Annotated in this window: 101 protein-coding genes, 3 tRNA genes and 1 pseudogene (2 of these 105 only partly in view); 47 read left to right on the top strand and 58 right to left on the bottom strand. The window is 73.4% G+C overall.

The genetic code is table 11. The features are described from left to right. A protein-coding gene (locus tag RM844_RS04655) for an amidase (protein ID WP_311665019.1) crosses the window boundary here: on the top strand, nt 1–414 show its final stretch. It extends 1038 nt beyond the left edge of the window; only the last 414 of its 1452 coding nucleotides appear in the window; the start codon falls outside the window, past its left edge; the stop codon is at nt 412–414. Here RM844_RS04655 and RM844_RS04650 read toward each other — a convergent pair. Further along, complete coding sequence (locus RM844_RS04650) at nt 395–913, bottom strand: DUF3830 family protein (protein ID WP_311665017.1); 519 nt, start codon at nt 911–913, stop codon at nt 395–397. The genes RM844_RS04655 and RM844_RS04650 overlap by 20 nt on opposite strands. 824 nt (nt 914–1737) lie before the next feature. On the opposite strand from RM844_RS04650, the gene RM844_RS04645 reads away from it, so the two are divergent. Both RM844_RS04645 and RM844_RS04640 read left to right on the top strand, forming a co-directional pair. Further along, entirely contained in the window at nt 1738–2760 is a 1023-nt protein-coding gene (locus tag RM844_RS04645) for a DUF262 domain-containing protein (RefSeq protein WP_311665015.1), read from the top strand. 47 nt (nt 2761–2807) lie between these two features. Further along, nucleotides 2808–3710, top strand: a complete 903-nt coding sequence (locus RM844_RS04640; RefSeq protein WP_311665013.1) for a RelA/SpoT domain-containing protein — start codon at nt 2808–2810, stop codon at nt 3708–3710. 330 nt (nt 3711–4040) lie between these two features. Here the strand turns inward: RM844_RS04640 and RM844_RS04635 are convergent, their stop codons facing one another. The 5 genes from RM844_RS04635 to RM844_RS04615 form a co-directional block, all read right to left on the bottom strand. Then, nucleotides 4041–4616, bottom strand: coding sequence for a hypothetical protein (locus tag RM844_RS04635; RefSeq protein WP_311665011.1), 576 nt, complete (start codon nt 4614–4616; stop codon nt 4041–4043). 302 nt (nt 4617–4918) lie between these two features. Beyond that, a complete protein-coding gene (locus RM844_RS04630) occupies nt 4919–5647 on the bottom strand; it encodes a GntR family transcriptional regulator (protein ID WP_311665009.1) in 729 nt (242 codons plus the stop codon). Nucleotides 5648–5649: 2 nt separating this feature from the next. Further along, nucleotides 5650–5898, bottom strand: coding sequence for a hypothetical protein (locus tag RM844_RS04625; protein WP_311665008.1), 249 nt, complete (start codon nt 5896–5898; stop codon nt 5650–5652). Next, nucleotides 5895–6101 (bottom strand): hypothetical protein, encoded by a 207-nt coding sequence (locus RM844_RS04620; protein ID WP_311665006.1) that lies wholly within the window; start codon nt 6099–6101, stop codon nt 5895–5897. The genes RM844_RS04625 and RM844_RS04620 overlap by 4 nt, the downstream gene beginning before the upstream one ends. Nucleotides 6102–6191: 90 nt before the next feature. Further along, nucleotides 6192–6482, bottom strand: coding sequence for a hypothetical protein (locus tag RM844_RS04615; protein WP_311665004.1), 291 nt, complete (start codon nt 6480–6482; stop codon nt 6192–6194). Nucleotides 6483–6562: 80 nt separating this feature from the next. On the opposite strand from RM844_RS04615, the gene RM844_RS04610 reads away from it, so the two are divergent. After that, complete coding sequence (locus RM844_RS04610) at nt 6563–7321, top strand: GntR family transcriptional regulator (RefSeq protein WP_311665003.1); 759 nt, start codon at nt 6563–6565, stop codon at nt 7319–7321. On the opposite strand, the gene RM844_RS04605 is transcribed toward RM844_RS04610, so the two are convergent. Beyond that, complete coding sequence (locus RM844_RS04605; protein ID WP_311665002.1) at nt 7308–8081, bottom strand: glycosyltransferase family 2 protein; 774 nt, start codon at nt 8079–8081, stop codon at nt 7308–7310. The genes RM844_RS04610 and RM844_RS04605 overlap by 14 nt on opposite strands. After that, a complete protein-coding gene (locus RM844_RS04600; RefSeq protein WP_311665000.1) occupies nt 8081–8872 on the bottom strand; it encodes a GntR family transcriptional regulator in 792 nt (263 codons plus the stop codon). Before RM844_RS04600 ends, RM844_RS04605 begins: the two co-directional genes overlap by 1 nt. A 224-nt stretch (nt 8873–9096) precedes the next feature. Here RM844_RS04600 and RM844_RS04595 point away from each other — a divergent pair, with 224 nt between their 5' ends. From RM844_RS04595 to RM844_RS04545, 11 genes are all read left to right on the top strand, one after another. Then, nucleotides 9097–9465, top strand: coding sequence for a hypothetical protein (locus RM844_RS04595; protein WP_311664998.1), 369 nt, complete (start codon nt 9097–9099; stop codon nt 9463–9465). A 106-nt stretch (nt 9466–9571) separates the two neighbouring features. Beyond that, the gene (locus tag RM844_RS04590) at nt 9572–9850 is read left to right on the top strand and encodes a hypothetical protein (RefSeq protein ID WP_311664996.1); all 279 of its coding nucleotides are present in this window, start codon (nt 9572–9574) and stop codon (nt 9848–9850) included. Next, nucleotides 9847–10167 (top strand): DUF6303 family protein, encoded by a 321-nt coding sequence (locus RM844_RS04585; RefSeq protein WP_311664994.1) that lies wholly within the window; start codon nt 9847–9849, stop codon nt 10165–10167. Before RM844_RS04590 ends, RM844_RS04585 begins: the two co-directional genes overlap by 4 nt. Next, complete coding sequence (locus tag RM844_RS04580; RefSeq protein ID WP_311664992.1) at nt 10164–11033, top strand: DUF2637 domain-containing protein; 870 nt, start codon at nt 10164–10166, stop codon at nt 11031–11033. Before RM844_RS04585 ends, RM844_RS04580 begins: the two co-directional genes overlap by 4 nt. Before the next feature lie 119 nt (nt 11034–11152). Next, nucleotides 11153–13285 carry a cell division protein FtsK gene (locus tag RM844_RS04575; RefSeq protein ID WP_311664990.1) on the top strand — a complete coding sequence of 711 codons (2133 nt, stop codon included), beginning with the start codon at nt 11153–11155 and terminating at the stop codon, nt 13283–13285. A gap of 141 nt (nt 13286–13426) precedes the next feature. Continuing rightward, entirely contained in the window at nt 13427–13678 is a 252-nt protein-coding gene (locus RM844_RS04570; protein WP_311664988.1) for a hypothetical protein, read from the top strand. A 28-nt stretch (nt 13679–13706) separates the two neighbouring features. Beyond that, complete coding sequence (locus RM844_RS04565) at nt 13707–13910, top strand: hypothetical protein (RefSeq protein ID WP_311664986.1); 204 nt, start codon at nt 13707–13709, stop codon at nt 13908–13910. Between the two features lie 327 nt (nt 13911–14237). Next, nucleotides 14238–15110 carry a bifunctional DNA primase/polymerase gene (locus RM844_RS04560; protein WP_311664984.1) on the top strand — a complete coding sequence of 291 codons (873 nt, stop codon included), beginning with the start codon at nt 14238–14240 and terminating at the stop codon, nt 15108–15110. Further along, the gene (locus tag RM844_RS04555) at nt 15107–16150 is read left to right on the top strand and encodes an AAA family ATPase (RefSeq protein ID WP_311664982.1); all 1044 of its coding nucleotides are present in this window, start codon (nt 15107–15109) and stop codon (nt 16148–16150) included. The genes RM844_RS04560 and RM844_RS04555 overlap by 4 nt, the downstream gene beginning before the upstream one ends. Beyond that, entirely contained in the window at nt 16150–16368 is a 219-nt protein-coding gene (locus RM844_RS04550; protein WP_311664981.1) for an excisionase family DNA-binding protein, read from the top strand. The genes RM844_RS04555 and RM844_RS04550 overlap by 1 nt, the downstream gene beginning before the upstream one ends. After that, nucleotides 16365–17648, top strand: a complete 1284-nt coding sequence (locus RM844_RS04545) for a tyrosine-type recombinase/integrase (RefSeq protein WP_311664979.1) — start codon at nt 16365–16367, stop codon at nt 17646–17648. Before RM844_RS04550 ends, RM844_RS04545 begins: the two co-directional genes overlap by 4 nt. A gap of 534 nt (nt 17649–18182) precedes the next feature. Here RM844_RS04545 and RM844_RS04540 read toward each other — a convergent pair. From RM844_RS04540 to RM844_RS04530, 3 genes are all read right to left on the bottom strand, one after another. Beyond that, nucleotides 18183–18254: transfer RNA gene (locus tag RM844_RS04540), tRNA-Cys, on the bottom strand. A gap of 97 nt (nt 18255–18351) precedes the next feature. Continuing rightward, nucleotides 18352–19407, bottom strand: coding sequence for a Gfo/Idh/MocA family protein (locus RM844_RS04535; protein ID WP_311664977.1), 1056 nt, complete (start codon nt 19405–19407; stop codon nt 18352–18354). Between the two features lie 140 nt (nt 19408–19547). Further along, nucleotides 19548–20120, bottom strand: coding sequence for a DedA family protein (locus tag RM844_RS04530; RefSeq protein WP_311664975.1), 573 nt, complete (start codon nt 20118–20120; stop codon nt 19548–19550). Nucleotides 20121–20367: 247 nt separating this feature from the next. On the opposite strand from RM844_RS04530, the gene RM844_RS04525 reads away from it, so the two are divergent. Next, nucleotides 20368–20580, top strand: coding sequence for a heavy-metal-associated domain-containing protein (locus RM844_RS04525; RefSeq protein ID WP_311664973.1), 213 nt, complete (start codon nt 20368–20370; stop codon nt 20578–20580). A 341-nt stretch (nt 20581–20921) separates the two neighbouring features. On the opposite strand, the gene RM844_RS04520 is transcribed toward RM844_RS04525, so the two are convergent. Then, nucleotides 20922–22235 carry a citrate synthase gene (locus tag RM844_RS04520; protein WP_311664971.1) on the bottom strand — a complete coding sequence of 438 codons (1314 nt, stop codon included), beginning with the start codon at nt 22233–22235 and terminating at the stop codon, nt 20922–20924. Nucleotides 22236–22374: 139 nt separating this feature from the next. Continuing rightward, entirely contained in the window at nt 22375–24633 is a 2259-nt protein-coding gene (gene recD2, locus RM844_RS04515) for an SF1B family DNA helicase RecD2 (RefSeq protein ID WP_311664969.1), read from the bottom strand. A gap of 417 nt (nt 24634–25050) precedes the next feature. On the opposite strand from recD2, the gene RM844_RS04510 reads away from it, so the two are divergent. Then, entirely contained in the window at nt 25051–27801 is a 2751-nt protein-coding gene (locus tag RM844_RS04510) for a PEP/pyruvate-binding domain-containing protein (RefSeq protein ID WP_311664967.1), read from the top strand. Beyond that, complete coding sequence (locus tag RM844_RS04505) at nt 27798–28724, top strand: hypothetical protein (protein ID WP_311664965.1); 927 nt, start codon at nt 27798–27800, stop codon at nt 28722–28724. The genes RM844_RS04510 and RM844_RS04505 overlap by 4 nt, the downstream gene beginning before the upstream one ends. A 50-nt stretch (nt 28725–28774) precedes the next feature. Here the strand turns inward: RM844_RS04505 and RM844_RS04500 are convergent, their stop codons facing one another. Beyond that, entirely contained in the window at nt 28775–29242 is a 468-nt protein-coding gene (locus tag RM844_RS04500) for a nuclear transport factor 2 family protein (protein WP_311664963.1), read from the bottom strand. 84 nt (nt 29243–29326) lie between these two features. Continuing rightward, a complete protein-coding gene (locus RM844_RS04495; RefSeq protein WP_311664962.1) occupies nt 29327–30379 on the bottom strand; it encodes a LacI family DNA-binding transcriptional regulator in 1053 nt (350 codons plus the stop codon). Between the two features lie 87 nt (nt 30380–30466). Between RM844_RS04495 and RM844_RS04490 the strand changes: the two genes are divergently transcribed. From RM844_RS04490 to RM844_RS04465, 6 genes are all read left to right on the top strand, one after another. Beyond that, nucleotides 30467–31642, top strand: coding sequence for a Gfo/Idh/MocA family protein (locus RM844_RS04490; protein WP_311664959.1), 1176 nt, complete (start codon nt 30467–30469; stop codon nt 31640–31642). Between the two features lie 77 nt (nt 31643–31719). Then, nucleotides 31720–32874 carry a dihydrodipicolinate synthase family protein gene (locus RM844_RS04485; RefSeq protein WP_311664957.1) on the top strand — a complete coding sequence of 385 codons (1155 nt, stop codon included), beginning with the start codon at nt 31720–31722 and terminating at the stop codon, nt 32872–32874. A gap of 68 nt (nt 32875–32942) precedes the next feature. Continuing rightward, the gene (locus tag RM844_RS04480; RefSeq protein ID WP_311665328.1) at nt 32943–33740 is read left to right on the top strand and encodes a sugar phosphate isomerase/epimerase family protein; all 798 of its coding nucleotides are present in this window, start codon (nt 32943–32945) and stop codon (nt 33738–33740) included. A gap of 206 nt (nt 33741–33946) precedes the next feature. Next, nucleotides 33947–36007, top strand: coding sequence for an ATP-binding SpoIIE family protein phosphatase (locus tag RM844_RS04475; RefSeq protein WP_311664956.1), 2061 nt, complete (start codon nt 33947–33949; stop codon nt 36005–36007). Between the two features lie 40 nt (nt 36008–36047). Beyond that, on the top strand, nt 36048–36548 hold the full coding sequence (locus RM844_RS04470; RefSeq protein ID WP_311664954.1) for an NUDIX hydrolase: 501 nt from the start codon (nt 36048–36050) through the stop codon (nt 36546–36548). Between the two features lie 20 nt (nt 36549–36568). Beyond that, complete coding sequence (locus RM844_RS04465; RefSeq protein ID WP_311664952.1) at nt 36569–36793, top strand: hypothetical protein; 225 nt, start codon at nt 36569–36571, stop codon at nt 36791–36793. 58 nt (nt 36794–36851) lie between these two features. Here RM844_RS04465 and RM844_RS04460 read toward each other — a convergent pair whose 3' ends face one another. After that, on the bottom strand, nt 36852–37235 hold the full coding sequence (locus RM844_RS04460) for a hypothetical protein (RefSeq protein WP_311664950.1): 384 nt from the start codon (nt 37233–37235) through the stop codon (nt 36852–36854). Nucleotides 37236–37306: 71 nt separating this feature from the next. Further along, entirely contained in the window at nt 37307–41128 is a 3822-nt protein-coding gene (locus RM844_RS04455) for an ABC transporter ATP-binding protein (protein WP_394814435.1), read from the bottom strand. A gap of 418 nt (nt 41129–41546) precedes the next feature. On the opposite strand from RM844_RS04455, the gene erm reads away from it, so the two are divergent. The 5 genes from erm to RM844_RS04430 all read left to right on the top strand — a co-directional run bounded on the left by erm (nt 41547) and on the right by RM844_RS04430 (nt 44863). Next, entirely contained in the window at nt 41547–42323 is a 777-nt protein-coding gene (gene erm, locus RM844_RS04450) for an ErmE/ErmH/ErmO/ErmR family 23S rRNA (adenine(2058)-N(6))-methyltransferase (RefSeq protein WP_311664946.1), read from the top strand. Between the two features lie 79 nt (nt 42324–42402). Then, a complete protein-coding gene (locus tag RM844_RS04445; protein WP_311664944.1) occupies nt 42403–42930 on the top strand; it encodes a hypothetical protein in 528 nt (175 codons plus the stop codon). Nucleotide 42931: 1 nt separating this feature from the next. Further along, nucleotides 42932–43333, top strand: coding sequence for a phage holin family protein (locus RM844_RS04440; protein ID WP_311664942.1), 402 nt, complete (start codon nt 42932–42934; stop codon nt 43331–43333). Then, nucleotides 43309–43848 carry a DUF3618 domain-containing protein gene (locus RM844_RS04435; RefSeq protein ID WP_311664940.1) on the top strand — a complete coding sequence of 180 codons (540 nt, stop codon included), beginning with the start codon at nt 43309–43311 and terminating at the stop codon, nt 43846–43848. Before RM844_RS04440 ends, RM844_RS04435 begins: the two co-directional genes overlap by 25 nt. Nucleotides 43849–44056: 208 nt before the next feature. Continuing rightward, complete coding sequence (locus tag RM844_RS04430; RefSeq protein ID WP_311664938.1) at nt 44057–44863, top strand: phosphatase; 807 nt, start codon at nt 44057–44059, stop codon at nt 44861–44863. A 22-nt stretch (nt 44864–44885) separates the two neighbouring features. Here RM844_RS04430 and tesB read toward each other — a convergent pair whose 3' ends face one another. The 3 genes from tesB to RM844_RS04415 all read right to left on the bottom strand — a co-directional run bounded on the left by tesB (nt 44886) and on the right by RM844_RS04415 (nt 46440). After that, nucleotides 44886–45776: an acyl-CoA thioesterase II gene (tesB, locus tag RM844_RS04425; protein ID WP_311664936.1), complete on the bottom strand. Its 891-nt coding sequence runs from the start codon at nt 45774–45776 to the stop codon at nt 44886–44888. Nucleotides 45777–45902: 126 nt separating this feature from the next. Next, a tRNA-Met gene (locus RM844_RS04420) sits at nt 45903–45979 on the bottom strand. Nucleotides 45980–46020: 41 nt separating this feature from the next. Next, a complete protein-coding gene (locus RM844_RS04415) occupies nt 46021–46440 on the bottom strand; it encodes a Fur family transcriptional regulator (protein WP_311664934.1) in 420 nt (139 codons plus the stop codon). A gap of 172 nt (nt 46441–46612) precedes the next feature. On the opposite strand from RM844_RS04415, the gene RM844_RS04410 reads away from it, so the two are divergent. Then, entirely contained in the window at nt 46613–48076 is a 1464-nt protein-coding gene (locus tag RM844_RS04410) for a catalase (RefSeq protein ID WP_311664932.1), read from the top strand. An 85-nt stretch (nt 48077–48161) separates the two neighbouring features. On the opposite strand, the gene hisN is transcribed toward RM844_RS04410, so the two are convergent. Then, nucleotides 48162–48956: a histidinol-phosphatase gene (hisN, locus tag RM844_RS04405; protein ID WP_311664930.1), complete on the bottom strand. Its 795-nt coding sequence runs from the start codon at nt 48954–48956 to the stop codon at nt 48162–48164. A 149-nt stretch (nt 48957–49105) separates the two neighbouring features. Here hisN and RM844_RS04400 point away from each other — a divergent pair, with 149 nt between their 5' ends. Beyond that, nucleotides 49106–49609, top strand: a complete 504-nt coding sequence (locus RM844_RS04400) for a TetR/AcrR family transcriptional regulator (RefSeq protein ID WP_311664928.1) — start codon at nt 49106–49108, stop codon at nt 49607–49609. Nucleotides 49610–49627: 18 nt separating this feature from the next. Here RM844_RS04400 and rsgA read toward each other — a convergent pair whose 3' ends face one another. The 3 genes from rsgA to RM844_RS04385 are packed head-to-tail and all read right to left on the bottom strand — an operon-like array spanning nt 49628 to nt 52775. Then, the gene (rsgA, locus tag RM844_RS04395) at nt 49628–50632 is read right to left on the bottom strand and encodes a ribosome small subunit-dependent GTPase A (RefSeq protein WP_311664926.1); all 1005 of its coding nucleotides are present in this window, start codon (nt 50630–50632) and stop codon (nt 49628–49630) included. A 17-nt stretch (nt 50633–50649) separates the two neighbouring features. Beyond that, nucleotides 50650–52020: a 3-phosphoshikimate 1-carboxyvinyltransferase gene (gene aroA / locus RM844_RS04390; RefSeq protein WP_311664924.1), complete on the bottom strand. Its 1371-nt coding sequence runs from the start codon at nt 52018–52020 to the stop codon at nt 50650–50652. Nucleotides 52021–52061: 41 nt separating this feature from the next. Then, nucleotides 52062–52775 carry a M50 family metallopeptidase gene (locus RM844_RS04385; protein ID WP_311664922.1) on the bottom strand — a complete coding sequence of 238 codons (714 nt, stop codon included), beginning with the start codon at nt 52773–52775 and terminating at the stop codon, nt 52062–52064. A 196-nt stretch (nt 52776–52971) separates the two neighbouring features. Between RM844_RS04385 and RM844_RS04380 the strand changes: the two genes are divergently transcribed. Further along, on the top strand, nt 52972–53628 hold the full coding sequence (locus RM844_RS04380) for a DUF2637 domain-containing protein (RefSeq protein WP_311664920.1): 657 nt from the start codon (nt 52972–52974) through the stop codon (nt 53626–53628). Between the two features lie 43 nt (nt 53629–53671). Here RM844_RS04380 and RM844_RS04375 read toward each other — a convergent pair whose 3' ends face one another. The 4 genes from RM844_RS04375 to RM844_RS04360 all read right to left on the bottom strand — a co-directional run bounded on the left by RM844_RS04375 (nt 53672) and on the right by RM844_RS04360 (nt 56275). Then, nucleotides 53672–54130: a hypothetical protein gene (locus RM844_RS04375; protein WP_311664918.1), complete on the bottom strand. Its 459-nt coding sequence runs from the start codon at nt 54128–54130 to the stop codon at nt 53672–53674. A 190-nt stretch (nt 54131–54320) separates the two neighbouring features. Continuing rightward, a tRNA-His gene (locus RM844_RS04370) sits at nt 54321–54396 on the bottom strand. A gap of 99 nt (nt 54397–54495) precedes the next feature. Continuing rightward, entirely contained in the window at nt 54496–55095 is a 600-nt protein-coding gene (gene orn, locus RM844_RS04365; protein WP_311664916.1) for an oligoribonuclease, read from the bottom strand. A 73-nt stretch (nt 55096–55168) separates the two neighbouring features. Further along, entirely contained in the window at nt 55169–56275 is a 1107-nt protein-coding gene (locus tag RM844_RS04360) for a GlxA family transcriptional regulator (protein WP_311664914.1), read from the bottom strand. Nucleotides 56276–57021: 746 nt separating this feature from the next. Here RM844_RS04360 and RM844_RS04355 point away from each other — a divergent pair. Continuing rightward, nucleotides 57022–57543: a universal stress protein gene (locus RM844_RS04355; protein ID WP_311664912.1), complete on the top strand. Its 522-nt coding sequence runs from the start codon at nt 57022–57024 to the stop codon at nt 57541–57543. Nucleotides 57544–57950: 407 nt separating this feature from the next. Here RM844_RS04355 and glmS read toward each other — a convergent pair whose 3' ends face one another. From glmS to RM844_RS04315, 8 genes are all read right to left on the bottom strand, one after another. Further along, nucleotides 57951–59771 carry a glutamine--fructose-6-phosphate transaminase (isomerizing) gene (gene glmS, locus RM844_RS04350; protein WP_311664910.1) on the bottom strand — a complete coding sequence of 607 codons (1821 nt, stop codon included), beginning with the start codon at nt 59769–59771 and terminating at the stop codon, nt 57951–57953. Nucleotides 59772–59844: 73 nt separating this feature from the next. Beyond that, nucleotides 59845–60120: a hypothetical protein gene (locus tag RM844_RS04345; RefSeq protein ID WP_311664908.1), complete on the bottom strand. Its 276-nt coding sequence runs from the start codon at nt 60118–60120 to the stop codon at nt 59845–59847. Between the two features lie 76 nt (nt 60121–60196). Then, complete coding sequence (locus tag RM844_RS04340; protein WP_311665326.1) at nt 60197–61117, bottom strand: DUF4429 domain-containing protein; 921 nt, start codon at nt 61115–61117, stop codon at nt 60197–60199. A gap of 274 nt (nt 61118–61391) precedes the next feature. Next, the gene (locus RM844_RS04335; RefSeq protein WP_311664906.1) at nt 61392–62015 is read right to left on the bottom strand and encodes a hypothetical protein; all 624 of its coding nucleotides are present in this window, start codon (nt 62013–62015) and stop codon (nt 61392–61394) included. A gap of 75 nt (nt 62016–62090) precedes the next feature. Next, on the bottom strand, nt 62091–63248 hold the full coding sequence (locus RM844_RS04330; protein ID WP_311664904.1) for an acyl-CoA dehydrogenase family protein: 1158 nt from the start codon (nt 63246–63248) through the stop codon (nt 62091–62093). Between the two features lie 34 nt (nt 63249–63282). Then, the gene (locus RM844_RS04325) at nt 63283–64197 is read right to left on the bottom strand and encodes a hydroxymethylglutaryl-CoA lyase (RefSeq protein WP_311664903.1); all 915 of its coding nucleotides are present in this window, start codon (nt 64195–64197) and stop codon (nt 63283–63285) included. Then, nucleotides 64197–66263, bottom strand: coding sequence for an acetyl/propionyl/methylcrotonyl-CoA carboxylase subunit alpha (locus RM844_RS04320; RefSeq protein ID WP_311664901.1), 2067 nt, complete (start codon nt 66261–66263; stop codon nt 64197–64199). Before RM844_RS04320 ends, RM844_RS04325 begins: the two co-directional genes overlap by 1 nt. Nucleotides 66264–66272: 9 nt before the next feature. Continuing rightward, on the bottom strand, nt 66273–67889 hold the full coding sequence (locus RM844_RS04315; protein WP_311664897.1) for a carboxyl transferase domain-containing protein: 1617 nt from the start codon (nt 67887–67889) through the stop codon (nt 66273–66275). A 46-nt stretch (nt 67890–67935) separates the two neighbouring features. Between RM844_RS04315 and RM844_RS04310 the strand changes: the two genes are divergently transcribed. Continuing rightward, the gene (locus tag RM844_RS04310) at nt 67936–68577 is read left to right on the top strand and encodes an SACE_7040 family transcriptional regulator (protein WP_311664895.1); all 642 of its coding nucleotides are present in this window, start codon (nt 67936–67938) and stop codon (nt 68575–68577) included. Here RM844_RS04310 and RM844_RS04305 read toward each other — a convergent pair. The 4 genes from RM844_RS04305 to RM844_RS04290 all read right to left on the bottom strand — a co-directional run bounded on the left by RM844_RS04305 (nt 68574) and on the right by RM844_RS04290 (nt 76242). Beyond that, nucleotides 68574–69761: an ARPP-2 domain-containing protein gene (locus RM844_RS04305; RefSeq protein WP_311664893.1), complete on the bottom strand. Its 1188-nt coding sequence runs from the start codon at nt 69759–69761 to the stop codon at nt 68574–68576. The two genes, RM844_RS04310 and RM844_RS04305, sit on opposite strands and share 4 nt — an antisense overlap. Beyond that, nucleotides 69758–71209, bottom strand: a complete 1452-nt coding sequence (locus tag RM844_RS04300) for a hypothetical protein (RefSeq protein WP_311664891.1) — start codon at nt 71207–71209, stop codon at nt 69758–69760. The genes RM844_RS04305 and RM844_RS04300 overlap by 4 nt, the downstream gene beginning before the upstream one ends. Nucleotides 71210–71414: 205 nt before the next feature. Next, complete coding sequence (locus RM844_RS04295; protein ID WP_311664889.1) at nt 71415–73067, bottom strand: tetratricopeptide repeat protein; 1653 nt, start codon at nt 73065–73067, stop codon at nt 71415–71417. Nucleotides 73068–73452: 385 nt separating this feature from the next. Then, on the bottom strand, nt 73453–76242 hold the full coding sequence (locus RM844_RS04290) for a UPF0182 family membrane protein (protein ID WP_394814434.1): 2790 nt from the start codon (nt 76240–76242) through the stop codon (nt 73453–73455). Nucleotides 76243–76553: 311 nt separating this feature from the next. Between RM844_RS04290 and RM844_RS04285 the strand changes: the two genes are divergently transcribed. Continuing rightward, nucleotides 76554–77117 carry a PPA1309 family protein gene (locus RM844_RS04285; protein WP_311664887.1) on the top strand — a complete coding sequence of 188 codons (564 nt, stop codon included), beginning with the start codon at nt 76554–76556 and terminating at the stop codon, nt 77115–77117. A gap of 81 nt (nt 77118–77198) precedes the next feature. Here RM844_RS04285 and RM844_RS04280 read toward each other — a convergent pair whose 3' ends face one another. From RM844_RS04280 to RM844_RS04265, 4 genes are all read right to left on the bottom strand, one after another. Next, nucleotides 77199–78293 carry a YlbL family protein gene (locus tag RM844_RS04280; protein ID WP_311664885.1) on the bottom strand — a complete coding sequence of 365 codons (1095 nt, stop codon included), beginning with the start codon at nt 78291–78293 and terminating at the stop codon, nt 77199–77201. Between the two features lie 25 nt (nt 78294–78318). Further along, complete coding sequence (locus RM844_RS04275) at nt 78319–78492, bottom strand: hypothetical protein (RefSeq protein WP_311664884.1); 174 nt, start codon at nt 78490–78492, stop codon at nt 78319–78321. Nucleotides 78493–78555: 63 nt separating this feature from the next. Then, nucleotides 78556–79032 carry a molybdenum cofactor biosynthesis protein MoaE gene (locus RM844_RS04270; RefSeq protein WP_394814433.1) on the bottom strand — a complete coding sequence of 159 codons (477 nt, stop codon included), beginning with the start codon at nt 79030–79032 and terminating at the stop codon, nt 78556–78558. Between the two features lie 20 nt (nt 79033–79052). Beyond that, nucleotides 79053–80216 carry an NAD-dependent epimerase/dehydratase family protein gene (locus RM844_RS04265; RefSeq protein ID WP_311664881.1) on the bottom strand — a complete coding sequence of 388 codons (1164 nt, stop codon included), beginning with the start codon at nt 80214–80216 and terminating at the stop codon, nt 79053–79055. A 145-nt stretch (nt 80217–80361) separates the two neighbouring features. Here RM844_RS04265 and RM844_RS04260 point away from each other — a divergent pair, with 145 nt between their 5' ends. Both RM844_RS04260 and RM844_RS04255 read left to right on the top strand, forming a co-directional pair. Beyond that, entirely contained in the window at nt 80362–81795 is a 1434-nt protein-coding gene (locus RM844_RS04260) for a zinc-dependent metalloprotease (RefSeq protein WP_311664879.1), read from the top strand. Beyond that, entirely contained in the window at nt 81792–82319 is a 528-nt protein-coding gene (locus RM844_RS04255; protein ID WP_311664877.1) for an NUDIX hydrolase, read from the top strand. The genes RM844_RS04260 and RM844_RS04255 overlap by 4 nt, the downstream gene beginning before the upstream one ends. Nucleotides 82320–82352: 33 nt before the next feature. On the opposite strand, the gene RM844_RS04250 is transcribed toward RM844_RS04255, so the two are convergent. From RM844_RS04250 to RM844_RS04235, 4 genes are all read right to left on the bottom strand, one after another. Continuing rightward, on the bottom strand, nt 82353–83102 hold the full coding sequence (locus RM844_RS04250; protein ID WP_311664875.1) for an AIM24 family protein: 750 nt from the start codon (nt 83100–83102) through the stop codon (nt 82353–82355). Nucleotides 83103–83117: 15 nt separating this feature from the next. Further along, a complete protein-coding gene (locus RM844_RS04245) occupies nt 83118–83804 on the bottom strand; it encodes an AIM24 family protein (protein WP_311664873.1) in 687 nt (228 codons plus the stop codon). A 12-nt stretch (nt 83805–83816) separates the two neighbouring features. Next, entirely contained in the window at nt 83817–85478 is a 1662-nt protein-coding gene (locus tag RM844_RS04240; RefSeq protein WP_311664871.1) for a TerD family protein, read from the bottom strand. Nucleotides 85479–85560: 82 nt separating this feature from the next. Further along, nucleotides 85561–86163 carry a M48 metallopeptidase family protein gene (locus RM844_RS04235; protein WP_311664869.1) on the bottom strand — a complete coding sequence of 201 codons (603 nt, stop codon included), beginning with the start codon at nt 86161–86163 and terminating at the stop codon, nt 85561–85563. Nucleotides 86164–86380: 217 nt separating this feature from the next. Between RM844_RS04235 and RM844_RS04230 the strand changes: the two genes are divergently transcribed. Next, nucleotides 86381–87463, top strand: coding sequence for a ThiF family adenylyltransferase (locus RM844_RS04230; protein WP_311664867.1), 1083 nt, complete (start codon nt 86381–86383; stop codon nt 87461–87463). A gap of 50 nt (nt 87464–87513) precedes the next feature. Then, the gene (locus tag RM844_RS04225) at nt 87514–88935 is read left to right on the top strand and encodes an ABC1 kinase family protein (protein WP_311664865.1); all 1422 of its coding nucleotides are present in this window, start codon (nt 87514–87516) and stop codon (nt 88933–88935) included. A gap of 53 nt (nt 88936–88988) precedes the next feature. Here the strand turns inward: RM844_RS04225 and RM844_RS04220 are convergent, their stop codons facing one another. The 4 genes from RM844_RS04220 to RM844_RS04205 all read right to left on the bottom strand — a co-directional run bounded on the left by RM844_RS04220 (nt 88989) and on the right by RM844_RS04205 (nt 92440). Beyond that, complete coding sequence (locus RM844_RS04220; RefSeq protein WP_311664863.1) at nt 88989–89333, bottom strand: hypothetical protein; 345 nt, start codon at nt 89331–89333, stop codon at nt 88989–88991. Next, nucleotides 89330–89680: a WhiB family transcriptional regulator gene (locus RM844_RS04215; protein ID WP_097229783.1), complete on the bottom strand. Its 351-nt coding sequence runs from the start codon at nt 89678–89680 to the stop codon at nt 89330–89332. Before RM844_RS04215 ends, RM844_RS04220 begins: the two co-directional genes overlap by 4 nt. Before the next feature lie 125 nt (nt 89681–89805). Further along, a complete protein-coding gene (locus RM844_RS04210; protein ID WP_311664858.1) occupies nt 89806–90123 on the bottom strand; it encodes a hypothetical protein in 318 nt (105 codons plus the stop codon). 142 nt (nt 90124–90265) lie between these two features. Continuing rightward, on the bottom strand, nt 90266–92440 hold the full coding sequence (locus RM844_RS04205) for an ATP-dependent DNA helicase UvrD2 (RefSeq protein ID WP_311665322.1): 2175 nt from the start codon (nt 92438–92440) through the stop codon (nt 90266–90268). 266 nt (nt 92441–92706) lie between these two features. Here RM844_RS04205 and RM844_RS04200 point away from each other — a divergent pair, with 266 nt between their 5' ends. Then, entirely contained in the window at nt 92707–92961 is a 255-nt protein-coding gene (locus RM844_RS04200; protein ID WP_311664856.1) for a glutaredoxin family protein, read from the top strand. A 21-nt stretch (nt 92962–92982) separates the two neighbouring features. Here RM844_RS04200 and nudC read toward each other — a convergent pair whose 3' ends face one another. From nudC to RM844_RS04180, 4 genes are all read right to left on the bottom strand, one after another. Continuing rightward, nucleotides 92983–93930 (bottom strand): NAD(+) diphosphatase, encoded by a 948-nt coding sequence (gene nudC, locus RM844_RS04195; protein WP_311664854.1) that lies wholly within the window; start codon nt 93928–93930, stop codon nt 92983–92985. A gap of 9 nt (nt 93931–93939) precedes the next feature. After that, nucleotides 93940–97350: an ATP-dependent DNA helicase gene (locus tag RM844_RS04190; protein ID WP_311664852.1), complete on the bottom strand. Its 3411-nt coding sequence runs from the start codon at nt 97348–97350 to the stop codon at nt 93940–93942. A gap of 69 nt (nt 97351–97419) precedes the next feature. Next, the gene (locus tag RM844_RS04185) at nt 97420–100716 is read right to left on the bottom strand and encodes an ATP-dependent helicase (RefSeq protein WP_311664850.1); all 3297 of its coding nucleotides are present in this window, start codon (nt 100714–100716) and stop codon (nt 97420–97422) included. A gap of 123 nt (nt 100717–100839) precedes the next feature. Further along, entirely contained in the window at nt 100840–101226 is a 387-nt protein-coding gene (locus RM844_RS04180) for an MGMT family protein (RefSeq protein WP_394814431.1), read from the bottom strand. Between the two features lie 92 nt (nt 101227–101318). On the opposite strand from RM844_RS04180, the gene RM844_RS04175 reads away from it, so the two are divergent. The 7 genes and pseudogenes from RM844_RS04175 to RM844_RS04145 all read left to right on the top strand — a co-directional run bounded on the left by RM844_RS04175 (nt 101319) and on the right by RM844_RS04145 (nt 111264). Next, entirely contained in the window at nt 101319–104000 is a 2682-nt protein-coding gene (locus RM844_RS04175; RefSeq protein WP_394814429.1) for a flippase-like domain-containing protein, read from the top strand. A gap of 107 nt (nt 104001–104107) precedes the next feature. Further along, complete coding sequence (locus RM844_RS04170; protein ID WP_311664848.1) at nt 104108–104521, top strand: TOBE domain-containing protein; 414 nt, start codon at nt 104108–104110, stop codon at nt 104519–104521. After that, a complete protein-coding gene (gene modA, locus RM844_RS04165) occupies nt 104518–105306 on the top strand; it encodes a molybdate ABC transporter substrate-binding protein (RefSeq protein ID WP_311664846.1) in 789 nt (262 codons plus the stop codon). The genes RM844_RS04170 and modA overlap by 4 nt, the downstream gene beginning before the upstream one ends. Further along, nucleotides 105303–106073, top strand: a pseudogene (locus tag RM844_RS04160) (ABC transporter permease); the annotation flags it as partial. The gene modA and the pseudogene RM844_RS04160, both read left to right, overlap by 4 nt. Before the next feature lie 144 nt (nt 106074–106217). Beyond that, nucleotides 106218–107819 (top strand): alpha/beta hydrolase, encoded by a 1602-nt coding sequence (locus tag RM844_RS04155; protein WP_311664844.1) that lies wholly within the window; start codon nt 106218–106220, stop codon nt 107817–107819. Nucleotides 107820–107989: 170 nt separating this feature from the next. After that, nucleotides 107990–109642: an alpha/beta hydrolase gene (locus RM844_RS04150; protein ID WP_311664842.1), complete on the top strand. Its 1653-nt coding sequence runs from the start codon at nt 107990–107992 to the stop codon at nt 109640–109642. A gap of 32 nt (nt 109643–109674) precedes the next feature. Continuing rightward, the gene (locus RM844_RS04145) at nt 109675–111264 is read left to right on the top strand and encodes an alpha/beta hydrolase (protein ID WP_311664840.1); all 1590 of its coding nucleotides are present in this window, start codon (nt 109675–109677) and stop codon (nt 111262–111264) included. A 97-nt stretch (nt 111265–111361) separates the two neighbouring features. Here RM844_RS04145 and moeZ read toward each other — a convergent pair whose 3' ends face one another. Together moeZ and RM844_RS04135 are read right to left on the bottom strand one after the other, a co-directional pair. Further along, on the bottom strand, nt 111362–112540 hold the full coding sequence (gene moeZ, locus RM844_RS04140; RefSeq protein ID WP_311664838.1) for an adenylyltransferase/sulfurtransferase MoeZ: 1179 nt from the start codon (nt 112538–112540) through the stop codon (nt 111362–111364). A gap of 140 nt (nt 112541–112680) precedes the next feature. Next, a protein-coding gene (locus tag RM844_RS04135; protein WP_311664836.1) for an NAD-dependent epimerase/dehydratase family protein crosses the window boundary here: on the bottom strand, nt 112681–113249 show its 3' portion. Its footprint extends 385 nt past the window's final position; the window shows 569 of its 954 coding nt (coding positions 386–954); its start codon lies off the right edge, out of view; the stop codon is at nt 112681–112683.

Raw genomic sequence — 113249 nt, 5'->3', positions numbered from 1 at the left:
GCGCAGGGCGCCAGGTACAGCGCGCTGGACTATCTGGCCGCGGTGGATGTGCGCATGGCGATGGGGCGGGCGATGGGCGCCTTCCACGAGGCGTACGACCTGCTGGTGACGCCGACGCTGCCGATCACCGCCTTCGCCACGGGCGTCGAGGTGCCACCGGGGTCGGGGCAGCGGCGTTGGACGGAGTGGACGCCGTTCACCTATCCGTTCAACCTGACCCAGCAGCCCGCCGCCTCGCTGCCCTGCGGGCGGGACGCGGCGGGGCTGCCGATCGGGCTCCAACTGGTCGCGCCACGGCACGGCGACGCGACCGTGCTACGGGTGGCGCACGCGCTCTACGAGGCGGGGGTGGCCGGGGTGCCCGAGCCGCCGCTGCCGCCGGCGGCGCCGCCCGTCACGCGCGGCGGAAGCTGAGTGTCTCGCCCAACGCGCCGGCGCGCCACAGGTCCTGGCAGGCGTCCGCCATCCGGTCCAGGCCGTCCACCACGGCGCCCCAGACGATGCCGGGCACCCAGCCGGCGTCGCCGTTGATCAGCAGGTTGTTCCGCTCGTAGAAGAGCGCGAGGTCGACCACCGTGGCCTTGCCCTGGTGCTTGGCATGCTGCTCGTAGCCGTAGGAGCTGGTGGCCAACTGGGTGTCGGAGAAGGTGAAGTAACACAGGTCGCCGGGGATGGGGGTGATCGTCGGGTTCTCCAGCGGCGGCTCCTGCGGGGCGAACGGGGGCACCAGAGCGTAGATCTCGTTGCGCGCGTACTTGGCGTGGTAGACGTCCCCGCCCAGGGGAAGGGCGTTCCAGACGGCGTCACAGGTGAGCGGCGCCTTGTCGGTCAACAGCTTGGCGGTAGCGCTGACGCCTCGTTTGTCCAGCGAGACGGTGATGAAGCGCTCGGTCTCACGCGTGTGGTCGGACATCGCAGCTGCCTCCTCGGTCGTGCACGGCACTGTCGGGGGCATCGTCGCACGCGCCCCCCGCCGGGGAGGTTTCCCAGAGAACGCGGGCAGATGTCCGAAAACGGCACCGGGCAGTCGATCCGCCGCCCCGCCGGCGGCGCGCCAACGGCCGGCGCCGCGGCCCCACCAGTACGCGCGGATCAATCAGTTCTCGAACGCCGGAGGCCGTGGCGGGAATTGAACCCGCGTAACTCGCTTTGCAGGTCTGCGTGGGACGGGAGGCGGCCGTTCGGGCGCGTCCAGGGTGGTGCGCGACATGGGCCCTGACTCAGCGGCGGACGTTGCCCGGACCTGGGCGGACGTACGCGAATGAGACGGAAAGTGAGACGGGCGCGCAGTCGGCTCGCCGGGCGCCTACCGAGTCGCAGCTGGCCGGAGAGCGCCAGGAAGGCCTGATCCCGGCCCTTCACCACCCGCCCCGTCCAGCGCTACTGCCTCTCGTTGGGAACCAGGGGCGGCGAGGAGGTTGGTGGGGGACGTGCGGGCTACGACAGGGCCCCTGCGGTGGGGCGGTGTCTGTGGTCGTGGCCGTTGCTGTACTTTGCTGCATTCAGCGCTGACGCTGCGCCTCGCCGGATCGCGAGGATTGTTACTCCACCTGGCACCCTCGGGGTCAGCACCGACAAGACACATAAGTCCGTGGCCGACCTGACTCTGCCTACGGCCCCCCTACACGCAACAGCGACGGTCCGGAAATTAACTTTCAGCCACTAGCAACCCGCTGACTACACGTTAATCTTCCGGTATCCTACTCACACCCCTGCCAACTTCAGGAAGGACGCGATATGTCGACTGCGGCAACTAATTTTTCGCGATCTACCAATGTGCAATCCATCGGATGGTTCCTGGATCTTCATTCCTCTGGGCGGCTAGATCTAGACCCACCGTATCAGCGGCGAAGCGTCTGGAATCTCCAATACAAGCAATTCTTCATCGATTCCTTGATTCGAAATTACCCCGCACCGACCATCTTCCTGCAGGTCGATGTTTCGGTTGATCGCCCCATGATCTACCGGGTAATTGACGGTAAGCAGCGCCTCAGTGCCCTTTTCGAATTTCAGCGAGACGAGTTCACAACCCCGGATGGACTCAACGACCTAGACCTAGGAGATAAATACTTCTCCGAACTCCCAGAGGAAGTCAAGCTGGAGCTATTGGAGTACGTTTTCACAGTCGAAAACATCAAGAAGGCATCGACGGCAGAATTGAATAATGCCTTCGATAGGCTCAATCGAAATGTCGGCCGCTTGAATAAGCAGGAACTGAGGCACGCAAAGTTTGATGGCGCCTTCATCCGCAAGGTTGAAGAGTTGGCGGAGCACCCCTTCTGGGCAGAAATTGGCCTGGTGACCCCCGCGAGGGTTCGACGAATGCAGGATGTCGAGTATGTTTCGGAGCTATACATCGTCTCTCTTGACGGCATCCAGGAAGGCAAGGACTACCTTGACGACTTCTACGCTAATTACGATAAGGAAATCCCCGGGAAAGTTGCCGCAGATGAGCGCTTTATTGCAGTTCAGGACTACTTGAAGAAGGTACACCAAGCCACTCCCCTGAAAGGAAGTCGTTTCTCCAATGTGGCCGACTTCTATTCATTGTGGGCTGCAGTAACAAGCCTGCACGAAAGCGGCCTACTGCCTGAGGTAGAGGACTCGGGGGAAAGGCTTAATAATTTCTCGGCCGAACTAGCGGATCAGGAAACCCCTAGGGCAAGGAGGTACCGTATCGCCGCCCTGCAGGGATCGAACAAGAAGTCCAATAGGGAGCTGCGCTCTGCGCTGCTGCGTGACGTCTTGCTGGGGAGCTAATGCGACCCATCGTGCCTGCTTCCTTCCGAGGCGCATACAGCGAAGTAGTGCAAGAGCTGGAATCTGGAGCGGAATGGCTCAGGGCACGCCTTCGGGCGGACCTTCACGATCTCCACCCCGTTACGATCCAAGTTCGCACGAAATCCACTGAATCCGTATTCGCTAAACTGCAAAAAGGGGACTATGGAGACCTCTGGGAAATTGAAGACCTAATCGCCGCCCGTGCCGTACTTTTGCATCCGACTGACATAAAGGCCGCGATTGACCGCGTCCGCCTCATGCTCCAGTTTCTGGATGCGAAGAATATCGACGCCGGGAGACCAAGCGACTTTCGCTACCAGCAGCCGCATCTCATTTCGATGTTCCCCTCGGATTACATTGAGCGGCACCCCGAAGTCTCTAGGGTGAAATTAGAGATTCAGTTCACGACCTACATTCAGCATGCTCTCCAAGAATCCACTCATGACGTGATCTACAAGGGTGAACGCTTTTCCTGGAGGGAAGCACGGCTGGACGGACGACTTCGCGGCCTTCTTGAAATTGTAGATGACGTGTTGGCAAACATCTCCAATATGGCGCAAGTGGATTCCGATCCATCCTACGAGATCTTTGACAAGAGAAATGAAATCATCGACGCGGCCCGGAGCATCTGGCGTCAAGATCAGCTACCGTCAGACATGAGACGTTTCGCAATCACCGTCGAAGGGCTACTATCCGCCTCCGGAGTCTCGATCCGAGAGTTTATCGAACTTTGTGGTCGACATTGCGACCTCATTGAAGCTTTGTCCCTGAGTCCAGTAGACAAGACCGTCGGGGTGTTGCTGCGTGAAAGATACGATCAGCTGTTACGCGGTATCAAGAAGCGCAGGATCTTGATTTCTAGTGAGCTGGAAGATTTGGTGCCCGAAGCTCGCAGGTGGCCGAAAGAGAAACGAGTCGTTCTTTGGTGAGATCGAAGGCAGTCGTCATCATGGGAGTGTCAGTGGAGCGAGCTTGGGCGGCGTCCTGTCGGGCGGAGCCCTGCCCAGTTAATGCGACCGATGTCCCCTGGTCGTGTCCGAGGCGGGTCCCGAGTCCGGCAGGTGCATAAAGCCGTCGAACCGTCCCATCCACGACGGCGCCCAAGATTGCACTCCCGATGGCTGATGGCTGGTTGTCGATGCGCGCGGTCGGCAGGCCTGGGCCGAGGCGGGGGCAGCGATAGCAGCGGCGGCCCCCGGGGGCCGCCGCTGCCGTGTGTGCCGCGGTTGTGCGGCGCCTTGGTGTCGTGGAGAACTTCGTTACTCGTGATGCCGGGGGTCGCTGGTAATGCTGCGGGCCGTCTCGACTTCGGCTTCGAGGTCGGTGAAGGTGAATGCGTCCAGGGTCACGACGAGTTGGCTCGCGATGACCCACTGGATCTGGGGGTCTCCGAAGGGGATGCCGGCAGCGTCGACGAGGACGGGGCCGAGGGGGCCGGGTTGGTACAGGGCGCCGAAGACGCCGGCCAGGGTTCCGGTCTGGACGCGGAGGGCGACGAAGTGGCGCCGCAGGTGCGGGCAGCTTCGGACGGACAGGGTCGCGCAGGGGAGGCAGACCGGCGGGTGCATGGTCTCCATTCCCTGGGGCCAGGACCCGGGGTTGTCGGGGTCGTCGCCGAGCAGCCAGAGGATGCCGTCGTCGTTGTGGTCCGCGGGACCGCCGCAGACCTGGCAGCGCAGGTCGGCCATAGCAAGGCGTTGGCGGAGCGGGTGGATGCCCGCGAAGTCGGGCTTGCCCTTGCCCGGGGTTGAGGGGGCGCGCCGCCACAGGATGCCGCCGGCGTCGCGGTCGAAGTGGCGCTCGTCGGCATAGGCCAGCCGCCCGCGCCGGGTCACGACCTTCGGGGACGCCGAGTGTTCACCGGTCCACTGGGTGATGTAGGGAACGGTCCCCTTCGCAGCAGCAGCCGTCCGGCTTATCAGGGAGGCCCCTTCCTGGTGCGCGGGGCGCAGGGATGGGCCGGCGCTGTTCGTGGTCCCTGGAGTCTCGGGGCTGGCGGGTTTGGGCATGGCTGATCGACCTTCCGGGCGGGGCCGGCGCGGTGAACGCGGCGGCGGAGGTTCGAGAGGGTGTTGGTTCTTCGGGGGCGTCGAGCCGGACAGTGAGACCGGTGGGACAGCCGCCCGCGTGTTTCAGCTCAGTTGGGCGGCGGTACCGCCCTGCTGTAGATGGCTTCCGCGCGGTCGCCCGCGAAGCGGAGGACGGCGGCGGCCGCAACGCGTCCCGTGGTGTCGGTCGTGGTGCGGGTGATTTCCAGCAAGGCGATGCCGCCGCTGAGGTTCATCGCCTGGGCCTCTTCGGCCGTGGGCGGCCGTGCGGTGACGCGCTCGGTGACCTCGGCCAACTCAACGCCGGCCGCGACCAGAGCCTGGTGGAGGTCGTCGCCCCACGGGCTCGGAGCGGTGCCGGCGATGAGATCGGCCTCGATGTCGGGATGGACGTAGGCACGCACGAGGATGTGGGGCGCGTGGTCCAGGACGCGGGTGGTGTAGCGGTGTTCGGTCAGGACGGTGGCGACGGGGACGGCCAGCAGGGCCGACAGTTGGTGGTCCGCGGTGGTCCGATGCGTGGTGTGCTGGGTGAGGTGCTCGGGGGTGGGCTGCCAGTCGGCCCAGGTGTGCCGGTCGTCCCGGTACTGGGTGCGGGGGCGGGGCGCCCGGACGAAGGTGCCCTTGCCGTGCTGCTTGTCCACCAGCCCTTCCATCTCCAGCAGGGCCATCGCCTGACGGACGGTCGGAACGCCGACGCCGTAGCGCGTGCTGAGTTGGTGCTCAGAGGGAAGGCGGTCGCCCGGGGAGAGTTGTCTCTCGGTGATCTGTTGGCGCAGGTCGTGGGCGATGCGCTGGTACTGGACGACGCGCAACATGTTCACCGCCTCCGCAGCGGGGCGACCGGCCGCCGCCCCGAGGAGGGAACGGGCACGGGGCGCACGCCGCTGAACCAGGTGCGGGGCGTCATGGTGAGGATCTCGCCGCTCTCGAAGATCACGAGCTTGTAGCCGGCCCGGGGCGTGTGCAGGTCGGACACCCGGAGCTGCTGGCCGCCGATGGTGACGACGTCCCGGCGGCGCACCGTGGTGACGGTGAGGATGACGGGGGTGAGCGCTTCGTCGGTCATCGGCGTCCCTCCGGCGTGCCGCTCAGCGAGGTCGAGGCGGAGGCCGGGCGCTGGTTGAGGGGCACCAACTCCTCGCGCTGCACACAAGGCGGGCAGGCGTGGAGTCCCCAGCCGGCGCCGGTCTCGCCGCCGATGATGTCGATGAGTTCGAGTTCCTCGGTGGTGGCGTCGCACCAGTGGCAGTACCGGTCGGCGGCGTTCACGGGCGCCCTCCGGTGCGGTGACGGCCGGTGGGCGGCAGGAAGAGCTGTACCACCCGGGCGGTGGCACGGTGGATCAGGTCGAGCACGTCATCAGCTCCCTGTGGCTGGTGGCCGCGCCCCCGGGCGGTGTCTGGCCGCCGCGGGGGTCTGGCCGTGGTGGACGTGGGTCCAGGCCGTTCGTTTCTCCGCGTCACCCGTCAGCCCGAACCGGTCGCCCAGGTCGAGGGCGGCCAGCAGCAGGCGCCAGCGTTCCGTGCTGACCGGCTCCGCCACGTCCGTCTCGATGCGGATGTGGGTGGGGTGGTGGGTGAGCCGGGGTGTGAATCCCGCAGCGGTGAGGCGCGCTGCGATGTCCTGCGCACGGGAAACAGGTGCGGGCACGGCGAATCCTCCGTCGCTGCGGAATCACTGACGGTGAAGCTAGTTAACTAGATTAGAGCTAGTGGACTAGATTTGGCTACATGCCTGAGCAGCCGCCTTATCTCCGCATCGCTGACGCGCTCCGGCAGCGCATCGCCAGCGGGGAATGGTCACCCGGGGACCGACTGCCCTCCCGTGCCCGGTTCGCCGAGGACTACGGCGTAGGGGACAACGTGGTCCGCCGGGCGCAGGAACACCTGATCTCACAGGGACTGTTGGAAGGCCGGGCCGGCTCAGGCACGTATGTCGCCGAGCCACGGGAACGGGTCCGGATGGTCCGCAGCCTGGTGCGGGAGAAGCGCGGCGGGTCGCCGTTCCGCGCGGACATGTCCGCGCTCGGCCGCGCCGGCAGCTGGGAACACCGCACCGAGGCCAAGGTGCCGGCACCCGAGGGGATCGCCCGACGACTGGGCATCAAGCCGGGCGAGCTGTGCGTACGCACGTCGTACGAATTCCTCGGCGACGGCAAGCCCGTTCAGCTGTCGACGAGTTGGGAACCCTACGAGCTGACGGGCGGGACGCTGATCGTCCTCCCCGAGGGCGGGCCGCACGCCGGCAAGGGTGTGGTGGACCGGATGGCCGCCATCGACATCACCGTCAGCCACGCCATCGAACAGCCGGAGCCCCGCGCCGCCACCACCGAGGAGGCCCACCTCCTCGGCGTGCAGCGCGGCGCGCTGGTGACGGCGATCCAGCGGACCTACTACGCCGAGGACGGCCGCCCGGTGGAGACGGCCGACATCGTGGTGCCGGCCGCCCACTGCGAGATCGTCTACGAGATCCCGATCAACCGCCCATAGCCGGGAACCGCCAGCCGCTCAGCGCTTCCAACGCCCGGACGCGGGCTTCGGCGATAGCGGCACGGGTGCCGCGCTCGCCCTTGTCGGTGTGGGCGGGCAGGGCGGTGACCTGACCGGGCCACTTGCGGTAGTACAACCCGAACTCCCGGGTGAACCAGCCGCGGCTCACGGTGTTCAGAGCCAGCAGCAGTCCGGTGTCCTCAGACGCCGGCAACGCCATCCACCCGCCGAGCGCCACCACCAGGTCGGTCCTGGCGCACATCGAGGCCGGCATGACCTGCGGGCGGTAGTCGTTGGCCTGCCAGTGCCGGAACACGGCGCCGCGCTCTATCGGCCCGTCCTCCGGGTCCAGGTCAAAACCCTTTGTGGTCCCGTCCGGCAGCAGATCCAGGGCCCGAGAAGTGGTCCAGCCGACGTCCGGGTGCGTAGTGAGCACGGCCAGGTCGCGGGCCAGGGCGCCCGGGGTCAGTATGTCGTCGGAGTCCAGCACCTTGAGATAGGCGCCCTCCGCCCGGGCCATGCCCATCGTGCGCGCCACGCCAGGACCACCCGGACGGCCCTGCCCGAAGCTGATGCGGGGATCGTCGGGGATGGCCTGGGTGACGATGTCGGTCGCGCCGTCCTCCTGGATGACCCACTGCCAGTCCCAGCCCGCGGGGAGTTCCTGGGAGCGGAGGGACTCGTACGCCTCCACCAGGAACGGCGCGCTGGGCGCGTGGACGGCCGTGATGACGGTGACAAGCTGCGGATTCGTGGTCATCACCAGCGCTCCAGGGGGGTCACGAACTTCAGTTGGGTTCGGTCGCCGGGCAGGGTGATGTTCGACAGCTCCACCACACGGCCCTCGACGTCGACGCACTTCTTGCGGAGGTGGATGACGGCCATGCCGGGGGCCATGCCGAGTTCCCGCGCCTCGTCCTGGGTCGGCGGCCGGGCCGCGATGATCTCCTCAACGATCTGGTCCAACTCGATGCCCACGGTGTGCAGCTGGTTGTGGGTCCCGCCGGGCCAGGGCTCCTTCGTCTCGTCCAGCAGGTCCGGGTTGGCGGCCACCAGGTCGCGCACCAGGTAGGAGTGGGTGAGGTTGAACGGGGCCGGCTCGACGGCGTACCGGGTCCGGTAGACCCGCTCCACCAGGGCCGTGCCGACCGGGACATCGAAGAGTTCGGCCAACTCCTCGTCGGCCTCGATCTCGTGGTACCGGGCGCTGAAGACCAGGTCGTTGACGGTCAGGCCGGTGTCGTGCTCGGTCACCCCGGTCTGCGCGCGCACCTCCTCCAGTTCGCGGGCGCGGCTCTTCTCCCACTGGTGGCGCTCGTTCGTCCGCAGGACAGCGCGGCGGGGGACCCGGACGAAGGTGCCCTTCCCGTGGCGCTTGTCGATCAGACCTTCGGTCTGTAGCTCGGCCAGGGCCTGCCGGATGGTGGGCACGCCCTTGTCGTAGGTGCGCCGCAACTCCTCCTCGGAGGGCAGGCGGTCGCCTGGCTGCCAGGTGCCGTCCTCGATCTGTCGCCGCAGGTCATCGGCGATCTCTTCGTACGCCTTGGGCATGTCGTGCTCACCCCTCGTCCGCTCGGACAGACCGAAATTCGCAACAGTTGTTGCGAACCTTCTCCGCGACTCACCTTAACAACTCCTCTAGAGGACTTGACCTCTCCCTGATTGGCCGTCATAGTCGTCTCATCAACTCCTCAAGAGGAGTTGATGACTTGAGGTCTTGATGACGTCAAGTGGCCGACTTCGGCGTCCTTCCCGCACCCATCAGGGGGTTTCTCATGCGCATCGCCATCGGTGACGTGGTCCGGGTCCGCAGTGACCAGGTGCTCGGCACGGTCGTCTCCGTCACCAACACCGGCAGTGGGGCCGTGCTCCACCTGCACACGAACGGACAGGGCTCGCGCATGGTCAGCCCGCGTGCCGTCGAGCACGTGGCGCGCGGTCGGGAGCCGATGGGCACCGGCCGGGCCGTCGTAACGCTGGTCCTGATCGTGATCGCCGTGGTGATCGGCGTCGTCAACGGCAGCAAGATCCACGGTCTCGGCGCCGAGCCGCTGATGTCGGTCTTCGTCGCGGTGGCCACGTTCGTCGCCATCGGCGGCTTCCTCGTGAACCTGGTCAACCGGCCCCGAGCCGTGCGGGTCTGACGCCGCCGGCGCCAGACTCCGCCGCCCGCCCGGTGGGACTCCCCGCCAAGGTCGCCCGCCGGATCGCGCACCTTCCCCTCCTCCACAGAGACACAGGAGAAGTCCCATGACTCCCTACCGCGACGTCGCGGTGGACGACCTGGCCTACGCGGACTGGCCGGTCGGTATCGACCTGGACCTGTTCCGGGGCCCGCTGGACCACGAGAGCGACGAGGAGCAGGCGGTGCGCCTGGTCGCCGCCGCCGACATCCTCACCGAGCTGCACCACGCCGGCCTGGACGACGAGATCACCGCCCTGGACGCGCGCTACGCCGAGGCCCTGACCCGCACGGTGCCTCTTCGCTCCCGCCCCCGGGCCCGGACGCGGCGAGGTGCGGTGGCATGAGCAACGCCCCCGCCTACACCGCACTGCTGGCCTTCCGCTCGTGTGGGACGCTGCGGCCGGCGCCGTTCTGGAACCTCACCGTGGCCGTCTGCCCCGGCCGGGTCTCCGAGTGGCCGTCGCACGCCTGGCCGGCCGACACGGAGATCCCGAGCCTGGCGGACCGCGAACACGCCCTCGCCGCGCTGGGCTTCACCATCACGCGCGGCGAAGAGTGGCGCTGGACCGAGGACGTCTGCACGTACCACGGGGACCAGTTGACCCACGTCACCCTGCTTGCAGCCGTCACCGTTCAGCCGCTCGGTGGTGGTGCCGGATGACCACCAAGCCGCTGAGCAGGGGTGAACGCTGGCTTCTCGGCGCCACCTCGGCCGGTGCCGTGGCCGTGGGCGGACTCGGGCTGGCGTCCTCGTTCGAGGCCGTGTCGGCCGCCGCCGCGCGCTGGGGGTTCGACGCCCCGTGGATGCTGCCGGCCGGCATCGACCTCGCCATCCCCGTCTTCACCGTGGCCCACCTGCTGCTGGTCCGGATGAACATGGCGCTGGCCTGGGTCCGTGCCGTGCCGTGGGCGCTGACCGGGGTGACGTGCTGGTTGAACGTCGCGGCCGGCGACACGTTGCCGGCGCGCGTCGCGCACGGCGTGATGCCGCTGCTGTGGGTGGTGCTCTCCGAGATCGGCGCCCACGCCTACGCCGTGCGCATCGGCGCCGCCACCGGCACCCGGATGGAACGGGTGCGCCGGTCGCGGTGGCTGCTGGCCCCGTTCGCCACCCTCGCCCTGTGGCGCCGGATGGTGCTCTGGGAGACCACCAGCTACCGCGAGGCCCTGGCCCGCGAACGGCAACGACAGCTGGTCCGAGCCGAGTTGCGAGAGCGGTACGGACGCGCCTGGCGCCGCCGGGCCCCGCTCCGCACCCGGGTCCTGCTGCGGCTCGGCGAGCTGACCCCGGACGGGCCGGCCGCCGGCCAGGACGATCCGGCCGATCCCGAGCCGCCCGCCGGCAAGCCCTCCCGCTCCCCCGCCGAACTCCTGGCCCAGGCCCGGGAGATGACCCGGGACTGGCCCAACGAGCAACTCACCGCCCAGGCCATCCGCAAGGCGGTCCGCACCTCGCAACGCAACGGGCGCCTGCTGCGGGACGCGCTCCGGGCCGAACGCCAGGCCAGCCTTCCCGCCCCCGCCTAGGAACCGCGCCGGCCGGGACCCGCCCGTCCGACCACGCCACGGTCGGGGCCCCGGCCACCCTCACCCACCCGCAAGGCCACAGCTTCAAGGCCACAGCTTCACGGACAAGGGAACCGCCAGTGAGTCACCCCCCGGACAGCCCACCCCCGGCCCACCTGAGGGTCGTCCCGCCCGCCGCCCCGGCGTTGGAACAGTCGGCCGACGAGCACGACGAGCACCACGCCCCCGACGACAGCCGACCGTCGCTCGCCGACCGACCGGACGCCCGTGGGCCGGGTCGGTTAACCCGACTCCGGTCGGCCACCCGCCGACCCGTCCGCCCCGACTGGCTCCGTACCAAGACCGGGTTCCTGGACGGCGCCTACTGGCTGGCCGGCCACCTCGGTCACACCCTGGCCTTCCACGCGCTCCGCTCCCCGGTCTACCTCGGCCGGCTACTCCTCCGCGCCCCGGCCGGACTCGGCCGCGTCCTCGGCGGGTTGAGCCGGTGGGCGTGCGACGCCGAGAGCCTCCCGCTCCGGGAGGCCGCCGCCCGGCGGGAGGACATCGGCGAGTGGCTCCGCCTGTCCCGGCAGCGCGACGCCCGGGTGCGCTGGCGCGGCATCTGCCTGTCCGTGGGCACCCCGCTCGCCCTGGCCGTGCTCCTCTACCTCGTCTACGCCACCTCGCCCGCGGTCCAGGCCGCCGCGCTGGGCCTGGCCGTGGCGGTCTTCGGGGCGGTTGGGGCGCCCGCCGACGCGCCCCTGGCCTCCCGCGCGATCATCAGGACCGAGGTGGCCAAGCTGACGTCCGACATCGTGGTGCGCGCCATGGCGGCCATCGGCATCAGCCAGATCACCAACGAGGTCAACAAGGGCCGCGACGGCATCCAGTTCGTCGCCCCCATCACCCGCGAGGGCCCCGGCTGGCGGGCGGACATCGACCTGCCGCTGGGCGTCACGGTCACCGACGTGATCGAGCGACGCGCCCGACTCGCCTCCGGTCTGCGCCGACCGCTGGGTTGTGTCTGGCCCGACCCCGACCCGACCGAGCACGAAGGCCGGTTGGTGCTGTGGGTCGGGGACCGCGACCTGTCGAAGTCCGGCCCGGTGAAGTGGCCCCTGGCGAGTGGAGAACGGCACGACGTCTTCCGTCACATCCCGTTCGGCATCGACCCGCGCGGTCGGCCCCAGTCGGTTCCGCTGATCCAACACAACGTGCTGGTCGGGTCGTTGCCCGGGCAGGGCAAGACCTCGACCGTCCGGGTGCTGACCTGCGGGGCCGCCCTCGACCCGACCGTCGAACTGTGGATTCACGAGAACAAGGGCACCGGCGACCTGGACGCCCTGGAACCGGTCTCCCGCCGCTTCGTCTCCGGCCTCGACGAGGAGTCCATCAACTACGCCGCCGACTCCCTGGCCCTGCTGCGGCGCGAGGTCGAGCGCCGGGTGAAGGTACTCAAGGGCCTGCCGCGCGACCTGTGCCCGGACAAGCGCATCACCCGCGCCATCGCCGACCGCCGCTCGCTCAAGCTGTGGCCGCTGGTCGCCGTCTTCGACGAGTGCCAGAACCTCTTCCTCTCCCAGCGGCGCGGCAAGCAGGCCGGGGAGGACGCCGAGTTCGTCATCAAGCTGGGCCGGGCGCTCGGCGTGGTGCTGATCCTGTCCACCCAACGCCCGGACAAGGACAGCCTGCCGACCGGCGTCAGCGGCAACGTCTCCATCCGGTTCTGCCTCAAGGTCGCCGGCCAGATCGAGAACGACATGGTGCTGGGCACCTCGATGTACAAGAACGGCGTCCGCGCCACGCAGTTCCGCCCGGAGATCGACGCCGGCACCGGCTACCTGGCCGGCGCCACCGCGCTGCCCACCGTCGTCCGCACCGCCTACCTGGACGACCCGCACACCGCCCGCATCGCCGCCAAGGCCATCGCCCTGCGCCGCGCCGCCGGCACCCTCGACGGCGAGTCCATCGGCGACGACCAGCGCGCGGACGACGCCGGCCTGGACGTGCTGGCCGATCTGCTGGCTGTGGTCCGCCCGGAGGAGTCGAAGATCTGGACGGAGACCGCCCTTGAGCGGCTCGCCGAACTCCGCCCGGCCACCTACCGCGACTGGCCACCCGAGCAACTCACCGCCGCCGTCAAACCGTTCGGGATCAGCACCGTCCAGGTCGGCCGCCGGATCGACGGCAAGGTGGTCAACCGCCGCGGACTGGAACGCGCCCGCCTCGAAGCCGCACTCGCTCAGCGTGACGAACGGCGGGCCGCCTGAGCCGGTGCGCGAGCAGCTGGGTTAGCAGAGCCCGCCGCTAACGTTAGCGCCCGCGCTAGCACCCCAAACCCCCATCAACCAGGCCGTTATCAGTTAGCAGCCCTACCTCGGTCATGCCGGAAACCACCCATAGGAGCCCTGATGCCCCCGGAACTCGTCGCTAGCGCCATCCTCCTCGTCGTCACCGTCTGCTACCTGGCCTTCTGCTACGCCAGCCCGTTCGGCGCCTGCCACCGCTGCGAGGGATTCGGCTTCCACATCGCAACCAACCGCGCCGGCCGGCTGACCCGCGGCAAGGACTGCCGGCGCTGCAAGGGCCACGGAGTCCGCATCCGCCCGGGCCGCCGGGCGGTCAACGTCCTCATCTACTTCTGGCAGCACCGCGACCGCTGAGCCTCCCTACCGAGAAAGGAGTTCGCGCATGGTCACCCTGTCCCTCGTCGTCATCTTCGGCGCCCTCGTCGGCTTCCTGCTGAAGTTCCACGCCATCGGCTTCGGCGCCTTCCTGGCCGCCGCTCTCTTCGGCTTCTACCTCGCCGAAACCGGCGCCGCCGACACCATCAACGACGCGGTGACATCCCTCGTCGAGGCTGTCTCGTCGATCGGCACGACTGGGAAGTCGTAGAGGGCTGCGCCAGAACCAGCCACAGTCGACTACGCGTAGGCCCCACAACGGAAAGCAACGTCCTATCCCGGTTCGGACCACAACAACCGACTGGGTAGATGGGAACCCGCTCTAACTGGACACGTAACACACTTCTTCGTTGCTGCTCGTTGGGTGTCGTTGCTTTCCCCGAAGCAGTGAGGAAAGGGCTCGATTACCTGGTCAAAAGGATCTGAGCCGCGTGAATCCTTAAGCAAGTCAAACCGGCGTGGCGGAACTCCCCGCCAAGGTCGTCCGCCACGCCGGCCCTTCCCCGTTCCATCCGAGGACAGAACAGGAGCCTCAAGCATGACCCATGCCGTCATGCCCGAACAGCCCGCCCCCGGCCACACCTCGGCCCTGGGCCTGGCCGGACGCGGCTGGCATGTCTTCCCCCTCATCCCCGGCACCAAGCGGCCGGCGATCACCCGCTGGGAAGACCGAGCCACCACCGACACCGCGCGCATCACCCGCTGCTGGTCCCGGGCCGGATACAACATCGGCCTGGCCACCGGCCCGTCCCACCTGGTCGTGATCGACCTGGACGTGCCCAAGCCCGGCGAGGACGGACCGGACGGTGCCTGGTACCTGGCCGCGCTCTGCGAGCGTCACGACCGGCCCTACCCGGCCGACACGTTCACCGTGGCCACGCCCTCCGGCGGAACACACCTCTACTTCACCGCACCGGAGAACGGCGCCCGGCTCCGCAACACCGCCGGCCGCCTGGCCCCGAAGGTCGACACCCGCGCCAGCGGCGGCTACGTCGTCGCCCCGGGCAGCACCGTCCACGGCCACCCCTACGCCGTCCTCAACGACATGCCTCCGGCCCCGCTCCCGGCCTGGCTTGTTCCCGTCCTCGCTCCGGCGCCCCTGCCGCCCCAGCGGCCCATCACCGTGCCCCTGCTGGACCACGACCGGCGTGGCCGCTACCTCAAGGCCGCTGTGAACGCCGAGTTGAAACGCGTGGCCGACTCCGCGCCCCACGAACACAACCGCGACCTGTTCCGCGCCTCCGTCGCCCTCGGACAACTCGTCGCCGGCGGCGCCCTCAGCGCCGCCGACGTCACCGCCTGGCTGGCCGAGGCCGCCGCCCAGGTCGGCCAGCGGCCGGGCGAGGCCAGCCGCACCATCCGCTCCGGCCTGCGGGCCGGCGCCCGCCGCCCCCGGCAGGTCGCCGCGTGAACGAGACCGCCTTCCCGCACCCCATCGAGCCGGCCCAGCAACGGATGCGTACCGCCTGGACCGCCGACGAGCTGTTGGCCGCCGAGTTCCCCGAGCCGCGGTGGGCCGTCCCCGGCATCCTCGCCGAGGGCGTCAACCTGCTGGCCGGCCCACCCAAGGTCGGAAAGTCCTGGCTGAGCCTGGGACTTGGCCTCTCCGTCGCGGCCGGCGGCCGTGCCTTCGACACTGTGGCCGTCGAGGGCGGCCCGGTGCTCTACCTCGCCCTTGAGGACACCCCACGCCGACTCCAGACCCGGATGCGGAAGATGCTCGGCGGCCAGCCCGCCCCCGCCGACCTCACCCTGGTCACTTCCTGCCCGCCGCTGCCCCAGGGCGGGGGCGAGGCCATCGCCCAGTGGATCGAACGCAACCCCAACGCCCGCATGGTCATCATCGACGTCTTCGCCAAGATGCGCGGCCCCTCCGCCCCCGGCGCGTCCGCCTACGACGCGGACTACGCCGCAGTCGGCCACGCCAAGCGCATCGCCGACCACTACGGCCTGGCCGTCGTCCTCGTCCACCACGTCCGCAAGGCCGGCAGCGACGACTTCCTGACCGAGGTCTCCGGCACCAACGGCCTGGCCGGCGCCGCCGACGCCACCCTGGTGTTGAAGCGCGCCCGGGGCCAGGCGGACGGCGTGCTGCACGTCACCGGCCGCGACGTCGACGAAGCCGAGTACGCCCTCCGCTTCCACTCCGCGGCCGGCGCCTGGCAGCTCCTCGAAGGACCCGCCGGAGACCACACCATCGGCGACACCCGCGCCGCGATCCTCCGCCACGTCCGCACCCACCCCGGCGCGCGACCGAAGGACATCGCCGACGCCCTCCCCGGCCTCGACCCCGACACCATCCGCCGCACCTGCTCCCGCATGGCCGCCGACGGCCAACTCACCAAGGACACCAAGGGCCACTACTTCCCCGACATCGACACCAAGCACGAGGACCTGTCCGGCCTGTCCCACCTGTCCGACCGTCCGGCGACCGACGAGGGGAACCAGTGATGAGCGAGCAGACCGCCGACCCGACCCTGGCCCTTCTCACCGTCGAGGAGGCCGCCCGCCGCCTGAGCATCGGCCGGACCACCTGCTTCGGCCTCATCAGCTCCGGCGAACTGGAGTCCGTCCCCGTGGGCCGCCTCCGCCGCGTCCCGGCCGACGCGATCACCGCCTTCGTTTCCCGGCTCCGCACCGCTCACCGTTCTGGGGAGGCCATCGCATGACGACAACCGCCGTGGCAGACGACGACAACGAGCGGAACAAGAAGAAGGCGAACCAGAAAAAGCGGACCCGCCAGCCCAACGGCCGCTCCTCCATCTACTTCGGCAAGGACGGGAAGTGGCACGGCCGCGTCACCGTCGGCACCCGCGACGACGGAAAGCCCGACCGGCGACACGTGGAGCGCAAGACCCGCGCCGAGGTCACGGAGGCCGTCAAGAAGCTGGAGCAGCTCCGCGACACCCGCAAGGTGCCCAAGGCCGGCCAACGCTGGACGGTCCGGACCTGGCTCACCCACTGGGTCGAGAACATCGCCCCCAAGCGGGTCAACGAGAACACGATGGTGGGCTACGGCGTCGCCGTCCGAAAGCACCTGATCCCGGGACTCGGCGCCCACCGCCTCGACCGGCTGGAACCGGAACACGTCGAACGCCTCTACGCCAAGATGCAGTCCAACGGCGCCAAGCCAGCCACTGCCCACCAGGTCCACCGCACATTCCGCACCGCCCTCAACGCCGCGGTGCGGCGCGGACACCTGGTCGAGAATCCACTGAACAAGGTCACCGCCCCACGCGTCGACGAAGAGGAGATCGAACCGTTCACCGTGGCAGAGGTCCGCAGGCTCCTCGCAGCCGCCAACAATCGGCAAAATGCGGCGCGTTGGGCGGTGGCCCTGGCCCTCGGCCTCCGTCAGGGCGAGGCCCTGGGACTGAAATGGGACGACGTGGACCTGGAGAACGGCATCCTGTGGATTCGCAGGAGTCGGTTGCGTCCGCGCTACGCCCACGGGTGCGAGCCTCCCTGCGGCAAGAAGGCCGGCTACTGCCCCGAACGCCGCCGGACCAACGGCAAGACCTCACGCACCAAGTCGCGGGCCGGACGTCGGCGGGTGGGACTCCCTGCCCAGGTGGTCCAGCTTCTCCGGGCGCACCGAGCGAAACAGAACGCCGAGCGCGAAGCGGCAGGCAAACGGTGGACCGACGAAGGTTGGGTGTTCGCGACCCCGACCGGATCGGACATCTCGCACCGCTACGACTGGAGCGAGTGGAAGGCACTGCTTCGCGACGCCGGACTTCGAGACGCGCGGCTTCACGACGCTCGGCACACGGCCGCCACGGTGCTCCTGATCCTTCGAGTCCCCGAACGCGCGGTCATGAACCTCATGGGCTGGTCCACCACGGCCATGGCCGCTCGGTACCAGCACATCGTGGACGAGGTACGCGCCAGTGTTGCACGACAGGTGGACGGGCTGATCTGGGCGGACAAGCCGGAGCCGGAGTTGTAGCCCACCTGACTTGGTGACCAGGTCCGGGCTTTCGTCAAGCGCCGTCGCCGGGTGGCCTAAGTGGTAGTAATGTGGTGGCTGTCGGGCGACACACTCTTATGATGCTGTCGCTTGCACTCCAGAGGGATGAGGCCCGGATTGTGGCCGAACCTCATCCCCAACGAGGCGCCCGTCTGGCGGTCGCGTGGCCTGCTAGGCCCTCCCGCATACCTCATAAATGAGGCGCGCGAGGTTGACCACGAACGACCAGAACTCCCAGATTGGGCGCTTTCGTTTGCGATGTCGCCTTTGACACATCTGTTCTCCTTGGATGATTACCTTTGCGTGTCCCATCCGGAGAACGGAGCGGCGTCAAACGCCTTACCGCGAGATCATCCTAACTAACGCGCAATCAGACAGAGGTCGCCGTCACGCCTCGGGAACGGGCCGAAATCCCCGAACTGAGACGGAAACTGAGACGGACACACTTGTGGGGCGGACCAGGAACGGTCCGCCCCACAAGTACGTGCAGGCCAGTCGGTGTTCGAACGCCGGAGGCCGTGGCGGGGATCGAACCCGCGTAACTCGCTTTGCAGGCGAGCCCCTGAACCACTCGGGCACACGGCCGGGGGTGGTGCCGATACGAGAGTGACCCGGGTGGGGGTGGGGGTTCAAGGGTGGGCGGCGGGTTGCCATGGGATTGGCATCGGGGGTCACACCGTGTTCATGAACGGCCCGGGCGAGGCGCGAGGGTGATGGGCACGCGCTGTCCGGTGCGCTGGGCACGCACGCCGGCGGCGCAGACCTCGGCGGCGGCATAGCCGTCCCAGCTGGTGGCCCCCGTGGTCGCGCCGCGTCGGGTGGCTGCCACCCAGGCGCGGAGCTCGCGGTCGTAGGCGTCGGCGAACCGGGTGAGGTAGTCCTGGGCGATCTCGCCGCCCCAGCGGCCGGCGATGTTGGTCATCAGGCCGTGCGCCTCGCCGATGCGCGCGGTGCCGCGGGTGCAGACCGCCTCGGTCTGCACCTGGTAGCCGAAGCCGCCGTTGGCGAGGATCTCCACGTCCACGACCACCCCGCCGTCGGTCTCGAAGACCACCAGCTGGGGGTCGTTGAGGCCGTCGTGGCCAGGCAGTCCCGCGGTGGGGCGGAAGACCTGGACGGCGGTGATCTCCTGGCCGAGCAGCCAGCGGGCGGCGTCGAACTCGTGCGCCACCGAGTCGCTGATCAGCATCTCCTCGGTGAAGTACGGGTGGGAGGCGAGATTCCGGTGCCGGCAGTGGAGCAGCCGGGGCTCGCCCAGCTCGCGGGCGTCCAACAGGGCCTTGAGCCGCTGGTGTTCGGCGTCGAAGCGGCGCATGAAGCCGACCGAGACCAGCGGGCGGCCGGCGCACTCCTCGGCCGCCACCACCCGGAGCGCGCCCGCCGGGTCCGGCACCATCGGCTTCTCGCAGAGCACCGGCAGGCCCCGGTCCAGCGCGGCCAGCAGCGCGGCCTCGTGGGCCGGCCCGGGGGAGGCGATCAGCACCGCGTCCACGCCCGCCGCGTCCAGGGCGGCGAGCGGCTCGGTGACGGCGAGGCAGCCGTCGATTCCGGCGGCCAGGGTCTTGGCACGCTCCCCGTCCGGGTCGGCGACGGCGGCCACCCTGGCTCCGCTGACGACCCGGTCGAGGCGGTGGACGTGGTCGGCGCCCATGGCGCCGGCGCCGAGCACGGCGACCCCGAGCGGCGCGCCGGTCGGACGGGCGGCTGGCGCGCCGCTCGGCGAACCCGATATGGACATCGCTGACTCTCCCTGGCTGCTGGGTGATCGGCCCTGATCGGCCGGTTGCCCCAGCCTGCATCAGCCGTCCCGCCCGTTGACCGTGGGGGGCGGGAACGGTCGGTACCGGTCAGGAGCGGTCGGCCAGGCGCCGTTTTCCCTCAGGAGGTGTGGTCAGTTGGACGAGCACGCGACGGCGTGGCCCGGCTGAGGAGTTGGGCGGCGCCGGCGACCAGCAGCGAGACCAGGATCCCGAGCAGGGCGCCCGTCCACACGCCGTCCAGGGCGGCCCCGCCCCAGTAGCCGAGGGCCACGCTGTAGCCGGCCCAGACCGCCTCGGCGATCCCGGCGCCCAACAGGAAGCGCCGCAGTGGGTAGTTGACCAGCGCCGCGGTGAGGCCGCCGATCAGCCGGCCGCTGGGCAGGAACCGCATCGCGACCACGAAGGGCACCCCGTGTCGGTTGATCCGCTCCGTCGTCCAGCCCAGCGCGGTCCGTCGCGCGGGGCGCCGGCCGAGCCAGCGGAGGACCCGGCCGCCGGCCAGCCGGCCGAGCCCGTAGACGAGGGCGTCGCCGGCCAGCGCGCTGCCGCCGACGACCAGGAAGACCAGCCAGACGTCGAGTTCGCCGGACTGGGCGAGCATCCCGGCGGAGGCGATCAGCGCCGCGTTGGGCACCAGGGGCGGCGCGCTGGTGAGGGCCAGCAACAGGTAGATCCACAGCGCACCGTCCATGCTCGGCCGGCCCCCGTTCCGCGAGCGGTCGCCGCCCCCTGCGTCGACCTGTCAGCCAAACCTGACACGCCCTCCGGCCTGGACAAAGGAGCCGAGGGCGATACCAGGGAAGGTGCCGGGTGGGCCCCTAGGGGCCGACGGCGCCACCCCCTCCCGCGGGCCGCCCCGAGCGACGTCCCGATACCGGGTGGGGGTATACACTGCGGCCGACGGGACGTCCTACGCACGAACGACGAGGAGCGCGACCATGAGCAGTGTCACCTACCGGGTCTCCGGCATGTCCTGCGGCCACTGCGAGGGGGCCGTCCAGGCCGAGCTGAAGTCGCTGCCCGGGGTCACCGAGGTGTCGGCGACGGCCAGCACCGGACTGGTCACGGTCACCGCCGAGGCGCCACTGGACGACGCGGCGGTGCGCGCCGCCGTGGACGAGGCCGGCTACGACCTGGTCGGCCGGGCCTGAGGGCACGGGACCCACGCGCCGCCCGGGGTGACGCCGAGGGGGAGCCCGAAGGGGCCCGTCCGGGCCCCTTCGGGGGCGGAAACCGGCCCGCGCACACCAACGGCCGACACCCCGGAGAGCCGGGGCACCGGCCGCGAACGATGGAAACGCCCCGCCAGCGGGTCCCCCCACAGGGCCCGACGCGGGGCGTTTCCTGTCGTCCGCTCAGAGCGTCCCCCCACGGGACCCCGGCCGGACGACCGTTGGCGTGAATCCAGCCGAATCCGCGCCAACTCTGACCGGTTAGACCCACAGCTCCATCAAAGGTTGCACACCTTATGGTGTGACCTACGTCACACCGCTCAGCGCTGCTCGACCGGCACGTAGGAGCGCTCGACCACACCCGTGTAGATCTGCCGGGGACGGCCGATCCGGGTGCTCGGGTCGTTGATCATCTCGTGCCACTGGGCGATCCAGCCCGGCAGCCGGCCGAGCGCGAACAGCACGGTGAACATGCTGGTCGGGAAGCCCATGGCCCGGTAGATCAGCCCCGTGTAGAAGTCCACGTTCGGGTAGAGGTTGCGGGAGACGAAGTAGTCGTCGCTCAGCGCCCGCTCCTCCAGCCGGAGGGCGATGTCGAGCAGCTCGTCCGACTTGCCCAGCGCCGAGAGCACGTCGTGCGCGGCGGCCTTGATGATCTTGGCGCGCGGGTCGAAGCTCTTGTACACCCGGTGGCCGAAGCCCATCAGGCGGACGCCCTGCTCCTTGTTTTTGACCCGGTTGATGAACGTGTCGACGTCCCCACCCTGGGCCTGGATGCTCTCCAGCATCTCCAGCACCGCCGCGTTCGCCCCGCCGTGCAGCGGACCCCAGAGCGCGTTGATGCCGGCCGAGATGGAGACGAACAGGTTGGCCTGCGAGGAGCCGACCATCCGGACCGTGGAGGCCGAACAGTTCTGCTCGTGGTCCGCGTGCAGGATCAGCAGCTTGTCCAGGGCGTTGACCACGACCGGGTCCAGCGCGTACTCCTCGGCGGGCACCGAGAAGGTCATCCGCAGGAAGTTCTCCACGTAGCCGAGGTCGTTGCGCGGGTAGACCACCGGGTGGCCGGCCGCCTTCTTGAACGCGTAGGCGGCGATCGTCGGCAGCTTGGCCAGCAGCCGGATCGTGGAGATGTGCCGCTGCCGCTCGTCGAACGGGTTGTGGCTGTCCTGGTAGAACGTGGACAGGGCGCTGACCACCGAGGACAGCATCGCCATCGGGTGCGCGTCCCGCGGGAAGCCGTCGTAGAAGCGTTTGACGTCCTCGTGCAGCAGGGTGTGCTGGGTGATCTCGTCACGGAAGCCGGCGAGCTCGTCCACGGAGGGCAGCTCGCCGTTGATCAGGAGATAGGCGGTCTCCAGGAAGGTGCCGCGCTCGGCGAGCTGCTCGATGGGGTAGCCCCGGTAGCGCAGGATGCCGCGCTCGCCGTCCAGATAGGTGATCGCCGACTCGCAGGCCGCGGTGTTGCCGAAACCCGAGTCCAGGGTCACCAGACCGGTCTGGGCACGCAGCTTGCCGATGTCGAAGCCGCGGTCCCCCACCGCGCTGTCGACCAACGGGTAGCGATACTCCCCGTCGCCGTACCGCACTACTACTGCATTGTCTGCGTTGTCGCCGTAGCGGTTTTCGCTCACGTCATCCCTCACCGACGTAGTGCCTCTTCTTCGAGGTGCCCTGACTCCTCTCTACTGTCCCCCATCTGGCGCCAAGATGTGCACTCGGGGTCGGCCAATAGGCCATTTTCTGGCACGGCGTGCCGCACGAATCGGGAGCTTAGGGATGAAGCGTCCCGGCGAGGCGGGCGTCCAGCGCCGTGCACCGCCGCCCGGCGGAGACACTCCGTACCGCCTGGGCCAGCGCCCGGCGGGAACCGACCAGCACCACCAACCGCTTGGCCCGGGTCACCGCCGTGTACAGCAGGTTACGTTGCAACATCATCCAGGCACTGGTGGTAACCGGGATGACCACGCACGGATACTCGCTGCCCTGGGAGCGGTGGATGGTCACCGCGTAGGCGTGCGACAGCTCGTCCAACTCGGCGAAGTCGTAGGGGACGTCCTCGTCCTCGTCGGTGCGGACGGTCAGCCGCTGCTCGTCGAGGTCGAGGTCGGTCACCACGCCGACCGTGCCGTTGAAGACGCCGTTCGCGCCCTTGTCGTAGTTGTTCCTGATCTGGGTGACCTTGTCGCCGACCCGGAAGACCCGGCCGCCGAAGCGCTTCTCCGGCAGCCCGGGCCGCGGCGGGGTGACCGACTCCTGGAGCAGCCCGTTGAGCACCCCGGCGCCGGCCGGCCCGCGGTGCATCGGCGTCAGCACCTGCACGTCACGCCGCGGATCGAGGCCGAACCTGGCCGGCACCCGGCGGGCCGCCACGTCCACCGCCAGCCGGCCGGCCTGCTCGGTCTCCTCCTCCACGAAGAGGAAGAAGTCCGCCAGGCCCGAGGTGACCGGCGGCAGGCCCTCGTTGATCCGGTGCGCGTTGGTCACCACGCCGGACTGCTGCGCCTGACGGAAGATCCTGGTCAGCCGGACCGCCGGCACCGGGCTGCCGGGGGCGAGCAGATCCCGCAGCACCTCGCCGGCGCCGACCGACGGCAGCTGGTCCACATCGCCGACCAGCAGCAGGTGGGCGCCCGGCGCCACCGCCTTGACCAGCTTGTTGGCCAGCAGCAGGTCCAGCATCGAGGCCTCGTCCACCACCACCAGGTCGGCGTCCAGCGGCCGGTCGCGGTCGTAGGCCGCGTCCCCGCCAGGCTTCAGCTCCAGCAGCCGGTGCACCGTGGACGCCTCCGCCCCGGTCAGCTCCGAGAGCCGCTTGGCCGCCCGGCCGGTGGGCGCCGCCAGCACCACCTTGGCGCCCTTCGCCCGGGCCAGCTCCACCACCGAGCGGACCGTGAAGGACTTCCCGCAGCCGGGGCCGCCGGTGAGCACCGCGACCCGCTCCGTCAACGCCAGCCGGACCGCGGCCTCCTGCTCCGCCGCCAACTCGGCGCCGGTCCGGCCGGCCAGCCAGCCCAGCGCCTTGCCCCAGTCGACCGCCTGGAAGGCCGCCAGCCGGTCCTCCGCCGCCCGCAGCAGCCGCCGCACCTGCCCGGCCAGCGACAACTCGGCCCGGTGGAACGGCGGGAGGTAGACCGCCGTGACCCGGGCGTCCGAGCCCACCTCGCCCTGCGGGTCGGGCACCGCCTCCCGGACCGCGCCCTCCGGGTCCTGCGCCAACTCCGCCAGGCACTCGATGACCAGCCCCGTGTCCACCTGCAACAACTTGACCGCGTCGGCGATCAGCCGCTCCTCGGGGAGGTAGCAGTGCCCTTGGTCGCTCGCCTGCGAGAGGGCGTACCGCAGACCGGCCTTGACCCGCTCCGGGCTGTCCTCCGGTATGCCGACGGCGCGGGCGATCCGGTCCGCCGTCAGGAACCCGATCCCCCAGACATCGGCGGCCAGCCGGTACGGCTCGTTCTTCACCACGGAGATCGAGGCGTCCCCGTACTTCTTGTAGATCCGCACGGCGATCGAGGTGGAGACCTCCACGCTCTGCAGGAAGACCATCACCTCCTTGATCGCCTTCTGCTCCTCCCAGGCGGCGGCGATCAGCGCCGTGCGCTTGGGGCCGAGCCCGGGCACCGCGATCAGGGACCTCGGGTCGTCCTCGATCACCTCCAGCGTCCCGACGCCGAAGTGCTCCACGATCCGCTCCGCCGTTCTGGGCCCGATGCCCTTGATCAGGCCGGAGCCGAGATAGCGCTGGATGCCCTGGACGGTCGCCGGCAGCACCGTCGTGTAGTTCTCCACGTGGAACTGCCGGCCGTACTGCGGGTGCGACCCCCACCGGCCGGTCATCCGCAGGGACTCACCGACCTGCGCGCCGAGCAGCGAGCCGACCACCGTGAGCAGCTCGCCGCCGCCCCGCCCGGTGTCCACCCGGGCGACCGTGTACCCGTTCTCCTCGTTGGCGTAGGTGATCCGCTCCAGCACACCCTCCAGCACGGCGCCACCCGCGCCCGGACCCCGCGTGCCCGCACTCTGCGACATGTCCCGACGGTAACGCCCGGCACCGACAACGCCCGGCTCGGGCCGAGGCGGACGGTCCGGCACGGCCGGCCGCCTCGGCTCCCCTCCTGCTCCGAGCCCCTGGGGCGGCCCCCGCGCCGCCGGTGACTGAGACTCCGACCGACGGGGTTTGGTTGCACCCCGGCGGAACCGTTCGCGTTCTTCACGGCCGCGCACCGGCCGCGGGGCAGGCCGCCGGTCCTGCCGGTCGGGTGGACGGGCGGGTCCGAAGTGGCGGCCGTGGGGCGGACGTTGCGTGGGCAACTCGGGTGACGCCGGGGGCGTGCCGGCCGGCCGGCACGCCGAACGTTCACGCCAGGTTTCCCCGCCGGTCAGGTAAGGGCCCGGACCACGCGTCCTCTCCCCCGGGCGGCCGTGACACGGTTACGGAGGCGGACGATGAGTGGCAGGGGAGACACCGGAGTTGACGACCAGCTCGCCGAGGTGCGCGGGCTCGGCGTGGCGGTGGAGTTGGACGATCCCGCGGTGGTCGGCGCGGCCCGGGCGGGCGGCGCGGCGACGGCGGGTGGCAAGGCGACGGCGCTGGCCCGGGCCGCGGCGGCCGGACTGCCCGTGCTGCCGGGCTTCGTGCTGCTGCCGGCCGGCTCGGGCGAGCGCGGCCGGGACCCGGCACAGCTGTGGCGGCGGCTGAGCGAGGAGGGCCGCCGGCCACTGGCGGTGCGCTCCTCGTCGGCCGCCGAGGACACCGCCGACTCGGCGATGGCGGGGCGCTTCCGCTCGGTGCTCGACGTGCGCGGGCCGGCCGCGTTCGGGGCCGCGGTGCGGGCGGTGCGCGCCTCGGCCGCGCTGCCCGACCGGCCGGCCGCGCCGATGGCGGTGCTCGTCCAGCCGATGCTCGACTGCCGGGTCGGGGGCGTGCTGTTCGGCGCCGACCCGGTAACGGGCGCCCGCGACCGGCTGCTGGTCAGCGCCGTCGCCGGCGGCCCGGACCAGCTGGTCGGCGGCGCCGCGCAGGGCGCCGGCGCCCGGCTGAGCCGGCGCGGCCGGCCGCTCGACGGCGACGACCTGGCCGGCCTGCTCGACCGGGCCGAGCTGCGCCGGCTGGCGGCGCTGGCCCGCCGCGCGGCGCGGGTCTTCGGGGCGCCGCAGGACATCGAGTTCGGCTTCGCGGCCGCGGACGGCCGGCTGTGCCTCCTGCAGTCCCGGCCGATCACCGCCATGGGCCCGCGTCCCGCGCGCCGCGCCCGGCTGCTCGGCCCGGGGCCGGTCGCCGAGACACTGCCGGAGCCGCTCGCCCCGCTGGAGGAGGACCTGTGGGTGACGCCGCTGGCGCACGGCCTGGCCACGGCGCTCGACCTGGCCGGCGCCGCGTCCCGCCGCCGGTTGCGGGGCACACCGGTGGTGCGCACGGTGCAGGGACGGGCGGTGGCCGACCTGGCCCTGCTGGGCCTCGCGCCCCCCGCGCGCCGGGGGCTGGCCTGGCTCAACCCGGTACCGCCGGCCCGCCGGCTGTCCGCCGCCTGGCGGATCGGCCGGCTGCGCGGCGCGCTGCCCGGGCTGGCGGTCGGTCTCCAGGCGGACGTGGACCGGGAGTTGACCGAGGCACCGTCACCGGCCGAGCTGACGCCGGCCGACCTGGTCGGCGCGCTCCGCTGGTCGCGCGCCACCCTGGTGGCGTTGCACGCCCAGGAGGCGCTGGCCGGCGCCCTGCTGCCCGAGCCGCCGGCCGGCGCCGGCGGGGGCGGGGCGGCCGGCGGGGGCGCCGCGGTGGCGCTGGCCGCGCTTCGGCACGGCCGGGCCGAGGGGCTCTCGGACGCCGAACTGGCCGCCGCCAGGCCGGAGGTGCTGGCGCTGGTGCCGCCCAGCCTGGCCGGGCCGCTGCGGCTGCCACCAGCGCCGGAGCGGGACGGCGGGCCGGGCCCCGGGCCGCTCTCCGCCCGGGAGGGGCTGCGGCTGCGGGCGCGCTGGGTGCAGGAGTACCAGACCCGGCTGGTCCGCGAGGTCGCCGCGCGCAGCGTGGCCATCGACCGGCTGGCGCTGCTGCGCTGGACCGAGCTGCTCGACGTGGCACGCGGCCAGCCGCTGCCGACCGACCTGGCCTGGCGCCGGCCGCGGCCGGCCGGCGCGCCGCTCCCGGACGCGTTCCGGCTGGCCGCCGACGGCACGGTGGTCGCCGTGCGGCCGGCGGGGGCGAGCGGCGAGGGGCGAGCCGTGGGCGTCTCCCCCGGCCGGGCCGTCGGGGTGGCCTGGCACGGGGCGGGGCCGCAGCCGGACGACGCGGTGCTGGTGGTGCGTCACCTCGACCCGGCGCTGGCGGTGACGCTGCCCGCACTCCGCGGGCTGGTCGCCCAGACCGGCAGTCCGCTCTCCCATCTCGCGGTGTTGGCACGGGAGTTGCGGCTTCCGATGGTGACCGGGGCGACGGCGGCGGTGGACCGTTTCCCGACCGGCACCCGGCTACTGCTCGACGGGGCCACCGGCGAGCTGGTCGCCTCGCCGGCGGCGCCTCCGGGGCCGGCCGGGCCCGGCCAACCGCCCTCGGGACCGGGGGCCTGGACCACGTCGGGCGCCGGAGCCGCCGGTGCCGCCGGGCCCCGGGACCTGGCACCCCACCCGCCGGAGCCCGGCGCCGCGCGGGACGGCGGCGGCCGACGGCACGGGGAACGGCGGCACGGGGTACCTGAGCACGGGGAACGGCGGCACGGCGGTCGGTCACCGTGGGGCCCGGAGCGCGCGGCGCCGGCGACCGGCCGCCGGGAGGCCGGGTCGCCCGACCACGCGCCGGAGGACCGCCGGGCACGTGACCGCGAACAGCGGGACCGCCAACAGCCGGACCACGAACGGCGGGACCACGAAGGGCAGAACCACGAAGGGCAGGACCGACAACAGCGGGACCGCCAATGGCAGGAGGGACAACAGCGGGACCACGAACAACGGCAGCACGAACGGCAGGATCACCAACGGAGGGACCCCGACGTGCGACAGCCCCCGGCACCCGGCCCCGGGACGCCGGGCCTCGGAACGCCGGTCTCGGAGGACCGGGACCCCGAGGACCGGGAGTCCGAGGACCGGAACCCCAAGGACCGGGGGCCCGGGGCGCCGGAGCCCGAGGAGCACCGCCCCGCCGGCGGGCCGGCGCCGGCCGGGCGGCAGCGCGGGCCGGCCGGGGCGGCGGAGGTGCGCGGATGAGACCGGCGAGACTGGCGGCCTACCTCTTCGGCGGGGCGGCGGCGCTGGGCGCCGCCAGCTACCTGGTGGTCTACCTCTACCGCTGGCAGTGGCAACGGGCCCTGCTCTGCGGGGTGTTGCTGTTGGTCATCGAGGTGCTGCTGCTCGGCTTCGTGACCCTGGACCGGCTTGGCCGGCTGGAGCGGCAGGCCCGGGAGACGGACCGGCGCCACGAGGAGATCCTCGCCCTGCTGCGCGCCAACGAGCGCGAGCGGGCCGCCGGCCGGGGCCGGCCGGCCGGCGCCGAGTCCCGGTTCTCCTGGCTGGACGGGAGCGGCGGGCGCACCTTCGTCTTCGTGCCGGTGCTGATGGCGGCCGGTGCCGCGCTCTCCGGACTGGCCTGGCTGGTGGAACGGCTGGCCCGGGTCACCAGCCGGCCGCTGGGCCGGCGTCAGCTGGCCGGCCGGCTGGTGCCGCTGGCCGCGCCGCCCGGCGGCGCGCACGGCTCCGTCGCGGCGGAGCTGGGCGCGCGGCCGCCGCTGGGGCCACCGCGCTGGCGCGCGCCGGCGGCGGTCGGCGTGGCGCTGGCGCTGTGCGTCGGGCTCTACGCGGTGCTGGCCGAGCTGACCGAGACCAAGCCACCGGAGCGCGGCCAGGAGACGGCGACCTCGGTGCTCTTCACGGTCTCCGCCAGGAACGTCTCCGACGCGCGGGCCCATTTGGCCGCCCACCAGCTGTGGGAGCGCTGCCGGGACGCCACCTCGATCCCACTCGCCCAGGCGGCGATGGCTCCCCTGGACGGCCAGCTCTTCGCCGCCGTCATCCACCCGTCGCTCAGCGACCACGACCGGCACCGGCTGACCGGCTGCCTACAGGACGCCGGCCTGGACCGCGTTCAGCTGACCGTGCTGGGCACCGGCAGCATCACCCCCGACCCCGACTGATCCGGCCGTGCCCGCCCAGGCCGGCCCCGCGACCCCGCCCGCCCACCGCCTCAGGGGAGCCGGGGCGTGCTGGTGCCGAAGGCGAGGTGCAGGGTGCGTCGCGCCAGCAGCCAGCTCCCGGCGTGCCGCTCGAAGACGTCCACGTAGTGCCCCACCTGCGTGGGCGGCCCGGGCGGCGGCAGCTCGCCGCGGTGCCCGTCCACCCGGTGGGTGGCCAGGTAGCTGGTGCCGCTGGCCCGGTCGGCCGCGTGCGCGGTGATCCGGATGTTGCTCATCAGCCGGCGGGAGAGCCGGTCGGCCGGTCGGCCGCCGAAGTAGGCGCACAGCGCCTCCCTACCGACGATCCGGCGCCCGCCGGCCGGCCACTCCCAGATCCCGTCCGGGGTGAACAGCTCGGCGGCGGTGGCGGGTTCGCCCAGGTCGAGCCGGTGGACCAGGTCGAGGACCACACGTTCACAGGCCCGTTCGGCGAGCAACCGGTCGAGGTCACTGAGGGGTTGTGCGGGAGGGGTGTCCACCACCCCATGGTCGGAGCCGACTCGCGTGCCGCGCAACGGGATTGCGGGCCGGGTCAACCCGGGACCGCGGCGCTCGCCCCCCGTTCAGGCGTCCCGGGGCGGGGCGGTCGAGCCACGGACCCTCAGCTCGCCCGGGCAGACCAGCACGCCGCCCTCGGGGGCCTCGTCCCGGCCGAGGGCCAGCCGGCCGGCGTGCACCCCGGCCTCGTGCAGCGGCAGCCGCACGGTGGTCAGCGCGGGGGTGGCGTCCACCGCGAACGGCAGGTCGTCGAAGCCGGTCACCGAGACGTCCTCGGGGATGCGCACCCCACGCTCCCGCAGCGCCGCGCAGGCGCCCAGCGCGACCGTGTCGTTGGCCGCCGCGATGGCGGTCAGCCCGGGCTCGCGGTCAAGGAGTTCCAGCGCGCCGTAGTAGCCGGCCGAGCGGTCGTAGCTGCCGCGGACGGTGAGCCGGCTCGCGTCGCCGCCCAGCCCGGCGGCGGTCAGCGCGGCCCGGTGGCCCTCCAGCCGGTGCCGGGTGGTGGTGCGGGCCTGGGGGCCGGCCAGGTAGCCGATGCGGCGGTGGCCAAGGCCCAGCAGGTGCTCCGTCAACTGCCGGGCGCCGGCCCGGTTGTCGAAGGTGACGGCCGGGAAGTCGGTGTCCGTCAGCGGCGGTCGGCCGCAGAGCACCACCCGCGCGCCGGCGGCCTCCAGCCGGCCGAGCCGGCCGATCAGCGCCGCCCGGTGGCTCTGGTCCTCCAGGGCGCCGCCGGTGAGCACCACGGAGGCGGCGCGCTGGCGTTGCAGCAGGGTCAGGAAGGTCAGCTCGCGCTCCGGGGAGCCGCCGGTGTTGCAGACCACGGCGAGCTTGGGGCCGGGGCGGTCGGCGACGGGCTCGCCGATCTCGGACTGGACGGCGCTGGCCATGATCCCGAAGAACGGGTCGGCGATGTCGTTGACCAGCACCCCGACCAGGTCGGAGGTGGCGGCGGCCAAGGCGCTGGCCGGGCCGTTGACGACGTACTCCAGCTCCTCGACGGCCTGCAGCACGCGGTTCCTGGTGGCGCCGGCCACCGGATAGTTGCCGTTCAGCACCCGCGAGACCGTCGCCGCGGACACCCCCGCGCGGACCGCAACGTCCGCCAGCGTCACTGCCATGCTCTGCTCCCACTTGCCTAGCCCGCTGCCAAGAGGTTAGCTTCTCCCCCAGTAGAAAGCGCTTACCGTCCCGGGAGGGCAAGGACAATGACGACGCACTCGGCCGCCGAGCGCAGGACCGTCCGGATCGCCATGAACGGCGTCACCGGCCGGATGGGGTACCGCCAGCACCTGGTGCGCTCGATCCTCGCCATCCGTGAGCAGGGCGGCGTCCCGCTCGCCGACGGCACCGTGATCTGGCCCGAGCCACTGCTGGTGGGGCGCCGCCCGGCCGCCCTGCGGGAGCTGGCCGCCCGGCACGGCCTGCCCGAGGACGCGGTGAGCACCGACCTGGACGCGGTGCTGGCCGACCCGACCGTGGACGTCTACTTCGACGCCCAGGTGACCCTGGCCAGGGAGGAGGCGATCAGCAAGGCGATCGCCGCCGGCAAGCACATCTACACCGAGAAGCCCACCGCCACCGGCGTGGCCGGCGCGCTGGCACTGGCCAGGCAGGCCGAGGACGCCGGGATCAAGCACGGCGTGGTGCAGGACAAGCTCTTCCTGCCCGGCCTGCTCAAGCTGAAGCGGCTGATCGACGGCGGCTTCTTCGGCCAGATCCTCTCGGTGCGCGGCGAGTTCGGCTACTGGGTCTTCGAGGGCGACTGGCAGGAGGCGCAGCGCCCCTCGTGGAACTACCGCGCCCAGGACGGCGGCGGCATCGTGGTCGACATGTTCCCGCACTGGGAGTACGTGCTGCACGAGCTGTTCGGCCGGGTGGAGAGCGTGCAGGCGCTGGCCACCACGCACATCCCGCGGCGCTGGGACGAGCGCGGCGAGGCCTACGAGGCCACCGCTGACGACTCCGCCTACGGCGTCTTCCAGCTGGCCGGTGGCGTGGTCGCGCAGATCAACTCCTCCTGGGCGGTGCGGGTCAACCGCGAGGAGCTGGTGGAGTTCCAGGTGGACGGCACCGAGGGCTCGGCGGTCGCCGGGCTGCGCGGCTGCCGGGTGCAGCACCGCTCCGCCACCCCGAAGCCGGTGTGGAACCCGGACATCCCGGCCACCGAGCGGTTCCGCGAGCAGTGGCAGGAAGTGCCGGACAACGGCGAGTTCGACAACGGGTTCAAGGCCCAGTGGGAGCTGTTCCTGCGCCACCTGGTCGCCGACGAGCCCTACAGCTGGGACCTGCTCGCCGGCGCGCGCGGCGTGCAGCTGGCCGAGCTGGGGCTGCTCTCCTCCGCCGAGGGCCGGCGCGTCGAGGTGCCCGAGCTGACCCTCTGACAGCCGTCGGAAGATCCCGACCGGCCGCCGCCCCCGTTCCGTACCCAGCCCCGCCGCTCCCGAAGGAGACCGTCACCGTGATCCGACTGCCCGACGCCACCGGCGCGTTGCGCGAGTACACCCCGCGCGCCGAGCCGGCGGCGTTCGCGCCCGGGCGTCCGCCGCTCGCCTCGCGCGTCGTCTACTCCGCCGCCCACGTGGTGGCCGACCCGTTCGCCGACAGCACCCCGGACGGGCCGGCGGCCGTGGACTGGGAGCGCACCCTGGCCTTCCGGCACCACCTGTGGTCGCACGGGCTCGGCGTGGCCGAGGCGATGGACACCGCGCAGCGCGGCATGGGCCTGGACTGGGCCGGCGCCGCCGAGCTGATCCGGCGCTCCGGCGCCGAGGCGAAGGCCGTCGGCGGGCTGATCGCCTGCGGCGTGGGCACCGACCAGCTGACCGGGCAGGCGAGCCTCGCCGAGGTGCGGGCCGCCTACGAGGAGCAGCTGGCGGTCGTCGAGGAGACCGGGGCGCGGCCGATCCTGATGGCCTCCCGGGCGCTGGCCGCCACGGCCGGCGGCCCGGAGGACTACCTGGCGGTCTACGGGGAGTTGCTCCGGCAGGCGGCGCGGCCGGTGATCCTGCACTGGCTGGGCCCGATGTTCGACCCGGCGCTTGAGGGCTACTGGGGCTCGTCCGACCTGGACGCGGCCACCGAGACCTTCCTGGAGATCATCGCGGCCAACCCGGAGAAGGTGGACGGGGTCAAGGTCTCGCTGCTGGACGCGGGGCGCGAGGTCGCGCTGCGCCGGCGCCTGCCGGCCAGCGTGCGCTGCTACACGGGCGACGACTTCAACTACCCGGAGCTGATCGCCGGGGACGAGCAGGGCTTCAGCCACGCGCTGCTGGGCATCTTCGACCCGCTGGGCCCGCTGGCCGCCGAGGCGGTGCGGGCGTTGGACGCGGCCGACCCGGCGGCCTTCCGGGCGCTGCTCGACCCGACGGTGCCGCTCTCCCGGCACCTCTTCCAGACCCCCACCCGGTACTACAAGACGGGCGTGGTGTTCCTCGCCTGGCTGGCCGGCCACCAGGACCACTTCACGATGGTCGGCGGCCTCCAGTCGGCCCGGTCGCTGCCCCACCTGGCCCGCGCCTACGAACTCGCCGACGGCCTCGGCCTGTTCCCCGACCCGGAGCGCGCCCGCGCCCGGATGGCCCAGCTGCTCGCCGTGCAGGGAGTACCCCAGTGACCCAGACCACCTCCGAGCCCGGGACCGGGGCCGCCGCCGGCGACCTGACGGGCTTCTCCATCAACCAGATGACCGTGCGCCAGCTGTCGCTGCCCGAGCTGGTCGACGGACTGACCGCGCTGGGCGTGCCCGGCGTCGGGCTGTGGCGCGAGCCGGTGGCCGCCTACGGCCTGCGGGCCGCCGCCAAGCTGGTGCGGGACGCCGGCCTGGCCGTGACCACGCTCTGCCGGGGCGGCTTCCTCACCGCGGAGCGGCCGGCCGAGCGGGCCGCCGCGCTGGACGACAACCGGGCCGCCATCGACGAGGCCGCCGAGCTGGGCACCGACACCCTGGTGCTGGTCTCCGGCGGGCTGCCGGCCGGCAGCCCGGACCTGTTCGGCGCCCGGGAGCGGATCGCCGAGGCGATCGCCGAGCTGGCGCCGTACGCGGCGGAGCGCGGCGTGCGGCTGGCGATCGAGCCGCTGCACCCGATGTACGCGGCCGACCGCTGCGTGGTCTCCACCCTGGCGCAGGCGCTGGAGCTGGCCGGTCGCTTCCCGGCCGACCAGGTCGGCGTGGTGATCGACACCTACCACCTGTGGTGGGACGACCAGGTGGCGGCCGGTATCGCGCGGGCCGGCGCCGAGGGGCGCATCCACAGCTTCCAGCTGGCCGACTGGACCACCCCGCTGCCCGCCGGGGTGCTCAACGGCCGGGGCCAGCTGGGTGACGGCGCGGTCGACTTCCGGTGGTTCGACGCGGCCGTCCGGGCCGCCGGCTACACCGGCCCGGTGGAGGTCGAGCTGTTCAACGACGGGCTGTGGGCCAGGGAGGGCCTCGGCGTGCTGGCCGAGACCGTGGACCGCTACCGGACGCACGCCCGCTGAGTGGACAGCCACCGGACGCACGCCCGCTGAGCCGACCGGGGTCCGCGCCGCGACGGGCCCGGTGCCGCGCCGCCGACCGGCCGCGGCACCGGGCCACTCCCCCGGCCGGCCCGTAGCCGTCGCCGGCCCGGCCGGGCGCGGCTACGGTGGAGCGCAGGGCACGGAACGTCACGGGCCCCTCGCTGACCGGCCGGGAGGTGCGTTTCGTGGCTTCCCTCCGACGCGGCGGGCAGAACGGCCTCTTCGCCCTGCTGCTGCTGAGCGTCGTGGTGATCACGGCCTACCAGCTCGTACTCGGACAGCCGGACGCCACCGTCCGCTACGCCAGCACCTCGCTGCTGCCGCCGCTGGTGGCCAGCGCCCTGCTGCCGCTGCGGCGGACCGCCGTGGTGGGCGCCACCTCGATCGCCTCCACGGTGCTCAACTTCGGCTTCCTGCTGCCGGTGAGCAACCTCAGCGGCCGGATCGTGGTGATCAGCTCCATCGTGGTCGCCGTCGTCCTCAGCCTGCTGAGCTGCTGGGCCCGGGCGAACCGGGAGGCCAAGCTGGGCCGGGTGATGATCGCCCGCGACCGGCTGACGCTGCTCAGCGTGGCCACCACCCACATCGGCAACACCCTGGAGGTGGACACCACCGCCAGGGAGCTGGTGGAGGCCGCGGTGCCCCGGTTCGCCGACCTGGCCACCGTCGACCTGGCCGACCCGGTGCTGCGCGGCGAGGAGCCGCGCCCCGGCTGGTCCGGGCAACCCCCGTTCGAACTGCGTCGGGTGGCCCAGCGGTCGGTGCTGGAAGGGGCGCCGGAGGCGGTGCTCAGGCTGGACGAGACCCGGCGCCGGATCGAGGACTCGGTGCCGGCCCGGGTGCTGGCCAGCGGCCGGCCCGAACGCTCGACCGGCCTCGAAGGGCCGGCCGACCTGGCCGGCTGGCTCGGTGTCTCGCCCGAGCGGGCCGAGGAGCCCTGGCGCCGGTACGGCTTCCACTCCGGGATCGCCGTCCCGCTGCGGGCCCGCGGCACCACCCTGGGCGTCGCGGTCTTCCTGCGGCACCGGACGCGGGAACCGTTCGACGCGGACGACCTGGTGCTCGCCCAGGAGATCGCCGCCCGGGCGGCGGTCTGCGTGGACAACGCGCGCCGCTTCACCCGGGAGCACCGCAACTCGCTGGCGCTCCAGCGCAGCCTGCTGCCCCGCCGGCTGCCCAAGCTGGCGGCGGTCGACGTGGCCAGCCGCTACCTGCCGGCCGACTCGGCGATGGGGGTCGGCGGCGACTGGTTCGACGTGATCCCGCTCTCCGGCGCCCGGGTGGCGCTGGTGGTGGGCGACGTGGTGGGGCACGGGGTGCACGCCTCGGCCACCATGGGCCGGCTGCGCTCCACGGTGCGCACCCTGGCCGACATCGACCTCCCGCCGGACGAGTTGCTCACCCACCTGGACGACGTGGTGATCCGGCTGCGGTTCGAGACCGAGCCGGCCGACGCCGGCCGGGAGTCCCCGACCGGCGGGTTCGGCGCCACCTGCCTGTACGCCGTCTACGACCCGGTCTCCCGGCACTGCACGGTGGCGCGCGCCGGCCACCCGGCGCCGGTGCTGGTGCGGCCCAGCGGCACCGCGGAGGTGCTGGAGCTGCCGGCCGGGCCGCCGCTCGGCCTGGGCGGCCTGCCGTTCGAGTCCGCCGAGCTGGACCTGCCGGAGGAGACGCTGCTGGCCCTCTACACCAACGGGCTGGTGGAGTCCCGGGGCAGCCGGGACCCCGACCGGGGCTTCGACGAGCTGCGGCGGGTGCTCTCCCGCCCGAACGGCTCGCTGGAGGAGCTGTGCGACACGGTGCTGGACACCGTGCTGGCCGAGCAGCCGACCGACGACGTGGCGCTGCTGCTGGCCAGGACCCGCGCGCTGGACGCCTCGCACGTCGCGACCTGGGAGATCCCCGACGACCCGACGGCGGTGGCCAGCGCCAGGGAGCTGGCCACCAGTCAGCTGGCCGGCTGGGGCATGGCGGACGCGGCGTTCACCGCCGAGCTGGTGGTCAGCGAGCTGGTGACCAACGCGATCCGGCACGCGGACGGTCCGATCCAGCTGCGGCTGATCCGGGAGCGCGGGCTGATCTGCGAGGTCTCCGACAGCACCAGCACCTCCCCGCACCTGCGGCGGGCGCGGGTCTTCGACGAGAGCGGCCGCGGCCTGTTCATCATCGCCCGGCTCACCGAGCGCTGGGGCACCCGACACCGGCCGGGCGGCAAGACGATCTGGGCCGAACTGGCCCCGTAGCGGCGGCGCCCGGCGGCCGGGACGGCCGTAGGCTGGCCGGATGACCGACCGTGCGGAGCACCCGGCCGAGCCGCTGGCCAGCGGGCCCCTGGGGATGCGGCTGCTGGCCTTCGACGAGGCGCCGGAGGAGACCGTCTTCCGCACCGCCCCGGTGCGGTACGTGCTGGTGGCCGCCTGGCACCTGGACCGGCTGCTGCTGGTGCTGGTGCGGGACCGCGGCTGCTGGGAGCTGCCCGGCGGCGGCATCGACCCGGGGGAGAGCCCGCGCCGGGCCGCGGCGCGGGAGCTGTGGGAGGAGACCGGGCAGCGGCTGGCCCCGGAGCGGCTGCGCTTCGTGGGTTTCGCCCACACCCTGCTGCCCGGCAAGGACGAGGCGCGCGGCGCGCTCTACACCGTCGACGTCGAGGAGCCGGCCGACTGGCGGGCCAGCGACGAGATCGCCGCCGTGCACTGGTGGGACCAGGGCGCGCCACCGGCCGGCGGCGCGCTCCAGACCGTGGACAGCTACCTCGCCCGACGCACCCGGCCCGCACTGTCGTAGGCCGCCCCTACCATCGGCCCATGAGCAATCGGCCCGGCGGCTTCGCCTTCCAGACCCGCGCGGACGGCACCGTGCTGATAACCCACCACGGCCGGCCCGCCGGCACCCTGCGCGGCGGCCGGGCCGCCCGTTTCCTCGCCGAGGTCGAGGCGGGCGACCCCCAGCTGGTGATGGCCCGTTGGACGGGTAACTACAAGCACGGCAACGAGCGCGCCGCCCGCCGCCACCCGCGCAACCGGGGGTAGCGGGGCCGACGCGCGCGGCTCCCGGCGCACCACGGGCACCGGGGCTGACCGGTCGGCCTCACAGCTCGGCGACCTTCCCGGCGGCGGCCAGGGCCAGCAACCCGGCGACCCACCACCACAGGTCGAAGCCGAAGAACAACACCAGGAAGACCAGCACGCCGACGCCGAGCGCGATCAGCAGCTGGAAGTCCTGCTCGGCGTCCCGCGCCTCGCGCTCCCGGCGCTCGGCCTCCCGCCTGGCCTCCTCCCTGGCCCGCTCGGCGCGGGTCAGCGCCTCCTCCACCGCCTTCGCCAGCTCGGCCGGGTCCTGCCGCCCGGACCAGTTCATGTGCACGTCCCCGTGCACCGAACCGAACTGCCCCACCGGGCCGTTGATGTCCCCGCCGCTGATCTCGTTCCGCGCCTCGTGGCGCTCCTCGCCATCCCCCTGAGGTCTCCCCATGACGACCAGGATCCCCGGTGCCCCGGCGGGAGGCCAGCCCGTGGCGACCGGAAACCGCCGGTCGCCGCGGGTCAGCCGACGACCGTGGGGGCCGGCTCGCCCGCGTAGGCCCGCCAGAGTTCCGCGTAGCGGCCGTCCGCCGCCAGCAGGTCGGCGTGCCGGCCGTCCTCGACCACCCGGCCCTGGTCGAGCACCACCACCCGGTCCGCCCGGGCCGCCGTGGTGAGGCGGTGCGCGACCACCAGCGTGGTGCGGCTGCCGGCCAGCCGGTCGGTGGCCTCGTTGACCAGCGCCTCGGTGGCCAGGTCGAGCGCCGCGGTGGCCTCGTCCAGCAGCAGGATGTCCGGGTTGCCCAGCTCCGCCCTGGCCAGCGCGATCAACTGCCGCTGGCCGGCGGACAGGTCGCGGCCCCGCTCGGCCACCCGGTGCAGGTAGCCGCCGGGCAGCGCGGCGATCATCGGGTGCGCGCCCACCGCCCGGGCGGCCGCCTCCACCTCGGCGTCGGTGGCGTCCGGCCGGCCGTAGGCGATGGCGTCCCGGACCGTGCCGGCGAACAGGTACGGCTCCTGGGGGACCACCCCCAGCCGGTGCCGGTAGTCGGTCAGCTCCAGTTCGCGCAGGTCGACGCCGTCGAGCCGGACCGCGCCCGCGGTCGGGTCGTAGTACCGGGCGACCAGCTTCACCAGGGTGGACTTGCCGGCGCCGGTCTCGCCGACGAAGGCCACGGTCTGGCCGGCCGGGATGGTCAGCTGGACACCGGCGAGCGCGTCCTCGTCCGCGCCCCGGTAGGCGAACCGCACCTGGTCGAAGGTCAGCTCGCCGGCGGCCGACGTCACCGGCACCGGCCTGGTCGCCGGCGGGGTGCTGGTCCGCTCGGCCAGCAGCTCCCGCACCCGGCCCAGCGAGACCACCGCCTGCTGGTAGCCGTCGAAGACCTGGGACAGCTGCTGGACGGGGGCGAAGAACAGCTCGATGTACAGCAGGTAGGCGACCAGCGCGCCGGCGGTCAGCGTCTCGTCCCCCACCCGTCCGGCGCCGACCACCAGCACCCCGGCGGTGGCGACGGTGGCCAGCAGCTGGACGAACGGGAAGTAGACCGAGATCAGCCACTGGCCGCGCACCCGGGCCTGCCGGTAGCCGTCCGAGCGGGCCACGAACCGGCCGAGGCCGTCCGCCTCCCGCCGGAAGGCCTGCACCATCCGCAGCCCGGCGACCGACTCCTGGAGGTCGGCGTTGACCCCGGCGATCCGCTCCCTGGCCAGCTCGTAGGCGCGGGTGCTCAGCCGGCGGAAGAAGACGGTGCCGACCACCAGCGGCACCAGCGTCGCCAGGACCACCAGCGCCAGCTCGGCGTCCAGCGCCACCAGGACCACCAGGATGCCGAGGAAGGTGAGGACCGCGACCAGCGCCTGCACCAGGCCGGTCTGGAGGAAGGTGGTCAGCGCGTCCACGTCGGTGGTCATCCGGGTCATCACCCGGCCGGCCAGCTCGCGTTCGTAGAAGTCCAGGCCGAGTCGCTGGAGTTGGGCGAAGACCTTCACCCGCAGCGTGTAGAGGGCCCGCTCGCCGACCCGGCCGACGGCGCGCGTCGAGCCGTACTGCGCCGCCCACTGCGCCGCCACCACCCCCAGCGCCAGCAGGGAGGCGGCCCACACCGCGCCCAGCGCGGCCTCCCGCACGCCCTCGTCGATGCCGTGCCGGATCAACACCGGCAGCAGCAGCGCGGCCAGCGCGTCCGCCACCACCAGCAGCAGCGCGGCGGCCAGCGGCCCGCCGAGGCCGGCCAGCAGCCGGCGCAGGCCGAAGGTCCGCTCGGGCGCCGCCGCCCGTTCCTCGTCCACCGCCGGCCGGTCGGTGGCCGGCGGCAGCGCCGCCAGCCCGGCCCGCAGCTCCGGCGTCACGGGGGAGCCGGCCTCCTCGGCGGCCGCCAGGTCGGCCGGGTCCAGGCCCGCCTGGTCGGCGTGGTCGGCGGCGGCCGGGGCCGTGGCGGCCCGTGGCCAGGCCGCCTCGGTCACCTCGCCCGGCGTCCAGTCGGCCTCCCGCGCCGCCCCGGCCAGCCCCGCCGGGTCCCGCGCCACCCCGCCCAGCTCGCCCGGGTCGGCCAGCAGCCGCCGGTACAGCTCGCAGCGGCCGAGCAGCTGCTCGTGGGTGCCGGTGTCCACCAGCCGGCCGCCGTCCAGCACGGCTATCCGGTCGGCGAGTTGCAGGGTGGACTCGCGGTGCGCGATCAGCAGCGTGGTGCGGCCGCGCATCACCGAGCGGAGCGCCTCGTGGATCTCGTGCTCCACCCGGGCGTCCACCGCCGAGGTGGCGTCGTCCAGGATCAGCAGCCTGGGGTCGGTCAGGATGGCCCGGGCCAGCGCGACGCGCTGCCGCTGGCCGCCGGAGAGGGTCATGCCCTGCTCGCCGACGACCGTGTCGTAGCCGTCGGGCAGCTCCTCGATGAAGCCGTCCGCCCGGGCCGCCCTGGCCGCCGCCCGGATCTGCTCGTCGGTGGCGTCCGGCCGGCCGTAGGCCAGGTTGTGCCGGATGGTGTCCGAGAAGAGGAAGCTGTTCTCCGGCACCAGGCCGATGGCCGCGCGCAGCGAGTCCTGGGTCAGCTCCCGCACGTCGTGCCCGCCGACCAGTACCCGGCCCGCGTCGGGGTCGTAGAAGCGCGGCAGCAGCAGCGAGACGGTGGACTTCCCGCTGCCGGACGGCCCGACCACCGCCAGCGTCTCGCCCTCCCCGACCCGCAGCGACAGCTCCCGCAGCACCGGCTCGTCGGGGGTGTAGCCGAAGCTGACCCGCTCGAACTCCACGGTGGCCGGCGCCTGCTCCGGCAGCGCCCGGGCGTCGGGCGCCTGGCGGATCTCCGGCTCGGTGTCGATCAGCTCCAGCACCCGCTCCACGCCGGCCCGCGCCTGCTGGCCCACGGTGAGGATCACGGTCAGCATCCGCACCGGGCCGACCAGTTGGGCGAGGTAGGTGGAGAAGGCGACGAAGGTGCCCAGGGTGATCTCGCCCCTGGTGGCCATCCAGCCGCCCAGCGCCAGCATCCCGACCTGCCCCAGCGAGGGCACGGCCTGCAGCGCCGGCGTGTAGCGGGCGTTGAGCCGGACACCGCGCATCCGGGCGGCGAAGAGCCGCTCGCTGACCCGGCGCAGCTTCGCCATCTCCTGGCGCTCCTGCCCGAAGCCCTTGACCACCCGCACGCCGCCGACCGCGCCGTCCACCACGCCGGCCACCGAGGCGGCCTGCGCCTGCGCGTACCAGGTCGCCGGGTAGAGCCGGCGCCGGCTGCGGCGGGCGATCAGCCAGAGCGCCGGCGCCACCGCCAGCGCCACCAGGGTGAGCGGCGGCGACAGGGTCAGCATCACCACCAGCGAGACGGCGAAGAGCGCCACGTTGCCGATGGTCATCGGCATCATGAAGAGCAGGCCCTGGATGAGCTGGAGGTCACTGGTGGCGCGGCCGACCACCTGCCCGGTGCTCAGCCCGTCCTGCCGCCGGCCGTCCAGCCGGGTGAGGGTGGCGAACATCTCGGTCCGCAGGTCGTGCTGCACGTCGATGCCGAGCCGGCCGCCGTAGTAGCGGCGCACAAAGGTCAGCGCGTAGACCACCACCGCGGCGGCCAGCAGCAGCCCCACCCAGCGGCCGATGCCCCCCTGTCCGCCGAGCACCACGTCGTCGATGATCACCTTGGTGATCAGCGGCATCAGGGCCATCACGGCCATCCCGACCAGGGACGAGCCGACCGAGAGCAGCAGGTTGCGGCGGTACCGCCAGCAGTAGCCCAACAGCCGCCGTATCCACCCAGCCTCACGTTCCGCCACCGCGGCGCCTCCCGTGCCCAAGCCACTCGCCCCCTGCTCTGCCGACGCCGCTCTAACGCCGCCGACCGGCCGTTTCATCCCGCCGCAACAATATGAACGTGCCACGGCCGGGGTCAGGGCGCACCGGGAGCGGGCGGGAACGGCACCGGACGCGCGGGCCCGAGCCGGGGCGGAAACCCGGTTGCCCGGGCCCGTCGGGCCGCTCTAGGGTGCCTGCCCATGGGAGCTTTCACCTGGCTGATCGGAGTCCGCGCCGGCGCGCTGACGTCCGTGATGAGCACTCCGTCCCGACGTCTTCGCTCCCGGCGCCCGGCCCTGGCCTGACCGGTCACGCCCGGCGCCCGAGGCCCCCCTCGCGCGCTCCCCGAGCGTTCCCCTGCTCCGGCCCAGGGCCGTCCGTGTTCCCATCGACCACGGACAGGCCGCCGGCTGCCCCGCTTTCCTCTCGGTTCACCCCGGCTCCGCTCGGCCTGTCCTCGCGCCTTCGAGGACCACCATGGCCCGCCAACAACGTCGCAAGACCCTTTCGCAGAACTTCCTGCGGGACGCCGCCGTGCTCCGGCAGATCGTCCGCGCCGCCGAACTCGCCCCGTCCGACCTGGTGGTGGAGCCGGGTGCCGGGGAGGGCACCCTCACCCGGGCGCTGGCCAGGGCCAGCCGCGAGGTGATCGCCCACGAGATCGATCCCGCGCTGGCCGGCGCGCTGCCCCGGCGGCTCGCCGCCGAGGGCAACGTCCGGGTGGTGCGCGGCGACTTCCTGCGCACCCGGCCGCCGGGCCGCCCGTTCGTGGTGGTCGGCAACATCCCCTACTCCCGGACCACGGACATCGTCCGCTGGTGCCTGGACGCGCGGGAACTGACCGCCGCCACGCTGGTCACCCAGCGTGAGTTCGCCCGCCGGCGCACCGGCGACTACGGCAGCTGGCCGCTGCTGACGGTGCGGTCCTGGCCGGAGTTCGACTGGCGGCTCGGGCCGCGGATCAGCCGCTACCGGTTCGAGCCGGTGCCCCGCACCGACTCGGCCGTGCTGCGGCTGGTGCGGCGGCCGGCGCCGCTGCTGCCGGCGGGCGAGCTGCCGACGTACCGGGCGCTGGTCGCCGAGGGCTTCACCGGGGTGGGCGGCTCGCTGGCCGCCACGCTGCGCCGCGACCGCCCGGCGCCCCGGGTGCGCGCGGCGCTCGTGGCGGCGCGTATCCCGCTGGACGCGCCGGTCGGCCGGGTCACGCCCCGGCAGTGGCTCACCCTGCACCGCGCGCTGCGCCGCGCCGGATGAGCGGGCCGCCGCCGGTTTTCCCACCCGGGGAGCCGGTTACCCGGGTCCCTCGAAGCGAGCCGCAGGAGGAAGTGATCCCATGACCGACTCACTCAGCGGCGATCTGTGGACCGGCGAGCGGGACTCCCCCGCGGACAAGGCCAGGGCCGCCGCGCACACGGTGCGGGAACGCGCCGACGAGCAGGCCAGAACCGGGTCCCAGCGGGCCGCCGAGCAGGTACGGCAGATCGCGGACGAGTTGTCCGAGCTGGCCGCGCAGGCGCGCGCGGACTCGCCGACCAGAGGGCTGGTCGCCCGCGCCGCCGACGGCGGCCACCGGGCCGCCGGCTATCTGGACCGGCACGGGCTGACCGGGCTGCTGGACGACACCCAACGGCTGGCCCGGCAGCGCCCGGCGGCCTTCGTCGGCATGACCGCGCTGGCCGGCTTCGCCATGGGCCGCCTGGCCAAGGCCGGGCGGGCCGTCGGCGACGACGGGCACGGCGACGGGCAGGACGGCGGGCGCCACTCCCCACAGCCGCGCCCGGACGGCGTCCGGCAGGCCGCCGAGCACGGCACCTTCGACCTGGCCGACCACCCCGAGCGGACCGGCTACCCGGAGGCGTGAGATGGCACACCACACCAGCGAACGGCGCGAGGACTCGGTCGGCACGCTCTTCGCCGAGGTGACCTCCGACGTGGAGCGGCTCTTCCGACAGGAGGCGGAGCTGGCGAAGGCGGAGGTCAAGGAGGAGTTCGGCCGGGCGGGCAAGGCCGCGGGGATGATGGGCGGCGCCGGCTTCGCCGGCTACATGGTCGCCTTCTTCCTGTCGTTGGCCGCGCTCTTCGCGCTGGGCAACGTGATGGACCTCGGCTGGGCGGCGCTGATCGTGACCGGCGGCTGGGCGCTGCTGGGCGGCGCGCTGTTCCTGCTCGGCCGCGGCCAGTTGCGCCGCTTCTCGCCGAAACCGACGAAGACCCTGGAGAGCCTGAGGGAGGACGCAGCATGGGCACGTCATCCGACCAGATGAGGCACGACATCGAGGCCACCCGCTCGCAGCTGGCGGCCGACCTGGACCTGCTGGCCGAGCGGGTCAGCCCGGTCAACGCGGTCCGGCGCGGCGGCGGGCAACTGCGCGACACCGCGGCCGGCACCCGCGACCGGATGCGGGGTGCCGCCGCCGGCGGCACCGACCGCGCCCGGCGGCGCGGCTCGGCCGGCGCCAGGTCGCTGCGCTCGGGCGCCGGCCAGGCGGCCGAACGGGCCGGCGGCAACCCGCTGGCCGCCGGCGCGCTCGGCCTGGCGGCCGGCGTGCTGGCCGCCGCGCTGCTGCCCGGCAGCGAGCGCGAGGAGCGGGCCGCCGGCCGGCTCGCGGAGCGGGCGGCGCCGCACCTCGACCCGTTGCGGGAGGCGGCCGACGCCTCGGCCCGCGAGTTCGGCGCCGAGGCGAAGGAGTCGATGCGGCAGGCGGCCGACGAGATCCGCAGGTCGGCCACCGACGCCGCCCGGCACACCAGGGAACGGGCCGGCGACCAGGACGGCTGACCGGCGGCCGTGGCGGGCCCCCGCGCCGGGGGCCCGCCGCGCGCCCCGGCACGGGACCGGCGGCACCGGCGCGGACCGCCGGGGGCCCGCCGCGTGGCGAGGATCACGGGGGAGAGCGCGGGGGAGAGAGCGCGGGGGAGAGCGCGGGGGAGATCACAGCTCGGCGACACCCCGACCGGAACCCAGCCGTCCGGGCGATACTGGACGTATGCCGACCATCGCCGCCCCCTCGCGTCCGGAACTGATCGAACACCTGATACGCACCCGGATCGCCGGCGAGGTCGCCACCCCGCGCGAGAACAACCTCGCGCACTACCGGGAGTTGGCGAACGGCAACCGCTACTACTGGCTCGGGCTGGAGCTGGGCGACCGCTGGAGCGACGAGCAGGACGTGCTGGCCGTGATGGCCGAGCGGTGCGGGGTGGACGGCGACCCTGAGCACCGGCAGGGGCAGGACACCATCGACCCCGAGCTGACCGTGGACGGTCTGGACCGGGCCGCGGCGCTGCTCCGCAAGGCGGCCCAGGACCGGCAGCGGGTGCTGGTGGCCACCGGCCACCCGGGCGGGCTGCTCGACGTGCACGCGCAGACCGCGGCCGCGCTGCGTGCCGCCGGCTGCGACCTGGTGCGGGTGCCGCTGGGGCTGACCGCGGACGAGGGCGTGGTGGCGCAGCTGGCCGGCGTCGCCATGTACGAGCGGGGCGCCACCCTGTGGCACACCCACTCCCCGCAGCCGATGGCCGAGATCCTGCACGCCCTGCCGCAGGAGGGCGAGCGGCTGCCCGACCTGGTGATCGCCGACCACGGCTGGGCCGGCTGCGCCGCCCAGGCGGGCCTGGAGACCATCGGCTACGCCGACTGCAACGACCCGGCGCTCTTCCTCGGCGAGCAGGAGGGCACGCTGAGCGTCTGCGTCCCGCTGGACGACCACGTGATCAACCCACGGTTCTACGAGCCGATGACCGCCTACCTGCTGGAGGCGGCCGGCCTCGCCGGCCCGGACCCGCTGGTCTGAACCGCGCTCGGCCGGCTCGCGATCAGCCGGCCGCCCGCGGCACCCGCATCAACCCCTCCTGGATCACCGAGACGGCCAGTCGTCCGTCCCGGGTGAAGATCCGGCCGCGGGCCAGCCCGCGGCCGCCCTGCGCGGTGGGCGAGTCGGTGTCGTAGAGCAGCCACTCGTCGGCCCGGAACGGCCGGTGGAACCACATGGCATGGTCCAGGCTGGCGCCCACGATGTCGCCGACCGTCCAGCCGCCCCGGCCGTGCGCGAGCAGCACCGAGTCCAGCAGCGTCATGTCGGAGACGTAGGTGGCCAGGCACAGGTGGGAGACCGGGTTGTCCCGCTCCCCGGCCAGCTTGCCGTTGACCCGGAACCACACCTGGGAGCGCGGCTCGCGCGGAGTGCCGGCGGTGGCGAACGGCGGCTCGTTCACGTACCGCAGGTCGATCGCCCGGCGGGCGTCGAGCAGCACCTCGACCACCGCGGGGTCGACGAACCGGTCGGCGTAGCGGGGCAGCAGCTCGTCGGCGGTCGGCAGGGTCTCCGGGTCGGGCACCTCGGGCATCGCCTCCTGGTGCTCCAGCCCCTCCTCGACCTCCTGGAAGGACGCGGAGAGGTGGAAGATCGGCTGCCCGTGCTGGACCGCCACCACCCGGCGGGTGGTGAAGGAGCGGCCGTCCCTGATCCGGTCCACGGTGTAGACGATGGGCGCGCCCGGGTCGCCTGGCCGCAGGAAGTAGGAGTGCAGGGAGTGCGCCAGGCGCCCCTCGGGCACGGTGCGACAGGCCGCGACCAGCGCCTGCGCGGCCACCTGCCCGCCGAATACGCGGGGGATCACCGAGCGGTGGCTGTCCCCTCGGAAGATGTCGCGCTCGATCGGCTCCAGGTCGAGCAGGTCGAGAAGGTACTGGAGGGTAGCGTCCATGCCCTGATTCTGCACCGGCGGGCGGCCGGCGGTGCGGCCCGGTCCGACAGCCGGGCGCCGCCGGCCAGGAGCCGGGGCGCCGCACGCCGAAGGCCCGGTCCCTTTCGGGAACCGGGCCTTCGGTACTGGTAGCGGGGACAGGATTTGAACCTGCGACCTCTGGGTTATGAGCCCAGCGAGCTACCGAGCTGCTCCACCCCGCGTCGTGTTCTCCACTCTAGCCCGCTCGCACCTGGGCGGCAAATCAGCCACCCGCGGCGCACTCCGGGCAGCGCCCGTAGAAGGTGACGTCGACCTCCGTGACGGCGAACCCGAAGCGCTCCCCCTCGGGCAGCGCGGCCAGCGGGTCGGCGGTCAGCCGCACGTCCCGCATCGCGCCGCAGCCGGCGCAGACCAGGTGCTGGTGCGGCTGGTGGGCGTTGGGGTCGTACCGCTTGGCCCGACCGTCGGTGGTGACCTCCAGCACCTCACCGAGCGCGACCAGCTCGCCGAGCGTGTTGTAGACGGAGGCCCGGGAGATCTCCGGCAGCCGGCCCACGGCCCTGGCGTGCACCTCGTCGGCCGTGAAGTGCACGTGCTCGCCGTCCAGCACCTCGGCGATGACCCGCCGCTGGGCGGTCAGCCGCCAGCCGCGGTCGCGCAGTCGCTGAAGCAGGTCGCTCATGGTCTCACCCTAGCCTGGCCGGCCTCACCGGCCGACGGAGTACGGTTCTGGTAGTTGTCCTGAATCAGGGGTCTTCTTGACTTGGACTGAGTCCAATATAGGATCGAGTCATTCGAAGGCCAAGTGCCCCGGCGGCACCACCACGATCCGAACCGAAGGGCGTGACCGGTAAATGACCGACCAGATCGCAGCGGGACCCCTCACCACCGAGTCGGGCGCTCCCGTAGCGGACAACCAGAACAGCCAGGTCGCGGGCGTCGGGGGCCCCGTTCTGATCCAGGACCAGCTCCTCATCGAGAAGCTCGCCCACTTCAACCGGGAGCGCATCCCCGAGCGCGTGGTGCACGCGCGGGGCGCGGGCGCCTACGGCACGTTCACCGTGACCGCGGACGTCACCCGGTACACCAAGGCCAAGTTCCTCTCGGAGATCGGCAAGGAGACGGAGACCTTCCTCCGCTTCTCCACCGTGGCCGGCAACCTCGGCGCGGCGGACGCGGTGCGGGACCCGCGCGGCTTCGCGCTGAAGTTCTACACCGAGGAGGGCAACTACGACCTCGTCGGGAACAACACCCCGGTGTTCTTCATCAAGGACGCCATCAAGTTCCCCGACTTCATCCACACCCAGAAGCGCGACCCGTACACCGGCTCGCAGGAGGCGGACAACGTCTGGGACTTCTGGGGCCTCTCCCCCGAGTCCACCCACCAGGTCACCTGGCTCTTCGGCGACCGCGGCATCCCGGCCTCCTACCGGCACCTGAACGGCTACGGCTCGCACACCTTCCAGTGGACCAACGAGGCCGGCGAGGCGTTCTGGGTCAAGTACCACTTCAAGACCGACCAGGGCATCAAGAACCTGACCTCCGAGGAGGCCGCCGTGCTGGCCGGGCAGGACCCGGACAGCCACCAGCGCGACCTGCGGGTGGCCATCGAGAACGGCGACTTCCCGAGCTGGACCGTGCAGGTCCAGATCATGCCGGCGGCCGACGCGGCCACCTACCGGTTCAACCCGTTCGACCTGACCAAGGTCTGGCCGCACGCGGACTACCCGCCGATCGAGATCGGGAAGCTGGAGCTGAACCGCAACCCGCGGAACATCTTCGCCGAGGTCGAGCAGTCGATCTTCTCCCCGCACCACTTCGTGCCGGGCATCGGCCCGTCCCCCGACAAGATGCTCCAGGGCCGGCTCTTCGCCTACGGCGACGCCCACCGCTACCGGGTCGGCGTCAACGCCGACCAGCTGCCGGTGAACCGCCCGCACGCCACCGAGGCCAACAGCCACGGCCGGGACGGCCTCGGCTACGACGGGCGGCACGGCGGCGCCAGGAACTACGAGCCCAACAGCTTCGGCGGCCCGGCCCAGACCGACCAGCCGCTGTGGCAGTCCACCGCGGTCTCCGGCAGCACCGGTGACCACGCGGCGCCCGCCCACGCCGAGGACGACGACTTCGTCCAGGCCGGCAACCTCTACCGGCTGATGTCGGAGGGCGAGCGGGAGCGGCTCATCCAGAACCTGGCCGGCTTCATCGCCCAGGTCTCCCGGGACGAGATCGCCGAGCGGGCGATCGAGAACTTCCGCAAGGCGGACGACGACTACGGCAAGCGGCTCCAGGCCGCGGTCCAGGCCCTCCGCGGCTGATCACCGAGGACCGCTTGTCGTACACCCCGGAGCGGCCGGCTGCCCCTGGCGTCGGCCGCTCCGGCATGCCCGGCCGCGGCCGGCCTCAGGACCGCAGCCGCTCCAACAGGGCGTCGTGCAGCAGCCCGTTGGAGGCGGCGGCGTCCGCCCCGTGCGGCCCCGGCACCCCGTCCAGCGAGGTGAACCGGCCGCCGGCCTCCGTCACCACGATCGCCGGGGCCGCCATGTCCCACAGGGACAGCTCCGGCTCGGCACAGATGTCGACCGCGCCCTCCGCGACCATCATGTACGACCAGAAGTCGCCGTAGGCCCGGGTCCGCCAGCAGTCCTCGGTCAGCCCCAGGAAGCCGCCCAGCAGCCCCCGGTCCGCCCAGCCGCTCAACGAGGAGTAGGAGAACGAGGCGTCCGACAGCTCCCCGACCGCCGAGACCCGCAGCCGGCTCGCCGAGGTGAGGCTCCGCCCGGCGAACGCGCCCCCGCCGAGCACCGCCCACCAGCGCCGGTGCAACGCGGGCGCCGACACCAGCCCGACCACCGGCCGGTCGCCGTCCTCGCCCCGCTCCAGCAGCGCGATCAGCGTCGCCCAGACCGGCACCCCGCGCACGTAGTTCTTGGTGCCGTCGATCGGGTCGATCACCCAACGCCGCGGCCCCTGCCCCTCGCTCCCGTACTCCTCGCCCAGCACCGCGTCCCGGGGCCTGGCCCGGCGCAGCGCCGAGCGGATCAGCTCCTCGGCGGCCCGGTCCGCCTCGCTCACCGGCGTCATGTCCGGTTTCGTCTCGACCTTCAGGTCCAGGGCCTTGAACCGTTCCATGGTCGCGGCGTCGGCGGCGTCGGCCAGTACGTGCGCGAGGCGCAGATCATCGAGGTAGTCGGGCATGCCCCCCAGTATCGGGGACCGGCGCCCCACCCCCGACGGCGGGCGGCTCGGCCGGCGGCGGGCCGGTGGCCACCCTTGACACCCCGCGCCCGCGCGTCAATTCTGTCCCGGAGCCGGCCGGTGCCACCCCTGGAGGCGAGGAGGCGACGATGCCCACCGCGCGTGAGTCCCTGCTGGAAGCCGCCAGGACAGCCGTCGAGGAACGCCCCTGGCCGCTGGTGCGCATGGTCGAGGTGGCCGCCGCGGCCGGCGTGTCCCGGCAGACGCTCTACAACGAGTTCGGCGACAAGGCGGGGCTGGGCCGGGCACTGACGGACCATCGGGTGACGGGCTTCCTGGACGCCTTCCGGGAGCACTGCGCGCACCGCTCCCCCCGGTCCTGCGACCCGCTGGGCGACGCCGCCGACTGGATCGTCCGGGCCGCGCGCACCGACCGGCTGGTGCGCGCCTCGCTCACCGGCTGCCGCTGCGCCGGCATGCCACCGGCGGACCAACGGCCGGGCCGGCTGGTCGCCGAGCTGCGCGAGCGGGCCACCCGGGCGCTGATCCCGCACACCGCGCCACCCGCCAGGGAGACCCTGCCCGACACCTGCGAGACCGCGATACGGCTGGCCATCTCCCGGCTGATCGCGCCCCCCGAGCTGGCGCCCTGACCGCGGCGGCCGGCGCGGTCAGTCGCCCTCGTGCCGCTCCCGGGTGGCCAGCAGGCGGCGCAGCGAGTACAGCCGGGCCGCGTCCGCGTGCCCCTCGGCCACCCAGTCGTCCAGCGCGCAGGCCGGCTCGTCGTGGCTGCACGCCCGGGGGCAGCCCTCCGCGCCCGGCACCAGGTCGGGGAAGGCGAGGATCACCCGGGACGGCTCCACGTGGTGCAGCCCGAAGGACCGCACGCCCGGGGTGTCGATGACCCAGCCGGCGTCGTCCGGCAGCGGCAGCGCCAGCGCCGAGACCGTGGTGTGCCGGCCGCGCCCGGTGACCGCGTTCACCCGGCCCGTCGCCCGCTGCCGCTCCGGCACCAGCGCGTTGACCAGGGTGGTCTTGCCCACCCCGCTGTGCCCGACGAAGGCGGTGATCCGCCCGTACAGCAGCTCGCGCACCGCCTCGACCGAGGCCTCGTCGAACCGTTCCGCGCTGGTCACCACGTGCCGCACCCCCAGCGGGGCGTAGGTCTCCAACAGCGGGTCGGGGGAGGCCAGATCGGCCTTGGTCAGGATCAGCAGCGGTTCGAGCCCGGCGTCGAAGGCGGCCACCAGGCAGCGGTCGATCAGCCGCGGCCGCGGCTGCGGATCGGCCAGCGCCGTCACGATGGCCAGCTGGTCCGCGTTGGCCACCACCACCCGCTCGTACGGATCGTCGTCGTCCGCCGTGCGCCGCAGCGTGGATCTGCGCTCCTCGACGCGGACCACCCGGGCCAGGGTGTCCTTGCGGCCGGAGAGATCACCGACCAGCGCCACCCGGTCCCCCACCACCACGCTCTTGCGGCCCAGCTCCCTGGCCTTCATGGCGACCACCGGCCGGTCCTCGACCAGGCAGGTCAGCCGGCCGCGGTCCACCGTCAGCACGAAGCCCTCGGCCGCGTCCTCGTGCGCCGGCCTGCGGTGGGTGCGCGGCTTCGAGCCCCGGCGACTGGGCCGGACCCGAACGTCGTCCTCGTCCGTGTGCTTGCCGTAGCGACGCATCCCGGACCCACCCGCCCCTAGGCTCCGCCCCCGGCCGCCCCGGGCCCCTCCGGGGCGAGCATCCCGTGCCACAGCTCGGGGAAGTCGGGCATGGTCTTGCCCGTGGTGGCGATGTCCACCACCTCGACGTCCTTGACCACCAGGCCCAACAGCGCGCCCGCGGTGGCCAGTCGGTGGTCCTCGTAGGTCTGGAAGACCCCGCCGTGCAGCGGCCGGGGCCGGATGCGCAGTCCGTCCGCGGTCTCCGTGACATCCCCGCCGAGCGCGTTGATCTCCCTGGTCAGCGCGGCCAGCCGGTCCGTCTCGTGCAGCCGCAGGTGGCCGACGCCGCGCAGCGTCGACTCGCTGTCCGCCAGCGCGGCGACGGCGGCGATGCCCGGGGTCAGCTCGCCGACCTCGCTCAGGTCGGCGTCGATGCCCCGCACCCGGCCGCCGCCGGTCAGCGTCAGACCCCGCTCGTCGAGCTGGCAGACACCGCCCATCTCGGTGAAGATCCGGCGCAGCGCGTCCCCCGGCTGGGTGGTGCGGGCCGGCCAGTCGGGAATGGTGACCCGGCCGCCGGTCACCAGCGCGGCGGCCAGGAACGGCTGCGCGTTGGAGAGGTCGGGCTCGACCACCAGGTCCCGCCCGAGCAGCGCGCCGGGCGTCACCCGCCAGACATCGGGCTCACCACCGGAGTCCGGCGCCGTCACCTGGGCACCGGCCCGGCGCAGCATGTCCACCGTCATCCGGATGTGCGGCAGCGAGGGCAGCCGCTGCCCGACGTGCCGCACCTCGACGCCCTGGTTGAAACGGGGGGCGGAGAGCAGCAGGGCGCTGACGAACTGGGACGAGGAGGAGGCGTCCACGGTCACCCGGCCGCCGTCCAGCGAGCCGACGCCGTGCACCGTCATCGGCAGCGCCCCCCGCCCGCCGTCGTCGATCCGGGCGCCGAGCGCGCGCAGCGCCTCGATCACCCCGCCCAGCGGGCGCTCGTGCGACCTGGGGTCCCCGTCGAACCGCACCGGGCCCTCGGCGAGGGTGGCCAGCGGCGGCAGGAAGCGCATCACCGTGCCCGCGTTGCCGACATCGACCGTGGCCGGGGCCTGCGGGTGGGCCGGGATGATCCGCCAGGCCTCGCCGCGCCCCTCCGGGACGCCGGCCGCCGCCGAACTGGAGTCGGCCGTCTCCTCGATGCCGATCCCCAGGGACCGCAGGGCCTCGGCCATCAGCAGGGTGTCCCGGGAACGCAGCGGCCGGCGCACCCAGCCGGAGTCGGCGGCCAGCGCCGCCAGGATCAGCGCCCGGTTGGTGACCGACTTGGAGCCGGGCACCGTCACCGTCGCGTCCACCGCGCCCGAGGCGAAGGGCGCGGGCCAGAGGGCCGGGGACTCACTGTGGTCGGTCATGGGCCTCACTCTAGTGCGTGACAGTCCGTGATCACCGGTGTTCAACGATCGAGCAACCACCCGGCGGCGCCGATCAACGAGGTCAGCGTCACCGCGTGAAAAAGAATCAGCCAGACCAGGGCCGGGACGTTGGTCAACCGGGCCAGCTGGTCGGCGTCCGAGTCCCGCGCGGCGCCGCGGCGCCGCTTGGTCTGCAGCTCGAAGACCGGCCGCACCCCGCCCAACAGCAGGAACCACACCACCAGATAGGCGAAGGCGGCCTGCACCTCCGGCTCCGTGAGCCAGGAGACCAGCAGGAAGAGCGCGCAGGTCAGCAGCACGGTGAGCAGTCCGTAGGCGTTGCGCACCATCACCAGCAGCGCCAGCAGCAGCGCCGTCGCGCCCCACAGCAGCAGGGTGATCCGGCCCTGGCCGAGCAGGGCGGCACCGCCGAGCCCCAGCAGCGAGGGCGCCACATAGCCGGCGGCCGCGGTGAGCACCATGCCGAAGCCGGTGGGCTTGCCCCGGGAGACGGTCAGCCCCGAGGTGTCCGAGTGCAGGGTGATGCCCTCCAGCTTGCGGCCGGTGAGCAGCGCCACCAGGCCGTGCCCGCCCTCGTGGGCGATGGTGATGGTGTTCCGCGCCACCAGCCAGATGCCACGGGGGACGACCGCCGCCAGCGCGACGACGGCCGTCCCCACTATCAGCCACATCTCGGGGGTGGGCTGGGTGCCGGTGACCCGGTCCCACAGCTCCTCGATATCAGCGATGTCCATGACTGCCCGATCCTAGTGCCGCCGGTATAAGGAGCCGCTAACGAGGCGAAGCGCGGGAAGAAACGGTTCGGTCAAGGGGGCGCTCGCTGGGCCACCCGCAGGACTCCATTCACTCCAATGCCTCACATCCCGGCCGGGTCGGCCTCGTTTGGCGAAATGTGACCGCACAGCCAGCCGAGGGCGAGGACCACGACCGATGATGCACGACTCCCGCGGCGCGGCCTGGCCGCCCCCCACCGAGGACCTGGGCGTCTTCGTGGCGCCCGAACTACGCCCGGTCGCCAGCGGCTGGGGGTTCAGCGACGACACGATCCGGCTGACCGAACTGCTCAAGTCCGACCCACCACCGGAGCGCGCCGCGCCCCGGCACCGCAGGAACCGGCGCCGTGTCCCGGAGTCCACCGAGTCGGCCAGGGTGCGTTGGCTGCGCTGGTCCAGCCTGCTGTTGGCCGCCACCACCGCCGTGCTGGTGGCGATGCTGAGCGTGCTCGGCGGGCTGATCAGCTACCAGCCGCTGCGCGAGGCCGCGGCACCCGGCCAGTCGCACCTGCTCAACGCCTGGTGGCCGCTGCTGATCTACGGCCCCTGGCTGGTCGCCTCGCTCTCCATCCTCCGCGCCGCGCTGCACCAGCGCTCGGCCCGGCACTCCTGGGTGGTGGTGATGCTCTTCTCCGGGCTGGCCGTCAGCCTCTCCGTCGCCCAGGCCCCGATGACCCCGGTGGACATCGCGGTGGCCGCCGTGCCACCGATCTCCGCGCTGGTCGCCTTCCACCAGATCGTCAAGCAGATGACCCTCACCAACCCGCCGCGGCACGCGCTGCCCCGCCAGCGGACCACGCAGCACCGCGGCTGAGCGGAGCACTGTTACCCCCCTTCACGCCCCGGTCGGGGGGCGGTCACACCTCCTGGGGCAACTCGTAGGCCGGGCCGCGCTGTTGCTGGGGCCCGGCCAAGTGGACAAAGGGGGCGAAGATCCGCGCCCCGGAGTGGAACTCGACGGCCAGCCCCGGGGTGCTGGCGGGCGGCTCCCGGTCCGAGTACCCCCAGACCCGCGCCATCTCGGCCCGCCCGGCATTGGCCACGGCCGCCACCAGGAAGCGCTCGATCGCCACCGGCGTCATCCGCCCCGCCGGCAACTCCGGCTGCGGCACCGGAGCCGGTGGCGGGCCGGAGGCCGGCTCCGCGGTCGCCGCCGGCTGCGCCGTGACCGCCTGCCACAGCCGGACCCCCGAGTCGAAGGTGACCAACAGCCCGAACGGCCGGGCCGTCCCCTCGGACCAGGGCTCGACCTCCCGCACCCCGCCGACCGCCGGATAGCGGTCGCGGGCGAACTCCTGAAAGCTCGCCGGACGCACGTCCCTCCCGCGTCTCCCCCGGACTCCCCGGGACCCCAACTGACCAGGCTGAGTCTAGAAGTTGACCACGCCGTCGCGGGGTCCCTCGTTCGGGTGAGACAGCCCCGGGGGCGGGCCGGGATCGGGGGCACCGCCCGGACGCGAAGAGGCCCCCGGTCCGCGTCTCCGCGGGCCGGGGGCCTCTTGTCGCTGGGGTGAGTGACGGGACTTGAACCCGCGGCCACCTGGACCACAACCAGGTGCTCTACCAGCTGAGCTACACCCACCATGACGGCCGGGGCAGTGACTGCCCTCAACCACTCCATGAGTGTACAGGGTCGGGAGTGGTGCTCGCGCGCGCCTTCCGCGCCCCGCGCCCCTCCGGGTCAGCCGGTCACCACGTGCCGCGCGGCGATCGTGCGGGCGGTCTCCGAGTCCGGCCCCGGCTGCGGCACGAAGACCGCCTCCCGGTAGTAGCGCAGCTCCGCGATCGACTCCCTGATGTCCGCCAGCGCCCGGTGGTTGCCGCTCTTCTGCGGGCTGTTGAAGTAGACCCTCGGATACCAGCGCCTGGCCAGCTCCTTGACCGAGGAGACGTCGATCACGCGGTAGTGGAGATGCCCGGCCAGCAGCGGCATGTCCCGCACCAGGAACCCCCGGTCGGTACCGATCGAGTTCCCGCAGAGCGGGCTCTTGCCGGCCTCCGGCGCGTGCTCCCTGACGTACTCCAGGACGAGCGCCTCCGCCTCCGCCAGCGTCCGCCCGCCGGGCAGCTCGTCGAGGAGCCCGGAGGCGGTGTGCATGTCCCGCACCACCTCGGGCATCGACTCCAGGGCCGCGGCCGGGGGACGGATCACCACGTCCACCCCCTCGCCCAACACGTTCAGCTCGGAGTCGGTCACCAGGGCGGCGACCTCGACGAGAGCGTCGTCGGCCAGCGAGAGGCCGGTCATCTCACAGTCGATCCACACCATGCGATCGTTCATGCGACAACCTTACGTCGCGCACCGCGACGGACCCGTCGCGGTGCACGTACGTCCTCCCGGTGAGCTGGCCGACTCAGCGCTCCGGGCGGGGCCGCTGCCCCGGCACCCGGGGCGCGTAGCCCTCCGTCACCGGCTTGACCCGACCAGCGCCGTCCTGCTGACGCGCCCGGTACGCCGCCCGGTAGGCCGCCGGGGAAGCCCCCAACTGCCGCCGGAAGTGCCCGCGCAGCGCCACCGGACTGCGGAAGCCGCAGCGCCCGGCGACCTCGTCCACCGAGTAGTCGGAGACCTCCAGCAGCCGCTGCGCCTGGAGCACCCGCTGGGTGATCAACCACTGGAGCGGGGCGCTGCCGGTGAGCGAGCGGAACCTCCGGTCGAAGGTCCGCCGGCTCATGTAGGCGCGGGCGGCCAGGGTCTCCACGTCGAACTGCTCGTGCAGGTGCTCCAGCGCCCAGGCCACCACCTCCGCCAACGGGTCGGCGCCGATGTCCTCTGGTAAAGACCGGTCCAGGTGTCGGTGCGGGCCGACCTCGGTGCCGTTGCCCCGGCGGGGCGGGAGCACCAGCCGCCGGGCGAGCGCCGCGGCGGCCTCCGGGCCGTGGTCCTGGCGGACTATGTGGAGGCAGAGGTCGATGCCGGCGGCGGTACCCGCCGAGGTCAGGATGTCCCCGTCATCGACGAACAGCTCTCGGGGATCCACGTGGACCGACGGGTAGCGCTTGGCCAGCGTCGGCGCGTACATCCAGTGGGTGGTGGCCGGCCGCCCGTCCAGCAGGCCGGCGGCGCCGAGGGCGAACGCCCCGGTGCACAGGCCGACGATCCGGGCGCCCTCGCTGTGCGCCCGCCGCAGCGCGGCGAGCGCCGCCGGCGGTGGCGGGCCCGTGATGGACCGCCAGGCGGGCACGATCACGGTGCCCGCACGGGCCACCGCGCCGAGCCCGTAGGGCGCGCGCAGCTCCAACCCCGCCGTGGTGCGCAGGGGTCCCTCCTCGCCGGCACAGGCCAGCAGGCGGTAGCGCGGCACCCCGGCATCCTGGCGATCAACGCCGAAGACGGACAGCGGGATGGAGCTTTCGAACATCGGACTGCCGCTGAACAGCAGCACCGCGACGACTTCGCGGCGGCGTCGGGCAGCCAGCTTGACAGCGGGCTCGGGGCCGTGCGTTGGGTCCTGGCTCATGCTCCTCAGTTCCCTCGGTCGTCGCATCCTCTCGGTCCTGCACGTTTCCCCCGACGTGTTTGCCAAGATCGAATCTACTGTGTCGGGTGAGGTCGGCGGGACAAGTTCATCACTCGGCGCTAAATCGACATGACAACGTGGCGCGAAGCATTCGATCAGGAAGCGTTTCACGTGGCGGCAGTTGGGGGAAGTGCGCCTCCTCGCGGAGGCGCCCGCCAGCGAGGGCAGCAGGCCAGGCACGGCTCATTCCACCGGTATACCCGAGGTGTTGCCGCGACGGTTGCGCAAGGTGGTGCGCCCATGCGGAAGTTGGCTGAAAATAAAAGCCGTCAGCACGAACTTCAGACCGCGCGCGGGGCGCACGCTGGGGGCGCACGAGGTCGGCCCACGCCGCATTCCCTCGGGCACGCTCGGTGATCATGTCCAGAACAGGAGCACCCGTGCGCCGCCCCCCGCGCCCACCCACCCCCGTCGTCGCCCCCCGACCACCGAGCGGCACCGGCGGCGGTCACACGTGTCCGAAAGCGTTGCATCGGCGACCACGGATGCGGCATCCTGCACGGTCACGGTCACGGGGCCGGTTTCCAGGGTTGTACACACCATCTCTGGGAACTAGGTACCTGAACGCCGTACTCTGGAGGTGGAACCTGTGACGAAATGGAGTACTCTCCCCCTTCCCCACGCGTTCCACCCCCACCTCCGACACATTCCCGAGGTCTCCTCACCGACTCACCGTTGAGGCTCCGATGGCTGGATACGACTTCCCCGACCCAGCGGATCGCAGGCGCGTCGCAGAGCCCGCCAACACCCACGATCCGGCGACCGAGGACCACGCCGCGCGTGATCCCGCGTTCCAGCACGGTGTGGTGGTCGGTTTCGACGGCTCCATGTCCAGCGAGCGCGCGCTCGCCTACGCCGCCGGCCTCGCCCAGCGCTCCCAGGCCGGCCTGATCATCGTGCATGTGGCCAACCGGCTGCCGACCACGGTGTGGGCCGGCTGCGAGCCGCCCGCCCTGGTCGACGTGCCGGATCACCGCACCGAGGTGCTGGGGCTCGAGCTGTCCTGCGCCGAGCACCTCGCCGAGCTGCCCTGGGTGCTGCTCGAGCGCGGCGGCGACATCTGCCACGAGCTGGAGGAGGTCGGGCGCGAGTACGCGGCCAACGCGATCGTGGTCGGCACGACGCACGGGCTGCTCAGCCGGCTCTTCGGCTCGGTCTCCGGGCGGCTGGCGCGGCGCGCCCAGCGCCCGGTGATCGTGATCCCCTGAACGCCCTCCCCGGCGCTCAGCCCCCGCGCGCGGCCCGCGCGCCCGGCGGCTCCCGGTCCGTTGGCGCGCGCCCCGGGGCGCGCGAGCGAAGATCCTCCGGGGCGGGGGCGAATCCCCCACCGCCCCTTCACCAAATTCACCGAGGGTCCCGGGTGGATTGTGCGTTTGTGATGGGCATAAAGCTCACACCAGCTCCGCCGGCCGGCTCCGGCCCCGGCGGACCGGATGGCTTGGGCCGATGGTCGGGAGGTGACGGACCCGACCGTGGCCTTCCCCTGCCGGCGTAATGGGCGACGCCGGCACCCGGGGGCGGCCCCCGGGGTTGCGTTTGGTGGCACGCACTCCCCCGGGGGCCGCCACCTCCGGGCGCGCCCCGGCCCGGCCGGCTCGGCGGCGGGCCGCCGGGCTCACTCCACGGTCACGGACTTGGCGAGGTTCCGCGGCTTGTCGATGTCCCGGCCCAGGGCCAGCGCCGTGTGGTAGGCGAGCAGCTGCAACGGGATCCCCATCAGCACCGGGTCCAGCTCCGGCTCGTTGCGGGGCACCACGATGGTGTCGTCCGCCGTGGGCTGCTCCTCGTGGGCCACCGCCAGGATGCGCCCGCTGCGCGCCTTGATCTCCTCCAGGGTGGCGCGGTTCTTCTCCAGCAGCTCGTCGTTGGGCATGATCGCCACGGTCGGCACGGCCGGCTCGATCAGGGCCAGCGGGCCGTGCTTCAACTCGGAGGCCGGATACGCCTCGGCGTGGATGTAGGAGACCTCCTTGAGCTTCAGCGAGGCCTCCTTGGCCACCGGGAAGCCGCGCACCCGGCCGACGAACATCATGCTCTTGGCGTCCGCGAAGTCCTTGGCCAACCCCGCGATCCGGTCCTCCTCGCGCAGCACCTCGGCGATCTGCCCGGGCAGCTTGCGCAGGCCCTCGATGATCCGCCGCCCGTCGGCCACCGACAGGTCCCGGATGCGGCCCAGGTGCAGCGCGAGCAGGGCGAAGGCCACGGCGGTGTTGGTGAAGCACTTGGTGGAGACCACGCAGACCTCGGGCCCGGCGTGCACGTAGACCCCGCCGTCGGTCTCCCGGGCGATGGCCGAGCCGACCACGTTGACGACGCCCAGCACCATGGCGCCCTTGCGCTTCAGCTCCTGGACGGCGGCCAGCGTGTCGTAGGTCTCGCCGGACTGGCTGGTGGCGATGTAGAGGGTGTCCGGGTCCACCACGGGGTTGCGGTAGCGGAACTCGCTGGCCGGCTCGGCGTCGGCCGGGATGCGGGCCAGCTCCTCGATCAGCTGGGCGCCGATCTGGCCCGCGTGGTAGGCCGAGCCGCAGCCCAGGATCTTCACCCGGCGTACCCCGCGGGCGGCCCTGGCGTCCAGGTTGAGGCCGCCGAGCCGGACGGTGGCGAACCGGTCGTCGATCCGGCCGCGCAGCACCCGGTCCACCGCGTCGGGCTGCTCGGCGATCTCCTTGTGCATGTAGGTGTCGTGGCCACCCATGTCGTAGCTCTCCGCCTCCCACTCCACCGTGGTGGGCGCCGCCGCGGTGCGGCTGCCGTCGGTGGTGTAGGTGCGGTAGTCGTCGGCCTTGAGGGTGGCCATCTCGCCGTCGTCCAGGGTGATCACCTGGCGGGTGTGGCTGACCAGGGCGGCCACGTCGGAGGCGACGAACATCTCCTTCTCGCCGATGCCCAGCACCACCGGGGAGCCGTTGCGGGCCACCACGATCCGGTCGGGGAAGTCGGCGTGCAGCACGGCGATGCCGTAGGTGCCCTCGACGTAGCGGAGCGCCTCGCGAACCTTCTCCTCCAGCGTCGCCGCCTGGGCGCGGGCGACCAGGTGGGCCAGCACCTCGGTGTCGGTCTCCGAGGCGAGCGTCACGCCGTCGGCGCTCAGCTTGGCGCGCAGTTCGGCGGAGTTGTCGATGATGCCGTTGTGCACCACGGCGACCTTGCCGGCGTCGTCCAGGTGCGGGTGGGCGTTGGCGTCGGTGGGCGCGCCGTGGGTGGCCCAGCGGGTGTGCGCGATCCCCCCGGTGCCGGCGAACCTGGCGGGCACCCGCTCCTCCAGGTCGCGGACCCGGCCGGCGGCCTTGACGGTCTTCAGTCCGCCGTTCTTGCCGCTGCTGTGGATGGCGATGCCGGCCGAGTCGTAGCCGCGGTACTCAAGTCGTTGGAGCCCCTCCAGCAGGAGCGGGGCGACATCTCGTTTCCCGATGTATCCAACGATTCCGCACATCCTGATTCCTCCTGCTGTCGTTCTCCTGGCTGCCCGATCCACCCTCCGCCCGTCGCCGACGGGCGGCCGTTCGTCATCCGTAGACGATCCGGCGCAGCTGCCGCAGCGAGAGCGTCGGCGGGGCCACGGCGCGGTGCGGCAGTTCCTCCGCCACGCGCTCGAAGATCGCCTCGTTGGTCAGCCCGCGGGCCTGCAGCTCGCGGTGCCGTCGACGGACGAACTCCTCGGTGGTCTCGTCGAAGTACGCCAGCACATCGAGCACCACGCGGGCGGCTTCGCCACGCCCGAGGGGGCTGCTGCGCACCAGGTGGTCCACGAGGTCATCGTGTGGCGTTCGGCGTTCGGACACCCCTCGATACTGCGGACCGAAGCGATCTTTCGCAACATTCCTGCCCGATATCGGGCAGGAACGTGTCGCAAACCCCTCACAGCCGGTCGATCATGGCCTTCTTGGCGGCACTGAACTCCTCGTCCGTCAGCACCCCCGAACGGTGCAACTCACCCAGCTCGCGCAGCCGCCGCAGGATGGTGTCCTGGTCGGCCGCGGCCTCGCCGGCCGGCAGCGCCGCAGCGGCCGGCGGCTTCGCCAGCAGCTCGGGGCCGCCCCCGGTGGTCAGCCCCGGCAGCGACGAGCCCGGGTGCGGCAGCCGGGCCACCACGGCCGCGGTCAGCAGGGCCGACTCGGCGATGTCCTTGGCCATCCGCACCCCCCAGAGCACCACGCTGTTCGGGTCGTGCTGGGGCTTCACCTCGGCCGGCGGGACCCCGTTGGGCAGAAAGCGCACATAGCCGTTCTCCCAGCCGACCGGCGGCGCCCAGCGCGCGTCGCGCAGGTCCCGCAGGTGCAACACCCGCGGGCCGCCGCTCTTCTTGCTCTCCTCCGCGCCCCAGTCCCAGGCGATCCGCACCTGTTCGCCGTCGAAGGTCACCTCCCCGTCCGAGGCGTGCAGGGTCAGCGGCACGTCGGGCCCTGGCAGCAGGTACCGGTCGCAGGGCTCGGCGGTGGGGACCTGCTCGATCTGCAGGGTGTCGCGCACCGCGTCCGCCAGGTACTCGGCCGCGCCCAACCGGTCGCGGGCCACCTCCAGCTGGTACGGGTCGGCCGCGTCGGGCAGCCGCCCGCCGGTCGCCTGCACCAGCGGGTCCGCGCCGTGCCGCAGCCGCAGCCGCAACCGGCCGCGCTTGCGGCCCGACTCGAAGGAGACCGAGGCTATCGCCGCCAGCGGCACGACCAGCTCCCCCAGCGTCGAGCGCAGCAGGTGCACCCCCTTGCCGTGCCCCGGCACGATCCGCAGCACGGGACCGTCGAAGTACCACGCGCCGGACGGTTGACTGATCTCTGCCATCGCGACCATGCCCCGATTCTCGCAGCCCGGCCGGCGCCGCGGTCGGGGGCGGCCGGTGGTTTCCGCGCACCACGGCCGCCGGCTCCGGAGCGACATGCGTCAGGGCGACAGCGCCCCGGCGTCCGCGTTGCCCAGGGCCTCCCCCGGCACCCGTCCGGTGGGAGCGCCGAGGGCTCGGGGCGCGGCGGCTTCGGCCGGGGTCGCCCCTCGCGTGATCCCCGTGATCCCCGACCGGGAACTCCTCTGCCACCGGGTGCGACGCGGCCACGGCCGCTCACCCCGGAACGCGCGCCCCCGACAGGGGCGGCTGGTCCGGCCGGAGCCGCTGGTGCCCGTCGTGGCCGGGCGGCAGCTGCCGGCACGGCGCGAAGAAGCCCACCTCCAGCACCGGGCCTTCGCCATACCGCGAGAGGGCGTGGTAGCGGGCGACCAGCTCGTCCTCCCCCTGGGCCATCCGCAGCCGCAGACGCTCGGGGTTTTCGTACTCCTCCTCGGTCACCCGCCACCCGCTGACCGCCAGCCCCGCGCGCAGCTCCTCCAGGGCCGGCCGCCCGTCCCCCGGCTCGACGGGCGTGTGCCAGCGGTAGGCCACGCCGAAGGCGTCGGTCGCCGCGCTCGCCGACTGCTGGCCGCGAAAGCCGGGCGGCGCGCAGTCCGTTCGGTCGGCCCTCGGGGTGATCTCGTCGTCGATGCCGAGCACGTCGTAGGCCGTCCGCGCGTACTCGTGCAGCCGCCGCATCGTCTCCGTCGGGTCCTCCGTCGGATACGGCTGCCCCACCCACCAGCGGTGCGCCCCCCAGGCCCCGGCGACGAGCCCCACGATGAGGACAAAGGGCAGCAGGGCGCCGAACCGCCGTCGAAGGCCGCCGGGCCGCTGGTCAGATCGCGGCTGATCCATACCGGAACGATAAGCGGTCGTGCCAACGGCGGAGTTGGGGGGGCCGATCGGTGGCGGGAGGCTCCGGCCGGACGATCAGCCGGCCTTCAGGTCCCGCGCGATCAGCATCCGCTGAACCTCGCTGGTGCCCTCGCCGATCTCCAGGATCTTGGCGTCCCGCCACATCCGGGCCACCGGGTACTCGTTCATGAACCCGTAGCCGCCGTGGATCTGGGTGGCCTCCCTGGCGTTGGTGACGGCGATGTCGGAGGCGTGCAGCTTGGCCATCGCGGCCTCGGTCTTGAACGGCTCCCCGGCCAGCAGCCTGGCCCCCGCGTCCCGCCAGGCGAGCCGCGCGGTGTAGGCGCGGGTGGCCATGTCGGCCAGCTTGAACTCGATGGCCTGGTTCTCCCCGATCGGCCGGCCGAAGGCGACCCGGGTCCTGGAGTAGCGCAGCGACTCGTCCACACAGCCCTGGGCCAGCCCGGTGGCCAGGGCCGCGATCGCGATCCGCCCCTCGTCCAGGATGCTCAGGAACTGGGCGTAGCCGCGCCCCTCGGCGCCCAGCAGATGGTTCTCCGGCACCCGGACGTCGGCGAAGGACAGCTCGCGGGTGTCCGAGGCGTTCCAGCCCACCTTCGAGTAGCCGGGGGCCACGGTGAGCCCCGGGCTGCCGGCGGGCACGATGATCGACGAGATCAGCGGGCCGCCGTCCGGCTTGCGACCGGTCACCGCGGTCACCGTGATCAGCCCGGTGATGTCGGTGCCCGAGTTGGTGATGAAGCTCTTGGTGCCGTTGATCACCCAGTCGCCGCCGTCCCGCACCGCGGTGGTGCGGGTGCCGGAGGCGTCCGAGCCGCAGTCCGGCTCGGTGAGCCCGAACGCGCCGAGCGCCTCCCCCGAGCAGAGCGCCGGCAGCCAGCGGCGGCGCTGCTCCTCGGTGCCGAACCGGAAGATCGGCATGGCCCCCAGCGAGACGGCGGCCTCCAGGGTGATCGCCACCGAGGAGTCCACCCTGGCCAGCTCCTCGATGGCCAGACAGAGCGCCAGGTAGTCGCCGCCCATCCCGCCGTACTCCTCGGGGAACGGCAGCCCGAAGAGCCCCATCCGCCCCATCTCGCGGACGATGTCGTAGGGGAACTCGTGCCGCTCGTAGAAGGCGCCGATCTTGGGCGCCACCACGTCGTGCGCGAACGCCTCGACGGTCCGCCGCAGTTCCTCGTGCTCCGGGGTGAGTCGGTGGTCAAGGGACATGGGTGACTCCTTGTCTGACTCCTGGTGGGAGTGGTCAGGACTCCTGGTCGGAGAGCGCGGTGACCGTCCGCGAGGGGCTGGGGCGGCCGAGCCGGCCGGCCAGCCAGCGGCTGGTGGCGACCAGTTGGTCGAGGTCGACCCCGGTCTCCACGCCGAGCCCGCGCAGCATCCACAGCAGGTCCTCGGTGGCGAGGTTGCCGGTGGCGCTGCGGGCGAACGGGCAGCCGCCGAGCCCGCCGGCCGAGGCGTCGACGGTGGTGACGCCGTGCTGGAGAGCCGTCAGGGTGTTGGCCAACGCCTGGCCGTAGGTGTCGTGGAAGTGCACGGCCAGCCGGTCGGTGGTCAGGCCGGCCGCGTCCAGCGCGGTCAGCACCTCGGCCACCTGCCCCGGGGTCGCCACCCCGATGGTGTCCCCCAGGCTCAGCTCGCCACAGCCCAGCTCGGCCAGCCGGCCGGCGACCTCGACCACCCGGGCCACCGGGACCGGCCCCTCCCAGGGATCGCCGAAGCACATCGACAGATAGCCCCGCACCGGCACACCCGCCGCCGTGGCCCGCGCCACCACCGGCGCGAACATCGCCAGCGACTCCTCGACCGTGCGGTTCAGGTTGGCCCGGGCGAAGGACTCGGTGACCGAGGCGAAGACCGCGATCCGCCGGGCGCCCAGCGCCAACGCCCGCTCCAGCCCCCGCTCGTTGGGCACCAGCACCGGCAGCCGGGCCGGCAGCTCACGCACCCGGGGGAACAGCTCCTCGGCGTCGGCCAGCTGGGGCACCCACCGGGGGTGCACGAAGCTGGTGGCCTCGACGGTGTCCAGCCCGGCCGCCACCAGCCGCTCGATGAACTCGGCCTTCACCTCGACGGGCACCACCGTGGCCTCGTTCTGCAGGCCGTCCCGCGGCCCCACCTCGTGGATCCGGACCCGGGCCGGCAGCCCGTCGAGCGCCATCAGTCCGCCTCCCCGGCCGGGCCGCCGCCGTCCGGGGCGACCTCGGCCAGCACCTGGTCCATCGCGACGGTGTCCCCGGCGGCCACCGTCAGCGCGCTGACGGTGCCGGCGTGCGGGGCCGTGATCGGGTGCTCCATCTTCATCGCCTCCACCACCAGCAGACTCTCGCCGGCCGCCACCCGGTCCCCGACGGCCGCCTTCACCACCGTCACGGTGCCGGGCATCGGGGCGGTCAGCGACTCGGCGCCGGGCGTCGCCGACCGGCCGCCGGCCACCACCGGATCGTGCTCCACCAGCCGCCAGGAGCCGCCGTCCAGGCCCAGCCAGTGGCCGCCGGCCGGCTCGACGGCGTGCGTCAACGAGCGTGTGCGCCCGCGGAAGTCGAGCAGCACGCGCCCCCGGGCACCGCCCGGCGCGGGCAGCAGCCGCGCCGCCTCCTCCGGACCGTCCCCGATCCGCACCCGCCCGTCCCGGACCAGGACCGTGACCGGCGCGGCGCCGTCGGCCCGCAGCGGGTGCGCGGTGGCCGCCGGCTCGCCGCCGAGCCGCCAACCGGAGGGCTCGTCGAACGGGTCGGCCCAGCCGTCGGCCGCCGGCTCGGGGGCCAGCGCCGCCTGGCGCAGCAACGCCGCGGCCGCGTAGACCTCGTCCGGCACGCCCGCCGCCGCCAGCTCGGCCGCGTCGGCGTCCACCAGCCCGGTGTGCAGCGCGCCCGAGCGCACCTCGGGGTGGTCGAGCAGCGCGCGGAGGAAGGCGGTGTTGGTCGCCACGCCCAGCACCGTGGTGTGGCCCAGTGCCGCGCGCAGCCGGCGCAGCGCCGTGGGCCGGTCGGGGCCGTGCGCCACCACCTTGGCCAGCAGCGGGTCGTAGTGGGCGCCGACCTCGGTGCCGGCGGCGATCCCGGAGTCCACCCGGAGCCCGGCGCCGGCCGGCTCCTCGACCAACAGCAGCGGCCCCGACGAGGGCAGGAAGTCCACCCGCCGGCCCGCCGGGTCCTCCGTCACCCGCGCCGTCTCGGCACAGACCCGGGCCTCCACCGCGTGACCGCTGAAGGTGATCTCGTCCTGCCGGAACGGCAGCTCCTCGCCGGCCGCGATCCGCAGCTGCCACTCGACCAGGTCGAGACCGGTGACCAGCTCGGTGACCGGGTGCTCCACCTGGAGCCGGGTGTTCATCTCCATGAAGTAGTACTCGCCGCCCGCGCCGTGACCGGCCACGATGAACTCCACGGTGCCGGCGCCCAGGTAGCCACAGGACTCGGCGGCCCGCACCGCCGCGCGGCCCATCGCCTGCCGGGTGGCCTCGTCCAGCAGCGGGCTGGGCGCCTCCTCCACGATCTTCTGGTGCCGGCGTTGCAGCGAGCACTCCCGCTCGCCCAGGTGCAGGACCCGGCCGGACCGATCGGCCAGCACCTGGATCTCGATGTGCCGCGGCCGGTCGATCCACCGCTCCACCAGCAGGGTGTCGTCCCCGAACGCGGCGCGCGCGGTGCGCTGGGCGGCGGCGATCTCCTCCGGCAGCCGCTCGGCGTCCCGCACCAGCCGCATGCCCTTGCCGCCGCCGCCGGCCGATGGCTTCAGCAGCACCGGCATGCCCAGCTCGCGCGCCGCCGCCAGCAGGTCGGCGCCGTGCCCGCCGGGCACCACCGGCACCCCGGCGGCGGCCACCGCCGCCTTGGCGCGGATCTTGTCGCCCATCACCTCGATCGCCTCGGCCGACGGGCCGACGAAGACCAGGCCGGCCTCGGTGACCGCGCGGGCGAAGGCGGCGTTCTCGGCGAGGAAGCCGTAGCCGGGGTGGACCGCCTGCGCGCCGGCCTGGTCGGCCGCCGCGAGCAGCCGTTCGACGTGCAGATAGCTCTCGGCGGCCGGCGCCGGGCCGAGCCGCACGGCGCGGTCCGCCTCGACGACGTGGCGGGCGCCGGCGTCGGCGTCGCTGTAGACGGCCACCGAGGTGAGGCCGAGCCGCCGCAGGGTCCGGATGACCCGCACCGCGATCTCGCCCCGGTTGGCCACCAGCACCGTGTCGAAGCCGCCGGCGGGCCCGGGGTGGGTGGATTGACTCATCGACTCCCCCTACATCCGGAAGACGCCGAAGCCGGCGTCGGTCAGCGGGGCGTTGGCGCAGGCGGTCAGCGCCAGCCCCAGCACGGTGCGGGTCTCCAGCGGGTCGATCACGCCGTCGTCCCAGAGCCGAGCGGTCGCGTAGTAGGCGTCCCCCTGGGCCTCGTACCGCTCCCGGATCGGCGCCCGGAACTCCTCCTCGGCCGCGGCCGGCCACTCCTCGCCGGCGGCGGCCAGCTGGTCCCGCTTGACGGTGGCCAGCACGGCGGCGGCCTGCTCGCCGCCCATCACGGAGATCTTCGCGCCCGGCCACATCCACAGGAAGCGGGGCGAGTAGGCCCGGCCGCACATCGAGTAGTTACCCGCGCCGTACGAGCCGCCGATCACCACGGTCAGCTTGGGCACCCGGGCGCAGGCGACGGCGGTGACCATCTTGGCGCCGTGCTTGGCGATGCCGCCGGCCTCGTAGGCCCGGCCGACCATGAAGCCGGAGATGTTCTGGAGGAAGAGCAGCGGGATGCCGCGCTGATCGCAGAGCTGGATGAAGTGCGCGCCCTTCTGGGCGGACTCGGAGAAGAGGATGCCGTTGTTGGCGACCACGCCGACCGGGTGCCCGTGCAACCGGGCGAAGCCGGTGACCAGGGTGGTGCCGAACTCGGCCTTGAACTCCTGGAACCGCGAGCCGTCCACCAGCCGGGCGATCACCTCCCGCACGTCGTACGGGGTGCGTGGGTCGGTGGGCACCACGCCGTAGAGGCCGGCCGGGTCGACCGCCGGCGGCTCGACCGGCGTCACCCGCCAGGGCAGCGGGCCGCGGCCCGGCAGGGTGGCCACGATGGTGCGCACGATGCGCAGCGCGTGGGCGTCGTCCTCGGCCAGGTGGTCGGTCACCCCGGAGGCCCGGGCGTGCACCTCGCCCCCGCCCAGCTCCTCGGCGGTCACCTCCTCGCCGGTCGCGGCCTTCACCAGTGGCGGACCGCCGAGGAAGATGGTGCCCTGGCCGCGCACGATGACCGCCTCGTCGCTCATCGCCGGCACATAGGCACCGCCCGCGGTACAGGAACCGAGCACGGCGGCGATCTGCGGGATGCCCTCGGCGGACATCCGGGCCTGGTGGTAGAAGATCCGGCCGAAGTGGTCCCGGTCCGGGAAGACCTCGTCCTGCATCGGCAGGAAGGCACCGCCGGAGTCCACCAGGTAGAGGCAGGGCAGCCGGTTCTCCAGCGCGACCTCCTGGGCGCGCAGGTGCTTCTTGACCGTCATGGGGTAGTACGTGCCGCCCTTGACCGTGGCGTCGTTGGCGACGATCATCACCTCCCGCCCGCTGACCCGGCCGACGCCGGCGATCACCCCGGCCGCCGGGGCCTGGCCGTCGTAGAGGCCGTCGGCGGCCAGCGGCGCCAGCTCCAGGAAGGGCGAGCCGGGGTCGAGCAGGGTGTCCACCCGGTCCCTGGGCAGCAGCTTGCCGCGGGAGACGTGCCGGGCGCGGGAGCGCTCACCGCCGCCGAGGCGGGCGGCCGCCAGCTTCTCGCGCAGCCGCGCGGCGCGCTCCCGGTGGACCGCCTCGTGGCGCCGGTACGCCTCGGAGCCGGGATCGGCGGTGCTGCTCAGCCTCGTTGCCTGCCGCATACCCGCCAGGTTAACGTCCGCTAACCGGCGTGTCTACAATACCTTTATGAGCGCGCATGCCCCGTCCAGTTCCGCGGCCTCCCCGCGGCCCACGCGGCGCGAGCAGATCCTGCGGGAGGCCTCCAGGCTCTTCGCCGCGCGCGGTTTCCACGGGGTGGGCGTCGACGAGATAGGCGCCGCGGTGGGCATCAGCGGCCCCGCGCTCTACCGGCACTTCGCCGGCAAGGACGCCATGCTCACCGAGCTGCTGGTGGGCATCTCCACCCGGCTGCGGGACGGCGGCCGGCAGCGGGTCGCCGAGGCCGAGGCGGCCGGGGAGCCGCCGGCCGCGGCGCTGGAGGCACTGGTCACCGGCCATATCGACTTCGCGCTGCACGACCGGGACCTGATCACCCTGCACGACCGCGAGCTGGAGCGGCTGCGGGCCGACGACCGCCGCCAGGTCCGGCAACTCCAACGGCAGTACGTGGAGCTGTGGGTGGACGTGCTGCGGCGGGTCCACCCCGAGCTGCCGCCCGAGCGTGCGCGGGCCTCGGTCCACGCCGTCTTCGGCCTGCTCAACTCCACCCGGCACCTCTCCCGGCCGGACACCCTGCCGGACCGGGGCGCGACCGCCGTGCTGCTGCACGACATGGCCCTCGGCGCCTTCCGGGCGGCCGTCGACGCGCACCACGGGCGCCCCGGCTAGCCGGGCCCGCCCGCCGCACGCGCGCTCGCCGCGCGGTACCCGTCCAGCACGTCCTGGCGGAGCAGCGCCCCGAAGCCCGCCCCCTCCAGCCGCAGCCCCAGCTGGGCCCTGGTCAGCCCCAGCTCGGCCGCGGTCTCCCCGAGGTGCCAGTCGTGGGCAGCCAGCCGGGTGAGCAGGTGGCCGCGCCGGATCTGGCTCTCCGAAAGCCGGAACGTCTTGAGGTAGGCGACCCGACCGGCGCCGTCCACGATCGCCTCCCCGATGTGGTTCTCCCGCTTGGGCCGGAACGACGGCAGGAACCGGGAGAGCCGGAAACGCCCCATCCGGTAGACCGACCGCCAGGTGTAGTCGTCCGTCAGGAGCCCGCCGGTCATCACCTCGTCGTGGAAGCGCGCCCAGGCCGTCTCCTGCTCGGCGGCCGCCGCGCGCAACGCGGCCAGGGACCGGATCCCCGCCTCCGGAATCCTGGCCCGGAAGTCCGGCACCGCCGGCATCAGCATGGCATAACGGTGGATCAACTCCCCGTAAAGATCCCGCACCAGGGTGGAGTGCAGCGCCCGGTAGTCGTCCGGGTGCGGCACCACGAACGCGGCGGCCAGGGTGTCGGCGACATGCAGCAGCACGCCGCACTGCCCCGGATGGATCTCGAAGACCCGCAGCGCGTCGGCGAGCCCCCGCACGTCGGCCCCCAGGTACGCCTCCTCGACCCGGGGCGTCAGGCCCCGTCGGAGCGCCCGCGCCGACCACTCCTCCCAGGCGATCGAGGGACCGCCGAAGTGCAGCGCGAGATAGCCCTCCAGGGCCAGGTGCAGCGGCAGGAACCGCAGCCGGCCCCTGGCCTGGCGGCGGGACATGCCCCGGTGGAAGCGCAGGCCCACGGTGGCGGGCGCCGGGTCGGCACCGTCCAGGAACTGGGTCCCGTAGGCGGCCGCCGGGCCCCCGTCCCTGGACCAGCTGGCGACGAAGCCGTGCGGCACGTACGAGACGTAGGCCCGCCTGCGGCCGACCTCGACGACACCCGTCGCCTCGCCGTAGACCTGCTGGTGCAGCCGCAGGTCGGCGATCGGCTCGGGCCGCACCAGCGGCACCAGCCGGACCGCGCCCCACACCTGGGCGGGCCGGACGTCGAGACCGGCCAGGTCCAGGCCGGACCGCCCCGACCCGGCGGGCTGCTGACGGGTCATCGCGGCGCCTCCCGACGGAGGTTCCGGGACGGGACGGCCGGCAGCCGGGCCGCCCGGGCGTCCAGATAGGCGGTCAGCTCGGCCAGCCCGGTCCGCCCCTCGGCGAACTGGGCCAGCTCCACCAGCGCCGGCAGGTCCTCCGCGTCCCGGATCCCCGCCGTGGGCAGCGAGGGCGACAGCCGACGCACGTCGAAGTCGGCCGCGTCGTAGACCGGGTTGAGGTGGACGACGCTGGTCCGGCGGTCCGGATCGAGTCGGGTGCGCCACACCCGGAGCACCTCGCCGGCCAGGCCGGGCGGCGCGTTGTCCCAGCCGTCGGAGACGATGACGAGCCGGCTCGGCCCGGTCTCCAGCGCGTCCAGCACCCGCCGGCCCAGTGGCGTCGGCCCGAACGGGTAGGCCAGCAGCGGGTCGGTCCGCCCGGACGTCCAGAGCCCGGTGTAGTCGCCGGCCAGGGCGGCCAGCAGGTAGTGGCAGGCCAGGGCCACGGCCAACGGGCGGCGGCGCTTCTGCCCCGAGCCGGAGGCGGAGAAGCTGTCGTCCAGCACGGCGGCGACCCGGCCCCAGCTGCCCCGGTGCGCGCCGGCGACCCGGTCGGCGGCCGACTCCAGGGCCCGGGTCAGCTCGCCGCGGCGCGCCACCCGGTCCTCGATCGACAGCCCCAGCACGTAGCCGGCCAGCCGGGTCAGCGGCATGCCGGCCAGCTCCGCCGGCGCCTCGGCCACCCCGACGCGGCGCGCGGACTCCTGGAGCCGCAGGGACTCCCCCCGGGTCAGCCGGGGCGCGATGCCCGCCAGGAAGGTGGCCCGGTCGATGCCGTGCCGGGCGGCGAAGCCCTCGGCGACGGTGAACGGCAGCGCGTAGAGGGCGGCCCGCTCGTAGTGCGCGCGGCGCCAGGTCTCCAGCAGCGGGGTCGCGTAGCGCGGCCGGCCCAGCGGCGCGAACAGGAAGGCGCCCAGCTCCTCGGTGGGCGGCGGCAGGTGGGCGTGGCGCAGCGCGTCCCGGAGGCCGCGGCGGTACTTCACGGCGTCGAACGCCAGGTTTGGGCGGGCGGTGAGCCAGTCCCTGACGATCGCGCGGGTGCGGCGGTTGTTCACTCCGGCCCGGCGCAGCGCGCCGAAGAGCGCGTACACCCGCTGCGGCGGCAGCGTCGCCAACCGGCCGGCGATCAGCCGGCCCTCGCGGCGCCGCTGGTCGGCCGTGGCCTCACCGGCGGTGGCCAGCAGCCGCCGCACGATCAGGACGACGTTGTGGTCGTTGATGTCGAGTGCCAGCGCCCCGGCGTACAGGTCACGGTAGTTCGCCAGCAGGTAGGCATGGAGGAAGTCCAGCGACAGCCGCTGCTCGTCCTCGTCGCTGTGGAACTCCCGCTGCCCGGTCGCGGTGATCGCCGCGTTGACGAAGAGCAGCACGTCCTCGGCCGCGACGAGGTCCCCGTGCGCGTCCATCGCATCCCCCTGGCCAGGCGCCCCCTCCCCAGGGGGCGCGGACGCCGGCCGGGGAATGGGGGCACGAGCTGCGAAGCATTGCGGTAAAGGCAGGTTCCGGAAGTCGCACCGAAGTCCCGCGGCCGGCGGCACGACGGTAACAGGGGCGCCGGCGGCCGCTCCACCGACTTCCGCCCCCGCCCCACCCGGGGCGGGGGCCGGGGCGTCAGGCGGTCAGCTCCTGGGCCAGCGCGTCGCGCAGCCGGGCGGCCCGCCGGGCCACCTCGGCCGGGCCCAGCTCCATGGCCCGGGTGCACCAGCTGCCGCCCTCCGCCAGGTCACCGTGGCGGGAGGCGAGCAGCGCGAGTCGCAGCGCCGCCCGGCCGTGCCCGGCCTCGGCCGCGCGCCGCCACCACAGCGCCGCCTCCGGCTCGCTGCCCTCCCGGGCCAGCAGCAGGCCGAGGTTGAACGCCCCGTTCCGGCTGCCGGCCTCGGCCGCCGCCCGGTACCAGCGGGCCGCCGTGACCACGTCGTCCCGGCTGGCCGCGCACATGCCGAGCCGGACCTGCGCCCGCCGGTGCCCCTGCTCCGCGGCCTGGGCGTACCAGCGCTCGTACTCCGGCGGCTCGCCGCCCGGCTCCGCCCCTTCGGCGTCCCGCTCCAGCAGCACGGCGAGCCGGAACGCGCCCTCGTCGCTGCCGCCCTCGGCGGCCTGCCGCAGCCACTTCTCGGCCAGCCGGGGCTCCGCCTCGGCGGTGCCGGAGCGCAACAGCCCGACCGCCAGTTGCAGCGCCGCGTCGGTGTGCCCGGCCTCGGCGGCCCGGCGGTACCACCGCCCGGCGGCCTCCTCCTGGCCGCGCCCGGCGTAGAGGATGCCGAGGTTGAACGCGGCGTCCACGCTGCCCGCCTCGGCCGCCTTGGAGAACCAGGGCTCGGCACCGTCCGCGTCGCCACGCTGCAACAGCAGCACCGCCAGCGCGTTCGCCGCGTCCCGGTGGCCCGCGTAGGCCGCCCTGCGGTACCACTGCTCGGCCTGGGCGGTGCGGCCCTGACCGGAGCTCAACAGGGCGAGGTTGAAAGCGCCGTTGATGTCCCCGGCCTCGACCGCGGCCCGGTACCAGCGCTGCGCCTCCTGCCGGTCGCCGGACTGCGCGTACCGCGCGCCCAGCGCGTTGGCCGCCGGCCCGTCGCCGTCCCCGGCGGCGCGCCGCCACCACAGCTCGGCGCCGGCCTCGTCGCCCGAGTCCCGCAGCAGGAAGCCGAGCGCGCTGGCCGCCCGTACCTCGCCGGCCTCGGCCGCCTCCAGGTACCAGCGGCCAGCCTCGGTGGCCTCGCCGCGCCGCTCCAGCAGCGCGCCGAGCCGCAGCGCGGCCCGCCGGTGCCCGCGGGCCGCCGCCTGCCGGAACCAGGGCTCGGCCGCCGCCTCGTCCCCGCGGGCCAGCAGGCAGGCGTGCCGGTAGGCGCCCTCGCGGTGGCCACGCTCGGCCGCCACCAGGAACCACCGGGCCGCCTCCGCGTTCCCCCGGTGGTCGAGCAGCTCGGCCAGCGCGTGCGCGCCCGAGGCGTGGCCGGTCTCGGCGGCCTGCCGCAGCCAGAACTCGGCGCCGGCCTCGTCCCCGCGCTCGCGCAGGTGCCGGCCCAGCGCGTGCGCCGCCGGCGCCGAGCCGGCCACGGCGGCGATCCGCCACCACTCGGCCGCCTCCCCGGCGCGGCCGGACTGGTACAGCAACACCCCCAGGTTGTTCGCGGCGGACCGCTCCCCGTCTGCCGCCGCGCGCCGCAACGGCCCCTCAGCCCCGTCCAGGTCCCCGAGGCGCAGCAGCCGCGCGCCCTCCTGAGCGGCGGCTCGACTGCTCTCGAACCCGGCCTTGTCCCCCATAAGGTCCATAGTCGCACCACCTGAAACCTGCGTACACCTGGTATACCGCAGCCAGTGAAGTCACTTCAGCGGTTTATCGACTTCCCGATATGGATACACCCAAACACGGTCGGCGATGGGAAGTTACCGGGAATCGAGACGCAGTATGGCCCCTGCCACTGACAGCGCCGGTCAGCGTGGTATCAGGGCAACCGCCGAACACGCGCACAGGGTTGACGATCCGACGGCCCGTCAGCACCGCGAGGTCGCGCGCACCCCGGCGCGCACCGCGCCAGCGCCCCGCGCCACCGCCCGGCCCACGAAACGCCGGAGGCCCGGCACCGCGCACGCGGTACCGGGCCCCGACTGGACGCCCACCAGGGGTGGGGGAACGCCCTTGCTCTGCCTAGGAGTTGCCGTCAGCGGGCGCTTCCTCGTCAGGCGGCGTCTCCTCCTCCTCGTTGCGTGCCGGGTCGTCCTCGGCCATCTGGGCCAACGCCTCCTCCAGGCGGGCCTGCGCCTCGCCGAAGGCCGCCCAGTCCCCGTCCTGGAGCGCCTGCTCGCTCTCCTCCCAGGCTTCCTGGGCCTCGGCGATGGTCTCCTCAAGGGTGGCTTCACCCTCCGGGGGCTGCTCTTCCTCACCCTCACCGGGGGGTGGTGACTCCGGCGGTTCCTCACCGGATTCGGTGACCCCGAAGACGACGTCCAGGGCCTCCTCAAGGGTGTCCTCGAAGGCCGTGCGCTCGCCGTAGGTCACCAGCACCCGCCGCAGCAGCGGGTAGTTGGTGCCGGCGCCGCGGACGTAGACCGGCTCCACGTAGAGCAGGCCGCCTTCCAGTGGCACGGTGAGCAGGTTGCCGTACTCCACCTCGGAATCGCCGCGGGAGAGCAGGTTGATGCTCTCGGCGATCTCCGGATCGGAGTTGAACCGGCTCTGCACCTGCTGTGGGCCCCAGACCGTCGTGTTGGACGGCAGGGTCAGGACTCTCATCGTGCCGTAGGAGTCGCTTCTGGCGTCCGCCTCGACCGCCATGTAGGCGGCCAACGTGTCTCTGTTGAGCGGCGTGAACGTCGTGGTCAGCGAGAAGACCTGCTCGTCCTGGTCCGGCATCCGCATGCTCAGGTAGTACGGCGGCACCGACTGCCCCTGGTGCGTCGGGTCGTCCGGCACCTCCCAGCGCTCCGAACCGCTGTAGAACTGACCGGCGTTGTCCACGTGGTACCGCTGGAGCAGGTCACGCTGGACCTTGAACAGGTCCTGCGGGTACCGCAGGTGGTCCATCAGCTCGTCGCTGATGTCCTCGCGGTCCTGCACGGTCTCCGGGAAGGCGCTCCGCCAGGTCTTCAGCACCGGGTCCTCGGTGTCCCACTCGTAGAGCACGACATCACCCGAATAGGCGTCCACCGTCGCCTTGACCGAGTTCCTGATGTAGTTGACGTTGTTCTCCTGGGCGATGACCTCGCCCTGGTTCTCCGTCAACGAGGTCTCGGTGACGTCCCCGAGCGTGGTGCGCGAGGAGTAGGGATAGCCGTTGGTCGTGGTGTAGGCGTCCACGATCCACTGGATGCGGCCGTCCACCACCGCCGGGTACGGGTCCCCGTCGATGGTCAGCCAGGGCGCCACCGCCTCGACCCGCTCCTTGGGCGTCCGGTTGTAGAGGATCCGGGAACCCTCGCCGATCGCGCCGGAATAGAGGATCTGCGGCTCGCCCATGGTCAGCGCGTAGGCGGCCCGGTTGAAGTAGTTGTCCAGGTTGACGCCGGCGTCGCCGGAGTAGCTGTACTCGACCTCGCCGTCCTCGCCCGCGTAGTCGATCTCCTGCTGGGGGCCGCCCACGATCGAGTACTGGGTGGTGTACTCACCGAAGTAGACCCGCGGCTCGTACTCGCCGAGGTCCCCCTCGGGCGGCAGGTCGCGCTCCAGGAAGTCCGGCTGCCCGTTCGACAGGATGTCGGTGCCGCTCGCGGCCACCATGCCGAAGCCGTGGGTGTACCGGAAGTGGTCGTTGATCCAGTTCCGCTCGGGAGCGTTGTTGACGTTCATCTCCCGGAGGCCGACGACCGTGTCCTGCTCCTGGTCGTCGATGCTGTAGCGGTCCACGTCCAGCGTCGGCGAGAACTGGTAGTAGCCCCGGACCTGCTGGATCTGCTGGAACGCGGGCGAGACCACGCTCGGGTCCAGCAGCCGGATGCTCACCGTGTCGGAGACGGAGTTGCGCAGCTCCTCCGCGTCCACCTCGGGATCGCCCGTGTAGTCCTCGTACTGAGCGTCGGCGATGTCGTAGGCGTCGATGGTGGACTCCATGTGCTTCTGGATGTATGGAGTCTCCTTCGCCTGCTCGTTCGGCTTGACCTGGAACTGCTGCACCAGGGCCGGGTAGACGCCGCCGATCAGCACGGCGGAGAGGACCATCAGGCCGAGGCCGATGACCGGCAGCTGCCAGCCGCGGCGCCACAGGGTGGCGAAGAACAGCACCGCGCAGATCGCGGCGATGATCGCCAGGATCGTCTTCGCCGGGAGGTAGGCGTTGGCGTCCACGTACCGCAGACCCGTCCAGCCCTCGTTGTCCCGGAAGTCACCGCTCTTGAGCGCCAGCCCGTACCGGTCCAGCCAGTAGGCGACCGCCTTCAGCGCCACGAACAGGCCGACCAGCACCGAGAGGTGGCTGGTCGCCGCGTTGGTGATCCGGCTGCCCGGCGTGGTCAGCCGGATGCCGCCGTAGAGGTAGTGGGTGAGCGCGGCGGCCAGCGTGGAGAGCACCACGACGGCGAACGCGAAGCCCAGCACGAACCGGTAGAAGGGGTAGTCGAAGGCGAAGAACGACACGTCCCGGTTGAACTGCGGATCGGTGACGCCGAACGACTCACCGTTGATCCACTGGAGCCAGGTGCGCCACTGGCTGGAGGCGGAACCGCCGGCGATCAGCCCGATCACCACCGCGACCGCGAGCACCACCCACTTCTTGAAGGGGGCGATACTCGTGCGGTAGCGGTCGAGGTTCTGCTGCTCCATCGACATCGCGCTCAGCGGCGGCCGCAGCCGGTGCGCCAGCCAGATGTTGAAGCCGACCGCCAGCGCCATCACCACGCCGAAGACCGTGAACATCACGGCCCGGGTGAGCATCTGTGTGCGGTAGACGCTGGTGTAGTCAACCGAGCGATACCACAGCCAGTCCGTCCAGAACCCCGCGAACATGGCGAACAGGATGGCCAGCGCGGCCAGGATGGCCGCGGTGATCAGCAGGGTCTTGGCGCCTCGGGACGGGCGCCCGACGCTGAACCTCGGTCCTCCCGGCCCTCCTGGGCCTCTTGGTCCTCTGGGTCCGTTCGGACCGTTGGGGCGGCCCGAACCCGAGCCCCGGTCCGGCATCTGGAAAGCCAAGGTGCGCACCTCAAACGATTCGCGGGATCTGAAGCCGGGCCAGTCCACAGAACGGCCCACTGAACTAACTTACTCAACCTTTACTCGGTTCCCGTTTTCGGGGGGTGAGACGGCACGATATGCCCATGGACAACACTCCCCCCGACGCATCCGCCAACTCGCCCCTGGCGGCCGAACCGCTCACCAGGACCGTGCTGGAGATCGACAGCTACGCGGCCAACCTCGGCTGGGACCGCCCCGCCCAACTGTTCGCCCTGGTGGACACGGTGCGGCTGCGCTCCGAGGAGCCCGGGCTGGCCGAGCGGCTCGAACTGGACGAGACGGCGGGCGACGGGCTGACCCCGATCGAGCAGGACGAACTGCCGCCGGGCGTGCCGCTCGACGAGTTCCTCGCCACCATCGCCTGGCCCGACGCCGTGGCCGGCTGCGCGCTCACCGTGGAGCGGCTGATGCTGCCGCCGGCCGCCGAGACCGCCGTCCCCGACGGCCTGGACGAGGCCGCGCTGAACCGCTGGGTGACCGAACACCCCGAACGCCAGGAGGTGCGCCTCACGGTGGCCGTGCTCCGGGACGGGCAACGGGAGTCCGCCGTGCGGCTGCGCGCGAAGGACAGCGAGACCGAGGTGCTCACCGGACCCGACCTGGTGCCAGGGCTCGCCGAGGCGCTCAGCGCCACGTTCGCCGACTGACCCTGCCGTGGGCGCGCGGGCACCCGGCCCGCGCGACCGGGCGACACCGACCGCCGGGTGGCCGCGCCAGGACCGCCTCGGTCAGGCGGCCGGCCGGCACTCGGACAGCTCGTCGGTGTCGCCCGCGCGTATCAGCCCCAGCGCCTCCAACGCGTCGTCCATGGTGTCGACCTCGACCAGGGTCAGCCCGTCCGGCACGTCCTCCGCGGCGGTGGCGCAGTTCTCCCGGGGCGTCAGGAAGAACTCGGCGCCGGCCTCCCGGGCCGCGATGATCTTCATCGAGACGCCGCCGATCGGGCCGACCACGCCCTCGTTGTCGATCGTCCCAGTGCCGGCGATGAACGCGCCCCCGGTCAGCTCCTCCTCCGTGAGCCGGTCCATCAGACCCAGGGCGAACATCAGCCCCGCGCTCGGCCCCCCCACGTCGGCCAGCTGGATGTCGATCTCGAAGGGCAGCGCGTACGCCAGGCCGGCCTGGATGCCGACGATCGCCCGCTGGTCGTCCTCCGCCTCCGCCGTGGTGACCGTGACCTCGGACGTCTCCTCGGGCATCGGGCCGCCGCCGTTCAACGCCTCCTGGGCCTGCTCGGCGGGGACCACACTGAACACCACGTCCTCGCCCGGCTCGTGGCGCGTCACCAGCTCGGCGACCTGCCCCGGCTCCCGCACCGGGGTGCCGTCCACGGCGATGATCGCGTCCCCCGCGTGCAGCTCGTCCTGCGCGGGGCTGCCCTCCACCACCGCCGCCACCACGGTCTGTTCCGGGACGTCGTAGCCCAGCTCGCGGAGCGCCACGACCTTGGCGCTCTCCTGCGACTGGGTGAACTCCTCGGCGTTCCGCTGCTCGACCTGGTCCGCCGAGACGTCGTCCGGATAGAGCGTGTCCCGCGGGACGACGGCCCGGTCGTCGGCCAGCCAGCCGTGCACCGCCTCCAGCAGGTTCATCCGGTAGTCGATGCCGGTGACCCGCACCGTCGTCATGTTGAGGTGACCCGAGTCCTCGAAGGTCTCCTCGCCCTCCACCGTGAGTACCGGCTCACCGTCGTGCTCGCCGAGGGTGTTCACCGTGGGGCCCGGGGACATCTCCGCGTAGGGCACCTGGATCAACACCCCGGCGCAGAGCATCCCGATCAGCAACAGGACCGAGGTCAGCAGTGTCGCGGTACGGCGTGGCATGTCTTGACAGTACGTGACGGCACTGTCAACCGTCGGCCGGGGCCCGCTCCATCGCGGCCCGGAAGGCCTCGTAGCCCCGCACCCCCACGCTGTCCCTGACGTTCCGCCCGCCACTGCGGCGCCGGGTGGCCCAGGCGCTCCATATGCCCGCGACCACTCCCCCGGCGACCGGAATCAACAACCAGACAAGTACAGCCATCTCCTACCTCCCACCTGCGCCGCCCACGGCGTTGTCACTCCAACGCTCGGCCGCGTCTACCGGTTACGCAACCGGAGTGGTGCCCGCCGGCCGACCGGCGCCCGCCCCCACCCACTCCTCGGTGCCGTCCGCGAAGCGCTGGTGCTTCCAGATCGGCACCCGCGACTTCAGCTCGTCGATGAGCAGCCGCGAGGCGCGGAACGCGGCGTCCCGATGGGCCGCCGAGACCGCGACCACCACCGCCAGGTCCCCGACCGCCAGCGGGCCCAGCCGGTGCGTGGCGGCCACCGCGCAGCCGGGGAAGGCCGCGACCACGTCGGCCGCGACCCGGCGCAGCTCGGCCCCGGCGGTCGGATGCGCGGAGTACTCCAACGAGGTGACGGCCGCCGCCGGCCCGTCGTGGTCGCGCACGCTGCCGACGAACAGCACGGTGCCACCGGCCGCGTCGTCCGCGACCGCCGCCCGCACCTCGTCGACCGAGAGCGGCGTCTCACGCAGGTCCACCAACCGGATCGGGTCCACGGTCGTCATACCCCCCATGATCCCCCATGCCCGCCCGGTCAACGGCGGCGGGCCCGACGGGCGCGGCGGACCAGCGCGGCCGTGCCGACCAGGGCGACGGTGGCACCGGCGGCGCCCAGCGTGGTGGCCGCGTCCTTGCGGCCCAACCGGCGCCCCACCACCGTGTGTCGCCCCGCGACCTCCGCCAGCAGCTCGGCCAGCACCTCCTCGTTGCTCCAGGCCGGCCGCCAGCCCGCCTCGTAGAGCCGGCTGCCGCTGACCACCCAGGGGTGCATCGTGTAGGCGAGGTCGCCGGCCGGCGACGGCGTGAGGCCCAGCCGGTGCAGCCGGGTCGCGGCGCCCAGCGCCACCGAGGGCGGCAGCTCCATCCGGCGGATGCCGGACAGCTCCTCGACCTCCTCCTGCTCCAGCCAGCCCTCGCAGCCGACCGCCAGCTCGCCGTCGACCTTCTCGAGCACCGCCAGCTCCAGCGCGCTGACCAGGTCGTCGACGTGGCAGAACTGCCACCGCGGGCGCGAGCCGGCGACCACCAGCAGCCGGGGCGACTCGAAGTAGCGGGTCAGCGCGGTGTCCGTGCCACCGACCAGCACGGCGGGGCGCAGCACGGTGACGTTGAGCCCCGGGTGCGCGCGGGGCGCGCGCTGGGCGAGCCGCTCGATCTCCAGCAGGTCGCCCACGCAGGTGGCGTCCTCGGTGGCCCGCAGCTCGGCGTCCTCGGCGAGCGGCACGTCGTTGTCCGGCAGGGCGCCGTAGACCATCGCCGAGGTGCACAGCACCACCCGGCGGACCCCGGCGGCGGCCGCCGCGGTCAGCACCGTCTGGGTGCCCCGCACGTTGAACGCGGTGCGCGCGGCCGGGTCGGACTCCACGTCCAGGTCCATCGCCAGGTGCACCAGTACGTCGACGGGGGCGGTGGTCGGCTCGGCGTCCCGCTCCTCCTCGGCGTCGGCGTCCCTGGTCGCGCCCGAGGTGCGCAGCAGGTCGGCGATGGCCGGGTCGCGGACGTCCAGGGTGTGCCACTCGGCACCCCTGGCCTCACCGAGCCGCTCGTCCAGCGCGAGCACCCGCCGGACGTCGGCGGAGTCCAGCAGCCGCTCGGTGAGCCGGGCGCCCACACCTCTCGCCGCGCCGGTCACGGCGACGGTCAGGGGGGTGGTTGGTCCGTTTCGCGGTGCGCGAACGGCTGGTTCCGGGGAACTCACAGGACCTCTCCAGCGGTTGTTCCATTACGACGTGCGCACGCCCATCCTGCCTGAGAGGTGTCTAGGCTTGGGGCACAGACCAGCGAATGCCCGGCGCGTCCGTTTCCGTTTCGACGACGTCCGATGACACAACCCGAGGATTCCCGTGAGTGACTTTCCCTTCGGATTCGGCCTCCCGCAGGAGCCGGAAGACGGCGAATCCGGTAAGAACAAGGGCGCCGGTGGCCAGGGTCCGGCCGACAACCCCCTGTCCGCGCTGTTCGGCGCCGGCGGGATGAACCCGCAGGACCTGGGGGCCGCGTTCCAGCAGCTGGGCCAGCTGCTGTCCAACGACAGCGGCCCGGTCAACTGGGAGCTGGCGCAGAACGTCGCTCGGCAGACGGTCGCCCAGGGCACGCCGGACGGTTCGAAGGACCGCTCGGTGAGCGCCCAGGAGACGGAGCGGGTCAGGGAGGCGGTGCGGTTGGCCGACCTCTGGCTGGACGGCGTCACCTCGCTGCCCTCCGGTGCCACGGCCACGGTGGCCTGGAGTCGTGCCGAGTGGGTGGAGGCGACGCTGCCGGTCTGGCGGGAGCTGGTCGATCCGGTGGCGGAGCGGGTCGGGGCGGCCATGAGCCAGGTGCTGCCCGAGGAGATGCGGGCCATGGCCGGCCCGCTGCTGGGCGTGATGCGGTCCATGGGCGGCGCCATGTTCGGCACCCAGATCGGGCAGGCCGTCGGCGTGCTGGCCGGCGAGGTCGTCGGCTCGACCGACATCGGGCTGCCGCTCGGCCCCGCGGGCAAGGCGGCGCTGCTCCCGCAGAACGTCGCTGCGCTCGGCCAGGGCCTCGGGGTGCCGGAGGACGAGGTCCGGCTCTACCTGGCGCTGCGGGAGGCGGCGCACCAACGGCTCTTCACCCACGTGCCGTGGCTGCGCTCGCACCTCTTCGGCGCGGTGGACGGCTACGCCCGGGGCATCCAGGTGGACACGGCGAAGCTGGAGGGCCTGGTCGGGCAGCTCGACCCGAGCCGGCCCGAGGAGTTGCAGGAGAAGCTCCAGCAGGGCCTCTTCGAGCCGGAGGACACCCCGGAGCAGAAGGCCGCCCTGGCCCGGCTGGAGACCGCGCTGGCGCTGGTCGAGGGCTGGGTGGACGCGGTGGTGCACGCGGCGGCCGAGCCGCACCTGCCGGCCGCCTCGGCGCTGCGGGAGACGCTGCGCCGGCGGCGCGCCTCCGGCGGCCCGGCGGAGCAGACCTTCGCCACGCTGATCGGTCTTGAGCTGCGCCCGCGCCGGCTGCGGGACGCGGCCCGGCTGTGGGCCTCGTTGACGGACGCCAGGGGCAGCCAGGGCCGGGACGCCCTGTGGACGCACCCGGACATGCTGCCCACCGCCCGGGACCTGGACGATCCGGACGGCTTCGTCCACCGCGAGCAGCTGGACTTCTCGGAGCTGGACCAGCTGCTGGGCGAGGCGGCCGACGGCGGCAGGCCGAGCCTGGAGAAGGACACCCCCGGGGACAGCCGGCCGGCCGACGACGAGGACGGCCCGGGCGACGAGGACGGCCCGGCGGGCGAGGGCAAGGGCGGCCGGCCCGAGTGAGCGCCCTGCGTGAGGACGCCGCCCAAGCCCTGCGCGCCTGGGCGGCCCCGGACGACGGGCAGGAGGAGCTGCGGCAGGACTACGCCGCGCATCTGGCGGCCCATCCGGACGGCATGTGGAAGAGCTGCCGGTCCGGCCATCTGACCGCCAGCGCGCTGGTGGTGGACGCGGCGGGCGGCCGGGTGCTGCTGACCCTGCACCGGAAGATCGGCCGCTGGCTCCAGACCGGCGGCCACTGCGAGCCCGGGGACGAGACGCTGACCGGCGCCGCGCTGCGGGAGGCCACGGAGGAGTCCGGGATCACCGGGCTGCGGCTGCTGCCCGTGCCGGTCCGGCTGGACCGGCACGAGACGCCGTGCGCCACCCATTTCGACGTGCAGTACGCGGCCCTGGCGCCGGCCGGGGCGCGGGCCGTGATCAGCGAGGAGTCGCTGGACCTGCGGTGGTTCGACTTCGCCGAGGCCGAGCGACTGCCGGACCGCTCGGTGCGGGAGCTGGTGGCCGGGGCGCGCGCCCTGCTGTGAGCGGGGCGCGCGGCCGGGCGGGGCCGGCCCCGCTCAGCGCGGCCCCCAGGCGCCGCCCTGGCCGAGGCCGGGCCCAGCCCCCTGCTGGAACTGCAGCCGCTGGCCGAACGACGTCTGCTGGGGCGGCAGCAGCTCGCTCGGCTGGACCACGACATGGCCGTCGCCCATGAAGCTCAGCTCCCAGCCCTCACCGGTGCTGCCGCGGCGGCGCCAGATCGACTTGCTGCTGGTCTGGGCCTGCATCTGCACCCGCAGCGAGGAGGACCAGGCCACCACGGCGTCCGCGTCCACACTGCACACCTGCTGCGGGGTCACGCGCAGCACCAGCGGGCTGCCCGAGGTGGTGATGGCGACCTGCCCCTGACCGGTGATCAGGGTGTTGTAGGCGCCGACGCCGGGGATGCCGTACTGGCTCTCCACGGAGACCACGTCCCAGTGCAGATGGGCGTCCATCGCCAGGACGTAGCCGCTGTCCACGGTCAGGCCCTCGTGGTCGACCTCCAGCACGTGCACGTGCTGGGCCAGGTTGGCCAGGTAGACCACGCCCTGCCCGAAGCAGCGCATCAACGGCAGGGCCTCGCCGGTCATCCGCTGGCTGTGCTGCTGGCGCTGCGACTGGTACTCGCCGTCGAACTCGACCATGCCCTCGAAGGCCACCATGCTGCCGGACCTGGCCACCACGTCCTCGCCGCCGGCGAGGTTGACCCGCAGCATGTGGGCGCCCTGGAGGGCGAAGCGCTCCTGGCTCTGTTGGGCCGCGTTGTTGAAGATCGGACTCAGCATCTCGCCGTTCCCCCGTTAGTTCTGGTTGCCGCTGAGGCGCTCGGTGCTGTCCTCGCTGGGCTGGACGATCACGAAGCCCTGGCCGGAGAAGCCGAGTTGGTAAGCCTCGCCGCTGCCTCGACCGATCAGCGAGCTGGCCTTGAAACTGCGCTTGCCGCGCACTTCGAGGCTGGTGGACCAGGCGACCAGCGCGTCCGGGTCCACATAGGTCTCGCCGCCGCTCTGGCCGCAGTCCACCACCACCGGGAAGCCGCGGCTGGTGATGGCGACCCAGCCGGTGCCGGAGATGCCGAGGTTGAACAGGCCCTGGCCGGCGAACTTGGCTATCCCCTTGACCCGTTGCACCCCCCACTCCAGGTGCGCGTCGAAGGCCAGCACGTTGGTCGCGTTGACCGAGATGTTCTCGCCGTTCAACGGGAGGCAGACCACGTTCGCCCCGTAGTCGGCGAGGTAGAGCTGGCCGTCGCCGTGGCACCGCATCAGCGGGACGCTCTCCCCGGTGAGCCGGCCGGCGACGGCGCGGCCGACGGCCGAGGGGTTGGACTCGTACTGGACGAAGCCCTCGTAGGCCACCATCGATCCGGACCGGGCCAGGAGGTCCTGCCCGGATCGCATGGCCACCCGGGCCATCGTGGGCCCGTGGTTCTCCATCCGGGCCGTGGGGGCGGTCGGGGCGTAGCCCGCGGTCATCCGCTGGTCCATCACCGGCTCCTGTCAGATCTCGTAGGGCTGGACGATCACGAAGTTCCCCGGGGCGCCGCGGAACTGGAGCTGGGTGCTCTCGCCGGTGTCGCCCGGGTAGGCGTGCCGGCGGAGCCGCACCTGGCTGGCGACCAGCACCTGGGCGGCCGCGGACCAGGCGACCAGCGCGTTGGCGTCCGCGAAGGTCATCGCCGTGACCGGCATGACCAGCGGCTCGCCGTGCGTGGTCAGCACCAGGGTGCCGTGGCCGGAGAACTGAAGGGCGAAGAGGCTGCCTCCCGGCAGCCCGTGCCCGTCGATGCGCCGCACGTCGCAGTCCAGCGACTCGTCGAAGGCGAGCACGTGCTGAGAGGAGACGCATATCGCGTCGCCCTGCAGCTCGACCGGGAAGAGCCGGGTGGCGTCCTCCGCCAGGTAGACCCGGCCGCCGCCCGTGCAGCGCATCAGTGAGGGGAAGCCCTCACCGGTGGCGTTGGCGACCATCCGCCGCTTGAAGCCGCCGCCCTTGAAACCGAACTCGACCTCGCCCTCGTAGAGCACCATCGCGCCCTGTCTGGCCATCACCGGCTGACCGTCCAGCCCCAGGTCGACGCGGACCAGCTGGGGATTCTGCAGGCTCCAGCGCTGCCCGGCGTCGGCCGGGCGGTACTTGCTGAGCACGGTGGAGAGGTCGCCGGTCTGCTGGGGCACCTGCTGCGTCGCGGCGGGCCCCGCCTGCGGGGGGAACTGCCCGAACTGCTGCGGGACCTGACCGAACTGCGGCTGCTGGGGAGCGGCCGGGGGCTGGCCGAACTGCGGCTGCTGGGGAACGGCGGGGGGCTGGCCGAACTGCTGCGGCGGCTGCGGAGGCGGCCCGGGCGGCTGGCCGAACGGCGCCGCGGGCTGCGGGGCCGCCGGCGGCTGCCCGAACTGCTGCGGGGGCTGCGGAGCGGACGGAGCCGGCGCGGCGGGCGGCGGGGCGGCTGGAGCCGGCGCGGCGGCGGGTACCGGCTCGGGTGCCGATGGCACGGGAGCGGGAGCGGGCGGCGCGGCGCCGCCGGGAGGCGCGAACGCCGGCGGGGCGGCCGGCTGCGCGCCGGGCGGGGCGAAGCCGGGCGCGCCGCCCTGCGGCTGCGCGGGAGCGGCCGGCGCCGGCGCCTCTTCCTCCTCCTCGACCTCGCCGCCGAAGTGCCGCAGCAGCGCCGCCAGCCCGCCGTCGAAGCCCTGGCCGACGGCGGCGAAACGCCAGCCGTCCTTGCGGTAGAAGTCGCCGATCATCAACGCGCGTTCGGAGGAGAACTCCGAGCCGTCGAAGGAGTACCGCGCGACCTCCTCGCCGCCCGCGACGATCCGCAGGTAGCCGGGCGCCACCTGGGACATCGTCCCGTCGCCGTCGATGGTCGCGGTGAAGGCCAGCCGGTCGATCGCCGGTGGCACCCGGTCCAGGGTGATCCGGAAGGACTCAGCGTCCCCCGCCTGCGCCCCGAGCAGCTGCATCGACTCCTCGGGCGACTTCGGCTGGTTGTAGAAGATGAAGTAACGGTCGTCGGAGAGTTGCTCGGCGGCGTCCAGCCCGAAGCAGCTGATGTCGAAGACCATCCCGGGCCCGGAGACGTGCACCCCCACATACAGGTCCGTCCCCAGGGTCAGGTCGCTGAGGCGAGCCTTCTGACCCCGCTTGAATTGCGTCACCATAGGTAACGGCCCTCCCCGTTCGACAGGCTGCACATCCGGCGCCGCCAGACTAGCCAATGCGACCGACAGTGGTCGCCCCCGGTCAGTCGCCCTCCGGGCAACGACCCTGCGGCAGCCGCTCCGCGGTGACCACGCCCTCCAGGAAGCCGCGCGCCCGCTCCGTCCTGGGATAGCGCTCCAACAGCGCCCAGAAGTCGGCACCGTGACCGGGCACCAGCAGATGGGCCAGCTCGTGCAGCAGCACGTAGTCGACCACGTACTCGGGCATCCCCTGGAGCCGGTGGGAGAGCCTGATGGTGCCGAGCGCCGGCGTGCAGGAGCCCCAACGGGCGTTCTGATTCGTGACCCAGCGCACGCTGGCCGGCCGCGCGCGCCCCTCGAAGTACCGCTCCGACAGCTCGACCGCCCGGCGCAGCAGGTCCGCGTCGTCCAGCAGCCGTCGGGTCTCCTGGGCGGCCAGCTTCTCCAGCATCACGGCGACCCAGCGCCGCTCCTCCTCGGCGGACATCCGGGCGGGGATCAGCACCACCGTGCGGTCGGCCTCGCGGTAGGCGGAGACCGTGCGACGTCGGCGAGAGCTGCGGCGGACCTCCACCCGATCGGCACCGGCGGTGTCCAGCGCCGGACGCCCCGCCGAGGGACTGCGCTGCGGCGGGCCGGCGCTGTTCAGCGGGTCGGCGGGCACAGGTCGACGTTACCCGCTGGGGGCCGGATATGTCCCACTCGTCGCCCGTGGCACCAGCGTCACCGTGACGCGACCACCCTCCAGAACGCACTATTTATAGTATTTTCTCGCCTTCCTGTGGATAACATCACACACGCCCGCTCTGTTCCCGCCATGATGGGTCCAACAGTGAGCCGAGGCCCGCCCGGGCCGAAGGGGGGCGATCCCAATGCATCCGATGATCAAGCCGTCGCTACGGCGCGGCTGGCGGGACCAGAAGACCGTGCGGTACGGCGTGACCCCCACCCACTCGGTGCTCGTCGGCCCGGTGGACAACGCCACGGAGAGCTTCCTCTCCCTGCTGGACGGCACGCGAGGGCTGCCCGCCCTGCGGGACGCCGCGGCCTCGCTCGGCCTCGGGGCCGAGGCGGCGGACCGCGTGACCGACCGGCTGGTGCGGGCCGGCGTGCTCGACGACGCGACGGCCGAGCCGGAGGCGGCCGGAGCCGTCACCGAGGCGATGCGCCCCGACCTGGCCTCGCTCTCCCTGCTGCACGCCAGGCCGGGCGACGGGCTGCGGGTGCTGACCGCGCGGCGCGCCGCCCGGGTCCTGGTCAGGGGCGCGGGCCGGGTGGGCGCCGCGCTCGCCGGCGCCCTCTCCCAGGCCGGCGTGGGCCGAGTCGACGTGGTGGACGGCGGCCGGGTCGCGCCCATGGACACGGCGCACGGCGGACTGCGGCCGAAGAGCCTGGGCGAGCGCCGGGCCGCGGCGGCCGAGGCGCTGGTGCGCGCGGTCCGGCCCTGGCGCCGGGTGCCGGTGGCTGAGCCGGCGGGGCCCCAACTGGTCGTCATGGCTCCACGGGACGGGCTCGCCGCCTACGTCCCCGACCCGGTGCGCGCCGAGGATCTGATGGCCACCGGCACCCCCCATCTCTACACCGGGGTGGTGGAGGCCACCGGCTTCGTCGGCCCCCTGGTGCTGCCCGGCACCTCGGCCTGCGCCGGCTGTCTGCTGCGGACCCTGAGCGACCGGGAGCCGTCCTGGCCGATCCTGGTCGCCCAGTGGCGCAACGGCCGCAGCCCGGGGGTGCCCGCCTGCGACAGCGCCCTGGCCACCGCGGTGGCCGGGATGGCCGCCTGCGCGGTGCTCGCCTTCCTCGACGGGACGGCGCCGCTGAGCCCCCACACCAGGTCGGAGTTCGTGCTGCCGGGGCCCACGACGACGACACAGACATTCGTCCCACATCCGGAGTGTCCGTGCGGAGCCGCTGACGGCCGCCCGCCCACCCCGGTCGTTCCGGCCCAGGCGGGTCCACAATGAACGCAGGGTCCGGCACGACGACCGTACGCTCGCCGGACGTTGGAGGGGACATGTCTGATCTACCTCGCAAGGCGGTGACCAGGACGGCGAAGCTGGCCACGCTGCCGCTCAGCTTCGCCGGCCGGGCGACGTGGGGGCTGGGGAAGCGCATCGGTGGGAAGTCGGCCGAGTTGGTGGGCCAGGAGCTTCAGCAGCGCACGGCCCAGCAGCTCTTCTCGGTGCTGGGCGAGCTGAAGGGGGGCGCGATGAAGCTGGGGCAGGCGCTCTCCGTCTTCGAGTCGGCGCTGCCGGAGTCGATGGCCGGGCCGTATCGCACCGCGCTCACCAAGCTGCAGGACGCGGCGCCGCCGATGCCGACGAGCTCGGTGCTGCGGATCATGGCCGAGCGGCTCGGAGCGGACTGGCGGGACCACTTCCTGGAGTTCGACGAGCAGCCGGCGGCGGCCGCCTCCATCGGCCAGGTGCACCGCGCGGTCTGGTCGGACGGTCGGGAGGTGGCGGTCAAGATCCAGTACCCGGGGGCGGGTGCGGCGCTCCTCTCCGACCTCACCCAACTGGGCCGCATCGCCCGAGTGTTGGCACCCTGGGCCCCCGGCCTGGAGATCAAGCCCCTGATCGAGGAGATACGCGACCGGGTCGCCGAGGAGCTCGACTACGCCCAGGAGGCGGAGTCCCAGCGGATCTGTGCCGAGGCGTTCCGGGGCGATCCGGACATCGTGGTGCCCGAGGTGGTCTGCCAGCGGGAGGGGCTGCTGGTCACCGAGTGGCTGGCCGGCATACCCCTCTCCGAGGTGATCGCCAAGGGCGACCGGCCACGGCGGGATCGGGCCGGCCAACTGCTGGCGCGTTTCCTGTTCTCCGGCACGGAACGCACCGGCCTGCTGCACGCGGACGCGCACCCGGGGAACTTCCGGCTGGTCCCGGTCCCGGACGAGCCGGTCGAGCGCTGGCGGCTCGGCGTGCTGGACTTCGGCGCGGTCAACCGGCTGCCCGACGGCCTGCCGCCGGCGATCGGCCGTGCCCTTCGGCTCTCCCTGGAGGACTCGGCGGCCGAGGTGTACGCCCAGCTCCGTGCGGAGGGCTTCGTCAGGACGGCCATCGAGCTGGATCCGGACGAGGTGATGGGATATCTGCTGCCGCTGATCGAGCCGGCGCGGGTGGCGGAGTTCACCTTCACCCGGGAGTGGCTGCGCGAGCAGGCGGCCCGGGTGGCCGATCCCCGCACCTCGGCACACCAGTTGGGCCGGCAGCTCAATCTGCCGCCGGCCTACCTGCTGATCTACCGGGTGACGCTGTCCACCATCGGGGTGCTCTGCCAGTTGAACGCGACGGTGCGGCTGCGGGAGGAGTTGGAGGCCGGGCTCCCCGGGTTCCGGGCGGCGACGCCGGGGCTCCGGAAGGCGCCGGCGGCCGAGCGGGGCGCGGCGGAGGGTGGGGACGGCGGCCCCGCCCTGGAGAAGACGGAGGGGTGAAAGCCGCCCGGCGGGCGAACGGTGCTGCGGCCGGGAGCCGGCCGCCGCGCTGGTCAGTGCATGACCGCCCTGGCCAGCGCCTGGCGGGCGCGCTGCGAGGCGCGCTCCGCCCGGCGCTGGAGGCGGGCGGAGCGACGAGCCTGGCGCTGAGCCTCGGCGAGCCCGTCGGCCACCCACTGGGACTGGGCTTCCCTGCTGCGTTGCTCCATATGGGAACGCGCCAGGGCTTCTGGGATGAGTTGCAACTTCCTGGTCCTGTTCTGTTCCTGCCGGGACTGTCGTGGCCCGACGGGTCGACGGCCGGAGGCCGCCGTGGTGTTGGGATCGATGGCGCGCAGCTGGTGCTGGCGCCGTGGCCCGTAGGGGGCCGGTCGGCCGATGGTGCCCGGGGTGCTCATGCCGAGACCGGATTCTTGCGGGGACGGCCCCGGGGCCGCTTCCTCGGCACCACCACGCCCTGGACGAACAGCTCGCCACCCCAGACCCCCCAGGGCTCGCGACGGTCCTTGGCGCCGGCCAGACACGCCTCGCGCAGCGGACAGGTCTGACAGAGGGACTTGGCGTACTCGACGTCGGCGGGCGACTCGGCGAAGAACACCTCCGGGTCGTAGGAACGGCAGGGCACGCTCTCGTCAAGCCGCTCGATGGCCTCGTCGAGCTCGTTCAGCGTGAACAGCGGGGTCACAGAAGTCTCCGGATCGGGTGGGGAGTTCAGGTCAGGTCGGGCATACGGCGCGAGTGGCATGAGGAGTCCTCGTGTCGTTGAGTTGTCGAACCGCTCGACGGGTCGCCGGGCGGCGGGAAAGCAAAAGGGCCGCGAAACCCGGTGTGGGTTCCGCGGCCCCTGAGGTGCCGACCTGATCTCGCCGATCAGGTGGGATCGCTCCAGGGATCGAGCCCGCGGAGGGCCCACATCGAGTGAAACTTGGTCTGCTGTCCGAAGGTCTGGTGGCCGGGGCCGGCGAGATTCGCGGTGGCCGCATAGGCGTCCACGCCTGCGGCTGCCGCCACTGCTGCCATCTCGGGCGCCGGAATCGTTCGCTCGCACCGGGAGACACCCAGGGCGTCAGCGGCCACATGCACGGACGGCACACGCGGGGCGATGACACGGGACGGGGCGGCCACACCGAGCATGGCGGAGCTGGCGACGGCAGAGCCGGACAGTTTGTCGTGAGTCAGAACGAGCACTGCAATCGCCTCCTTCGCGATGTCGGGGGTAGGCACTCCCACCCGGGGATGTTCTCTCAGTACAGCATGGGACCGGAGGAAGTGAAAGCCTCCTCCAGCGCCACGTGGAGCACGCTATGCGGATCTCTCGCGCGGGCGCAATCTATTTTCCGGCGTCCTCTTCGGTGGATTCCTCGGCGCGCTCCGGGAGTTCCTCTCCGGCGCACAGGGCCAGCACCTCGGCGCCGAACTGGCGCAGCTTGTGCGGGCCGACTCCGGAGATCCGGGACAGCTCCCGCTCGCTCTCCGGAGGCTGCTCGGCGATGGCCATCAAAGTGGCGTCCGTGAAGACCGCGTACGCGGGCCGGCCCAGCTCCTGGGCACGCTCCAGGCGCCACTCCCGCAGCCGCTCGTACAGCGCCTCGTCCATCGAGGAGGGGCAGTCCGCGCAGCGCCGCAGCTTCAACTCGGTGGCCTCCGTGAGCGTGCGCCCGCAGACCCGGCAGGGCACCGGGCCGCGCGGCTTGCGCTGTCGGGACCCCCGCTCCACGCCCCCCGGCCCGCCGCGGCCCCGGGGGCCGTCGGCCGCCGAGCCCGGGCGCAGCCCGTCCAGGAAGCGGCTCGGCCGGCGCCCCGCCCGGCCGCCCGGGGACCTGGCCAGCGCCCAGGAGAGGCTGAGGTGGGCCCTGGCCCTGGTGACGCCGACATAGAGCAGCCGGCGCTCCTCCTCGATCTGCTCCGGGGTCTTGGCGTGGGTGATTGGCAGCATCCCGTCGGTCAGCCCGACGAGGAAGACCGCGTCCCACTCCAGGCCCTTGGCCGTGTGCAGGGACGCCAGGGTGACGCCCTCGACCGTGGGGGCGTGCTGGGCGGCGGCCCGCTCGTCCAGCTCGGCGACGAAGTCGCCCAGGGAGGCGTCGGGGCGGGCCCGCTGGAAGTCCCCCGCGAGCCGGACGAGGGCGTGCAGCGACTCCCAGCGGTCCCGGACCGCGCCGGAGCCGGCCGGCGGCTGCGGGGTCCAGCCGACGCTGCCGAGGGCGGCGCCCACCTCGGCCGCGAGGCCGTCCGCGTCGGCCAGGGCCGCGTCGTTCCCCCCGGCGCGGGCGGCGCCGCGCAGGGCGAGGGCCGCCTGGCGGATCTCCTGGCGCTCGAAGAAGCGCTCCGCGCCGCGGAGCTGGTAGGGCACGTCGGCGTCGGCCAGGGCCTGCTCGTAGATCTCGGACTGGGCGTTGACGCGGTAGAGCACCGCGATCTCGCTGGCCGGCACGCCGGGGCCGCCCTCGGCGACCGGGGTGAGCAGCTCGCGGATGCGGCGGGCGGTGGCCTCCGCCTCGGCCGGCTCGTCCGAGTGCTCCGAGAAGACCGGCTCGGGGCCCGTGGGCCGCTGGGAGACCAGCTCCAGCCGGTGCTCGGCGGCCCGGCCCCTGGCCTGCGCCAGCAGCCCGTTGGCCAGGTGGACCACCTGGGGGGTGGAGCGGTAGTCGCGGACCAGCTTCACCAGGGTTGCGTCCGGATGCTGGGTGCGGAAGTTCAGCAGGTGGTCGGGGGTGGCGCCGGTGAAGGAGTAGATCGTCTGGCTGGCGTCGCCGACCACGCAGACGTTGTCCCGGTCGCCCAGCCAGAGCTGGAGCAGGCGCTGCTGGAGCGGGCTGACGTCCTGGTACTCGTCGACGGTGAAGTGCTGGTACTGGCGGCGGACCGTGTCGGCGATGTCCGGCCGGTCGCTGAGGATGCCGACCGTCAGCAGCAGCACGTCCTCGAAGTCGATCACGCCGCGGTCCTGCTTGAGCCGCTCGTAGGTGGCGTAGATCCGGCTGGTCTCGGCCGGGTCCCTGGGGGCGTCCCGGCCGGCCTTGACCACGGCGGCCGGGTAGTCCTCCGGGGTGGTCTGGGTGACCTTGGCCCACTCGATCTCGCCCAGCACGTCCCGCAGCTCCAGCCGCTCCAGCCGGATCCGGCTGCGCGCGCCGGCCTCGGCGACCAGCTGGATCTTCCGCTCCAGCAGCCGGGGCGGCTCGCCGCCGACGGCCTTGGGCCAGAAGAACTGCAACTGCCGCAGCGCCGCCGCGTGGAACGTGCGGGACTGCACGCCGCCGGCGCCCAACTGGCGCAGCCGGCCGCGCATCTCGCCGGCCGCCCGGGCGGTGAAGGTCACCGCGAGCACCGTGTTCGGCTGGTAGACACCGGCCCGCACGCCGTAGGCGATGCGGTGGGTGATGGCCCGGGTCTTGCCCGTGCCGGCGCCGGCCAGGACGCAGACCGGGCCGTGCAGCGTGGTGGCGACCGTGCGCTGCTCCGGGTCCAGACCGTCCAGGACCGCGTCCGCCGAGTGCGGCACCTCGGGGAAGGCACTGTGCGGTAGCGTCCCCTGCGGGGAGCCGGCCGCTCGACTCCCCGGCGGGGGGCCCTCCGGCAGCGGGCTCTCCGACGGGACGGCTGAGGCGTGCGGTACTGAAGTCACCCCGCCATGCTGCCAGGTCGACCGGGCGTCGTGGGAAGGGTTGTCCACAGGCCGTGGAATTACTCCTACCGCGTCCGGCGTTCCCCCACCAGGCACGGGCCCACAAGCGCGGGCCCGTCGCGCGATCGCGAAGGAGTCGGACGATGCCGGGCACAGTGACGATGTACAGCACCACCTGGTGCGGCTACTGCCGTCGGTTGAAGGGCCAGATGGACCGCGAGGGCATCGGCTACACCGAGGTCAACATCGAGCAGGACCCCGCGGCCGCCGCCCTGGTGGAGCGCGCCAACGGCGGCAACCAGACCGTCCCCACGCTGGTCGTCACCGGCGAGGGCGGCACCGAGACCACCATGACCAACCCCTCGTTGAACGAGGTGAAGAAGGCCCTGGCCGCCTGACCGCGGCGGCCGGCCGCCGGCTCACCAGATCGAGGTGGCCAGCGGCTTCCCGTACCACTGCTCGACCAACCGGGAGGCGATGGAGACGCCGGACGGGGCCAGCACCTCGCCCGACTCCATGGCCTCCCGCAGGTCGTCCCGGGAGAACCAGCGGGCCTCCTCGATCTCCTCACCGTCCACCGTGACGTCCGTACTGGTCGCGCGGGCCACGAAGCCCAGCATCAGGCTGGACGGGAACGGCCAGGGCTGGCTGGCCTGGTAGGCGACCTCCCCGACGGTCACGCCGACCTCCTCGGCGACCTCCCTGACCACCGCCTGCTCGATCGACTCCCCCGGCTCGACGAAGCCGGCCAGGGTGGAGAAGCGGCCCTTCGGCCAGTGCAGTTGCCGGCCCAGCAGGGCCCGGTCGTCGTCGTCGAGCACCAGCATGATCACGGCCGGGTCGGTGCGCGGGTAGTGCTCCGCGCCGCAGGCCTGGCAGCGGCGGATGTGTCCGGCCGCGGCGATCACCGTGCGCTCCCCGCAGCGGGAGCAGAAGCGGTGCAGCCGCTGCCAGTTCTCCAGGGCGACCGCGTGCACCATCAGCTCGCTGTCCCGCTCCGACAGCAGGGCGGCGGCCTCCCGCAGCCCCGCCGGGCGGGCCGCGTCGTCCATCCGCCCCGGCAGGGCGTCCTTCTGGAGCGCGAAGTACCGGACGCCCGCCGCGTCCCGGCCCAGGTAGTAGCGGTGCGCCTCGGTGAGCGGGGCGTCGAAGGACGGCATCGTCACCAGCTCGGTGCCGCCGGCCGGGGTCTCCTCGACCAGCGCCTGGCCGCCGGAGACCACGAAGACGCGGGTGGTGGGATGGCTCCAGGCAGCCCCGAGCCACGCCTCGTCCAGGCGATGGCCGGAGTCCCGGTCGATGCCTCCGGTGGCGGTGAGCGGGATCGGCTGGACGACGCTGTCCTGGCTGGCCGAGGTGGTACGCATACGGAAAGCCTAACCGGGATCGTTGGGCTCCCAGGAGTCCTCCCCCAGCAGCAGCCGCTCCAGCCCCGCCCGCCCCGGCAGCACACTGGGCCGCACCAGCTCGCCGCTGCGGACGTAGAGGAAGGCGGCGCTGACCTCGCTGGTCGGCAGCTGGTGGCGCTCGGCCCAGGCCAGTCGGTAGATCGCCAGCTGGAGCGGGTCGGCGTCCTGCCGGCGGGCCGTCTTCCAGTCGATCACCTCGAAGCGGGGGCCGGCCCCGCCGGGTCGCGCGGGCAGCCGGTAGACCGCGTCGATCCGGCCCCGGATCACCCGCCCGGCCAGCTGGAGCTGGAACGGGGCCTCGATCCGGTAGGGGCGGCGGTCCGCGTAGGGAGTGCGCTGGAACGCCTCCTTGAGCAGGGCCAGCTCGCGTTCGTCGCGGATCTCGGCGTCCTCCGCCGGATCGCCGCCGGGCAGCTCCTCCGGGCCCAACAGCGGCAGCGGGAGCGTCTCGAAACGGGACTGCACCCAGGCGTGGAACCGGGTGCCCCGGCGGGCGGCCGGCTGCGGCGGGCGGGGCATCGGGCGGGCCAGCTCGCGGGCGAAGCCCTCCGGGTCGGCGGCCAGCCGCTGCACCTGCGTCGCGGTCAGCGAGTACGGCAGCCGCACCTCCCGCACCCCGGCCCTGGCCTGCCGCAGCTCGCGCGCGAGCACGGTGAGGTCCCGGTCCCAGGAGGCGACGGCGCGCCGCTCCTCGGGCGACAGGGCCTCTTCCCCGGGCGACGGGGCCTCGGACGACGGATCCTCGGGCGACGGATCAGGCGGCAGAGCCCCGGACGGTGGCCCGGACGGCGGGTCCTCGTCCTCGGGCGACGGGGCCGGGGCCGCGCGGGGAGCGGGCGGGGTGTTGAGCCGGGCCAGCACCGCGCGGGCCGCCGCCCGCCGGCGGGCCAGCGCCGCCGGGTCCAGCGGCAGCGGCCAGGCGCGGGCTTCCGTCTCGGCCCGGGTCAACGCCGGGTTCTCCGCGTCCTCTTCCGGGGGGTCGGCCCAGCGCTCCACCTCGCCGTGGCTCGGGTCGGCCGCGCAGTGGTCGTGCAGCGCGGTGAGGAATGCGGAGGGGCCGCGCGGCTTCTTCTGGCTCGGGCCCCACCAGTGGCCGGAGCCCAGCAGCAGCCGGCGGGGCCGGGTGAACGCGACATAGCCCAGCCGCAGCTCCTCCAACTCCAGCTGCTCCGTCGTCGCTGCGCCGTACTCCCGCAGCCCGGCCGAGGTCCACTCGGGGGCCGGCGGCAGGGTGTCCGCGTCGCCGCGCAGCGGGTGCGGCAGCGCCCTGGGCTGGCGGAGCCAGGAGTCCCGCGCGCGGACGGCCGGGAAGACACCGGCGCACAGCCCGGGGAGCGCGACCACGTCCCACTCCAGGCCCTTGGCCTTGTGCGCGGTGAGCACCTGCACGGCGTTCTCCCCGCTGGGCAGCGAGCCGTCCAGGCCGCGGTCGTAGGACTCGGCGGCGCGCAGGAAGGCCAGGAAGGCGGGCAGGGTGGCCTCGCCGTGCACCGCGGTGCCGGCGCGGCCGGCGGCGAAGCCGGCCGCGACGTCGAGGAAGGCGCCGAGGGTCTCCCGGCGGCGGGCGGCCAGCGCCTGCGGCGAGGCGGCCAGCTCGACCTCAAGGCCGGTGACGTTGAGCACCCGGTGCAGCACGTCCATCAGCGGGTCGCCCAGCGCCCGGCGCAGCTCCCGCAGCTCGGCGGCGAGATGCGCGAACCGCACCCGGGCCGCCGGCGAGAACGGCAGCCGGTCGTCCGGCTCGCCGGCGCCGGCCTGGCCACCGCCCCCGCCGGCGCTGCCGACGAAGGTGTCCAGCGCGTCGGCGAGCGAGATCACCTCGGCCGGGTCCGTGCCGGCGACCGCCTCGGCCAGCCGGGCCAGCGCCGCCTCGTCCCCGGCCGCCGCCTCCCCCGCCGCCGGGGCGCGGCGCACCAGCAGCCGGGCGCGGCGGCCGAGCAGCGCCAGGTCGCGCGGGCCGATCCGCCAGCGCGGGCCGGACAGCAGCCGGACCAGGGCGGCGTTGGCCGTGGGGTCGGCCAGCACCTGGCAGACCGCGACCAGGTCGGCGACCTCGGGGAGGTGCAGCAGCCCGCCGAGGCCGACCACCTCGACCGGGATCTCGCGGGCCACCAGCTCGGCCTGGATCAGCGGGAAGTCGGCGGCGGTCCGGCAGAGCACGGCGATCTCGCCGGGCGCCGTGTCGGTGCGCACCAGGTGGGCGATGGAGTCGGCCAGCCAGGTCAGCTCCTCGCCGTGGGTGGGCAGCAGCGCGCAGCGGACCAGCCCGTCCCGCTCGGCGCCGGGCGCCGGGCGCAGCGGACGGACCGCCGGGTGCCGCGCGCGCAGCGGCGCGGCCAGCTCGTTGGCCAGGGCGAGCAGCCGGCCGCCGCTGCGGCGGTTCTGGCTGAGGGTGAGCACCCGGGCGGGGCGGCCGGCGCGGTCGGCGAAGTGCTCGGGAAAGTCGTCGAGGTTGGCCACCGAGGCGCCGCGCCAGCCGTAGATGGCCTGACAGGGGTCGCCGACGGCGGTCACCGGGTGGCCCGTGCCGCCGCCGAAGAGGCCGGCGAGCAGCACGCGTTGAGCGACCGAGGTGTCCTGGTACTCGTCGAGCAGCACCACCCCGAACTGCTCGCGCAGCAGCCGGCCCACCTCGGGGCGCCGCTCGGCTAGGGCGGCGGCCAGCGCGATCTGGTCCCCGAAGTCGACCAGGTCGCGGGCGCGCTTGCGGGCGCGGTACTCCTCGACCAAGTCGAGCAGCGCCTGCCGGCCGCCGGCGGCCTTCGGCACCTGGCGCAGCGCCGCGTTGCTCAGCCGGGCGCCGGCCAGCTCGGTGAGCAGCTCGCGGTCGAAGGCGCGCAGCCGCTCGGGCGTCACCAGGTGCTCGGCCAGCTCGCCGTCGAGCGCGACCAGGTCGCTGACCAGAGAGGTGAACCCGGCGTCCGGCGGCTCGAACTCGGCCGGCGCGCCGCGCAGCACCTCGGCGGCGAGCTGGAAGCGGCCGGCGTCGGCCAGCAGTCGGGAGGCCGGCTCGATGCCCAGCCGCAGGCCGTGCTCGGTCAACAGCCGGCCGGCGAAGGCGTGGTAGGTGGAGATGGTGGGCTCGCCCGTCTCGCTGGTGTCGATCCGCGCCCTGGCGAGCGCGGCCCGCACCCGCTCGGCCAGCTCGGCGGCGGCCTTGTTGGTGAACGTGAGGCCGAGCACCCGGTCCGGGGCGACCTGGCCGGTGCCGGCGAGCCAGACGACGCGGGCCGCCATCACCGTCGTCTTGCCGGAGCCGGCGCCGGCGACCACGGCCTGGGGGACCGGCGGCGCGGTGACGCACGCCAGCTGCTCTGGGGTGAACGGGACGCCGAGCAACTCGGCGAGCTGCTCGGGGCCGGTGAGTCGCACGGGCACCCGAGTGAGGGTAGTCGCCGCCACCGACAGACCGGGCGGAAACGTCCGCCGGTGGCCGCCCAGCCCGGCTCACTCCACGGTCTGGCGCCCCTCCGGGCGGGCCGCGCAGGAGGACTTGAAGGCGCAGGCGCCGCAGTGGTTCCCCGTGCGGGGGGTGAAGCGTTCGTCCAGCACCCGGCCGGCCGCCTCGGCCAGCAGTCCGCCGACCCAGTCCCCGCCGGGCTCCCCCGGGCCGGCCGCCTCGCCGGACCGGGCCGCGTCCGCGGGCAGCGGCTCCTGCCGCTGCACCGCCGGCAGCTCGTCGCCGCCGTCCCGCCGGGCCGCGCCCTGCCGCAGGTGGACCAGGGACGCGCCGGCCAGCTCGGCGTCCGGGCCGGCGAGCGACTCGTCGTGCCGCACGGCCAGTTGGTAGACGGCGAGCTGGGGGTGCCGCTCGACCTGCTCGGCGGTGGGCCGGCCCTTGCCGGTCTTGAAGTCGACCACGTAGGCCCGGCCCTCGGCGTCCCGCTCCACCCGGTCCAGCACGCCGCGGATCCGCACCTCGTGCCGCCCGGAGGGCAGGGTCACCTCGAACTCCCGCTCGCTGGCGACCGGTTCGGCACCGGACTCGGCGCGCAGCACGTGCCAGCGCAGGAAGCGTTCCAACGCGGCCCGCGCCTCGGCCTGCTCCCGGCGGGACTGCCAGGGCGCCTCGAAGGCCAACGCGTCCCAGACGGTGTCCAGCCGGGCCATCAGCACCGAGAGGTCGGCCGGGCTGGTGCCTGAGGCCACCTCGTCGGCCAGCACGTGGAGCACGTTGCCGAAGCCCTGGGCGGTGCTGGGCGGCCCCTCGGCGTGCACCTCGCGGCCCAGGAACCACTGCAGGGAGCACGTGTTGACCAGCTGGTCCAGGGCGCTGCCGGAGAGCGCGACGGGCCGCTCCGGGTCCCGCAGCGGCACCTCGGAGCGGGTGGGCTCGCGCAGCCCCCACCAGCGCTCCGGGTGCGCCGCCGGCGCCAGCGGGTGGCCGTCGTCGTCGGTGAGCGCGGCCAGCCTGGCCAGCCGGTCGGCCGCCGCGGCCCGCAGCGCGGGCGAGGCGGCCGGGTCGACCGTGGTGGCGCGCAGCTCGGCGACCAGCGCGGTCAGCGACAGCGGGCGCGGCGGCCGGCCGCTCACCTCGACCGGCTCCACGCCCAGTTCGCGCAGGAACCGGGAGGGCTGCTCGCCGTCGTCGGCGCCGCGCACCGCGGTGACCACCAGCCGGTCCCTGGCCCGGGTGGCCGCCACGTAGAACAGCCGCCGCTCCTCGGCCAGCAGCGCGCCGGGGCTGAGCGGCTCGGCCAGGCCGTCCCGGCCGATCCGGTCGGCCTCCAACAGCGAGCCGCGGCGCCGCAGGTCGGGCCAGCCGCCCTCCTGCACGCCGGCCACCACCACCAGCGACCACTCAAGCCCCTTGGCCCGGTGCGCCGTCATCAGCCGCACCGCGTCGGGGCGGGTGGGGCGTGCGCCGAGGGTGTCGGCCAGGATGTCGTGCGCCTCCAGCTCGGCCAGGAAGTTGAGCGCCCCCCGGCCGCCGATCCGCTCCTCGGCGCGCGCCGCCGCCTCGAACAGGGCGCAGACGGCGTCCAGGTCCCGGTCCGCGTTGCGCCCGACGGCGCCGCCGCGCCGGGCCGCGCGCTCCAGCCGCTGCGGCCACGTCGTGCCGTCCCAGAGCAGCCACAGCGCCTCCTCGGCGGTGCCGCCGCCGGCCAGCGCCTCCCGCGCCTTGCGCAGCAGTTGGCCCAGCCTGGCGGCGCCGCCCGCGTCCGCCGGGTCGTGGGTGAGCAGCCGCTCCGGCTCGGCCAGCGCGCGGGCGACCAGCACGTCGGACGGCGGCGGCGCGGCGGCGCCGGCCGCCCGCTCCTCCTCGCGCAGCGCCCGCCCCAGCCGGCGCAGGTCGGCCGCGTCCAGCCCGCCGAGCGGGGAGGTGAGCAGCCGGGCGGCCGTCTCCGGGTCGAGCGCGGCGCCGTCGCCCGGCTCGGCGACCGCCCGCAGCGCGGTCAGCAGCGGCGCGACCGCCGGCTCCTGGCGCAGCGGCAGGTCCTCGCCGTCCACCTCCAGCGGGACGCCGGCCGAGGTGAGGGCGCGGCGCACGGCGGGGATGGTGTGGTTGCCGGCCCGCACCAGCACCGCCATCTCGCCCCAGGGCAGCCCGTCCTCCAGGTGCGCGCGGCGCAGCAGGTCGGCGACGTTGGCCAACTCGGCGCCGGCCGAAGGGTAGGTGTACACCTCGACCCGGCCGCCCTCCCGGGTCGGCTCCGGCGCCCGGTGCTGGCGCACCACGGCGGCCGGCAGCCGGGCCAGCGGCAGCCGCGCGGCCAGCGTCCTGGTGGCGGCGAGCAGGGCGCCGCCGGAGCGGCGGGCGACCCGCAGCGCGCGCACCGGCGCGGGCGCCCCGCCGGCCGTGCGGAAGGTGTCGGGAAAGCCGAGGATGCCGTTCAGGTCGGCGCCCCGGAAGGCGTAGATCGACTGGTCGGGGTCGCCGAAGACGGTGAGGTCGCGGCCGTCGCCGGCGAGCGCCCGCAGGAGCGCGACCTGCGCCGGGTCGGTGTCCTGGTACTCGTCGACGAAGACCGCGTCGTAGCGGGCCCGGAGCGCGGGCGCGTGCTCGTCCGACTCGGCCAGCCGGACCGCGTCGCGCAGCAGCTCGGTGTAGTCGAGCACGCCCTGGGCCTGGGTCACGTCCAGGTACTCGGCGAGGAACTCGGCGGCCACCGCCCAGTCCTGCCGGCCGGTGCGGCGCGCGAACTCGCCCAGCGTCTCCGGGTCGAGGCCCAGCTCGCGGCTGCGGGCCAGCACCGCCCGCAGCTCGTCGGCGAAACCGCGGGTGGTCAGGCAGGCGCGCAGCTCGTCGGGCCAGGGCAGGCCGCGGCCGGCGCGGGCCAGCTCCTGGTCGCCGGCGAGCAGCTCGCGGAGGTAGAGGTCCTGTTCGGGCCCGGAGAGCAGACGCAGCGGCTCGGCGAACAACTCGCGGTCCTGGTGCGCGCGGACCAGCGCGTAGGCGAACGAGTGGAAGGTGGTGGCCTGCGGCGCGCGGCCGCCCAGCGTGGCGGTCAGCCGGTCCCGCAGCTCGACGGCCGCCTTGCGGCTGAAGGTCAGCACCAGCAGCCGCTCCGGGTCGGCGCCGGCCCGCACCCGGCGGGCGACGGCGGCCACCAGGGTGGTCGTCTTGCCCGTCCCCGGACCGGCGAGTACCAACAACGGGCCGCCCGGGTGGTCAACCACCGCGCGCTGGCTCGCGTCCACAGCGGTGTCGCGTGCGTCGACAACGGGGGTGCGCACCAGTCGGTACGCTCCCGGGGCGGGCGGCAGCCGGTCAGTGGACGGGACGGAGAGGCTCACGTGCATCGCGGATTCTCGTGGAGGTTGGGGTCGACGGTACGCCAGTCGGTGGGCGGGACGCTGGGGTTCCGCCGGACCGGGCGGCCGGCCGCGCCCCGGCTCACCGCGCGGGGCCGACCGGCCGCCAGGTCAGCGCGGGTCGGCCCAGCGGGCGTCCCGCAGGTCGACCCGGATCGTGCCCTCGGCCCAGCCGGGGCGGAGCGGGGTGCCCTCGGCGTGGTAGGCGGCGAGCGCCCGGCGCTCGTGGCCGGCGGCCGGGCGCCCGTCCGCGCGCACCACACGCCACCAGGGCACCGCGCCGCCGTACCTGGCCAGCACCGAGCCCACCTGCCGGGGGCCGCCCTGGCCCACCACGCCGGCGATGTCGCCGTAGGTCAGAACGCGGCCCTCGGGTATGCGTTCGACCACCGCCAGCACCGCGTCGGCGTGGTCGGTCAGGCGGTGGGCCGGCTCGTTCGCCGGCGCTGGAGTGGCGGGGACCATGCCGCCCATGGTGCCGTATCTCACGGAGCGCACCGCGCTGTCGGTGTCTCGTGCCAGTATCGTCCCCGTACCGGGGGGAGCTGGTCGGTGGTGGAAGTCGCTCCAGCGCGAGATCGTTTTCAGGGATGCGGCCAGTGATACGGGGCGAGGAAGAGCGAGCACAGCGGTCGGAGGAGGAGCCGGACGAGGCGCCGCCGCCGCTGGAGGCCCTGGCGGGCGCCGACCCGACCAGGAGTGACCTGGTCGAGGTGGACGACCCGATCCTCACCGCGCGGGTGCACCGGCCGGCCGACCTGCTCCGCACGCTGCTCGGGCTGACCGCCATCGGGGTGCTGATCGCGGTGGCGACGTTCGCCATCGGTACCACCGAGGGCATCGAGCGCGATGTTGACAAGGGGTCGGCGCAGGCGCCCTCGTTGCTGATCGAGTTCGCCGGCTTCGCCTCGGCGGTGGCGGTGCTGATCGTGCCGATGGCCTTCGCCATCGAGCGGCTGATACGCCGGGACGGACTGCGGATCGCGGACGGCGTGCTGGCCGCGGTGCTGGCGCACGGCGTCTCGCTCTCGTTCAGCCTGTGGGTCGCCCGGATGGCCCCGGAGCCGGTGCAGGAGGCACTGATCAGGGACGCGCCGGCGGGCGGCGGGCTGACCGATCCGGTGCACGGGTACCTGGCCCCGGTGATCGCCTACGCCACCGCGGTGGGCATGACGCACCGGCCTGGCTGGCGGCTGGTGATGTGGGCGGTGGTCACGCTGGACGCGTTGGCCGTGCTGGTCGCCGGGTACACCACGCCGTTCTCCATCGTGGTGACGGTGCTGCTCGGCTGGACCATCGCCTACGCCACGCTCTACGCGGTCGGCTCGCCCAACGTGCGGGCCACCGGGCACCAGTTGCTGGCGGGGCTGCGGCACGTGGGGTTCCGGCCGATCACGGCGCTGCGCGCCGAGGAGCCGGCCGGCCTCGACGAGCGGGAGCGCGGCGGTGGCAACACCCCGACCCGCCGCTACCTGGTGACGTTGGAGTCCGGGCCGCCGCTGGACGTGACGGTGGTGGACCGGGCGCAGCAGGCGCGTGGCTTCTTCTACCGCGCCTGGCGCCGGTTGGCGCTGCGCGGCATCACCCAGCGACGCAGCCTGCCGTCGCTGCGGCAGGCGTTGGAGCAGGAGGCGCTGCTGGCCTACGCGGCGATCGCGGCCGGGGCGAACGCGCCCAAGCTGATCGCCACCTCGGAGCTGGGCCCGGACGCGGTGATGCTGGTCTACGAGCACATCCCGGGCCGGGACCTGGACTCGCTGCCGGACGACGAGATCACCGACGCGCTGATGGAGACGGCCTGGCGGCAGGTCACCGCGCTCCAGTCGCGGCGGATCGCGCACCGGCGGCTGGACGGCCGGTCCCTGCTGGTGGACCGGGACGGCACGGTGTACCTCACCAGCCTGCGCGGCGGCGAGATCGCCGCCGGCGACCTGCTGCTGCGGATGGACGTGGCGCAGCTGTTGACCACCTTCGGGCTGCGGGTCGGCGCCGAGCGGGCGGTGGCGGCCGCGGTGACGGTGCTCGGCCCGGACGCGGTGGCCGACAGCCTGCCGCTGCTCCAGCCGATCGCGCTGAGCCGGGCCACCAGGTCGACGCTGCGGCAACTCGCCAGAGAGCGCTCGCAACGGGAGCGGGACGCGGTGCTGGACGCCACCCGCACCTACCGGGAGGCGCGCGGCAGCCTCCCGGAGCACGCGGACCGCAAGACGCTCCGGGCGGCCAAGCAGGCCGAGAAACAGGTGATGGAGGAGGCCCTGGAGAACGCCAGGGAGCCCGACCTGCTGGCGCTGATCCGGCAGCAGGTGCTGTTGATCCGGCCGGAGGCGCCGATAGAGCCCGCCCGGATCGAGCGGATCAGGCCGCGGACGTTGGTCAGCCTGATCGCGGCGGTCTTCGCCGGGTACTTCCTGATCAGCCAGTTGATCAACCCGGAGTTCCAGCGGGTGTGGGACGGCGCCAACTGGGGCTGGGTGATCGTCGCCGCGGTCTTCTCGGCGCTCAGCTACTTCGCCGCCGCGGTCAGCCTGCTGGGCTTCGTGCCGGAGAAGGTCAACTACCTGCGCACGGTGGTGGCGCAGGTGGCGGGGTCCTTCGTGAAGCTGGTGGCGCCGGCGGCCATCGGCGGCGCGGCGCTCAACGCCAGGTTCCTGCAACGGCAGGGCCTGCGGCCCGGGCACGCGGTGGCCAGCGTGGGCGCCTCGCAGCTGTTCGGGCTCGGCAGCCACGTGCTGCTGCTGTTGACCTTCGGGTATCTCACCGGCACGGAGCACACGCCCAACCTGCCCGCCTCCCGCACGGTGATCGCCGGGCTGCTGACGCTGGCGGTGGTGGCGTTGATCGTGACGGCGGTGCCCAGCCTGCGCAAGATGATCGTGGAGCGGGTGCGGACGCTGTTCGCCGGGGTGGTGCCCCGGATGCTGGACGTGGTGCAGCGGCCGAAGAAGCTGGTCGCCGGCATCGGCGGCATGCTGCTGATGACGATGGCGTTCGTGATGTGTCTGGACGCCTCGCTGCGGGCCTTCGGCTGGGAGCTCAGCTACCCGACGATCGCCGTGGTCTTCCTGGCGGGGAACGCGCTGGGCTCGGCGGCGCCGACGCCCGGCGGCATGGGGGCGATCGAGGTGACGCTGAGCGCGGGCCTGGTGGCCTTCGGCGTCCCACAGGAGGTGGCGGTGGGCTCGGTGCTGCTCTTCCGGTTGATGACCTTCTGGCTGCCGGTGCTGCCCGGCTGGCTGTCGTTCACCCACCTCACCCGCAAGGAAGCCATCTAGCGGGCCGAGACGGCCCGCGCCACCGACCGGCGTCCTCCTCGCATCTGCGGCGGGTGGGCGCCGGTTACCCTTGTGGATGCGACCCGAATGGCCGTACCGTCCCGCGTATGCGTTTCTACAGCATGGGCCGGGCGGCCCGGCTTCTCGGGGTCAGCGCGGACACGGTGCGGCGCTGGGCGGACGCCGGCCGGCTGCCGACCAGCCGGGACGGGTCCGGCCGGCGGCTGGTGGCCGGCGCCGAGCTGGCCGCGTTCGCCGTGGAGTTGGGCGCCGAGTCGCCGCCGGGCGGCGACCAGGGGGCGCCGTACACCAGCGCCAGGAACGCCTTCCCCGGGATCGTCACCCGGGTCACCCTCGGCGACGTGGCCGCCCAGGTCGAGATCCAGGCCGGGCCGCACCGGCTGGTCTCGCTGCTCACCCGGGAGGCCGTCGAGGAGCTGGGCCTGGCCGTGGGCGAGGAGGCGGTGGCCCGGGTGAAGGCCACCAGCGTGCACATCGACCGGCCGGGCGGCGACCGGTGACCGGCGCCCGCGTCCGCCGGTGGCCGGCCCGGCCGCTGGCCGCGCTGCTGGCCACGCTCGCCGGACTCGGCGCGCTGGCCGGCTGCGGCGGCACGGACGACTCCGCCGGGGGTGAGGCGGAGGTCTCCCTCACGGTGCTCGCCGCCGCCTCGCTCACCGACGTCTTCGAGACGGCCGGCGCCGCCTACGAGGACGAACACCCGGGCACCACCGTGCGGTTCTCCTTCGCCGGCTCCCAGGAGCTGGTGGCCCAGCTGCACGGCGGGGCGCCCGGCGACGTGCTGGTCACCGCCGACCCGGAGACGATGGCCGACGCGGCCGAGCTGACCGGCGAGCCGGAGCTGATCGCCAGGAACGAGCTGACCATCGTCACCCCGCCCGACAACCCGGCGGGGGTCACCGGGCTGGCCGACCTCGCGGATCCGGCGCTGCGGCTGGTGCTGGCCGCGCCCGAGGTGCCGGCCGGCCGCTACGGCCAGGAGCTGCTGGCCTCCGCCGGGGTGGTGGCCGAGCCGGTCTCCCAGGAGCCGAGCGTCCGCGCGGTGTTGGGCAAGGTGCAGCTGGGCGAGGCGGACGCCGGGCTGGTGTACGCCACGGACGCCGTGGTGGCCGGGGACCAGGTGCGGGTGGTGCCGATCCCGGCCGAGCTGAACGTGACGGCCGCCTACCCGGCGGCCGCCCTGGCGGACGCGGCGCACCCGGAGGCGGCGGCGGAGTTCGTCGACTGGCTGACCGGCGGGACGGCCCAGGAGCTGCTGGCCGAGGCCGGGTTCCGCGCCCCGTGAGCCGACGCCCGCCGCTGCTGCTGGCGCTGCCGGCCCTGGTGGCGGTGGCCTTCCTGGCGGTGCCGCTGCTCGGGGTGCTGGTCGACGCGCCCTGGGGGTCGCTCGGGCGGCGGCTGACCGAGCCGGCGGTCACCGAGGCGCTGCGCCTGTCGCTGCTGGTCTCCGGCTGGTCGCTGCTGCTGTCGCTGCTCTTCGGGGTGCCGCTGGCCTGGCTGTTGGCGCGGGTCGACTTCCCCGGCCGGACGCTGCTGCGCTGCCTGGTGATCCTGCCCATGGTGCTGCCGCCGACGGTGGCCGGCGTCGCCCTGGCCCAGGGGTTCGGCCGCCGGGGGCTGCTCGGCGAGCCGCTCGAACGGCTCGGCCTGGCCTTCTCGTTCACCCTGCCGGGCGCCGTGCTGGCGGCGACCTTCGTGGCGCTGCCGTTCCTGGTCATCAGCCTGGAGGGGGCGCTGACCGGGCTGGACCCGCACTTCGAGGAGGCGGCGGCCACCATGGGCGCCGGCCCGCTGCGCACCCTGTGGCTGGTGACGCTGCCGATGCTGGGCCCGGCGCTGGCCGCCGGGGCGGCGCTCAGCTGGGCGCGGGCGCTGGGCGAGTTCGGGGCGACCATCACCTTCGCCGGCAACCTGCCGGGCGAGACCCAGACGCTGCCGCTCAAGGTCTACCTGCTGCTACAGGGCGACCCGGCGGGCGCCACCGCCGTCTCGCTGCTGCTGCTGGTGGTGGCCGCCGGCGTGCTGGTCGCGCTGCGCGGGCGCTGGGTCGGCGTGCTCCGCCCGGGCGGCTGACCGCGGCCGGTCCGGCTGGCCCCGGGGCCCGCGGCCTCACCCGGTTGCCGGCCGCCCGGGTGCGGCCCGGGACGACCGGTACCGACGATGGAGCGGTCGGAGCGAACCGTTGGGAGCCGCCTGATGACCCGAGGCCACCTGCTCGTACCCGCGCTGCTGACCACCGGCGCGCTGGTCGGCGGCTGTACCGGCGCCAGCGCCGAGCCCGAACGGCCGGCGCCGGCCGCGGCCCCGGCCGCCGCCACGGACACCGACGACCTGCCCGACCGGTTCACCGAGCAGGAGCTGAACTGGGCGGACTGCCCGGCGCCGGACAGCGCCCAGGGCGACGACGGCACCTCCCCGACCCCACTGCCGGACGGCGCCGACTGGGAGTGCGCGACCCTGACCGCGCCGTTGGACTACACCGACCCGGACGGCGAGACCATCGACCTGGCGATGGTCCGAGCCCGGAGCGAGGCGAGCGGCGAGGACCGGATCGGCTCGCTGCTCTTCAACTTCGGCGGCCCCGGCGGCTCCGGCGTGGTCACCCTGCCGGCCTTCGGCCAGGACTACGCCGACCTGCGCGAGTCCTACGACCTGGTGAGCTTCGACCCGCGCGGGGTCGGCGCCAGCGAGGGCGTGCGCTGCCTGGACGACGAGCAGCTGGACGAGTACTTCGCCGGCGACCCGGCGCCCCGGGACCGGGACGAGGAACGGGCCTTCCTGGAGCGGCTGTCCGCGTTCGCCGAGGGCTGCGACGAGCGTTCCGGCGCCCTGCTCCCCCACCTGACCACCACCGCCACCGCCCGCGACCTGGACCTGATGCGGCAGGTGCTGGGCGACGCCCGGCTCCACTACTTCGGGATCTCCTACGGCACCGAACTCGGCGGGGTCTACGCCCACCTCTTTCCCCAGCGGGTCGGCCGGGCCGTCTTCGACGCGGTGGTCGACCCGTCGGGCAGCAGCGAGGAGGGCGCCAAGGGCCAGGCGCGGGGTTTCCAACTCGCCCTGGACGCCTATCTGGAGCAGTGCGCGGAGAGCGAGGACTGCCCGCTGGGCCAGGACCCGGACGAGGCGGAGGACCGGCTGACCGAGCTGCTGTCCGACCTGCGCGCTGACCCCATGCCGACCAGGGACCCGGACGACCGGCCGCTGACCGAGGCGCTGGCCTGGGGCGGCATCGCCCAGTCGCTGTACTCGGAGGACTTCTGGCCCTACCTCACCCAGGGCCTGGACGACGCGCTCGCCGACGTCCCGGACGGCACCGTGCTGCTGGCCCTGGGCGACGCGATGAACGGCCGCAACCCGGACGGCAGTTACACCTCGCTCCAGTCGGCGCTCACCGCGATCAACTGCGCCGACTCCAACCGCCGCTACGACGTGGACGACGTGCACGACGCGCTGGACGACTTCGAGGACGCCTCCGAGGTGTTCGGCCCGGCGATGGCCTGGGGCCTGCTCACCTGCTCGGCCTGGCCGGTGGACGGCGCCGCCGAGCACCCGGACGTCTCCGCCGATGGCGCCGCGCCGATCCTGCTGATCGGCACCACCGGCGACCCGGCCACCCCGTACGAGGGCACCGAGCGGATGGCCGACGCGCTCGGCGACGACGTGGCGGTGCGGCTGACCTACGAGGGCGAGGGGCACGGCGCCTACAACAGCGGCGACTCCTGCGTGCGGGACGCCACCAACACCTACCTGCTGACCGGCGAACTGCCCGAGGACGGCACCACCTGCGACTGACCGGGCGAGCGGCGTGACCGGCCGGCCGGACCCGACCTGACCTGGTCGGTCGGGCCGCCCCCGCGCCGGGTAGCCTCCGTCTGAAGGAGCGGAGACGGCCCGGTGGCATCGAAGGCCGGCGGGGTGTCCGGGGGCCGGGGGCCTCCGGGAAAAGGGGAGGGGTGCGCGCCATGCGTCAGGGCGCCACGCGCGGGGGGACCGCACGCAGGGCAGCCGGCCGCCGGCGGGACAGCCGCGGCGCGGCTCTCCGCGCCGCGATCCCGCTGGTGTTGGCGGGGCTGCTCGCGACCGGCTGTTCCGGCGGCGCCGAGCCAGCCGAGCCCGTGGAGTCGGACGCTCCCGAGGCCGGCGAGCCGGCCGGCACCAACGCCGAACTCCCGCCGCTGCCCGCCCGGTTCACCGACCAGGCGCTGGACTGGGAGCACTGCCCGGCACCCTCGCCCCGGCAGGGTTCCGGCGAGCCGCCAGGGGACGCCTGGCGCTGCTCCACCCTGACCGTTCCGCTGGACTACGCCCGTCCCGAGGCCGACACCATCGAGTTGGCGCTGATCAGGGCCGAGGCGGACGACCCGGCCGACCGGATCGGCTCGCTGGTCTTCAACTTCGGTGGCCCCGGCGGCTCCGGCGTCGCCTCGCTGCCCCGCTCCGCCGAGCGGTACGCGGAGCTGCGCACCCGCTACGACCTGGTCAGCTTCGACCCGCGCGGGGTCGGCGAGTCGTCCGGCGTGGTCTGCCGGGACGACGCCGAGATCGACGCCGCCGCCCAGCGGGCGACGGGCCCGCCCCGCACCGACGCCGAGGTGCGGGAGTTCCTCTCCGCCAACCGGGACCACGCCATCGCCTGCGCCGACCGGAACGGCGACCTGCTCGGCCAGCTCGGCACCGTCCAGGCCGCCCGCGACCTGGACCTGCTGCGGCAGGTGCTGGGCGAGCGCCAGCTGCACTACTTCGGCATCTCCTACGGCACCAAGCTGGGCGCGGTCCATGCCCACCTCTTCCCGGACCGGGTCGGGCGGACCGTGCTGGACGCCGTGGTCGACCCCACCCGCGACCAGGTCGAGCGGCTGCTGCTGCAGACCGAGGGCTTCCAACTCGCCCTGGACAACTACCTGACGGACTGCGCCCAGGCCGCCGACTGCCCGACCGGCGGCGCCGGGCCCGAGGGGTACGCCGCCATCAACGCGCTGCTGGAATCGGCCCGCGAGCAGCCGTTGCCCACCGACTCCGGGCGGCTGCTCACCCAGGACCTGGCCGTCACCGGCCTGTTGGCCAGCCTCTACTCGGCGGGCTCCTGGCCCTATCTGACCGAGGCGATCCGGGAGGCCACCGAGGAGGGCCGGGGCGACCTGCTGCTGCGCGCCGCCGAGCAGTACAACGGGCGGGACACGGAAGGCCGCTACCGCAACGTGAGCGCCGCCAACACCGCGATCAACTGCGCCGACTTCGCCTCCCGCCCCACCCTGGAGACCGTCGAGGAGTACCGCGACACCTTCGTCGAGACCTCCCCGGTCTTCGGCGAGTCCCTGGTGTGGGGGCTGCTCTCCTGCCTCAACTGGCCGGTGAACGGCGAGCGCGACCAGCCCGTGGTACACGCCGAGGGGGCCGGGCCGATCCTGCTGCTGGCCACCACGGGTGATCCGGCCACCCCCCGGGTCGGCGCCGAGCGGATGCGCGGCGAGCTGGGCCCCGGCGTCGGGGTGCTGCTGACCTACGAGGGCGAGGGGCACGGCGCGTTCAGCTCCGGCGACCCCTGTGTGACCGGGGCGGTGACGCGTTATCTCCTGGTCGGCGACCCGCCGGGCGACGGTACCGTGTGTGCCTGATGAGACTTCTGCGGGCACACATACGCGGGGCCGTGACCGCTGCGGCACTGCTCACCTTGACCACCGCCTGTTCCTCCGGCTCGACCGACCGGCCGGCGGAGCGCCAGAACCAGCCGGCGAGTTACCCGGACCTGCCCGACGCGTTGGGCCGGCAGGTACCGGACTGGTCGGCCTGCCCGACGCCGGCCGCCAGCCAGGACTCGCTGGCCACCGAGCCGCCCGGGGAGCTGTCCGACGGCACCGCCTGGGAGTGCGCCACCCTCGACGCGCCGCTGGACTACGCGGAGCCCACCGCGGACACCGTGGAGCTGGCGCTGGTCCGGGCCCGGACCCCGGTCCCGGCCGAGGAACGGCTCGGCTCGCTGTTCTTCAACTTCGGCGGCCCGGGCGGCTCCGGGGTGGCCACCCTGCCGCAGGCCAGTGACTCCTTCGAGGAGCTGCGGCTCGGCGGCTACGACCTGGTGAGCTTCGACCCGCGCGGGGTCGGCGAGAGCGAGGGCGTGCGCTGCCTGGACGACCAGGCCAGGGACGAGGCCGACCAGCTCTTCAGCGGGGTGCCGGACACCGAGGAGGAGTGGCGGCTGGCCGACGAGCAGGAGGCGGAGTTCGTCGCCGCCTGCGTCGCCAACTCCGGCCCGCTGCTGCCGCACGTCACCACCGCCAACACCGCCCGCGACCTGGATCTGATGCGGCACCTGCTGGGCGACGAGCGGCTGCACTACTTCGGCTTCTCCTACGGCACCCAGCTGGGCGCCACCTACGCCCACCTGTTCCCCGACCGGATCGGCCGGACCGTGCTGGACGCGGTCGTCGACCCGGACCCGGACCCGGTGCACCAGGGCCTGTTGGACGCCCGGGGCTTCCAGCTCGCCCTCGACCACTATCTGGAAGCCTGCGTCCAACAGGCGGACTGCCCGGTGGGTCCCGACCCGGCGGCCGGCAACCGCTGGCTCGCCGAGCTGCTCGCCGACCTGGAGGACGAGCCGCTGCCCACCCAGTACGCGGACGGGCGGCGCCTGACCACCGCCCTCGCCTACATCGGGATCGCCTCCACCCTGTACTCGGAAGGCAGTTGGGAGTACCTCACCGAGGCGCTGACCGAGATCCGGGACACCGGCACCGGGACGACCCTGCTGGTGCTCGCCGACATCTACGAGGGCCGCAACCCGACCACCGGCGAGTACACCACCCAGAGCCCGTCGTTCACCGCCATCCGGTGCGCCGACCAGCCGGGCGCCGGCCTGACCGAGGACGAGGTGCTCGGCTGGGAGGACGAGTTCCGCGCCGAGTCCGAGGTGTTCGGACCGTACATGGTGTGGTCGCTCACCGGCTGCGGCGACCGCTGGCCGGTCACCGACCCGGTCGAGCCGCCGGACTACGACGCCACCGGCGCGGCCGAGAAGCTGCTGCTGGTCGCCACCACCGGCGACCCGGCCACCCCGTACGAGGGCGCCGAGCGGATGCGCGCCGCGCTGGGCGGCCCCGACGTGGCCCACCTGCTCAGCTACGACGGCGAGGGGCACGGCGCCTACACCAGCTCCGATCCCTGCGTGGTGACCGCGGTCGACGACTGGCTGCTGACCGGCGAACTCCCCGCCGACAACACCGGCTGCCCGAACTGAGTCAACCCGAACCGAACCGCCACCGGCCGGGGACCAGACGTGCTGGTCCCCGGCCGGTCGATGGGTGTCCCTGGCGCCGCGCGCGGGCGGGTCGGCGTCAGTAGACGGGCTTCTCCGGCTCGATCTGGTTGACCCAGCCGATGACCCCGCCGCCGACGTGCACCGCGTCGGCGAAGCCGGCGTTCTTCAGCACGGCCAGCACCTCGGCCGAGCGGACGCCGGTCTTGCAGTGCAGCACGATCCGCCGGTCCTGCGGCAGGTCACCCAGCGCGTTCCCCATCAGGAACTCGTTCTTGGGGACCAGCCGGGCGCCGGGGATGGAGACGATCTCGTACTCGTTCGGCTCCCGGACGTCGATGATGTCGATCTTCTCGTCCGCGTCGATCCACTCCTTGAGCTGCGCCGGAGTGATGGTGGAGTCCAGCGCGGCGGCCTGCGCCTCGTCGGAGACCACACCGCAGAACGCCTCGTAGTCGATCAGCTCGGTGACCGTCGGGTTCTCCCCGCAGACCGCGCAGTCCGGGTCCTTGCGGATCTTGACCTGGCGGTAGCTCATCTCCAGGGCGTCGTAGATCATCAGCCGGCCGACCAGCGGGTCGCCCACGCCGGCCAGCAGCTTGATGGCCTCGGTCACCTGGATCGAGCCGACCGAGGCGCAGAGCACCCCGAGCACCCCGCCCTCGGCGCAGGACGGCACCATGCCGGGGGGCGGCGGCTCCGGGTAGAGGCAGCGGTAGCACGGGCCGTGCTCGGACCAGAAGACCGAGGCCTGGCCGTCGAAGCGGTAGATCGAACCCCACACGTACGGCTTGTTCAGCAGCACGCAGGCGTCGTTGACCAGGTAGCGGGTGGCGAAGTTGTCCGTGCCGTCCACGATCAGGTCGTACTGGGCGAAGATGTCCATCACGTTGGACGAGTCCAGCCGCTCCTGGTGCAGCCTGACCTCGACGTACGGGTTGATCCCCAGCACCGAGTCGCGGGCCGACTCGGCCTTGGAGCGGCCGATGTCGGACTGGCTGTGGATGATCTGCCGCTGCAGGTTCGACTCGTCCACCTCGTCGAACTCCACGATGCCCAGCGTGCCGACGCCGGCGGCGGCCAGGTACATCAGGGCGGGGGAACCGAGGCCGCCCGCGCCCACCGCGAGCACCTTGGCGTTCTTCAGGCGCTTCTGCCCCGCCATCCCCACGTCGGGGATGATCAGGTGGCGGGAGTACCTGCGGACCTCATCAACGGTTAGCTCGGCGGCCGGCTCTACCAGCGGGGGCAGCGACACGGGGACTCCGTATGGTCATAGGGACACTCGTTCTGCCTTCAACACTGCCACGGGCGGTCTCATTCCAAGACACCGGTCCCAACCCGCGAGACGGATCGTTCCGCGGGGGCGTCCGGCCGGCGGCCGGACGCCCACCGTCCTCACATCCGGCAGGCCGCCTCCATCCAGATGTCGGCCAACGACTCCTCGAAGCCGATCCTGGCCCGCCAGCCCAGGCGGTCCCGCGCCGTGCGGACGTCCGCCTGCTGCCAGCCGCCGCAGCCGTCCGGGTAGGGTGCGGCCGGCGCGGCCGCACCGCCCAGACCGTCCACCGCGCCGGTCGCCTGGCGCGGCACCGGCGGACCCTCCAACTCCAGCAGGGTGCCGCCGAAACCGGAGATCCGGGCCAGCGCGGCGGCCGCCTCCCGCAGCCGCACCGCGTGCCCGGTGCCGATGTTGACCACGCCCTGCGCCGCCGACAACGTCGCCGCGTGCACCGCGCGGGCCACGTCCCGCACATCCACGAAGTCCCGCTGGACGCCGAGACCGCCCAGCTTCAACTCGCTGTCCCCGTGCTGCATCGCCCGGCGCAACGAGTCGGCCAGCCGGCCAAGCGGCGAGCCCGCCGGGGTGCCGGGGCCGGTCGGCGAGAACACCCGCAGCACGATCGCGTCCAGCCCGGAGCCCAGCACCAGCTCCGTCGCCGCCAGCTTGCTCACCCCGTACGGGC

Source organism: Streptomyces chisholmiae, assembly GCF_031845445.1.
In the GTDB taxonomy this organism is placed as follows: domain Bacteria; phylum Actinomycetota; class Actinomycetes; order Streptomycetales; family Streptomycetaceae; genus Streptomyces; species Streptomyces chisholmiae.
The sequence above is the reverse complement of the archived record's forward strand: the minus strand, read 5'-3'. Positions and strand labels throughout refer to the sequence as shown.

Coding starts and splice junctions, on each gene's coding strand:
- RM844_RS04650 (WP_311665017.1), bottom strand. CDS start 913: ATGTCCGACCACACGCGTGAGACCGAGCGCTTCATCACCGTCTCGCTG.
- RM844_RS04645 (WP_311665015.1), top strand. CDS start 1,738: ATGTCGACTGCGGCAACTAATTTTTCGCGATCTACCAATGTGCAATCC.
- RM844_RS04630 (WP_311665009.1), bottom strand. CDS start 5,647: ATGTTGCGCGTCGTCCAGTACCAGCGCATCGCCCACGACCTGCGCCAA.
- RM844_RS04625 (WP_311665008.1), bottom strand. CDS start 5,898: ATGACCGACGAAGCGCTCACCCCCGTCATCCTCACCGTCACCACGGTG.
- RM844_RS04610 (WP_311665003.1), top strand. CDS start 6,563: ATGCCTGAGCAGCCGCCTTATCTCCGCATCGCTGACGCGCTCCGGCAG.
- RM844_RS04605 (WP_311665002.1), bottom strand. CDS start 8,081: ATGACCACGAATCCGCAGCTTGTCACCGTCATCACGGCCGTCCACGCG.
- RM844_RS04600 (WP_311665000.1), bottom strand. CDS start 8,872: ATGCCCAAGGCGTACGAAGAGATCGCCGATGACCTGCGGCGACAGATC.
- RM844_RS04595 (WP_311664998.1), top strand. CDS start 9,097: ATGCGCATCGCCATCGGTGACGTGGTCCGGGTCCGCAGTGACCAGGTG.
- RM844_RS04590 (WP_311664996.1), top strand. CDS start 9,572: ATGACTCCCTACCGCGACGTCGCGGTGGACGACCTGGCCTACGCGGAC.
- RM844_RS04585 (WP_311664994.1), top strand. CDS start 9,847: ATGAGCAACGCCCCCGCCTACACCGCACTGCTGGCCTTCCGCTCGTGT.
- RM844_RS04580 (WP_311664992.1), top strand. CDS start 10,164: ATGACCACCAAGCCGCTGAGCAGGGGTGAACGCTGGCTTCTCGGCGCC.
- RM844_RS04570 (WP_311664988.1), top strand. CDS start 13,427: ATGCCCCCGGAACTCGTCGCTAGCGCCATCCTCCTCGTCGTCACCGTC.
- RM844_RS04565 (WP_311664986.1), top strand. CDS start 13,707: ATGGTCACCCTGTCCCTCGTCGTCATCTTCGGCGCCCTCGTCGGCTTC.
- RM844_RS04560 (WP_311664984.1), top strand. CDS start 14,238: ATGACCCATGCCGTCATGCCCGAACAGCCCGCCCCCGGCCACACCTCG.
- RM844_RS04550 (WP_311664981.1), top strand. CDS start 16,150: ATGAGCGAGCAGACCGCCGACCCGACCCTGGCCCTTCTCACCGTCGAG.
- RM844_RS04545 (WP_311664979.1), top strand. CDS start 16,365: ATGACGACAACCGCCGTGGCAGACGACGACAACGAGCGGAACAAGAAG.
- RM844_RS04535 (WP_311664977.1), bottom strand. CDS start 19,407: ATGTCCATATCGGGTTCGCCGAGCGGCGCGCCAGCCGCCCGTCCGACC.
- RM844_RS04530 (WP_311664975.1), bottom strand. CDS start 20,120: ATGGACGGTGCGCTGTGGATCTACCTGTTGCTGGCCCTCACCAGCGCG.
- RM844_RS04525 (WP_311664973.1), top strand. CDS start 20,368: ATGAGCAGTGTCACCTACCGGGTCTCCGGCATGTCCTGCGGCCACTGC.
- recD2 (WP_311664969.1), bottom strand. CDS start 24,633: ATGTCGCAGAGTGCGGGCACGCGGGGTCCGGGCGCGGGTGGCGCCGTG.
- RM844_RS04510 (WP_311664967.1), top strand. CDS start 25,051: ATGAGTGGCAGGGGAGACACCGGAGTTGACGACCAGCTCGCCGAGGTG.
- RM844_RS04505 (WP_311664965.1), top strand. CDS start 27,798: ATGAGACCGGCGAGACTGGCGGCCTACCTCTTCGGCGGGGCGGCGGCG.
- RM844_RS04495 (WP_311664962.1), bottom strand. CDS start 30,379: ATGGCAGTGACGCTGGCGGACGTTGCGGTCCGCGCGGGGGTGTCCGCG.
- RM844_RS04490 (WP_311664959.1), top strand. CDS start 30,467: ATGACGACGCACTCGGCCGCCGAGCGCAGGACCGTCCGGATCGCCATG.
- RM844_RS04480 (WP_311665328.1), top strand. CDS start 32,943: ATGACCGTGCGCCAGCTGTCGCTGCCCGAGCTGGTCGACGGACTGACC.
- RM844_RS04470 (WP_311664954.1), top strand. CDS start 36,048: ATGACCGACCGTGCGGAGCACCCGGCCGAGCCGCTGGCCAGCGGGCCC.
- RM844_RS04465 (WP_311664952.1), top strand. CDS start 36,569: ATGAGCAATCGGCCCGGCGGCTTCGCCTTCCAGACCCGCGCGGACGGC.
- RM844_RS04460 (WP_311664950.1), bottom strand. CDS start 37,235: ATGGGGAGACCTCAGGGGGATGGCGAGGAGCGCCACGAGGCGCGGAAC.
- RM844_RS04455 (WP_394814435.1), bottom strand. CDS start 41,128: ATGAAACGGCCGGTCGGCGGCGTTAGAGCGGCGTCGGCAGAGCAGGGG.
- erm (WP_311664946.1), top strand. CDS start 41,547: ATGGCCCGCCAACAACGTCGCAAGACCCTTTCGCAGAACTTCCTGCGG.
- RM844_RS04445 (WP_311664944.1), top strand. CDS start 42,403: ATGACCGACTCACTCAGCGGCGATCTGTGGACCGGCGAGCGGGACTCC.
- RM844_RS04440 (WP_311664942.1), top strand. CDS start 42,932: ATGGCACACCACACCAGCGAACGGCGCGAGGACTCGGTCGGCACGCTC.
- RM844_RS04435 (WP_311664940.1), top strand. CDS start 43,309: ATGGGCACGTCATCCGACCAGATGAGGCACGACATCGAGGCCACCCGC.
- RM844_RS04430 (WP_311664938.1), top strand. CDS start 44,057: ATGCCGACCATCGCCGCCCCCTCGCGTCCGGAACTGATCGAACACCTG.
- tesB (WP_311664936.1), bottom strand. CDS start 45,776: ATGGACGCTACCCTCCAGTACCTTCTCGACCTGCTCGACCTGGAGCCG.
- RM844_RS04415 (WP_311664934.1), bottom strand. CDS start 46,440: ATGAGCGACCTGCTTCAGCGACTGCGCGACCGCGGCTGGCGGCTGACC.
- RM844_RS04410 (WP_311664932.1), top strand. CDS start 46,613: ATGACCGACCAGATCGCAGCGGGACCCCTCACCACCGAGTCGGGCGCT.
- hisN (WP_311664930.1), bottom strand. CDS start 48,956: ATGCCCGACTACCTCGATGATCTGCGCCTCGCGCACGTACTGGCCGAC.
- RM844_RS04400 (WP_311664928.1), top strand. CDS start 49,106: ATGCCCACCGCGCGTGAGTCCCTGCTGGAAGCCGCCAGGACAGCCGTC.
- rsgA (WP_311664926.1), bottom strand. CDS start 50,632: ATGCGTCGCTACGGCAAGCACACGGACGAGGACGACGTTCGGGTCCGG.
- aroA (WP_311664924.1), bottom strand. CDS start 52,020: ATGACCGACCACAGTGAGTCCCCGGCCCTCTGGCCCGCGCCCTTCGCC.
- RM844_RS04385 (WP_311664922.1), bottom strand. CDS start 52,775: ATGGACATCGCTGATATCGAGGAGCTGTGGGACCGGGTCACCGGCACC.
- RM844_RS04380 (WP_311664920.1), top strand. CDS start 52,972: ATGATGCACGACTCCCGCGGCGCGGCCTGGCCGCCCCCCACCGAGGAC.
- orn (WP_311664916.1), bottom strand. CDS start 55,095: ATGAACGATCGCATGGTGTGGATCGACTGTGAGATGACCGGCCTCTCG.
- RM844_RS04360 (WP_311664914.1), bottom strand. CDS start 56,275: ATGAGCCAGGACCCAACGCACGGCCCCGAGCCCGCTGTCAAGCTGGCT.
- RM844_RS04355 (WP_311664912.1), top strand. CDS start 57,022: ATGGCTGGATACGACTTCCCCGACCCAGCGGATCGCAGGCGCGTCGCA.
- glmS (WP_311664910.1), bottom strand. CDS start 59,771: ATGTGCGGAATCGTTGGATACATCGGGAAACGAGATGTCGCCCCGCTC.
- RM844_RS04340 (WP_311665326.1), bottom strand. CDS start 61,117: ATGGCAGAGATCAGTCAACCGTCCGGCGCGTGGTACTTCGACGGTCCC.
- RM844_RS04335 (WP_311664906.1), bottom strand. CDS start 62,015: ATGGATCAGCCGCGATCTGACCAGCGGCCCGGCGGCCTTCGACGGCGG.
- RM844_RS04330 (WP_311664904.1), bottom strand. CDS start 63,248: ATGTCCCTTGACCACCGACTCACCCCGGAGCACGAGGAACTGCGGCGG.
- RM844_RS04325 (WP_311664903.1), bottom strand. CDS start 64,197: ATGGCGCTCGACGGGCTGCCGGCCCGGGTCCGGATCCACGAGGTGGGG.
- RM844_RS04320 (WP_311664901.1), bottom strand. CDS start 66,263: ATGAGTCAATCCACCCACCCCGGGCCCGCCGGCGGCTTCGACACGGTG.
- RM844_RS04315 (WP_311664897.1), bottom strand. CDS start 67,889: ATGCGGCAGGCAACGAGGCTGAGCAGCACCGCCGATCCCGGCTCCGAG.
- RM844_RS04310 (WP_311664895.1), top strand. CDS start 67,936: ATGAGCGCGCATGCCCCGTCCAGTTCCGCGGCCTCCCCGCGGCCCACG.
- RM844_RS04305 (WP_311664893.1), bottom strand. CDS start 69,761: ATGACCCGTCAGCAGCCCGCCGGGTCGGGGCGGTCCGGCCTGGACCTG.
- RM844_RS04300 (WP_311664891.1), bottom strand. CDS start 71,209: ATGGACGCGCACGGGGACCTCGTCGCGGCCGAGGACGTGCTGCTCTTC.
- RM844_RS04295 (WP_311664889.1), bottom strand. CDS start 73,067: ATGGGGGACAAGGCCGGGTTCGAGAGCAGTCGAGCCGCCGCTCAGGAG.
- RM844_RS04290 (WP_394814434.1), bottom strand. CDS start 76,242: ATGTTCGCGGGGTTCTGGACGGACTGGCTGTGGTATCGCTCGGTTGAC.
- RM844_RS04285 (WP_311664887.1), top strand. CDS start 76,554: ATGGACAACACTCCCCCCGACGCATCCGCCAACTCGCCCCTGGCGGCC.
- RM844_RS04280 (WP_311664885.1), bottom strand. CDS start 78,293: ATGCCACGCCGTACCGCGACACTGCTGACCTCGGTCCTGTTGCTGATC.
- RM844_RS04275 (WP_311664884.1), bottom strand. CDS start 78,492: ATGGCTGTACTTGTCTGGTTGTTGATTCCGGTCGCCGGGGGAGTGGTC.
- RM844_RS04270 (WP_394814433.1), bottom strand. CDS start 79,032: ATGGGGGGTATGACGACCGTGGACCCGATCCGGTTGGTGGACCTGCGT.
- RM844_RS04250 (WP_311664875.1), bottom strand. CDS start 83,102: ATGCTGAGTCCGATCTTCAACAACGCGGCCCAACAGAGCCAGGAGCGC.
- RM844_RS04245 (WP_311664873.1), bottom strand. CDS start 83,804: ATGGACCAGCGGATGACCGCGGGCTACGCCCCGACCGCCCCCACGGCC.
- RM844_RS04240 (WP_311664871.1), bottom strand. CDS start 85,478: ATGGTGACGCAATTCAAGCGGGGTCAGAAGGCTCGCCTCAGCGACCTG.
- RM844_RS04230 (WP_311664867.1), top strand. CDS start 86,381: ATGATCAAGCCGTCGCTACGGCGCGGCTGGCGGGACCAGAAGACCGTG.
- RM844_RS04225 (WP_311664865.1), top strand. CDS start 87,514: ATGTCTGATCTACCTCGCAAGGCGGTGACCAGGACGGCGAAGCTGGCC.
- RM844_RS04220 (WP_311664863.1), bottom strand. CDS start 89,333: ATGAGCACCCCGGGCACCATCGGCCGACCGGCCCCCTACGGGCCACGG.
- RM844_RS04215 (WP_097229783.1), bottom strand. CDS start 89,680: ATGCCACTCGCGCCGTATGCCCGACCTGACCTGAACTCCCCACCCGAT.
- RM844_RS04200 (WP_311664856.1), top strand. CDS start 92,707: ATGCCGGGCACAGTGACGATGTACAGCACCACCTGGTGCGGCTACTGC.
- nudC (WP_311664854.1), bottom strand. CDS start 93,930: ATGCGTACCACCTCGGCCAGCCAGGACAGCGTCGTCCAGCCGATCCCG.
- RM844_RS04185 (WP_311664850.1), bottom strand. CDS start 100,716: ATGCACGTGAGCCTCTCCGTCCCGTCCACTGACCGGCTGCCGCCCGCC.
- RM844_RS04175 (WP_394814429.1), top strand. CDS start 101,319: ATGCGGCCAGTGATACGGGGCGAGGAAGAGCGAGCACAGCGGTCGGAG.
- RM844_RS04170 (WP_311664848.1), top strand. CDS start 104,108: ATGCGTTTCTACAGCATGGGCCGGGCGGCCCGGCTTCTCGGGGTCAGC.
- RM844_RS04155 (WP_311664844.1), top strand. CDS start 106,218: ATGACCCGAGGCCACCTGCTCGTACCCGCGCTGCTGACCACCGGCGCG.
- RM844_RS04150 (WP_311664842.1), top strand. CDS start 107,990: ATGCGTCAGGGCGCCACGCGCGGGGGGACCGCACGCAGGGCAGCCGGC.